The sequence below is a fragment of the Halorussus aquaticus genome (assembly GCF_024218795.1).
GTDB classification, from domain to species: Archaea; Halobacteriota; Halobacteria; order Halobacteriales; family Haladaptataceae; genus Halorussus; species Halorussus aquaticus.
Genome location: NZ_CP100403.1, coordinates 57,672 through 168,884 on the forward strand (window position 1 = coordinate 57,672; position 111,213 = coordinate 168,884).

A 111,213-nucleotide genomic window follows, 5' to 3' on the forward strand; every position below is an offset into this window, starting at 1 on the left:
TTGAAGCCGTAGATGAGTGTGTCTTTGAAACCCTGTGTTTGGATTTTACCGGCCCCCGTAGCAGTTTTCCCGAAGGAGGATTGGTGCCGCTCTTGGCGGTCGCGGCGAAGCTGATAGGCGGTCCAGAACAGTTGTTGTTCCATCTCATCGGCGTTCTGTATCCGGTCAACGGCGCGCTGACGGAACTCGTCATAGTAGCCATGGCGGTCGAGAACGTCGGTGATCGCATCCTTTGCATCGGAGGCTCTTATGTTCTCGTCGTTCCAGTGTTCGCGGATGCGTTTAGCGTCAAGTCGTGCTTGATCAAGGTCAACGTCGGTGTCAGCGAACCGTGTCTCAACGTTGTCGATGTATCGTTTTTCTGAACGAATGTAGCGGCTGAGTTGGGTTAGACAGTACGCACCGACGATGCCGTACTCGTCGATGTGGTCGTGGAGGAACTGTTCGGTTGGGCTGTTAGAGCCGTATTTTTCTCGTTGGACTTCGCGGCGGATGAACTGACGGATACGGTCCGCCATGTCAGGGATGTCTTTCATATCGTCGCGGAGGTCGTCGTCGATTCGGATTGAGTAATTTGTCATCGTACTATAGTTGTGATACAGTACTACATCTAAGACACTTCAATCTATAGGGATAATCGGATTCTCTGATTATGTCGGGACATCTCCCGATTTCGTCGAGATAGATCGGTATGAGCTACTACGGTGCTGAGAGGGACCTATCGAATATCCGTAGAAACGGTTTCAAAGAAGCCTGATATGCACACTCTAAGTATTCCTACTCTCCTAACCCGGCCATAGTTTGCTTGAGAGCAGAATTCGCGGCCGCTCGCATCTTCCATAATGGCGGAATCGCCAGATTGTCCTGATCAAGTATCCCTTCAATGTTCTCTCCCTTGTCGGGGTGTTTGACCCTGTTGACCATCTCGCGCCACGATTCAGCGTCGTTCACGCTCATTCCCGTACTCTCGGCGATTACCTGATCCTTTTCATCGTATCCGGGGGAGAGCGTGTTTTCGCAGACGTAGTAGAAATTGGCAGCGGCGGTCCAGAGGTCAGATGACAGGGCGTCGTCGTACATGTGGAGCGCGACGCGGATGTCAGCCTCCGCGTCCGATTCGATCCGTTTCGAACGGTACTCTCGGACATCCCGATAGACGGACGCCACGTCCCCGGAGATTTCGATTTCCTCGGGTATCTCGTTCATTCCGAGCAACGCGGTCGCAAAGTTGCCCAGAGAGAGTCGGGACTGATACTTCAGTGCGCCCCTCTCTGATGTGTAGGCCCCAGATACTACTTGGCCGGGGCTCTGCGAGAAGAAGACCGGGTCGTCCGTACACAAATTGAGGGAGATCAATAGATCGAAGATGTCCGCGTGTTCTCTCAGAGGCGGATCCAGTTCCTCTAAGAAACAGCGAGAGACGATCCACCAGTGGCGTTCCGGGTGGTCTACGGACTCCTCCACGCGTATCTCGCGGTCACTGGTGACCACTTGTCGCCCGTGATAGGCCTGTTCGTTGACCCGTAGATCGAATGTTTCGCTTTGTCGGAATTCCAGCTCTCCTCCGTCGTTCCGGATAGTTTCGACCTCGTCTGCTTTCTCGTCGACGCGTGATTGATTACCCGTCCGGATCTGACTCAATGGCCGGAGATAAGACGGCACGTAGGTAGTCATCTCCTCGATATATTCTACTAAAGAACAATAGTGTTAATGTCGATCTCTGGTAGGAGTGCCTGCTAATGGCCCTCTGAACTCTATGGTGCTCGCATATGTACCCGAACAAGTTCGTCACGTTTCGAGTCAAGCCGGTGCCGAAGTAACGAAAATTCCCTATACCGGGTCAAACAAAAGCCCGACCTACCCACAGGCTACTTCTTATCGTTATCTCCCTTGACGGGAGATACTCCCAACTACGCGCCAAATGCGTCTGCGAGCAACTCCCGCATTGCAGGCCGCCGGGCCTCCCGGCGTTTCTCTTCAGAGAGATAGTTCTGATGCACCACATCCGCGGATGAACTTCCCTGCTCGTCAGCGATGATATCGAGGCGGTCGAGTACGTCGGCAAGCGCGTCTTGATACTGGCTATACCAGAATCGGCGGGCCATGTGGGGCTTCGGGAGGCCGCCGTCGATGCGGACATCAGCCTGTTCGGCGAGTCGGTGAAACCGATTTCGGACAGTATCCGAGTCGATGTGGCCGGTCTCGGCCTGCGCCGAGGGAAAGAGGTAGCCATTCCACTCGTCGTAGTCATCGACGAGTTCGCGCTGGCGCTCTTGGTAGGCGTCCAAGCCGTAGAGGAGGCTGACCGTGCTCGGGCCGTTCTTCCGCTCCTCGAACTCGAGGTGTGGGTCGTCGGAGTCGATACCGACGAACTGGTTGACGTGGAGTCGCGCGACTTCGCCCGACCGTAACCCCCACGCGGCGAGTGCAACGAGCAGGAGCCGGTCTGCGGGCGTGTCGGCCTCGTTGTTGAGTGCGCGGACATCCGAAGGGGAAAGCGCCTTGTTGTCGGGTTCTGCGCGCTCCCAACCGAAGTCGGTCGTCACCCCGTCCAAGGGATTATAGGCGGCCGCGCCGTGCCGGTCGAGTCGGTCGTACCAGCCCTGGACAGTTCCGACGTAGGTGAATTTCGTGCCGTCGGTCGCAAGTTTGTCGTCGAGGACCTCCACAACTTGGTAGGCGCGCTCTGTTTCGGCGGCCTGCTCTGACGGATCAGACAGCGGCGTAAGGAGGTCCGACGTCCCGTGGAGGTCCTCGTAGATTTGCGCATAGGTCGCTAAATGGGTACGTTTTGAGGCGAGTGTGGAGTCGGCAAGCTTCCGGCGGCGGTCGAGTGCGCGGAGGTAGGCTTCGAACTCGTCGATGGTCTTGGTGGATGAGATTTGCCAGGCGTAATCATCAGGTGATTCACCGGAAACGGTGGAGTCCTCAAGCCCGACCACGTCGGTGAGGAACTCTTTGACAGTAAGGTCGTGGTGTTCGCGAAGGGTATAGCCAATACCGCTGTATCCAAGGTCGGCAAGCGTCTCGTAGGACGGTCGAGTATGGGGGTCGCGTCCGTCACGACGCAATGCGGGCGCGATTTCATCCCAGTATAGTTCTTTGAGGGCGTCGAGGTCGTGGTGACTCCAGTTGATGGTCTCGCTCATGGGGGTGTAGCTGGATTTCTGCGGGGGTGAGTGATTCTAAGGTGGGTCATTTCTGGGTGCTGGGTTTTCGTACTATCTACTTTATGTTTTTGCTTAGTCGGTTGTACATCTCTACACAACCGAACTAACTACTATAACGAGCAAAACCATGATAAAATGGAATAAACCAAATAACGGTATACAGACTCTGACTTCTCGGAAGATCAGAGAGTCGGAGTTTAGATTTCTACAAACCACCATCTTTCGTATGTGTTCGGCGTGATAGAGATAGAACTGCAGTTGGGGAGCCACTCGGAATGTCACTCAGTAGTAGCAGCGCGATTTCCTATCCGACCGCATGCCAAACTAGAACACAGATTTTGGTAAGTACATGGTGCGAATTGCTCGGTCGTGAGTACCTCCTGCTATCAAGACGCAATTCACTGTCGCTCAAATAATCAAATGAACAATCTCAGTAAAAAACAGGAGGTGATTTATGGGGTGGGTGTCAACATATGACATAATGTCTGACGATGCGTGGGTGGGAAATAGTGGGGAAGAGAACCGGGGGGTGAACATCGGTCGGGTGGATGACTGTACGCTGAATGAGGCGCTCGACCTGCTCCGCGACCAACAGCGCCGCTACGTTCTCAAGAAGTTACGGGCAACAGACGAGGGGGTGGCGGTTATCGATGAACTGGTCGAGTATCTGCTTACGCATGACCCTGACGCGGATGACCGCGACCAAGTGGCACTGATGATCCACCACAAGACATTGCCACGGTTAGCGGACGCTGGCGTCATCGACTTTGACGCACGGAGCGATACCGTCCGATATCACGGGAGCGAAGTGGTGGATGACCTGTTGGCCGTCGTTGTTGAATAGGAGGGGAGTCCCAACGAGAGCGGTCGGCGCTTCTGTCTGGTCTCACTCCCTCCGTTTGATGATGCGGGTGACTGACGGATAACTCTATTGTGAAAAGACGTGTATGAGTTCGTCGCCCTTCTCTATCGCTCAATCCACGCTCTACGTTGCTCAATCCGTGGTGCGTACGACTCAGTGAACCCCTCCGGTCAGTCCCCACTGTCTCGAAGACGGCGTTGTTCCTTTCCTGTTTGAAAACCGATAAGGCTGACTCCGATGAGCATACTGAATATCCCAAGGAGGGCGAACCCAAGTGCCACCGTCGCGGTAGTCGTTGCCGTGGCAAACATGAGTTCTACGACAACGATAGCACCGCCAATGAGAAACAGCCCCATCCCGGCGGTCGTTATCGGGACTGCCCAGTACGTATACGGCATCTCGGATTCGACCATTATCTGCAGGAGAATGGCGAATGCAGGAAGCGAAAGCGCCACTAACTGTAGGAAGGTGAATGCGAGTTGCCTCTCAACCATACCCGCATTATCAGCGCAACGGAAATCGGTCTATCGGTCAATTCACGCTCTGCATTGAGCGACAGTTACACGGAGATTCTGAATCTGATTTCGGAGAACATATAGCAGACAGGTCACCACCATTATGTACAGGGGCGATGGAGTCCGCCTGTCCCAACCGCCATATACGATGGCTGATGACTCCTATCCAAACCCATCAGCCATGACCGACCAGCACACCCTCATCACCCGGCTCGAACTCATCGCCCTCATCGGCATCGGCGGCTTCGCGGGCTCCAACCTCCGGTACTTCCTTGAAACGGTCTCTCCGGGGCTTCTCAGCACACTCCTCGGTAATGCGCTCGGCAGTCTCGCGCTTGGTGTCCTGCTCTACGAAGCGATTTATACGGGCGTCATTACCTCCGAGACCCGCTTGGTCGCCGCCACCGGATTTCTCTCCTCGTTCACGACGTACAGCACGTTCGCGCTCCAGACCGCGTTCGCCCTCGTTCCGCTCTGGATGCTGCTCAACGTACTGGCGAATTACGCTCTTGGCTTCGGCGGCATCCTCCTCGGACGAACCATCGTCGCCCGCTACCAGCGGAGAGTCACAGCATGACAGAGATTCCGCCCGCGCACATCGTCGGCACGGGGGGCGCGCTCGGGGCACTGCTTCGCTACTACGTCAACCAGTCTCTCGACCAGACGGACCTGCCGGTCGGGACGCTCACTGTGAACGTCCTCGGGACCTTCCTCCTTGCGGTCGTCACGTTCGGGGGAGCTTCCCACGACCTCCTGTTGCTGCTGGGGGTCGGGCTATGCGGGTCATTCACCACATTCTCGACGTTCTCGTTTGAAACCGTCCGCCTGTGGGAAGCGGGCCGAAAACCACACGCCATCGGCATTGCGGTGGGGAACCTCGCTGGCGCGGGATTTGCCATCGGTCTCGCATGGCTGTTCACAGGAGCCCTATTCGGCTTCTGATGGCACAATTCCAGTCATGAGAACGAACAATGTCGTCCGCGACGACCATCCCAAACAGTCGATTTCTTCTTTCAAGCAACCTAGATATGGAATATACCGTTAGAGAAGTTTTGGATGTTTATCAGCCGTGGTGGGGAATTAGGGCTACTGAGATGAGGCGGTTGACGTAAAAACGCATGCCAGCACAGTCGCTAGGGCGGTGCCCGTTTCGGGCGATGAAGTTATGCCCCGCGGGTGCCTGTTGTTTCTATGTCCACGATAGCCACGTTCACCGTTCCTGCTGACGCCTTCCCACTCGGCCACATCTTCGACTCCTTCCCCGAAATCACTATCGAAATCGAACAAGTCGTGCCGACAAACAAGGCGATTCTCCCCTATTTTTGGGTGCGAGAGGAACCCGTTGAAAACGTGCAAAAAGCCCTCGAAGCACAAGGCGCGCTCAAATCGTACACGCTCGTCGACGACCTTGGCGACCAAGGCCTGTTCCGTGCCGAGTGGGACGCAGATGTTGAAGGTATCCTCACAGGAATTATAGACACAGAACTGACGTTAGTCTCCGCGACCGGCACCGAGGATGAATGGAAGTTCGAGTTTCGAGCCGAGGACACCAATCAAATCGCAGAGTTCCAAGAATACTGCGCCGACCACGACATTGAGATTACGTTAGGACACATTCATTCAATTGGAGCCCGAACCGATGAAGGCGCGCACGGCCTCACGTCGGAACAACGCGAGGCCGTCTTGCTCGCCTACAGGAATGGCTATTACGAGACACCGCCAGAGACGAACCTTGGTGAACTGGCGGAGGAACTCGGGATTGCCAACCAGTCGTTCTCAGACCGACTCCGCCGAGGGACACGGAATCTCATCGAAGGAACACTCGACGTGACGTAACCGTACCTTCCCCCTATTAAATCCGCTGAATATACTGTCCTGTGGCTCAACCGAATCAAGTGCCTACGGAGGAGTGGAAACACTCAAAATGACTAACTCTACTGGAACTGCTTCGGCTACGTCGCACACTACCACGAACAACGACGGAACGACGTACTGTGTTCAGGAAGGTGAATCGGTCACCGAGGCTGTCGTCCGCGCCGTCAGTGCTGAGAAAGACTCCCGCCCGGCAGAACTCGAATCACTCTACTCGGTCATCGAAACTGACGCGCTCAACGCGCTGTTCGGACCACAGCTGAGCGGCAACCGACGGATGGCGAATGGAGCGGTCGCATTCGAGTATAGTGGGTGTGAAATCCGGGTAACGCATGATGGAGAGGTTCTCCTCAGGGAAAGTGGAGGAGAGTAAATGTACCAGCTTGATTGTAACCATTGCGACGTGCTGGTTGAAGGGGAAGCCGTAGAACAGGCGAAAAGAGACGCGAAAACGCACCTTAAAGAGAACCACGCCGAAGATGTGTTAACTAATCTAAAGGAGCAGTACACAAACGTTCAATGCCAGAACGGGTGTGGATACACAGTTCCTATCGGTGTTGAAAACGTCGCAGGAGTAGAGTGCCCGGAATGTGGCCACGATAACTTTCCACAGCTCTTAGACCAATATGTCTTCTTCAGAATAACAGCAAATAAACCATGAACCGCTCTGTAGACCATGAGCATCCGCGTCTATCCCCTCAACCAACTAACGAATGTACTGACTGCCAAAATGAGGGAGGGAAAGTGACTAAAGTAACATTTGAGAGTGGGAATATCGAGTGGGCATCCATTTGCGAGGACTGCATCATAGAGTACGTTCGGGATTCGACCGTCGCTGAAATCGACCGTGTACGGCTATCATGAACTATGGTCTGAAGGCACCACGAATTGCACGATTCAGAGCGTAATTGACCAACCAGCGAGTACATATCTACTTCACTCCACCGCGTCAGACGGCTGGATTTCGATGCGGCCTGAACTGAACACTCGCACTGTATGGTCACAATACGTGAACACCACCCTCCCAAACCCACGAGCCGTCCCTGATGGCGTCGGCGCAAACAGCGCATGTGTCGGTAGCCATCGTCGGATTCGAGGTCGTCCGCACGTCCCGTCGTCGGTTCGCTCACAACCAGTCGTCGGGCAGTTCGTCCTAATGGTTGTGAATGAGTTCGAGGAGTGGTCGCAAGTCATCGAAGTCAGGACCTTTCGTCACCACGTTCTCGTCTCGATTCCAGTCGATAACGCCCATATCCTCCAGTTTCGGGAGGTGCGTGTGGGTCATCTCGATGATGAGTTGGTCGAACTCGTCGTCGGTGGTGGCCAAATCGCCGGGGATGTCGGCTTCGTCTTCTGGATTATGATCGAGTAACGTCATCAGCAGCCGCCGTCGGTACGGATTTTGAAACAGTTCGAGTGCTTCGTCGAACTCCAGCCGAGTGGTGGCGGGTGGCGTCATTTGACTACCACCCATTTCATTCGAAGAGTGAAACACCTATCGTTGACTCATATCCTCACGCCCATGTTCTGAGCTGGACCCCGAACAAGGGGCATGATTCACCCAAATATTCAATACCCAATTCAGCGTGAAAATGTAGTGGTTTGTTACGGTTCGCACCCGAGACTGTTCACGTTGCCGAACCATGTAACCTAGAGGCTGAATAAACCCGTCTCACGAGTCACACGACCGTGACAGACTCACCAAATCGAAGCGTCACCCGTCCGACGGCCTTGTGCCAGCTGAGGCAGATGGTGCCGACCTCGACCGATTGAAAGCGGTGTGACAGCACATACATCAACTCAAGCTGGCCGAGCTGGCTATATCGACTGGGACGGAGAGACACAGACGGTACGACGTGCCCGAGCTTCGACGAACTCGTACCGCTGCTCGCCGCAGTGAACGACCCCGATGATGCACAGGGCGTGTTCCCTGACCGATAACGACACAATACGATACGTAACGAGAACCTACTACATGCCTCGAACCATGTCCAGCACACCATCACCGCGAACTGTCCGTGTCCACAACCCTTCTAGAGTACGCCTACAGCCACCACGAACTCGGTATACGGTCGGAGAGTTGCAGAGCCATTTCGCCCAGTGCCCAGATGACTGGATGGTAAAAGAGAATGAGTATCTCGTCTGGCGCGGCTGTGGATACGTCAGGTATCTCTAACACGTTCAGTCACCATGCAAGTAATTGCTACAATGGAGACCGTCGCTGGAACGGGGAACACCTATCATCTGTTGAATGAGACGAAGTCGGGGAGTCGGTGTGGCTCAATCCAAATTGAATCTCGATTTGGTCGGCACGCCCACGAAATGCTGAAACGTGAAGAAGCCGAACAACAGGGCTTGGAGCCCTGCTTACGGTGTCAGTCATATACCGGTGAGAAATGAACTCAACCGCTCCGTGGGAGGCGAGAACGGTTGCTATCGGAAGGTATGATGGAAACGAGTATTCCCGCCGGTACAAGGCGTAATCCGATCGTTTTGCTGCAACGGCACAGCGTGGTGAGAGACTAGGCTGGTATCCTGACGTTGGCTTTCTCCTTCGAAGGGTATTGATGTCTAGGCAAATCGAAAGTAGTCGCACGCCGCTGTAAGTTCGCCATGGGTCAGGTGAACGGTTATGGGATTCGTGTGAACGGATAGCACAGCACTGGTGGTTAATGGAACCTCACGTGGCAGGAAGAGGTATGCAATTCGACGCCCCGAAGGTGCTAGTTGACGCTGACCCACGGCAAGGCACGTACAATGCGACGTACCACTATCCGTCCGACCCACCGAGTACGACGGTCGCGCTCGCGCTCATGGAGATACTGGATAGCAATGTGACTGACCTCACGCCCATGCATGAGGGAGCGAGCGTGAATGCGGACGCGCTCGACGACCTGTTCGACCCGGCTGTGGCCGAAGGTGAGCCGGAGGGGATTGTGACGTTCACCTATCACGACCACACGGTCATGGTCAAAAGTCATGGTCGCATCGTCATCCAGTCTCCGGACGCATCGTCCAGTCGGCCGCTGTGACGGCGACTGGATGACGACGGGGGATGGTGTTACCTACGCTTGGTCGGTAAGCACGTGTGGTGGCCCAGCCTTGTGCTATACTGCTCCCCCATGGTGGGAGGGGTCCGATTGGATATCCTTTTGCACCGATGAGCCTCGGGTTTTTCTCCATACGGAGTGTACCTGCCCCATGGGAGAAAAGGAGACGGCGGACGTCAGTGAGAGCGAGTCGAACGTCCATCATCGGAGCATCTTCGAAGACGTCGATGAAAGCCCCTCGGCGGAGTTAATCGGAATACTCGCGGAACTCAAAGGCGTTGGGACAGACGAGCTTTCGCCCTTGTACTCATGGGTGGATAGTTTGATTAGTGACCTGTACTCGTCGCCGCCACCAGCCGAGACCCAAGCGGTGATTGAGTTCACGTATGAGGACTATCGCATTACGTTGTATCAGGACGGCCACGCTGTGCTGATGGAGCGTACCTCAGAGTCGGGCACCCACTAGCGTTTAGAATCATACGGAGGCAATTCAGTCCAAGCGGGGGTACCCGGCTGATTGCTTCCTGAGTAGACTAAGGACGAGTGCAGAGCATGCGCGTCTAGTAGAGGAGCGGTGCTTCTATCAATCTGGTTTGATTTTTCTTGGTTTTCGACGGTTATTGTCAAGGTTGAATAGTGTTATAGTGGCCTGAACATAGGGTAGCTCTCGACGAGCGCGTCTCAGTCTGAAACAGGCGGTCACCCCCCCAGTTTCGTTTGTAGATGTCGCCAAATAGTCAGGGTCTGGAAGATGAAGTTGCACTCGAAAAGTTGCCTGACAAGACGGGGATGAGAGTCATCCAGCAGTTCTGAAGACCAACCGACCGGCGTCAGCTCGAACCATCGGGTGACGTCTTCTTCTCCGACTTTAGGGGTTAGACTATCTGCCTTAATCTCTGTGGACACCAGCTCGAAGTCCGTATGAGTTTGGTCAAGTCGATCAAGCATTAGTCATCCACTTCGATATAGGACGAGCGACCTCAATCTATATCAAGATAGAGTGTGACTCGTAGAGTATGACCACCGACGAATCAAATTCCGACAACGGACTCATGGAACGCCAGACAACCGGTGAGGATCGAGTACGGATGGTCACGCGTCAGTTGTCAGAGCCACGGACCGCAAACTGGATCGCCTCCGAAGCAGACTGGTCGCACGAACCGACCAAGCGCGTCCTCGAACGGCTTGCCGACGATGGTATTCTCCGTCGTGACGACAGCGGTACACACACCACGTACTCGCCGGATTCCCGCCGTCAAGCCATGCAGGAAGCAACGCGCCTTCGAGACAGCGGGCATACTGTCGAAGAACTCACTGGCATCCTTGCTGACATGAAGGCACAGATCCGGGACTGGAAGGACGAGTTCAACGTTGAGTCACCGAATCAGCTTCGCGGAACAATCGCCGACGAGGCTCTTGATGCTGAAGACGAAGACCGCCGCCGCGAAATCGCACGTGAGTGGGAACATCTCCAGCGCCGCATCCAGATCGTCGGGTTCGTCATCCGAGAATGGGACTTTCTGGCCCCAACAACTGAGCCAGCCGAGGCCAGCAGCTAACGGATGTCTGTTCCACATCCCGGTGGTGATCCGAACGCGAATCTGTACGCGCAACTGAAGCAGGACGTCCTAGAGCGTGTTCCCCAGATTACAAGCCGGTCCTAGATACAACGCAAAACAGGGACGTCTCTCTGAGTTTCTCGGTTTTTCAACTCGCTCTCAAATCGGGATACCTAGTACAGCACTAAGTTTATACCGCTTGGACGACTTTCTTCCGGTATGAGCCTTGAAGAGACGGTCGATTACCTCGCCGAGGAATTTGACCTTGAGCGAAGTGACCACGTCCGAGAGGTCGGTCAGTCGGTCGCCGACCTCCACGACTGATCAAAACAGTTCTCTGAAATCCCGTTCGACAAGTCCAGACTCCAGATAGTCGATGAACTTCTGCTTTGTTGGCCCTACTGTATCGAGAAGATCCGCTCGCTCTGCACGCTCAAGGACTGCGCGAGCAAACTTCGTACAGTGGTCTTCATGCCGAGTAGCGTACACTGAAAGAGCGTCACGCCAGTGCATATCTAACTCAAACTCGGCTAATTGAATCTGAATCCTGTCTTTCCGCTCTACAAGATCGATGCCCAGCTCTTCTAGTTGCTTGAAGCGGATATTGTTCCCACGGACTGTGATAAGTCGCTTCGACTCGATGATATACGGATCAACCCATTCTTGCCAGGTTTCATCGTCGTAGTGGGTCCGCGGCATCTCGAAATTCGAATTCACGCTCTCGATACAGAATTGCAACATCGCAATCCCAGTTCGATGATTCGCGTTTGGCAACGAGTGACGGAGAATGAGGTTCGACATCACCTCGCCAGCAACCTGTGGGAGTGGTGCTTCCCAAGAGACATGGTCGAGTGCCTGCTGAATCTTCTGTGGCTCAAATTCCTTGTAGAGACGGAACTCATCCTCCTCTCGGACATCCACAGCCGCTTCTAGCAACTCAACTAATCGAAAGGCGACAACTTGTCCCTCGCGAGGGAGTTCGGCGATCTGATTGCCAAGCCATTCTCTATCGAAGTCGATATTTGTCGCGTCCTCGATTTCTGTTTCGCTCTCGTAAAGGACGTAGATAGGGGTATCAAATGGATAGCCGATGAGCTTTGTCGCACCGTCTAGCTCCTTTTGCTGGACGAGTAGGTCCGCTAAAGAAGCCGAGCTATACCTTAACGAGAAATTCTCGGCTTGAGGATGATGGTAGTGGACGACCTGAGCCATCTGTACAAGTAGATTCGTGGTACGGGCTTAAATCAACCAGGCGTTCTTTCCTGATGAGAGGTGGTAGGACGCAATTTTGGGATGGGGGAGAGTGCATTTGGAGTGTTCGTTGCTAGGAGACGGTGTTTGTGAACTACCCTATCCTACTCACTCGCCGCTGACGCGGCTCGTTCCTTGAGGGGTGGGTTCCTGATTCACAACGAGGTGAACCAAGGCCAGAGCGGCGGCAGGTCGTACACTCACGAACTCGACATGGACCCACTTGACAAACAAGGCGAAGTCTGACCGTTCGGATTCGGCGGCTATTATACGCTGAACAGGCGCAATACTACGCCCATTATAACGTTCAACGACCGCATTAGGCACTTGATGAACGAACGCCAGTCAAGGAGGTAAACTAGACAGTACCCTCGTCAGGAACGGTTCAATTCTTTGAATCGTTGAGTTCTTCGTACTCAATGTCGCCAGCGAGAACTTGCTCGCCGAGTTCCGTGATGCGGTATGCGGGGTCCTCGTCATGACGCTCAGCAAGATCATGATCAACAAAGATTGGACAGCGCTGAGAAATCCACTGTCGGCTGAAGTCAGTATTGATTTCGAGGTTCTTTGCCGTGTGCCAGCCCTCATACTTTCCTAGTTCTTCGAGAATGTATGGGTCAGCAGGTACCGCCCAATTAACTTCTCGATACATATGGATATTTTCACCCTCATCCGAACAGATGTATATACCTTCCGATTAGTTCTCTGAACATCTTCTCGAATGCTAGAACATATAATCATATACCAGAGAATACGTTCGTATGTTCAAATTCATATACCCCGTCTGTTTGTGGTAGAACTGAACGCTGATTCCACATCCCGTGACACCCCCCGCAATCGAACGGACGATGGAACAGCCAACCATAGCGTATGCAACAATCAGATACCGACTCCCCACAAGAAAAGTCGAAAACCACGATACAGAGTGCTGCTGGACTAAAAATCCCCTTCACCATCGTAGTACTCTCACTCATAGTAGTTGAGCCAGCGCTCGCTCAAGAAACATCACAGGGCGCGGTCTGTAGCGCAGACAAACTCCCTGGAATGATTGAGGGATTCTTCCAACTGACAACCGGACTCGGCATCGTTGGTCTCGCCGTCGTCTGGCAGGCCGACTCGCTGATCGAGATGTTCACCCTCAATCCCGAGCAGAAGAAGGCCCTCAAGCGCCACAAGCGCTCAGCGATGAAGTCCACCATCGTCCTCGTCGTCCTCGGCCCGCTGTATACCGTCGCCGGATCGATGATGGGCCTCCCGCTGGCACAGTGTGTCGACCTCGTCCCCTGGTAAGCCACTTCCCGATCCCGTTGCGAGCCCTCATGGAACAACGAGAACGCTCCATACTCATGGCCGTCTTGTTCGTGACGAGCTTAGTCACAGGTATCGTCACAGCAAGCCCGCCGCGGCCGGGGACGGAAGGAAATGGACTCACCAAAAACGAGTCGGCGACACTCTGGTCGCGCGACGCGGACAATTACATCAGTCAGGAGGAGTACCGCCAACGCTACGGTGACGAGCGGACGTCGATCCACCAGCTCGCAAACGGGACGGACATCACGTTCAAGCGGCCGCCCGCAACTGCCGCAACGTGGACTCGAAACGACTTCGAAGACCTCGAAGCTGGAAGTTCAGATACGTCTGTGCATCCGCCTCACGCGTCGCTTGACGACGGTGTGTTCATCGAGGATGCCCATGCGACTATGTTTGCCCTTCAGCCGTCGACCCGTGGCCACCTCGAATCCGGTGACACCCCACTCTACATTGCCCCGAATGGGACGATGCGCGGACTCGTCGATTATCGCGTCCGCGTGCCGAACGGGAGTTCCTCCGAAAACAGGACCGTCGAGTGGTCGCTCACGGAACACGAGATCGAGGAAGTACGCCTGAAGAAAGACGGGGAGACCATCGCGAGGACTGATGGGTCACACACGCCGGCCATCGACTACCAGATCACCGACGACTGGAGTGCAACCCTCACTCTTGAAGCAGAGATCCACGTTCGGCTGAAGAAGACGATACGGACCGACGTGGGTGGCGGAACCAACGTCGACGTCGTCTACCGTGAGGAGACGCGAAACGTTTCGGACTCGGTCGATGTCGAGATATACGACCTCTCTGCGTACCCCTACTACGCCGAGTACCCCAACGGCGATGCTGGCGTGGCTATCTTCCAGTCTCGTCCGTGGCAAGGGTACACTCTCACCGACGAGGGGGACGCGAGCGTACGTGGTGTCTGGCGGTTCTACACGGCCCGCAACACCAACTGGGATACGCTCGTCAGGTCGAACCGAACTGACAGCGCCGAAGTTGAGTCCGATGCCATCCCCGTGTACGTCCACGCGTATCCGTCCCGAATCGGACCACGAGCTGATCCCGTCCGGGACGGCCCCAAAATCATCGACACGTGGGGAACGGAACGCCCCTCCCCGCTGGAGACTATCGGCGAGAACGTCAACGTCGAGATCGTAAATCAGTCCTACGAGACGACGTATGGTGTCGCCGTCCGCGCCGAGAACGTCGACAGAGAGGCACTCCACGTCGCAGGCATCGTTCGCGGTGTGAACGCGTCTATCGTCGAGCCCGACGCCGGTTCCGAGCGGCAGCTTCGTCGTAGCAACCTCTCAGTCGAGGTTCTCCAGCAAAACGAATCACAGGCGACGCTTCGGATTGAACTACGTGACAACCAGACTGGCGCACCGATCGTCCTCAACGATAGCGCCCGCCGGTATCCCATCGGCGGCACCTCACGTGATGGCTACATCACTATCGCCGATCGGGAGGTCGAGACCAACGCCTCTGGCGTAGCCATCGTGACGATCACTGAACCCGGTATCTACACCGCCCGGTATCATCCAGGGTCGTGGCTCGGACACAATCCGGCCTACGTGAGTGATACGGCGACCGCCCGGTGGCATCCACTCGGAACCATCGACGGCTGGTTCGCGTTCATCTTCGAGGTCGGCTGGCAGTTCATTCCCTTCTTCGTAATGTTCTACGCGGGACGCCGTCTCCTCCGGATGCTCGGCCCAGAAGACATCTTCCAACAAGATCCATAGCCCATGACACAGAATTACCCACACATCAGTAGGCGAAACGCCCTCCGAACAGTCGCAGGCGCCGCGCTTGCGAGCGTGGCTGGCTGTCTGAACAACGGTGATAGCTCCGGAACTCCCGGTGACGGGACAACCGATTCAGAGAGCAAGGGGCCACTCAAGCGAGTCGCTGTCGACGGGACGACGCTCGTCGTCGAGCTCTCGGACGAAGCCGACGTCGACCAGGTCAACCTCATCCAACCTAATGGAGAGCTGTTCGGAAAGCGTGACGTGGCCGCAGGGGCCCAACAGGTATCGTTCGAGATCGGAACCACGTACGAGCCCGGAGAGTACCGCGTGGTCGCTCTGAATGGTGAGGAGACTGTCGTCGAGAGTACCGAAGAGATCAGGCCACAGGTCGAGATTCGAGACATCGGGCTGTATCGAAACAATCCAGACAAACCTTGGGATGAGGTCTATGGAGAGAGTCAAACTGATAGGAAAAAGAACGGAGAGGCATTCGTTACAGTAGAAAATACGGGCAGTGGTCCGGATGCTGTCGTGGAGCTGCAGTTTACTGGGGATGTCCCCAATCCAATCGAGGATCCTAGGGGTGGTGGGCTGTATGAGACTGAGCGTGTAGTAATCCCCCCTGGCGAGACGATTGACTTGTTCAGTAGCTCATTCCCGTTCGGAACAGAAACAGCGGACGGAATGGGCTGCTCACCAGATGGCAACAGCGGCCAATTCACTGCAGCTGTTGAAACTCAGGTTAGTGGTGATCAGGTTTCAAAAACCTACGAAGTCCAATACTCTGGCTCCAACGACATGACTGATTGCGAGGTTACAATCACGGAGTCCTAACTATGGTAGATCTGATTGACGTCGTACTGGAAGGAGCCAAGGCCGTAGTCGATTGGTTTACCGGTCTGTTCATGGACGGGCTCAGATCGGGGTACGAAACATTGACGGAGGGGATGTTTGGGACACCCACTCCAAACACAGATGGAGCATTTATTTTCGGAGATCCGACGAACGCACCTTGGCCCGCAATCCAAGATGCTCTCGTCGGTGGTGAGATTATGCTCATTTCTCTTCTACTCCTCGTGATGAGTGTTCAAGGGCGGCACACGGTTCGAATCTTCAATATCGGAAGTGCCTACGAAGCCCGAAAAACGAAGAAAACTGCATGGGTCGGTGCATTCCTTATCATCACTTGGTACTGGGTTGGGTCTCTGGCTCTCTACCTCGTCGATGGGTTCACTATTGCACTGATGCCAGAGCTCTCCTCGGTCACAGAGGCTATGCTTGGATATTTAGAAGTGTCAATTACGAACCCCGGATTAGCACTGTTGTTTGCCCTCGTTGGTGGAATTTCGATGTGGGCATTGGAGGCACTATTCTACATCCGGGAGATACTCATCTATGTTTACTTGTATGGAATGCCCGTTGCCTTCGCTCTCGCCTATGGGAATATTCCAGTTGTCTCTGATATCGCTCTGGGGTTCAGTAAGCGGTTTGTCCCACTAGCGGTTCTCCCACTACCTGCCGCAATAATCCTCAAAGGATACGACCTGATTTACGCTGGAGAAACGCTGACTCCCGGAACAAAGTTCCTCAAATATCTGGTCGCTGCATCACTTCCGCTAATCGCGCTTTACGTGACCTGGAAGACGTTCAAGTACGCAACTCCACTAACCGCCAAGGTCGTAGGTGGTGCGACGAAGGGAGCTGCCCTCGTTGGCGGTGTCGCAGCCGGTGCGTATGTCGGCGGTGCTGGCGTCGCGACGACGGCAGCACGATGGGGGCCAAAAGCGGCTGCTGGTCACGCTGTCGCACAGAAAGCAGCTGCTCGAGGGGGTCACAGCGGCGGGGACAGCGCCCCTCCATCATACCGCCGGACTGAGAACGATCCAAGCGGAGCAACGACAGAGGCATCGAGCACTGATCGTGGAATGGAGTTTGATCGAGGAATCCACTAACAATGTCGATGGATCAAGACGCAGCCGCACGGCGCATCATGGACCAGTTCGGCGAAGAGAGTCGCATCCCCTACCTCAACATCGAGGAGGGGGACGTCGGTGTGCTCATCGCCTTCCCGATCATGGGCCTGTTCATCGCTGGCCTCACTGGTATCGAGTCACTCGCCCTCCCGTTCGTAGCAGGAGGATTCGGGTTTGGCGTTGCCATCATCTACGTCTCTCCCGACCACCTGAACGCGTGGACGTGGACGAAGGACGTCTATCGCTACGCCAAGCGACCGCGAGTTACGTTCAGTGCCCCAGAGGAGCCCAAGAGTGACACGAACGAGACAGAGCGGAATGAAGGCGGTCTCGCGAACTACACGCCGTTCAAGCCGGACGAGCGAACGCAGGACCTCACGAACGTCAAGCGAGCATGGCCCGGTGCTGGAGCGATTCAACGTGCGGATGGAACGATGGAAGCATTCATCGAGATCGATCCGGGGAACATGGACTTCGCCATGTCTGACGACTGGGCCCAGCTCCAGGAGGCGGGCGAAGAGTTCGCCAACAAGGAACTTGATTCGAAGCTCAAACTCCACGCGACAACCCGGTCATTTCCGGTAGAGCAAATCACCGAGACGATCGAGGAGCGGCTCAACGACGAGGACGTCAAACAGAACCCGATCTTCCGGGAACTCCTCGAGGAGTACCGCGAGACGCGTCCCAAAGAGATGCGTGACCGGGGCATCCAACAGGTGCGCTACTACATCGGCGTCGAGGTCACGCCACTCGAAGTCTACGATAGATACCGAGACGAAGGGACACCCGCCGAGAAACTGACGCAGTTCCCTGTCATTGGGTTCCTGTTCAACCCATTCGTGACTCGTCGTGAGGACCTCACAGATGTCGAGCGCCGCGCCCAGATGTTTGAGAAGCTGGACAGCCGCGTCAACGACGTTCGCGCCGAGTTCATCCAGCAGGCGTCCGGGTGGTCTGCTCGCCGGCTCAGTACGGTCGAACTGTTCGTTCTGAATATGGACTTCTGGAACGGTCGCGAGCACGACTACGACGAGGCAGAGCGTGTTGTTCGCGAGCAACCGATCATCGGCCACTCGCGCCGGGAGGATGAGACCAATGCGTAACGTTGTCCTGCAGGCGGGTGGCGGGACCTTCACCCAACTCACAGAGTGGCTACGGAACCCAACGTCACCCGAGGGTGCGGCGATTTACCTTCTGTTGGTTGTAGTCCTCGGCGTCGTCGGGAAACTCCTCTGGGACTGGCACACCGCCGACGACGAACCCGAAGTCGATTTCTCGGACGTCCTCGACGAGGAGACGCTCGAAGAGGGTCACGCGGAAGGCCAGCTCCTCGACGACATCTCTGAGTCCCACAAAACGGTGACTGCGCCAGCAGCCATCGAGTGGGAGACACGATCCGCACGCGTCGGCGAGCAGTGGACGACGACGCTGTACATCGCGGACTACGCCGATTACCCGAACGACGGGTATCTGAGCGATCTCTTCGAGTTGACCGACGTCGAGTTCGACCTCACAGCGCACATCACCCCGAAGAACCAGCAGCGAGCGCGGAACGAACTACAGGACATCGCTGACGACCTCCAGGTCGACGCCGATCTTGAACAGAGTGTCCGCAGTGCGTACCTCCAAGAGCGAGCAAACGAGGCCGCTGCGACCTACAAGGCCGTCGAGAGCGGAGCGAACGTCTTCGACCAGGGGATGTTCGTCACGGTTCGCGCCGACGACAAGGAGGACCTCAGGGACTCAGTCCAGAAGGTCAAGAGCGCCCTCCGCGACGACCCAGCGAACCTCACGCCGAAGACCGCGATTTGTCGGCAAGACCTTGCCCTCCAGTCCGCCGCACCCATTGGCGACAACGAATTCGGTCGCGAGTCGATCGCCCTTGGGGGTGCCGTCGGAGCGTTACTCTCCTCCCCGCACAACGCAACGATTCTCGAGGAAGGCGGAGTCGAGTTCGGTATCCACAAGGACAACCAGAGTCCCGTCGTCATCGACCCGTTCGCCCGTGACAACGGGTATGCGATGTTCACCGTCGGCGATACTGGGTCTGGGAAGTCGTTCGGATCGAAGCAGAACTTCATCCGCTCTATCGAGCAGAGTAAGGACCGAATTGGCATCATCCTCGAACCGCTCAACAACTGGGCAGGCGTCTCCGAAGCACTCGGTGCGAAACGCATCACCGTCGGTGGGACGCTCGGTCTGAATCCTCTGGAGATCCGCCAGACACCCGACCACGTCCAGCGGGCGATGGGTGAGGATGCGAGCCCGTTCAACGAGAAGCTCGACGACGCGATGAGCTTCCTGACGAACTTCTTCGCACTGCGGGGTATCTCGCTCGGCGACCGTCGGACGACGCTCGAACTCGGTCTCAAGCGTGCCTACAAGCGCAACGACATCACCGACGATATCTCGACGCACAGCAACCCCAGCCCGACCATCCGGGATATGATGGACGTCTTCGAGGACATGGTCGACGACCCCGATGAGTTCGTCGTTCGTTCCGACGAGGAGGCCGGGAAGATTCGCGAGGACGCGACGTGGCTTCTGGACCAGCTTCGTCCCTTCGAGGAGGAGGGTCGCCACGCTAATCTCGGGAAGTCCTCAGAGTTCGACATTCGCGACGAGAAAGTCATCTACCTCGATCTCGCACAACAGGAGGGCAGCGTCGACAGCAGCACGGCACTGACGATGCAGTTGCTCATCTCGCTCGTCTACGAGCGGGCGAAAGAGACGGACAAGGAGGTCGTGTTCGTCATTGACGAGGCGCGGTACATCATGCAGGACGCTGCGAGTCTAGCGTTCCTCGAGACGGTATTCCGACATCACCGTCACCACGATCTCTCGATTCGTCTCGTTACCCAGACCGTCGACGAGTTCTTCGAGCACGCCGAGTCCGAAGCCATTCTTGACCAGTGTGCCGTCAAGCAGTTCCACCGCCTGGATGGAATGGACGACCAGTGGGCCGACGAGTTCGGGTTGAACTACGCCCAGATGCGCTACGTGCAGGACGCGGTCCCCGGCAACGAGGACGCTGGGTTCTCTGAGGCGCTCGTCGGCGTCGACGGCGAGTGGCGCGGCATCAAGGTCGAGGCAATGCCCAAGGAGAAGCAAGTCATCGACTTCGACCCGACCGAGCAACGGCGATCCTCACTTCCCGGCGCTGGTGAAGGCGCAGTTGATACGGACGTCCAGGAGTTCCGAGAGAAGCTGGAAGAGCAGGCGACGAACGGACAGTCGAAAGAGTCGGAAACCGTTTCTGCCAAACCTGACGGCGGGTCGATGGAGGGAGAGGACGATGCGTGAGTATCTCCGAGTCACGCCCACATCCGAAGGCCTGGATCCCGAGGGAATTCCTCGAGTCCTCGAAAGCCTACATAAACTGACTACCACGGAGTCAACGGGACTCGCACAGAAGCTGAACCCACTCCACAGTGACACACCGCTCCGATTCGAGTTTCTCGCACTGAGTGAGGGAGCAGACGACCCTGTCGAGTTCTTTTACGGCGCCGACGGGCATCTCGACACACTCGAAAAACGGCTCCGTTCGATCTATCCCGAGACATTCGATATCGAACGCGTCGACGTCGACGTCGCCTCTCGGCTCATCCAGCCAGTCGAATTCACACGAGCAGAGTTCCTCGAACACTACAAGGTGGGGCAACTACAGTACGAGTTTGGTCCTGACGAACAGCACGAGCTTGTCGATGAAGACCGTAGCCAAGACCAGACACCAGCGGCCGAAGCATCCCCCTTTGCAGATGGCGGCGCAGCGGTCGAGTCATCTGCTGGTCACTTCGTTGAGGTTGGTGATACCGCCCTTGAGCTGGCACCACCGAGCGAAATACCGGACGAGCAGCCACTGACGACGCTCGAAAAGCCAACCGAGACGGACGAGGGAACGATACTCGCTCGGCCAACCATCGACGCAATCTCGCCAGTTGGCGTGCGCTGGTCCGGTTCGACCACCCGGAAGAACGACTGGATGACGTCATTGACGCCCTTCGCCTCTGGCGATGGCGACGACGCCTTAGTGGCTGTCGACCAGCCCGGCGCGACGCTCGCGTCACTCGTCGACCACTTGATGGAGGCGGCTTCACCTGTGGCGTTTCAGGTTGTGTTCCAGCGACGGGCGAGCTGGCAGTCCGACGCTGAGGTCCGAAAAGAGGACCTCGTCGACGGGCGGGATACCTTCTTCCAGGAAGTCGTTGGATCCTTCCTCGAGGTCGAAGACCAGCGGAGCGATCACGACGAGAAGCAGCTCAGGGAGTCAGTCGAAAAACGCATTGAGTATATCGACGCGAAGAATCCCAAGCGGTCGTTCACTGCTAACATCCGAGCAGTCGGCGTTCCGACAGGGGATGAGGCTCGCGACGAACTCGCGGCCCAGATGGACTCACTTCGCCCTGTGTTTGACCCAGTGGACGGGCCCTATTACGAAGTCAAAGGAAAACGACTCCGGGCAGACGGTTTTCGTGAAAAGACGAAGGAGAAGAACGCCCAGACAGCCCTCCGACAGTTGCTAGATCGAGAGATTACGACTGGCCGAGGCAAGACCCGACCGGATTTCGTCCTCAGTGGGACGGAACTCGCGAACTTCTTGCTCGTCCCTTCGTCCGAGCAACTCACCGTTGAGGGGACGCGAGGAACTCGAGCTGAGCAGCAGAGCCGGAACCCGCTCCCGTGGCCCAATCCAGATTTGGTTCAGCAGTTCCAAGAGGGCATGGCTATCGGCTACGCGCTCGACGAGAACGGCGAGCCGCGACCGGACCCGATCCGGGTTCCGCCGGATTTGCTGACGACGCACTACGGTCGGTTCGCATCGACTGGCGGCGGGAAATCGAAAGCGATCGTCAACGACGCGCTCTCGCTCCGCGAGACGACCGGCGGACCCGTCGTGATCGTCGATCCGAAAGGCGATGGGATGTGTGCGAACTACCTTCGCTGCCACTACGAACGTTTCAATGGATTGGACGACGTCTACCAGTTCCGTGTCCCAGAGACTGTCCCAGCGTTCTCCTTCTTCGATATCCGTCCTGCTCTCGAAGTCGGGCGGAACCGCGAGGACGCGATTCAGGACAAGGTCGACCACTTCCACGACATCCTGCGGATGATTATGGGCCGCGAGCAGTACGGCCAGGCATTTGTCGCGAACGAGATCCTCAGCTACCTCATCAAGGCACTCTTCGACGAGGAGTACGGGAGCGATGTCTTCGGTCTGGACGACCTTTTCGCGGCAGCTCTCCGGATGCAACGAGAGCGAACTGTCCCACCGGTATCGGCGGACAACAGGAACGTCGAGGAGTCACTCACGCGGCACTTTGCGAAGGACGACCACCGGTTCCAGGTGTCGATGGACGCCGTCGGAAACCGTCTGGACAAACTCAGAGAGGACGCGCACCTGCGACGGATCTTCAGTCACGTTCCCGAGCAGAACGACGCCGGCGAGTACGTCGACAATCGCTTCGACTTCCGTGAGTTCCTCGACGAAGACGCCACGGTTCTGTTCGACTTGGGCGATCTGCGTCCCGAGGCACAACGGGCAATCACACTCCTCCTGTTGAGTAACCTCTGGGACGCCGTCCAGGTGCGCCGGCGTGATGGAAAGACAGACTACGAGAACCTCACCAATCTCATCATCGAGGAGGCCGCCCCCGTGGCCTCGACAAAACTCGTCTCCGAACAACTGCTTCCACAGGGACGGTCATTCGGCCTGAGCATGGGACTTGTGATGCAGTTCCCCGGCCAAGTTCGAAATCGAAACGAGCGCGCCTACGACGAGGTCCTCAACAACATCAAGACGAAGCTCATTGGGAACATCTCTATCGAGCGCGACCTCGCCGAGTCGTTGGCCCACGAAGACCTGAGTCCGACTGACCTCCGAAATCGAGTAAACACGCTCCCCAGCGGAGAGTGGATTGCTCAACTCCCGAGCCCCTCGTTTGGGAAGACAGGGCCTGCTCCGTTCTCGGTGAAGCCGCTCCCGATAGCAGCGGGCCATCCAGAAAGCGACGAGCCGCTCTCTGTCGAACAGGAGGACCACTTCGAGTCCGTGGCTCTTCTACGGCTGTCGGAGCGTACACAGACCCAGTACGGACTTGCTGAGGCCCCAAGCGAATCGGAGACAACCGACGATGAGGGATGGGGGAGTAGACCGAACGTTGGACAGTCTGCATCTGCAGGCTCCGCGAACCCTGTGGACTCGACGCAATCATCGTTCATCGGACAGGCAACCAGTGGTTCAGCAGCCGACGAAGAGAGGGAGAAAGACGCGGACACCATTAATTCCCTGTTTGGAAATATGGGATCCGTAGAGTCAGAAGAGTCGGCCACAGAAGAGGAGACGAATCCCGTCGACGAAAACGGATCGTCGCCAGTACAGGCAGGTGGTGTGACCGTCTCGGATGACGAACTCCGACGGCGCGGACTCACTCACGACGACATCCGGTTCTTGACTCGCGTCCTCGACGTGATGAACAGGGACGCATCGAATCATGGACTCATGGATTCAATGAGTGCGTTCAAGGACGACTTTGATGACCTGGACGTGCAGCGGCTCATCGACCAGGACCTGCTGGAAGAAGGGCGAGCCTGCAGTCGGAAGTACTACACCGTCCTCCCGGCAGGGCGTGAACTGCTTGGCCAGAAGCTCAAGGTCGGCCCTGGTCAAGGAGATATCGGCGAGAAAACGCCGCATAAGGTCGGTGTGAAGCTACTCGAGCTGTGGTTAGAAGCGCGCGACGAGGTCGTACAGGTCGAACCCTACTACGAATACGACGAGGAGACGGTGTTCGACGTCGCCGCCTTCGACGCTGACGGAGAACTCGTGTGGGTCGGTGAAGCGGAACTCCCGAGTAACAACAAACACGCGCCGGTTGACGACTATGACAAGCAGAGTGCGGTGGACGCAAACGTTGTCTGGGCGTTCAACAGACGCGAGACAGCTGTCGAGGTGCTGGATCGACTCGCAGAGGCCGACCGGATAGAAAGCAGTGTGAGTGGGCGTGCAGCCCGTCGATTCTCGGATATCCGGGAAGCCGTCGAATCGTTCGACGCAGAAGGGATGACGACGATTCGGAGCTTCAACAAGCTCGATGAGGAGTTCAATCCATGAGCTGGCGCCAAGCTACGCGCGAGGAGATTTACCGGTACTACACGGAGGAGTTCCCCTCGTACGTCGACGAACTCCCGTCGTTCATCACAGCGGAAGGGCCGAAACAGTACGCACTCGCGTTTCGAGAACCCCACCCGGTACGGAAAGACGGAGTCCCGGATAAGGACTTCATCCGACGAGACACCTGGCAAACGAACACCTCCGGAGAGCGGACCTCAGCAGCATTCCACGACTTCGACGATATCCTCGAGTTCATCCGCTACCCAGCACGGAATGATCCGCTCGGACGGAGTGACTTCGCGCTCGCAGATCCCGACCTGCTTGACAAACCAGATCCACATCCCGATGCAGTGTACTACGCCCTCGATCATTGGGAACGGCCGTGGGTGCTCCTCGTCGATATCGACGCGAAAACGATAGCCCGAGAACGAGCAACTCGAACGGTATCGGACGGGGATGTTTCGGGAGACAGCGAGGAACTGCTCGATGCTGTGGGAGTTCTCGAAGCGGATCCAGCAGGCTACCCGTATTCTTTCGCTGATATCGAACGGGCCATTGACTACGGTTTCGAGGTGCGAAATATTTTCGAGGATGACTTCAACGCCGAAGAGACAATGGTGGTGTACAGCGGCCAGGGCGTTCACGTCTATCTTCTCGATACCGATCCTGCTCATCGATATGACGCCAAGAGTCGAGAAGTGCTGAACGACCTTCTGCAAGACACCTACGAGATTCCCATCGACCCAGTGGTTACCGCCGACCGTCGTCGAGTCGCCCGGCTCCCCTACTCGTTGCACGCTGACGTCTGCAGTATCGTCACGCCGATAGAGAGCCCGAGCTTCGACGTTCGGTCTGCGACACCGGAGGTCATCCAGTCGTGAGTCAATCGACCCCTGTCGAGGACGAGCGTACTGCCTACCGCGTTGCGACGCTCCCGCTCGAATACGGCACGACACGCATCAACCAGCTGTTCACTCGGGGCTACAATCGCTACATCGTCGACGGCGAAGACCAACCAGAAGATCTGTTGAACGACCTCGAGCGGTTCGGGACGGCGGCGTTCAAAGAAGATATCAGGACAAACGCTGCGGAGGAACCGTTCGTCGACGAACCGGGAACACTCGCCGTCCTCGCGACGTTGAGCGCGATCTGCGTCAAGGCGCATCCCAAGTTCGAACACGCTCCGCCGCGAAAGGTACAGGTCCTCTACGATATTCGAGAGTTGTACGTCAACAATCTCGCTTCCCTCCTTCGAGAATTCGGTAATGGAAGTCTCCAACAGGATATCGCAGAGGTACTGTACGCGAAAGGTCCCGGAGAGGACGGCCCGCACCCCGGCCGCGTTTGTACAGGGATCAAGGAGATGCCCGAGTTCGGTGAGGGATTGTATCTCGAAATCCCAATGGCTGCAGCATCGAGGAAGTGCCTCGTCCACGCCGACACCGAGACAGGAGAGGCCGGAGAACTGCTCACTCACGTTAAGGACAACCGTCTCTACGTGCCGGTCGGTGATTTCGATACGAAGTATCGCGAGTACGCCAGACGCGCGTTCAAGAAGCTCCTGCGAGTCCAGGAGGAGAACCTCTCCGAAGACCAGCTCACGTGGCTAACGACGAATGAGTCGGCCATCACAGACCGCATCGACCGCTTCATCGAGACGGGACACCACGAACGGATCTGGCGAGACTGGAACCCTGGTGAACGGACTATCCGTGTGCTTCGGGACGCGATTCGAGACGCTCCAGACGAAGTCGCTACGCTGGGGAATTTCTACTCAGCGAAGGAGCTGTTTGAAGCAGTGGAGGCGTACGATCCGGAAGCGGGCTGGAAGCGAGACGTGTGTAATCGCATCTCGAGTCCACGGAGTCTCGGAAATCTTCTCGCATCCCAGCGCGACCACCGGAGCCTCACTATCCGACAGCACGAAAATACGAACCGCTATCGGATTCAGGAATCTACGCGTGGCGTCCAGCCCCTCACCATCGAATCAATCGAGGACCTGTTTGAACTCCCCTGCATGGCGAACATGGCCGAACGCCTCCACAAGAAGAAACCAGTCCGAAAGGACCTGTACAACTTCGCCCGGATGGTGATGTGGCTGCCACAGTATCAGGACAGCGACCTCGAGACCATTGTCACAGATCTCAAGGACGTCTTCTCGCGGTGGCCGTGGTACGATGAACAGGTCACCGACTACCAGATTCGCTACGAGTTCTCGAACACGATTGGAGGCGACACCCCGCTTCCGATGAACTGCGACAACGACGATATGCAGCGGTACTGCATCGGACAGGATGAGTGTCCATACTCGATCTGGGGGAGTCTCCCCTTCCCGGATGAGATGTACGATCGTCTGGATGAGGCTGGATCTACGGGAGAGGAGTTCTAGCTTTGCTGGGAACCAATAGGTTTGATCAAAGCGGCCCTGTTGAGAATCTCAGGCGCTTACTGTTCGTTGAGGCCGTGCTGAACACAGAGCACAAACCTTGCAGAGCAATAGATCCCGAAAGGCCGAAACCATAGAGAGATGTTTTTGCGTTTTGTGCACTCCTTGTAGGTTTCCAAGGTTGGTTGGATTCTATCAATGGTAGGATAACAACCATTGATTCTATTACGCGTCGTTTTTCCTGTACTGATATGGTCGATGACGAATATTTGAACCCAGTTTTGGAGAAAATTCACTATGTTCCTATTCCAGATGAGCCTCATGTTCAAATTGCGGAAGATTCCTCGTTTGACTACGATGTCGAACGACTCATCACAGAAGGGCTTGGTGTGGACCCTCAAGCAAAACGGCATTCACTTGAGACGCTCCGTCGTGGATTCGTCCCTCTGCTTTGCGATGCAATTGAGCAGGCGGCGACATCTAACCAGTCGGAGGTAGAGGCATTCAAGGATTACAAGGCTGAATTTTTCCGGTCTATCGTCCACCGTGATGAATACACGTATCGGATTATTTTTCCGCTTCAGCAGAGTTGTGCCGATGCGCTGAACGAACCGGTAGCCGTGCTAGGTCACGAGTTGCAACCAGCTGACCACGCTGAGCTGGAATCCGGGTTGGAATCATATTCGGCTCGCGGTACGTCAGAATCCTACACAGAGGCGGCTAACCTGTTTCGTGAGTACGACGGGGAGTACTGGCAGCTTCAGATTGATGCTAGAGACAATGCGTTTGCGTATCAACGCGCAACAACTGTTCTCCGTTATTTCTACGGAATTCTAAATCAACTAATGCTACGATGGAGACGACTGAGATGGACAACAGATGGCGAGCCGACTCAAAGATCAGCCCCAGGACTGCGGCTGCCGGCGGGCATGCTGGTGTACTCGAATACGGCAGCAGAAACTCGCGATGAACATGCTCAGCTGACGATCAAACGAGAGTCAATAACTAAACAAGGAGGTCGCAGCTCAGCATTGGATGCCTATAGCTCTCTTCCCCAATTGCCATCGCTTGATTCACTTACCGAAGCTCAAGAGAGGCTATTCGCAGCAGCCACTTCATATCAGAAAGGGTCGAGCACAGCCAACGCGAATGACGCGTTTTTCGCATTCTGGCGCGGGATTGAGGTCTTAGACGTGAGCGAGCAGTTAAGTAACGAAGAGCTTGTCACCCGAGCACGACAAATTCTCTGGTCAGTCAGTGGCTCAGATTTAGGTAATCCTGAGACACGGAAGGGAGGACTCCGGTTCGAAAGGTCACGCCTGTTGGACGCAATGGACAGGCTCGATGAACTCCGTAACAGGATGGTGCATGAGGGGCCGGGGGTAGAGATTCGGCCAATAGATGTCGTAGCCGCGAAAACATTACTTGACGCGTATTTTGATATCTACTTTGAATATTGGGACAAGGCCGATACACAGGCCTTCGAGAAGCTGTTGGATGGATTCGCCCTCTCATCTGATGAACGCTCCGACCGAATTGCAGATCTGGAAAATCAGATTGATATTTTGAAAGAAGCAGACGAATTTGACACACAGAGAATACGTGCCGACCATGAGGATGATATATGGTGGCCAACCATTCCAGACTACTGAACTTTTGCTGAGATGTAGATTCGATTCCAGTCGCAGTAACGGTGTTCTTTGAACTCGGAGGCTGAACGAATCCTCGGTATTCCGCACTTTTCTCCCATCGATTACAATGGAGTTCAATAAACTATAAAAGTCAGATCTGAAGCTATAAGCTCTGTTGAATGTCGTAGAAGCTGTATTCCATGAAATTCCATTCTTCGAACTGCGCGTAGAATACCGGTGTCAGGACCAGATATTTAAGTAAATTTGGCGTGTTATAACCAAATGGCAGTTTCAAGCCGTCTCGGTGTTCTGCTTGTGGCCCTCAGCGGGGCTGCCCTCTTGCTCGTTGACGGCTTCCGATCTCCTCCTGGACTCTGGTACGCGAGCGGAGGTATCGTCGCTGGGATAATGTTGATTGTATATACATCGATAACACCGTCTTCCCGTCGTACAAAGCCTTCCTCCTACCCAACACCATCTCCGAGCACGCATTCCGACTCCAAGGCGGAATCAACGACAGATAAGACTGGTTCAGAGCAAACAGCCCATTTCACAGAATCAGCTACTCAAAAGCCAGACCCAGCGATTGGAAAAGACTCGGAACAGGTAGAATCACGTCCTTCCGAGGATCCGGAACTGCCGTCGACCACGGCGAAAAGATCACAGCGTCTTCCAGTTGATTCCCAGACTATTGAGCGAACAACTTCGTATGCCAAGACTTCAGGTGTGAGGGATAGGGCAAGCACGTCGACCTTTCGGAATAAAAACGCCACATCAATGGTTTCGAAGGGACGAGGTCCATCCTCCGGAACCGATAACACGTATTTCAAGCCAGTCGATTCGAGTAACGAGTTCAAGTTCCTCCAAGTCGATACGAAGTTTAGTTACGTCGATGTCGATTTTGGACCGGAATTCATCGGTCTCGACCCAATTCCGGATCTTATTGAGGTTGATATCGGCCCCAGCGCCGTGAGCCAGGAACTCGTCCGAAGCCCGGTCGAAATAAAAATCTCAGCAATGCTCAAAGCGTTGCTTGGACCTACTCCACCCGAGAAAGGTGCTACGACCACAAATGACAATACGGAGACGTTAACGGTAACAGACAGACATACTCATCAACGGGTGAACGAAGCCCATCCAAGACGAAAACAGGCTACCCACGATTCGCAAGAGACACAGCACGATGAGTTGTATCAGTATACGAATCGGACCGCCGACCCACTAACGGCCTTCAGCGGGATGAACCAATCAACCGAAAGGCGGCCACAATCACCCAACCACGAACCAGAAAATCATCACCGACCGCCCGCTGACGTGACCGGCTTCGGCGGCTGGAAAAACAAGACTGCGACCGGCAGAGAATTCTACGAGGACCGGCCCTCCCACAGAAGGGATCCACCCACGCAAGAAGCAATCCGTACGCAAGATTCGAGGTCAGTCGGAGGATCGACAGCCGGCGTCGGACTGGATTATTCACCGCCACGGTGGGAGCCGCCGCAGTGGGACGCCGATCCCTTTGGAATGAGCGACTTCGGTGCAGGACTCGCCGAGCGCGAGGAATCAGCGTTCGGAACTGTTGAACAGGCAGAACCCAGCTTTGGAGCGTTCGATCAGGTGCCCAGTGTGTCGATCGAGAAATCGGAAGTAGATCCAGGATTCAGTGAGGAGGTATTCGGGCTGGATGGGTTTGCGGAATCACGAGAAGAAATGGTAGGTCTGCCGGGCTTCGATACTGGGAGTGGCTCGGGCCCACTGTTTCCTAACGCAGAAGGTTTCGTCTCGAATGAAAATCTTGAGGAAGATTGGCTGTCGTTTTAGACCGGTCTATTAGTCGTCACGTCTTGTCATCCGTGAGGAAACCACCACAATTGCTATATTTTCATAGGAGGTGTGGTTCGAAGAAGTCAAGATCCCCGTCATGCACTTTTCAGGCCCTGTATCGTCTGCTTTCGACCGAAATGGTCAAGTCCTCGACGAGTCGTAACGAATTGCAGTCAATTACTGTAATTCGCTGTTGTCTGGTTTCGCTCAGAATATGACGCCGCTTCTCTCGAATTCGAGGGTCTCACCACCCCGTCAAGCACAATTATTCCAGACAACCGTATCTTGAAGTTCGTCAAGGACATTACTACCGCCTTAGAACTGCTCGACGTCCCTCTTGTCTGATTTAAGCCTGTTTCGACGCCCTTTGCACCTCCAGATTTGTCCAAAGGAAGGCTAGGGTACAACGGTGCAAACGCCGCTGGCTCTCTCGGGCCGAAGGGCCATCAAACGACGATCGTCTATAGCCGATATATCAGAGTTCACCCAATAGATAGTGATTCGATTCGCGGTGGAGTTTGTCTCCCCCGAGAGGGGCGAGGGGCTGTCGTAAGCGCCCACTCAACAACCATGTCTTCAGAACACGAGCAACAGCGATCACGACTTCACGCTGAGCAAACTGAGCAACCGAGCGACGAACCGTGGACAGATCTCGAACTGACGATCCCCCACAACAGAAGTCCGACTGCCGTCGTCTCACTCGTCGAGTGCGCGCTCGTTGAACTCACCCACGAAGACGTCGGAGCCGAGATCGTTTCGACCAGCGTTGCGGGAGTGAAGCGGACACAGTACATCGCCACCGACGACGTCGGCCAACGGTTCCAGAAGCGGTATTTCGACGAGCGGCTCGGCCAGCACGAAACGACAGTCAGTCGTGAAACGGTTCGTGACGAGCTGGTCAGCCGACTCACACACCAGTCGTCACTGGGCGGTGAGGTAGGTCAGAATGACGTTGACGGTGGTCAAGACAGCTTCTGCGTGAAACCAGCTCGAGAGCTCCGATTTCAGGAGTGATGTTTTAACCAACACTTGGACAATCGAATTACCCGATGTTGGTTAAGGAATTGTCAACCTGTGTATCCCAGCCCATCCAAGTCAGGAAACTATTCCCTGAAGTAAGAACTATATCCTTCGCCCTGCAATTCCGAGTATGTCCGAAACAGACGCCACCGATGGGACTCCCCCCTTCGAGGACGCGTTCAGCAGCGATGACGTCGAACAACGCATCTATGGCACCATCCTGCAAACCCGCGAGCCGACGACGGCGAGCGCGATCGCCGACATCGCCGACTGTGACCCCAAGACCGCCCGGAAGTACCTAGGCTGGTTCGACGATTTGGGAATCGTCACCCGGCACGATAGCCATCCGGCCACCTACGAACGGAATGACGCGTATTTTGAGTGGCGACGCATCAACCAGCTCGCAGCCGACCAGTCCGTCGAGGACCTGCAGGATCGGGTTCGTGAGCTGACGACGCGCATTACCGAGTACAAGGCGACGTACGACGCCGCGTCACCGGCCGCCGTCGACGCCGTCGCCGCTGCGGAGGGCAGCGACGAGCAGACCATCGACGACGTGTACAGCGACCTCGCCGACTGGGCGACCGCCCGCGAGGAGCGTGACCGCTACGAACGCGCGCGCCAGCAACGCACGGGTGGCGAGCGCGAACAGGCGTCCGGGTAGCTCGCTCGATGGCGCCACCGACAGGCGATGGCGAGAGCCCTGCCCCCATCGATCGTCCAATCCTCGAGTTCCTCCAGACACGACTCCAAGCGACGAGGCAGGTCTCCCGAGCGATCGTCACGGATACAAGCGGCCATCTGGAACTCCACGTCGTCTTTGCCCCGTCGTACTACCCGACAGCCGTCGACGAGGCGCAGTTGACGGTCCGTTGGTACACGAACGACGACTTCAAACTCCACTATCGAGAGCAGCACGCGGACCATACCTGGGAGTGCCGGTGGGACCGGCACCCGAATCCGCACAATACACGGGACCATTTCCATCCCCCGCCCACCACCCCGACGCCCGGCGAGGACGCAGCGTGGCCAGACGACCATCGTGACGTCGTTGCGCTCGTCCTCGATGAGATCGAAGACCGGATCGCGACCCTCTGGAGCTAGTAAGGGCTACGGTCTCGCGTGGAGTGTTTATCGGCGCCAGAAGGCGTGCAGCGCGCGACAGCGTGCGCGGCGTGACTCACTATGGCTGATCCCGATCCGAACGACGACACGAGTGCCGACTACGAACAGTTCGAGAAAGAGTTGCTCGCCCAGGACCGCGACGCCGCCAGGGTCGACACGGCGGACATCGACGACACGATGGCCCGCAGCGTGGTCAACGATCTCGTCGACGCGGACGTCGTCACTCCGGTTCCCGAGGACCGCGTTCTCGTTCACGAGCCGAGTAGTAGTGTGTTCGATTCAGCCACGCAGTTGGCTGTCTTCCACCAGGGCTGGACGGCCGCCAGCGACGCCGGCGAGGAGGACGAGTGATGCAGCAAACCCTCGTTGGCTGTGCCTTCTGCGACGCCCCGCCTGGCACCGAGACTGGGGAGGCGCACACCTGGGGCCAGGACGAGCGGGTCACCCACCCGATCTGTGTCGGCTGCGCTACCCAGACGCAGCCGAATCCCGATGAGCGCGATCACCACACCTGCGACGGGTGTGGCCTCGTCGTCGACACGAGCGCGGCGCTGACGCGGTTCCGAGTGGAACTCGGCCACCTAGAAGGCCCGCTCCAACTCTGTGCCCGGTGTAGTCCCGGTGGGCCAGCTACCTACTGGACGCGCGACCTCGAGGATCACCTTGTCGCGGCGCCGGCGGAGTGACCCAAACACTCTCTACTGTTTCGCTGGAAACGGTAATTAGGAACGACCCGTGTCACGTACCTCGAATCGTACTGATGGCGACATCATCCGTGACTTCCTCTCGGTCGCGGATCTCCTCGAGGAGCCGCAGCTCGCCCAACTGTACACGTACCTCGTTCACGAACACGAGGCGACCGTCCAGGACGTGATAGCCGACCTCGAGCTCGGGCAGGGGACGGCCTACAGCAACGTCAATCGACTCGTCGACGTCGGCGTCGTCGAGGTCACCCACGACGAGCAGCCTCGGCGGTACGCCGCCTGCGAGATCGACCTGACCGTGACGACGGCCGCCGGTGACCGTGAGTACACGATCACGCCAGCGCTCATCGACGCGGTCGGTCGTGCCGAAACCAACGACGATATCGACACCTACGTCGACCGTCACGGCGTTGCCGGCCTCGCAACGGCACTGACCTACGCTGTCGCCCGCGAACGCGGCGAGGTGACCCACCGGCTGATGGCTGAGGACCTCGATATCTCGCCGCTGGCTGCAGAGATGATCCTGCAGGCGCTCCGCCCCGTCGTCCACGAGTACTACGACATCGAGGAATTTGAAGCATCGTTCGATGTCGACAACTCCGACCGTAAGTGAGCTCTACATCGCCGATACCGGCTGTTCGTCGCAATGAGGAGTTTGTCACTTCAACGGTGATAGACGGTTCACATACTTCCTAGTTGAAACGACATTGGTGCCGTAACCACCAGACAGACTGGAACCCGACTGCCGCCCTAGTGCGCGTGGCTCGTCAAGAATTAACTGGCCTGACTGGAGAGCATTATTCAATGGCGTCTGAATCAAATTCACTTCCTCCGGGCTTTCAGTTCTCGGAGAAGCTTGTCGCCGGTCGACTTGATTTCGATATCGTTCGCTTAGAGGATGACGAGCGCTTTCATAGAGGAGATCGAACTGACGGAATCTGGAAACTCCCTGACGAAGCCAGAGAAGCGATCGTTGCTGTCATCGATGAGTACTACGACCGGCGACCAGCCATTGAAGAAAACGTCTCAGTTAGGTCTGAAAGCTTCGCCTTTCGTATACTGGAAGAAGATGCCGAACATATTTCCCAATTCATAGCAGCTGATCTTGAGATCAGATTCGAAATCCCCGATTTTTCTCCTTCGGGACTAGACGAAAATCCCGACCCGCTCCCATATTCAGACCTAATTAGCGACGTTGCGAATGTTCAAGATAGATCTTGGAGTGAGCTACCAGAGACTTCATTCGATGTCGAGGAAGACATAGAAGCGGCGATTCCTGAGGGACACTCTGAGCCCAATTTTTTCCATGATGATTATCTCGACTATGTACTTGAATTCCTCGTACCAGCAATCCAAGATGCAGGGTGGCGAGGGGGTCATGCGTGGCTGCTGAATCTCGGTATGCAAGAACTACGGAACGGGCGATATGAGGAAGCAGCGTATGCGTTCGCAGGTGCCAAAGATGGCCTGACGAAACACAGCCTCTTCGACGAATCACGGATACAGCCGCTTGTTAGGCGTTCGCTCAACACACTGCGCGATCTCTGCCTACTCAAAGCCCCAGATGAGTACGACTTCAGTGAGTTTGATCTCTACTGTGAAGCTGATGTACGTGATCTTATTTATGTGCCTGAGTTCATTTCACGGCCAGAGATTGACGATCTAAATTTCCGGATGAACAATCCGGTTTGGATTGCCAATGCGCTCGTCCTCGTTCAGGGAGTTGCCCACGCAATAGGAAAGCCAACAATCTCTAGGACGGAAGTTGACCCGTTCGGATCAGGTATGACCCTCCGAAATGCATCTTTTGTGCTGAAGCTCGCTAACTCGTTAGTATCGGCTGCTCCGGACGAAGTTGAGTCAGATCCGATTCAGTATCTCGAAGGAATTGACCTCGGAAATTTCACACCCGATATCACGATCACGCGGACACTTCGAAGTGCAGGCTACACCATTCAGATGTATCGCAATACAACCGAGGGGGTACGGGACGAGCTCAACATTGATTTCGACTTAATTGTGGCTCGCGGAGACGACAAATACCTTGTCCGCGCAATGCGCCCCGAAGACCGGGATCGGGGAACTCTCGAGGAATTAATTGAGCAGATTGGCGATCTCGATCACTCACTCCTGTTGTTATATGATCGCGAGCTTGAGAGCACCAGTGTTAGCGAGCTTGGGGAACAGGATGGTGTTGAAATGATGTATATTAACCTCCAAGCAGAGCGGCTCTCGCCCATTTCGGCCGGCTATCCACGTTCGTTCGCTGACTTCGCGACGGAGGAAGAGATTCGCGATGAGATCGAACGTCGGTTCGTAGCGGCACAAGAGGCTGAAACTACTGAGTCCAAAGGAGATCGGTTGGAGGAACTGATGGCATTCATCTTTGAGAAGGCTGTACCGGATACGCACGTGATGACGCCAAATAACCGAACTAGTACGGAAGAGATCGATCTCCAACTGCAAAATGAGGAAGAGCATCATCCCTGGACTCAGCTGGGAGCGCCAATTAATGTCGAGTGTAAGAACTGGAACGAGTCCGTTGGAGTTGATGAGATCTATTCTGTCTACGGGAAGGCTAAGATGACTTCTCCGAATAGTAAAGGGGCAATTCTGGTCTCTTGGGAGGGTGTGTCAGATTCTCAGAGTGGCCGGAACGCTGATGGATTGCTTAGAGATATGCGCATTCAAGACCTCGACATCCTCGTGCTTGATCAAGACGATCTTTCAGAGATCGTTGAAACTGGCGATGCACAAGCGGTGTTCGAACGAGCATACACCAACCTGTATCAACGCTAAACTGCACTTCTGCGCTCATTGAGCTTCCAAAAACTATACACAAACCGATAGAATCGGTTAGGACAGACATGGACCCAAGCGAACTCGAGAGGAGACCGACATCACTTGGCGGCTATGGAAGCATTGTTCCCTATCACGCACCGGCCACGTACGACCCAATCTATGGAGATGAAGGAGTTCGTGTCGATCTCCCCACTGAGGGGTACGAATCAGCGGATCAAATCCTCAACCGACTGACTCGCGCCGCGGACAAGCTTGATCTCGATACGGATCCCGGTCGTCTCTACTATTCCGCGCAATGTCAGGACTTCTCATGGTATGGGAGCGGAATCGAAGACCTTCGAGAAGACCTCCCATCTTCGTGGAAACTGTCGCAGACGCTTCAGAAGACGCTTGAGGAGCGTCATGGAACAGAACTGGGTATCCATCGACCGTGCTTCGTGATACTTGCACCAATACGGTACGGCATCTTCTGGACGGTATTACGGGGATTCAAAAATAGTGACGAGGATGGAGAGGGCTACGAAACCGTCTATGACACACAAGCCGGCGTGTTGATGGAAAATCCGGTTCTGTCCTGGCCCGCGTTAGAAGAACTAGTAGAATCAGATGGCCCAATTCCACTTGTGACAACCGAAGTGGAGGCTGTAAGCCTGCGCGGTGAAGACCGTCCGTTAGAGGAGGTGATACCCGTCAATCATGACCGAACTGGTGATGCAGATATCTTAGCTGCGAAGAACGTGTATGAAAGTCAAAAAACAGAGGCCAGCGAACAGATGCACGAAGCAGTCGAGCGTACTGCCCGACTATCCTACCGTATCAAGGGTGGGACAATCGGATTCGAGAAGGAACGAGAGTTCCGAGCAGAGGGGATGTCGTTGTTACGCCCTGAGGGGATTACCCTCGGTGGATGGCCGGTTGTAATGGGGTCACCGTTCTGTAGAGCGATATCTGACGAATAAGAACCACTGCTCGGTCGACGAATAGATTCAGGGCTGATTCCCGAGTTTGAGTGCTCGATTTCTATCTGTGCTCCCAGATTGGGCGATAAGTTCTTGGGCTCGCCCGATTCCGTGAACATCGGGCCGTCGGACAGTTTGATAGCCTTCGAGGGTCTCTCGTAGATGACGTTCATGCCGTTCGATATTGGGTACTGCTACGTCAGATTCTTCGAATAGCCGACGATGTTGTGAGCGCGCAAACGAGACGAGTCGCTCAATTCGCTGGTGGTCATTCTCATTCGGCTCGCCACCGTCAGTTCGTGCCTGGCCACGAGTATCATCATGGAGCGCCCAGAGGTCCTGTAACCGGTCCACGAAATCGTCGTAGGAGTCCGTTGTCGATCCGCTCTCGCGGATGACCATACCAATGTTCCGTGACTCGATGCCAGTTCTTAGGTCGTCCCACATTTTGACAGCTGAATGGGGGATTTCGTAGTAGTTCACTGGATCACCAATCCACCCGGACTGGTCGGAGGGGTCCTTGAATTTTGCCTGGACAGGCGAATTGGGGTAATCGGTTGGAATATAGAGTTGAGATGAGCCAGCCTCGATCGCCTGCACATCGATAAAATAGCACTCCGTCAGCGCATCGGATAATTGGTTGTCAGAGTCAACGACGGGACATGCGTAGTAAGCGACCTCACCTGGCTCTCGGGTTGCAAGTGTCGTGATCTGCTGAGTATCGAGTTTGAACCGAACGCCCCTGTTTGGCTCTGCCTTGGGTGCTTTGTACTGGAAAAGAAGTCGCATCGCTAACGGGAGCTCGACGTCGTATCCTCCACCAGCCTGGTGTTCCTGATACCGTGTTGGTGCGATGGCGGTTGTCTGATTGTACGGCCCACGAATACGAGTCAGTATTTGGTGTGTCGCATTCACGACAAGCGAATTCTCGGATGGATACGACGCCATGTCTACGCAGAAACTGTGAAGACGAAGAATATGATATTTGTGTCAGAGTGGGCTGGAACCGAATGTTCTCAACCGAATCTAAGCTACACTGGGTTCTGCCTACCAACGACAGTCATCGTTTCCTAAAAGCCCTCGACCGCTCGGCATCCCGCGACCGCTGCTGCGCTCCTCGTGCCTGCGGTGCTTACGGGGTCGGGGGACGGCCGAAGCGGCCTCGCCCTTTCTGAGTCCACCAGGACGATAGATGGTTCGCCGAGCGACGCGGCCGGCTGGCCAGATGGTACGTAACGGCCCGCCCCGCTCGCCGCTGCCGCCCTCCGCGTCGCTCGCGACCGACCATTCCGGGCGTGCGGGCGCTCTCCGCACCGCCCGCGCCCGTTCCGGGCTAAAATAGATGTGCCCTCGACGCCAGCGGGTATCCCCGTCGGTTGCGCCCCTTGCGGGCTTTCGCGTTCCAGCGCTTGGTGCCGCCTGCGCTGTCGCGCGCCACACCACGGCGCGCGTTCTCGGCGACAGTCGCCCTGGACACGGACCCGCATATCGGGCCGGACACGAACGGGCATATCCCGCTGGCCGCTCGCTCCGGGCGGGTCGGCGCGCGGTGCTGGTTGGGTGGCCTCCTCGGGCGCGCTCTCGCTCGCGCCCCAGGGGGCGCTCGCGAAGGCGCGAGCGAGAGCGCGCAGATGGTTCTGTCGGTCGTTGTCGTCGGAAAACCGCGATGTAGCAGCATCGCGGTGTCGGGCGCTGAGCGCCTTCGGATCAGTGAGATCCAATGTCAAGTAAGAACGTTACCAGTGAAGTAGTTTCGGTCGATGAACAGGCATTCGAAAAAGCGGACGAAGCGGCGGTCGATGAAGACGGCTTCGAGGTCGTCGATGAGACGCCGGAGTTCCAGGCGACGGTGCAGATGGAGGTGCAGGCAAAGGTCGATGCGAACCACCCGGATGGGATGGTCGATACGAGTGAAGAGCGGATCTACGGTGCGACCCTCGAACAGGAAGAGCGCATTCGGGCCAGGGAGGCTGAGCTGGAGCGCATCAGTGCCCAGGCGGAGCTGGGGACGCAAGAAGGTCGGGAGAAGCGGACGCGAGATATCGCGGCGAAGCGGAGTGCTGAGCGGCGTGCTGAGTTCCAGAAGCGGGCGGCGAGCGTGGACCCGTGGGCGGACCCAGAGCGAGACGATCCTCGTGCAGAACTCACGCAGGAGCAGTTGGCGGCGGTGAACAAGCAGTCGATGCGGCTGGCCGAAAAGCTGGATGGCTGGTCGCGAGCAGCGATTGGTCGGCGGTTGGGTGAAGCCGTAGTCGGTGGGAAAGACCTGACGAGTGCAGTCGTTGGGGTGTTCAAGGAGTTGCAGACGGCGCCGGGACAGGTGGTTCCCATCGGGATGCTCGAGGACGTCAATCGCAAAGAGGTGAGCATCGAAGGAACTGTGACGCAATTGTGGGAACCGTCAAGTTCAGCCATTTCTCAAGTGGGGCTCATCGAAGACGAGAGCGGAAAAACGAAGTTCACCAGTTGGGTTGCGAGCGACCAACCCTGGATTGAGGAGGGCGAGCACGTTCGTATTCACGGAGCGGCGAAGAACTGGTACAACGGGCGCGTCTCGGTGGCTCTGACCGGCTGGACCACGGTTCACTTCCCCGAGCGCGGTCGGTGGTGGGAAGCGTAGCCAGCGTACGCAGCCTTCTTTTTTACTACGTGCCGGACCGACCCAGACCCCACCTCCCCACCCTCCGCTCCGTGCTCGCTACGCTGCGCGCGCAGCCACAACCTTTGCTACGCAGAAACTCCCAGCCATGTCGTCAGGCACTCTCCTCGTAGATATCTATCATCAGGGAAAGTAGAATTAGTGCGTTTCTACCCACATACGCCCCATTGTCGATAGTTCCGTCTCGTGTCTATTTCCGCTATCCCTTCGGGTGACGTACCCCTTTGTATCTAGGTTAGACACATTGTACTGAACTCGACTTCTGAATGATTCGCCATATTCTTCACCATTCTCCTCGGCCAACGCCTCCGCAAGTTCTGAGGTCGATTCGAACGTACCCTTCCCCTTGAGAAATCGAAGAACATGCTCCTCGAACTCTTTCACGTTGCTACCAGGAGATGACGGAAACTCAACGAACATATGCCCGTCACCATCTAAATCTTCCCGCGCACCCTCTGTCACGCCACTTTCATCGACCCGATCTAGTATGTCGGTGATCGCCTCATAGTGCTGATGTACCCGAAGGTCTTCGTACTCCTTCAGTTCATCAAAGGCCTCGGCCGCATCTTCCAACACATCGAGCATTTCCAAGACCAGATACTCCTTGGGGGCCACGTAGTACGTGTGTACGTGATCACGAATGTCCTCGAACTCCTCTTGTTTCTCAGCTATCAATGAGTCAGCAGCTGTCGCAAACGCGAACGACACCGTCCGCGGCATGGAGGAGATATTGACGTAGACTTCGTTCCCCTTCTTGATTTCCTCCAGAATGTAGTCATGCGCTTTGGGATAGAGCGTCTCGTACTCGTACATCTCCTCAAGATTGACTGCCTCAATTTCGACCTCGATATCGATCAGCTCGAATGTTCGCTCCAGTTTCCCAGTCATATTCTTTGCAAGCTGCGCTGCCCGGTCTGTCGGGTCATCGTCGGGCTCGCCTTTGTGGGTGAGTAGGACGACACGGTCAGCCTCCATCTCACCCTTTGATATTGGACGAATAAGGCGGTCAAAATCGAACCCGACTGGAATGAAATGAACCCTATCACTCATAGTTCATAGTCAGCCACCTCCGTGTTAAATCTCTCCGATATCGACCGCCTATCGCCACTATATAGTTTCGGCCAACCTAGAACATAGACGATCTGTGTCCTATCTTGCCCACCTGTTTGAAAAATCTCCAACAGAGTTTTATATACAGAATTCGTAGAATGGCGGTAGGTGCCAAGTGAACGACCCGCACCATCGCCAATGAATTCGCACTCCATACAGAGAGATTCGCATAGAGGTCAGCAAACCCTGTTAGCCTCCTTGATTGCGCAGTACTCCCAACTTCAGGCGATTCTCCGCCTCGAGCCCAGCGGGAAGTTTCTCAATCTACTGGAGGCGGATCCAACGATTGAACACGTGATGGTGACACTCAGCGAAGCCGAGAGCGTTCTGAGAAATCACGGAGGATTCGATAACATCCTCCAGCCCCACCACAAACTCACAATCGTGGGCACGGAACCCGACCCAACAGTCACGGACAGAGGGCGATGGGCGGAAATAGACCTCTATGCCGAAATCACGCGTGAGGCGCGAATCATCCCGGACTGGTTATGGGTCTACCATCAGATGGAGCCAGAACATCAGTTAGAGAACGTGAGAAAGTACCTTGACCGATTCGAATGGCTCTACCAGACGGCCGAGGAGATGGGACTATCCCACGAACTCATACCTTTGGCTAAAGGGCTTTCTCAACCCCATTTCAAGGAGGCTCGTGAGACCTTTGCCCGACTGGGTATCGATCGGTTCGCCATGTACGGCGTCCAGACACCCAGCAACTACGAATTCCGAGATCGGATACATCAGGCGGCTACCGCCCTGAACCCTGAGGGAGTTTTGGTCATCGGTCGAGGGTCACCGAGACAGGTCGAAGTGCTGCCGGGGATTGTTGATGAGGCTGCTGGGTGGTACTGGAAGCAGGATTGCGGTCTGACGACGGACGGGTATTCACAACAGAGGTTAGCCATGTGGATTTACGAAATCAAACGAGCGCTAGAGACGGAGCGCACCGACGAGCAGTCGCGAATTGGAGACTACCTTCCGGACTCTGGGGTGGTTATTAATGGGTGACGGGACGACAGACGACCTGTACATTGACCCCGAGGACGATGACAGTGGTAGTGCCTCCGGTGACGAAGCGCCAAACGTTGATCCCGACCAGACAGGAGTTGACGAGTACACCAATGAATCGCCGTCAGAGGAAGCACCCTCCGAAGATTCTGGCCCCCAGCCAACGGAGACCACACCGTCCGGAACAGACGGTAATGGAAGCAGTGGAGGTGGAGGCGGAGGCGGCGGCATCATCGGAATCCCCGAGGGTGTGGAGGTAGGTGACGACTCCCCCGATGAGGCAGGAGAAGACCCCGATTCTTCAGAGCCCGAGAAGTCACAGGATCCCGAGACTCCGGACGAAGAACTGGAACAAGAGGAGTCGGAAGACGAGGATGATGACGACGATGAAGAAGAACAAGAACCGAAGGTTGTGCAATACTCAGACCCGTGGGATAACGTGGGGTGGGGGCTGTATCCCATAATACTCAAAATCAAAGAGCGATACGGACACGAAGTCGATACCGACTATCACCTTGTCCCCGTCCGCGAATTCGTTGACCCCAAAGAGATGGCATCGAAGTGGGAAAGAGACCGTCTTCGCCACAAAATGCCTATAGATACCTCCGTGTGGGAGGAGAATCCGCCGGAATCAACCGAACTCGCAAATCGCGCTTACCTGGCAGCGATGCACCAAGGGCCAAACGCCGCCCAACGATACCTTCGACGGCTTCGGACGGCCACCATGGTCGAAGGGACAAACATCGAGGATAAGGAGATCCTTTTCGAATTAGCGGAGAACGCGGGGCTCGATATCAACCGATTAGAGGAAGCTTGGGACAAAGTAGAGCCTCGTCAGACTAAACGTGATCTCAATCCGCCCTTCACCAAATTCCACGTCGACGGAGAGGAAGTCACTCAATCGGGCTATCTGCACTACGACGACATCGTAGATATTTTCGACCAATCAGGAATCGATAGTGAGGAGCCGCAACCCCTCTCCGGATTCGTTACCGAGCACGGCCCTGTTGCGACTCAAGAAGTCATGACGGTTTACGAGTGGCCGCAGGACCGAGCAGAGGAAGAACTCCAACAGCGGGACGATATTGTGCCTGTTGAGATCGGAGTTGGAACATTTTGGACGCGACACAAACAGGCAAATGAGGGGATCTGAGCCAACCCTGCTCGGTAATTTATCGAGTACTAAAAACAACGTCGTCGGCTCCTGCCGGAAAGTGACTTAGTGAGCGAATGAAACGAAGGACATTCCTTAAAGCGACGGCAGCTACTCCGATTGCAGCTTCAGGGGAGGTAACTGCCCTGAAAGAGAGGAGTACAGTAAACGATGTCGCCGACAGCTATTTCGACGCACTCCCGGAGACGAAAACCGAACGGAACGACACCGTAATTCAATGTGCTAACGAACTGTGCTCCGCACGCAAGGCAATTTCTGGAGAGACCCTCAATGCAGTGGTCGATAGTGGCGAGTCTGTGTCTGACGTCGTCCGTCGTCTCCAGTTTGGAGTTCGCATCCTCAACGAGTACAACATCACCGACAAAATAGACGAGTCTATGATTGAATCGGGACGACGGGATCTTAGCAAATATACCCGCTATCTCCCTCTCATTGGGAGTTTCAACAACCTCTGCAATGCTGCGTGTGTCGTCGAAACTCCTGACCCAAACCCAGAAGCTATCAAGGGGTTCCTCTTCGCGTCAGCGGCGTTCGGTCTGGAGGTTGTCCTATGGACCATCGGTACCCCGTACAAGATGGCATGGAGAGGAACACGTTTCATCGCCAATCGTACATTCCTCCGGTTCGCCCGACACGGATGCCGAGGGTGTATCGCTCTACTGATGAGCGAACTCCACTGGGCGATTCGAGGCTCAGTCTACGGTGAGGCTGTCACGGACAGCAACGTCGAGTTCGTATGGGATCAAATTCAGAACCTCAAGACCGACGCGGAGGAGTGGAACTACGACGTCAACTTGGATTTCACCTACGAGGAGATACAGAACTTGATCGCCCCTGAAGGCGGTTCGGCTGTTGGGATGTTCCCGCAGGAAAAGGAGGGACTTATCGAACGATACATCCCTGATTTCGATTTGGAACTTCCAAACCTTTCCGAACTACTCCCCTAGACGCACTAAAGTAGTCGAGAACTCAAAACCAAATGCAGCAAAGAGATCATTATGGGTGAGGATAGCGAAGATTCAGACACAGAGTCCGGGAAAGATCCAAATACCTCTATCTCTACAGGTTTTACTGTCGATATAGACGTTAGCAGCATTCTCGCGGCTCAGAAAGTGGCAGAGGAAGCGATCCAACCGGCAGCAGTCCAGTCGATGATAGAGACGCAGAAGACGGTAGAGCGGGCTGTCAAGCCGGCACTGATTCGGGACGCAATTCAGATGCAGAAGACGATGGAGAATGCCATCCAGCCTGCACTGATCCGGGATATCGTCCAAATGCAGAAGATCGCGGAAAGTGTGGTTAATCCGGCGTTGGTTCAGTCAATCACCCAGACTCAGAAAATTGCTGAATCGGCTATTCAACCGGCGATGGTTCAGTCGATTGTCGAGATGCAGCAGGCACTCGACGCTATGTTGGTGCAACTCAACGCACCAAGCATCGCAGCCGATATATCGACGATTGCCGCGACAGTACACCAGAAGAGGTCTACACCGGGTGTAGGCCAATACAAGTACCCAGCTTCGGACATCGATGAGATACGTCCGCCCGAATCGTACATTCACGACAAGCTGATTTGGGATGATGGGGACTGGTACCGACGTCGGACTCGAGAAATTTCGTACGATCTCGTCGACTACATCTTCTGGAAAGCGAAACAGACCGGAGAGCTGACCGACGCCTCTGATGAAGAGATGAGTTTCGGAGCCACAGTAGCAACGTTCTTCATCACACTCGCACTGACTGGAGGAAATGTCATTGCCTCTGCAACGGTTGCGGGATTCACTGGTGGAGCAACATTTCAAGGGGGCAAGGCGGCTAAGAAGCGCAGTGAGCGCAAGAACCTCGAGGAGAAGTTCACCCATGACAAGTAGAGCGTTCGCAGCATTTTGAATTCTGACAGTAGCAAGAGCCTCGAATCACAAAGTTGGAAGATCACCTATGTACGACTGAGCGGAAGGAATATACTTCGAGTAGGAAAAGGACAGTTGTGTGAGACCAAAGTGGGATAATCTCTTCTGGTACCAGCGTGCCAGCGATGAGGGTAAAGAGCAGCTGGAGAACAACACCACGAAGGGCTTCCTGAAAGTCCTGCAAGAGTCTGATAATAGACTCACGGACAGTTTTCTAAAGCAGTCCCTTGGTCTCGCTTTCGAGGACGCCAAATTCGAGTACGACACTCAGGTCGGTTTGAACGAGATTCCAACATCTGAACATTCCGTCCACCTTGCTGGACTCTCATTTGCCGGAGAGAACGTCGCTAGAGAATCAGATCCACGTTCTGGAGACGGAACAGTAGACGGCGTAGTCACAGTTCATTCAGAGAACGTCCCAACGGCAATCGTTATTGAGGTCAAGACAGAACGGGACAGGCTGAGTCTCACTCAGATGGGGAAATATCGGGGAGAGCTTGGCCTCACCGATGACGAATTGTGTCACGGAATCAGTTGGTTGGACATCTATGAACTGCTAGAAAATTACCGAGAGAGAACAAAGAATGACATCGACCGATTCCTACTCGAAGAATTCACCGACTACTTAGAACTAATGAGAATGGTACCATTCAGAGGTTTCGACCGCGATAAACTGAGCGGGTCTGGTGTGGGAGAGTATCGGAAGACGATGCTTCGAGGAGTCGACCAGACTAACCCTGGAATCTTCTCTCAGGCGTTGTACGAGAGTAGAGGGAACTACGATCTGGGGAACTTCACCGCGACCTCAAATCAACGAAGCAGAGAGGTACACCTTGTTGATTCAGAGGAATTGGAGAACGGGATATTCCAGCGACTTAGACATTTCTCGGCAGGGTTCTGGCACCCAGCAAAGTTCTCTGTCCAACTCTATATCCCGAACCGGATTGTCAGCAATATCGTGAGACGGGGATCCTCTGAACTTAAACCGGAATTCAAGCGTGTGATGTTGGACGCCCTGTCCGAACTGGACGGCATCGAACTCACACGTGAAGACAATCCGTTCTATTATCTCCGGTACCAGCGGAACATCCAGCAGGCCAACGACAGAGAACGGCAGACCACAACCTTCCACGCAGATTCGGTCATCTACATGCCAGGGGTCGACGAAGCGAGTATCACGGATAGGTTGGGAGTCATCGGTCGGGCTGTGAGGGAGACGACCGATGCCAACATAGGACACGAGAAGTCGTTCGTAATCGAGAAGCAGATTCCATATGGTTCAGACCTCATCGAGAAGAAAGAGTTGGTAGACTGGACGCTCGAGTACTTCCAAACTCTCCTGCCTGTGTACGAGTACTTCGCTGAGTGATGCAAGCGGTCACCGATGGCGGCGTCGTAATCGACGACGAATAACCGGCCACGGCATACCCCGCTGAGAGTATGTACAGACGCTGCAAAGGCTCCTTGAGTAGTCAATAGATATCTTCCATAATCACATCCGCAGTTGTCTATCTCCCCCTGAGAGGGGTGCGGGGTGCAGACGAGACGCCTCGCGAACTACCGATGGCCACGAGAGAGATCTACGAAACCAGCTTCGACGAAGACGTATCGAACGACAACACGGCGTGTCCCGAATGTGACAGCTAAGTGAGAACAAATACCGTCGAGACGGTCTGTGAGGACTGTGGGCTCGTCATCGACGAACAGAAAATCGACCATGGTCCGGAGTGGCGGTCGTTCGCTACCGATGAAGAGACTCTGAATCGAACAGGTGCACCACTCACCGTCGCACGTCATGACCGAGGTCTGTCGACGAAAATCGGTCGCAGAACTGATTCAAACGGGAACGAACTCTCTGGGCAAAAGCGCCAGCGGCTAGCCCGAATGCGGCGTGAGCAGACTCGTGGTCGGTTCCAGTCGAAAGCCGAGCGAAACCTCGCACACGGCCTGGGTGAGGTCCGAAGAATCGCGAGCGTCCTCGAGCTCTCAGATTCGGTTCGTGACCAAGCGTGTCAACTGTTCCGGAGCGCTCAAAGCGAAGACCTGCTTCGAGGCCGATCAATCGAGGCGATCGCGGCAGCAAGCGTCTATGGGGTCTGTCGATGTAACGGCCACTCACGGTTACTCGACGACGTCGTCGATGCGGCACGCGTTGAACAATCGAGAGTTACGAACGCGTACAAGACGCTGAATACAGAACTTGGACTGCCAGCCCAGCCTGTTCGCCCTAGCGAATTCATCCCCCGGCTTGCGTCAGAACTCGAGGTTCCAGTGTACATCCGACAGCGAGCTCGGAGGTTGGCTGAACAGTCTGAATCGACAGGAGTAGCGTCGGGTGTCAAACCATCGGGATTCGCAGCCGCCTGTCTCTACAAGGCGGGTCGCGAAGAGGGACGATGGCTAACGCAGGCGGAAGTCGCTGAGGCGGCGAGCGTCACGTCAACGACCATCCGGTCGCATCGAGACACATTGAACGAATTGGCGGTCTGAAGACGCTATCTGCGAATCTTCTTCCGGCGGAGATTCGGAATTTGTGGCTGAGGTTTAAATACAGAAACGAAGGAAGGTGCTGCCAGACCACTCTATGAACGGGCGACAATCTGACTTTGAAGAACTGCGACCACTTGGTGAGGCGACCCACGTTCCCGACGACAAGCTTTCTGGGCGTGGTACTTCTGGGCGAATAGGACAGCGGAGAAGAGAAACGCTGGAATCGTATCCAAACCGAACGAGATCGACACAGAAGGAGTGTTCCTCTTGTGGCGCTTCCATTCCCACTACCCAAACGAAGTGCCGGTTCTGCCTCTCGAATCATCTTGATGGAACCAGCGACGAGAGGTCCACCCCAGATACGGAGTGGACACTCCTCCATGTCGTCCATCTACTCGTCGAGGCGTCGACGTTCTACGCCGCCATCGCGAAGGGTGCTGCTGCGGCCAGGCTCCTCACGAAGGCTAACAGGGATCCAGCGGTCGATGACTGCCAGCTGATCTACGACCTTGATGCAGAGCCCGCCACGCAGCTGATCGAGCAGTGGTCCTCGCTTCCCGAAGCAGTTCGAGTCACCTCCGAAAGCGGCGAACAGCTTCTTGCAGTCGCTCGTGAACGGACGGGACAGACAGAGTCGAACCAGTCGCGGAGTGATGGGGCGCACACGACGTTCCTCTACGATGAGGGAGGCCGCAACGTTCGTGAGGAAGATCGGCTTACAGTCCTACTTGAGAGCGCCGAGAACGACGTCTGGTTGGTGCCAGCCATTGCACTCCAGCGCGCTATCATCGACGAGTACTCCGAGGGTCGGCAACCCAGCGTTCCCTCGAGAACACATCTTGAATGTCGCAAGTGCGGTCGAAAGACTGAGCATCAGTTCCAGGAGTTCGAGACTGTCCCTGATGCCGATTGGTCTGGCCAGCCGATGTGGGAGTGCCAGGTTTGTCAGTCGCCTCGTCACGGACCAACCCCCGAGTAGAATACTCAACAGAATAACGTCTTAACCAACGTGGAATGGGTCTTCCCGAAGCTGTTGGTTAATACAGGTGCAAGGCTTCGGCGGGAGACATCAGCGTCTCTCCCGTTTTTTCTGCGTCCCCAGAACGCAAAGCGTTCTGGTGTGCGAACGAGACGCAACGCGTCTCGTTAACGCCAGAAGTCGGCGGAGGCGTACATCATGGACCCACGAGACACACCTGGCTACCGGCTGCATCGCGCGCTCAGCAACCTCAACAGCATCGATACCGAGCAACTGGACTCGCCCGACCAAGAGCGAATCGAGAAAGCTACGATGCTTCTGGAACAGGTGGAACTGCTCACCCAGCCAGGTGCTTCGGCGGAAGCGAACGTCACGGTCGACTCCTGAGCGAGGATTTAGTCGCACACCACCGATCCAGCATCTCTCGCGGTCAGTTTGTTATCCCCAAAGGGGTGCGAGGGCAGGAAAACGCCCTCGAGTACGAACAATGGCAACGCTCCAAGCAGCGACGACATCGACCGGCGCAGTCGTAAGGGATGCACAGGCAGTCCGCCAGCTCTGCGAAGCACATTGCTTCGGGACCCTGAATTGGGAGGTGGATGAAGAAGGAGAGCTCATCATCTGGGGATACGACGCCTTCGAGGTCTACGAAGCGCGTGAAGACGGCCTTCCTGACTACGAAGGTGGTCTTGTGACGCACGAGTTCCTCCGAACACTCGCCGGCTATCTCGAGCCTAACGAAGAACTCGACATCCAGACAGCCGGGTTCACGAAATGTCGGTTCCCAGTCCTCGCAAAGCGGTACGTCATCCGTGACGACGAAGTCCTCCATGCGGATCTCAGTTCCCTCGATCCGATCGACGTGTAGCGTTGTTCTCCCCCAGGAGGGGTGCGGGGCGACACAGCACAAGCATCGCCTCGTGAGGTGATTGAATCATGGGACACCGCGCACTTGTTGCGTACGAACGCACAGACGGACAGTACACGCTCCACTACAGCCACTGGGGCGCAGCGAACCTGAAGCTCAAACACCGAATCTCGGCTGAGTCGCCGTTCGGTGGCGAAGACACCGACTCCACGTGGGCGAAACAGGTGCTGGCGGAACTGGCCGATGGCCTCGAGGCAGATGCCGTCGACGGGTACCTCGTCGGCGAGGACCGACCGTCGACGGTCGTCGAGCCGAAGCCCCGCGCCACCGGGCTCACCCTCGACGAGATCGTCGCTGACCACCTCGACTACCTCCACCACGAGGCGTTTTTCGTGGTGTCGGCGACGTTCGAGGTGACCGCGTATCGGACGCTGTGGTTCGGCCTGCAGTACGACTCGGAGACAGTCGAACAGGGAGAAACAGTCGGGAACGGCGCGCTCGCGACAGTACGTTGGTACGACGGCGAGCCGGTCGGTGACGGCCACCTGCAGGGGCAGTTCGAGGCCCTCAAAGACGTCGTCGGCGACATGATCGACAAAGGCGTCTTCACGCCGTCGACGGCGAGACAGTACCTGAAACGAAAGCTGGCCGAGCGGGTCGGAGACCGACAGGAGCTACTCATCCCGACTGGCGAATCTCCCTTCGAGAAAGCGAGCCTGAACCACTCCTAGTTCGATCTGCTTCGTGGCAACTGCTGTTTTTTCAGGGGCAGGAATAGGTGAGCCCCTACGTGGGCTCGTGATTCCATGACCGAGCAACCATCCGACGATCCGTTCCACGACTGCGAGCTGAACCCCAAGGCAATCTTGGGAACGCACACCTTCGAAGACGTCCTATTCACCGACGAGACGGAGACACCGGTGAACGTGCTGACGGGCCAAACGCCAGCGCACTCACAAGCGACCGTCGACGAAGCACGTGAGTTCGCAGCCAGTATTGACACCGATACACCACAGATCGCACTCCCAGCCTTGGTGGAGACACAGATCGAGACCGCCAGCAAGCCCTACACCGCAGCCGCATTCTTCCATTTCAAGGCAACCGGCTCGCTCGAACTGCATCGAGCCTACCACGCGGCGTACGAGTCGGATGGGTTCTCGGTCGCATTCGAGGCCAACTACGAATCAGGGAATCTGACCATCACCGTCGAACGTGCGGACGACCCCTGAGAGAGGGAAGTGCCGAGAGTGGTTTTTGTGCGCCGGCGATGGGTGCCGGCGCAGCACGGGGTGAGCGAACGATGAGCCCCGGTGCGTCGGTGCTTCGAGGTGTTCGAGATGCATATGGTAATTTACGCGCTGGTAGAGGCATCGACAGAAAACGAAGCGCTATCCACCGGAAAGGCGGTGTTCGAGCGATTGGTCGGCGCCGATCCACACGCCTGCGCTGTGTTTGACTACTTCGTCACCTTCGACAACGAGGACACAACCGTTGCGGGCAAAGCGCGATGGGGCGATCTCCCGATTGCGGCGACCGTTGATTCCGAGAAAGGACAAGAACTGCTTGATCGTGGTTGGGAAGCAACGAAAGCGGAGTTCGAGCGGAATCTCGACCAAGTGAGAGAGGCACTTGACGAGCTCTCCAGCGAGGAGATCATGCGTGATGAGAACCTTGCTCGGCACGCGTTCCACCAAGTTGGCGCGTACGACGGACCGACGATCTTCCTCTACAACGAGCACGCGAACGGCATCCGGCATCGCGAGCAGTTGGATCGACTCCTCGAGGAAAGTGAGGATCTCTGGATTGTGCCCGCAGACGTCCACTTCTGATCGACTATGCCTCGAATCACTAACTGGCGACGGGAGAGCCAGACGCCCACACTCAAGTACCGAAACGCTGAGACCGGAGCGAGAGCGGTTCTACACAGAACTCCAGACTCGTACGTCTACAAGTGGCGCGGGGCGATCCTCGCCGACGGGTACCCCCTCTGGTCGCGAGGGTACGAGACAAAAGACGCGAAATCGTTCCGTGAAGAGCTCCACGAACGGCCAGCGCCTGAACTGAGTTGTCCCGAGTGTCCGAACGACGACGTCCTCGTCGGTGAGAAAGCAGCTGACGGCGCGAAAGTACAGCGCTGGTTCGACTGTCCCGACTGCGGGTATGAAGCGCCCTCGCGAATCGTGTACGGCGCCGAGCGCTGATTGATGGGTGCGTATCTACGGTGACGTTTATTTTGGGCCGGAATGGGTGGCCCATCTCAATCGGGCCAGATCCATAGATGAGTCTGGAAGTCATCGACCGCCACAGCGAAGCACTGTTCGAGTTCCTCTGGTGTCCGGTCTGCGGGCACGAGATATTCAGTCACATCCCCTTCGAGGGGATATTCTGCAAGAACTGCAATACGCAGGTTAAACTGCAAGAGTCACGGGAGACACGCGGCTACGAGGAGGCCGTCCTCGCCTGCTTCGACACCGATTCGACGTGGAACCTCCACGTCGACGAGAAGCTCCGTCGCGATCTTCCGGATGGGTCGGCGCGGGTGAAGGTCCTCGGTGCCCCAGGCGACTATGAGGTCGATTGGTGGAGTCCGAAGCCGGGTGAGGACTGGGAGCCGGTCGAACGTGGTGAGTTCGACGATGTCGAGGAACCTTCGGAGGTCTCTCATTTGGCTTAGCGAAGCCCTGCTGCAAATCTAAAACCGGGTCACAGAGAGTACTCGCATCGGTTAAGTACTCGGTCCTGCCATCTGTCTATGAAGTTAATGTTTACTCGAGATGATCTCCCTCGTAATGACCGTCTTTCTAATCCTATCACAGTCCTCGTTCGAGCGGTCTCGCCCTCCAGCAGTAACAAACTCGATTTTGAAGTTACAGTCGAGGATGCAGACGGACATACAATCTCTCTTAAAATCTGGTCGACACATTCTCTCTCCCTTTCGCTTACCGAAGGTCACCGGTACGAACTGAAAGACGTGCGAGGAAGGTACTGGTCACAGGGTGGAAGTCGACACTACCAGCTCGACAGTACGAAGGATCTGACAGTAACTGAACTCGGTCCGGCCGATGACACCGCAACGCGACTCTTAATTGTCGGCGACACACACGTCGGTTATCGGCATCGTCGCCGTGATAAGAAAGCAAAAGGTGCTAAAGATCTCGACGCTCGTGATCGCTTCCAAGCGGTAATGGATCAGGCCAAGACCCTAGACGCTGATGCCATTGTCCACGCCGGGGACATTTTCGATCACGTTGCCATCGGGGCAGACCGGTCCTTTGTGATAGACGCTCTCAACTCAGAGCTCAATATTCCGTTCTACTACATCTACGGGAACCACGATGAGCCTGCTAGCCGTCGAACAGTTGATGGAGCAACTAATGATACGTCAGGGATTGAGCGTCTCTCCAACGATGGAGAATCAGTAGGGGAAGCAGGCGTTACGCTATTCGGAATCGATTACAGCCACGATAGCTTCCCGGGCGAGCCGCTCGAAGCCTCGGTTCAATCAGTACTTTCAAACGCGAATGTATTGGTCGTCCACGATACTCCATACCCTGTCCGGAATGAAAACGGGTACCACATACATCAAAAGAGGGGAGCAGATTTTCGGAAGGCTATTGAACAAACCTCCGTTGAAATTGATCTCATCGTCTCCGGACACATGCACGTCGGTCAACAGGGCACGCTTGATGAGTTCCAAACGCCCGTCCTTGTTACCGGAGCACCAGCACCAATCAATAGCGGGAAAGAAGACAACAACCCGTCAACGTGGCTCCTCCGCGTGACTGAGAGCGGCATTGACGACATCACACGACACCCTCTCTGAGGACTGGTTGTTGTTGCGCCGGCGGTGTTTGATGTCGACACGAAGTCCACTAAGATTCGTCCAACGAGTCGACCAGGACGACGAACCAAACGATGCGGACCAGGTCGCACAGGTGTACCGACACTCGGACAGCTACCCGACGAGCGTCCTGCAGGATCTCGTCCAGCTGAAGGAACTGCTCGATGCGACCCGCGCCGAGAGAGGACCGGCCTACACGGCAGCGGCGTTCGTGTTCCTCGACAAGCTCTCGAGGCCCCACCGACGAGGCCTTCGAGCGAGCCACTTGGCAAGTTCCACAGCCCCTAGAGCACGCGCTCGAAGAGCTGGTCGCTAAGCCGGCGTGAGAACGCGACCGGTCTAAATGATGCCGCCGATGACGAGCAGGCCGACGACGAGCAGCAGCGTCGCGACCACGCTCCCTCCAGCGAGTAACTTGTTCTCCATCGCCTTCTCGTGGAGTGGCATTACGGCGTATTCCTCGCGGAACGCCTCGAGGTTCTCCTCGTCGTAGAAGTACTTCGTCTTCAGCGCGAACCGTTCCGTCACCGCACAGCCCGTACAGATCGGCTCACCTTCCAGCCGCTCCGTTTTGATGTGGCTGGAGCAGGCGATGGCCCCGCAGTTCGGACAGTAGGTGTACGTCTCATCGCCGCCGCTCGTGTCACAGTGGACGCACCGATGGATGCCGTCCTCGGCGGTCACTCGTGACGGGCCCGCCGCGTAGTACTCATAGGGATAGGTGTACTCCTGGTGGTCGGTGGTGTGCCGAACCTCGGGAAGGTACACCGGTTCGATCGACTGGACGGAGACGTCCGAGCGGTTCGGCTCGCAGGTCTTGTTGTACGTGACGTTGTTGTCGCCGGTGTAGGTGACCGTCGTCGTGTGGTGCTGCTGGAGCCGCTCGACGGCCCACTCCTTGTACTCGGTCTGCGTCTGGCCGAACCGCCGCTCCTCGACGTCGTCGAACACCTCTCCGAACTGCTCGGCGTCGAGATCGACCGTCGCGTGGAGGTTCTCGGTGACCAGCGTCGCGACGTCCTCGTCGACGACCTGCGGCCGCCCGCGTTCGGCGTGGGCGACGAATCGCGATCGGTCGTTGATCCGGTGGATGACGCCCAACGACGTCTCGAAGACGGCGTTCGTGTCCGCGGTGACCGCGACCACTGGGCGGAACGTCACCGATGAGTGCGGTTCTGGGAGGTCGGTGGTTTCGATGTTCTCGATGTCGCGGAACGCCTCCGTGACTGGCGCGTCGACGTCGACGGCCGGGTCGTACGGGCGTAGGGTCTCGTCGCAGAGAATCTCGATGCGCCCGTTGTAGAGGTCGAGGCCGATCTCGTCGGCGATCTCCCGGAGGTCCTCGCCGTCGAGTAACTCGATGGGATGCGGATCGTCGTTCTGCTGGAGGCGGTCGGCGTACTCCTGGGCAGGATTCGTGAACCGGCCTGTCGTGACTACCATTCCGCGTTTCGGGCCATCGGAGTCGAACGTCGCGATCGCCGAGTGGAGCTTCTGGACGACCGGGCGCCCGACCGTGCCCGTGTGCTTACACTCGACGATGATCGCGCGGCGGGTACCGTCGACAACCTCCTCCATGATGACGTCGCGGCCCTCGTCGGCCGTCCGCTCTGCCTGGCGGACGTTCTCGTAGCCGAGGTTGCGGAACACGTCCTCCATCACGTCCTCGAACTCGAACCCTGAGAGATCGTCCAGTACAGCCATCCCGATATACCTGGACAGTACGTTGCAACTGTCAAATACGTTGCCGAACGCAGCTACGTCCTGTTTTTGAACCCCCCGAGAGGGGTGCGGGGGTGATCGAACGAGCCTCCCGCGAACCAACCTATGAGTGGAATCAGCGACCCACGCTCACACGTACAGTCACGGACCTCGGCTGATCCCAACGTCATCTACGTCGGTTACCGTCGCCGAGGCCGCGCCATCGTCGAGAAGCAATCGGACCAACAACAGCTCACGCCAGAGCGGAGTCTCGAGCTGGCGAATCACAGTCCTTCGGGCTTCGAATGGGGATATGGTGGCAGCGGGCCAGCCCAACTCGCACTCGCCCTCCTGCTCGATTACACTGATGATGAGGAGTTGGCGCTTGCGGAGTACAAGGCGTTCAAGACCGAAGTAGTGAGCCAGCTAGAGTGTACAGGACCTGACGGCTGCTGGCAACTCACCGGACGCGAGATAGATGCAGCCCTTCGTGAGATAGTCGACGAGCCAGTCGCACCGTCCGTCAACTAACGACCACAGAGAGCAATCAATGTCAGAACACACCCAGCAGCCTCGTACGGGCGCAGAATCGTCGCAGAACCGTGAGCGTCAGGCACCAACCGAGTACGTCGAGCGAAGCGATGTCGGCGTCTCACTCACCGTCAAACTTACTCGCGGTACTGGCACCCGCGATCAAGACAAGATCACGGCCAAAGTGAAGGGCAAGACGCTCGAAGACGCCCGCGAGGATATGGAAACCCTCCGCGAGTATATCCACGACCTCGCTGAGGACACTCGCCAGATCCAGCCAGCCGACTCACACGAATAGTACTTCTTTTGACTATTGCACAGAATTGTGTAACCAAAGGATGTACGAGGTGTGCGGTGAGAAGGAACTCAAGGTCATCCTCGCGCTTGACCCGGGCGATTCCATCTCAGGCGTCGCGCGGAAGATCGACGAGAACCGGGAGACGATCCGTCGCGTCGTGAATCGCCTCGAGGAGGCGGGATACGTCGCATACGACGATGGGCTTCATCTCGTCGATCAGACGCTCCGAGACACCGGTCTCGAGTTCCTGACGGCGGTAGCAAACATCTCGCCGCCGTCGATCTCAGAGGCGTACGTCCTCCCGCAGTTCGCGGGGATGGAGTATGCATACACTGGCATCGATGCGGTCTACGTCTGGACCCGCGGTGGCTACCAGGTCGCCCGCGACCCAGCGGACTATCCGCTGTTCATCGCCGTCCACGAGTCCGACCTCGACGACTGGACGGCGTTCTTCGATCGATTCGGGATCCCGACTGCGGAAGAACGCCTTCCCGCTGCCGACCTCGATGGTGCGATACAAGTGGTATTCGAGCCGCGGCCACAGATCGAAGTCGAGATGGTCGACGGACGGCCCGTCATCCCACTCCAAGAAACCGTGGCGTTCGCAAACGAGCACTACGCGCACTTCCAGTCAGCGCTCGATATGCTCGGCCGCATGTACGACAGCGTCGACACTGACGCGAACTACCGTCCAAACTGACTTGGAGTTCTGACAAGGAATTTCTTCGACCGGGAGTGGCCTGGCCGCTGTTTATTGTCGCCTTGAGAGAGCGGAGGCGAACAAAAAATGAGCGACTCGTCAGATCTATCCGTCGAATCAGACGGTCTCACACCGGAACAACGTCTTGAACCGCCAAACACCAGACTCATCAACGCTGGTATCGTGACGATTCACGACATGGAGACGCTCCGAGCCTGCGTCGCCTACGAGAACGCGAATCAGCAGCGCATCCAGATCCTCCGCCGACTTGAACAGCGGGCCAGCGAAATCCGCTCACAGGACGACTAACGGAACATTCGGGGATGTCTGTCGGAGCCTTAGTAGATGAAGGATCGAATGATTGACCCACCGTATTAGGGATTAGAATATTATAGTTCAGACTATTATAGTCTGGTTCCTAACTTCGGAGCACATATGTATCTCCCACAACGACTGGGAGTATGGACCAGTTCGTCAATCGTATCGATGAACTCGATCGGTTGCAGACCCTCTATGAGAGTGGCACTGCAGAACTCGCAATTATCTATGGGCGCCGCCAGATCGGCAAGAGCGAACTCGTCCGCCAATCGATTGCTGACCGCGACGATGCCGTGTACTATCAGGCAGTCCAAGGAACAGCGACGACACAGCTCAGGCGGTTCGTCGAGGCAGCAGCGTCGACCTATCCAGACATCACGGCCGTTAAAGAGGAGTGGGAACCGCTCTTAACGTATCTCACCGACAGAGACGCCGTCATCGTTATCGACGAATTTCCGTACCTCATCGAATCGAACGAGGGACTTCCCTCGGTCATTCAACATCTGTGGGATACCGCTGTCGACGAGAGTCAGGCGACGCTCGTACTCACAGGCTCTGCAATCGGCATGATCCATACCCACGTCCTCGATGGCGGTGCGCCACTCTACGGACGGGTATCCCAGACACCGAATGGCCGCCTCGAACTCACCCAGCTGCCGTTTCGCTCCATCCAAGAGTTCGTGCCGACGTACGATCCCGAAGAACGGGTGTTCGTCTATGGCGTCTTCGGCGGCACACCCCGATATCTCAGCCCGCTCGATCCATCACAGAGCCTCGGAGAGAACATCACGCGGCTGCTGTGCGACCCGGATGGCCCACTCCACGACGAGCCCGAAACCGTCCTCCAGATGGAACTCAACGAGGTGAACACGTATTTTTCGGTTCTGGAGTCGATGGCCAGCGGGAACCGCAGTCGAAACGAGATCGCCCAGGGAGCCGGCATCGAGAGCACCAACACGTCGTACTACTTCGACCGGCTGGAAACCCTCCAGATCATCGAGAAACATCATCCGGCACTCGCCGATCCGGCGCGCAGCAAGCGGACTCGATACAAGATTCGAGATCCCGTATTCCGGTTTTACTTCCGGTATCTCTACGGCCGCGAGGGACAGTACGAACTCTACGGCGAGAACGCCTATGCAGATCTCATCGAACCGGAATTGCCCGACTTCGTCAGCGAAACGTTCGAATCGCTCTGTCACCAGGCAGTGCCGGCGCTCTATGCAGACTACCAGCTCACACAGGTGCCAAGCCAGTGGTGGTACAAGGGCCAGGAAGTAGATGTCGTCGCACCAACTGACGAGTCAACGCTGATCGCTGGCGAAGCGAAATTTACCAACACCCCCCTCGGCTATGACGTGCTCGCGGACCTCGAAGACGACGTGGAGCAAATCGATTGGACACCCACCGGAGGTGGTGAGCCGACGTATGAATTCGCCTTGTTCAGCCGCTCCGGGTTCAAACGCTCCGTCGAGGAAGCTGCAGACGAGCGTGATGATCTCCGGCTATTCGATCTCTCCGATATCGTTGCCATTCTCGAGAGTGGAACCACCCATTAACGCCGGAGGGTAACAGCTGGGGATAGTTTTTCTCCCCCAAAGGGGTGCAGGGGAATCAAACGTACCCCCAGAGGCGAACCAAATGAAAGAAACCAACAAGACGTCAGCGTATCGAATAACGATCACTCTCGATAGCGCCGAGCTCCCCGTCGACGAGCAAGTCCGCAACGCGCTTCTCACCGAGTTCCGTTCACGAGTCGGCCATCTCGTCGAAGGGCTTCGTGGCATCGACGCTAAGCAAGATGACATCGACATCAGTACGGGCTACCGATATGCGCAAGTTCCGGCAACGTGCCCACTCTGTAGCGAGCGACTCGATCTCCAGAGCGTCCATCTCGATACAGAAAACGGAGCCCTGGCTAGCGCGGTGTGTTCGAGTGAGGAGTGTGACTGGAGCGGTGATGCAGTCTATCGGATTATCGACCTCGAGGGCAGCGAAAGCGACGCCTTCGAGAGCAGCGTACTGACCGGGGATATCGCTCCGCGCTACCACCCGTACTGAACTGAGATCTGCGAGGTATCTCTGCTGAGCCGACAACGTAGCAGCCCCCACAGAGAACCAGCCCGATTAACCAACATGACTCATCCAGTAGTAACCAGTGTTGGTTAACGGCTAGCCGCCGGTAGCAGTTTTTCTCCCCCAGGAGGGGGTGCGGGGCGAGTTCCCGCATTGATTCATTATGGCACTCACTGCGAGTACGACCAGCAACGCAGCTAGCGAAATTGCAACTGCTCGGCAGGCTGACCACGTGGCGTTCCTTCATCGAGTCCCGTTCGCATTTGATGCTCTCGGACTCGGTTTTCTCACTGGATTTCGCGAGGACTGTACCTACCAACAGCAGCAGTTCAAAGCGTTAGAGTTGCCTGTCGGGATGCTCGATAACGATTTTCGAAATCCAGACATTGATCGGTACGTCGAGCGCTTTTTCGAGCACGAGCCCCAGGTCGGGGTGATTGGCGATGCCTACGAAGTCGACAAGGTGGACCGATACGTCGCTGCTGCTCGCGAGATCCAAGGAAGCTACCCAGAATCGGACCTCGTCATCGTCCCCAAATGCCGTGGCGCGATTCACGCGATCCCTGATGACCTCGTCGTCGGGTACTCCCGGGGATACGCCGATCGACTCGCTCACGAGTTCTCAGAGCCGAGCGATTGGCGTGGTCGTCGTGTCCACATACTTGGAGGAAGTCCGCCAAAACAACTGGACGTCATTAAGCAGCTCACCCGTCCCACGCTGACTGGAGACCCACCCGCAGATATCGTCGGTCTCGACTGGAATGGTCTTCACCGTGGCGCACAGTTCGGCGAGTTCTGGACAGCTAGTGGGTGGGACGACAGTGGTCGCGACGCCGAGCACATGACGATCCGAAAAACCGTTCGGTGCAGTCTCGCGAAGGTTCGAGAATTCTGGCAGGCACGAGGCGTATGGCCCGAATCGACAACGAAGGAAGACAGCATCGAGTTCGAGTATCGCGGCCCGTCACCGAGTGATATCGAAGGTGCAGCGTGTACTGAGTGCGATGTGAACGTTTGGACGACTGAACGAGGTCCCTTCGTAGCAGAGTACGATACGGGAGAGATCTGTGGGTACTGTAGCTACGACTGCTACTTCACGCATCGGCAGCAGAACCAGCTCGAAGAGCTAGCCGGCGAAGAAAGCGTCTACTTCCCGCCAGCCTGAGCAGCGCGCTGTTTTTTGCGCCCCGAAGGGGTGCGGCGCGATCTGAATCGGCGCAGTTGCGATAATTCAAGTTCTGAAAACCATGGCTACGAGTAGTGATTCGTCGGTCTCATTCGAGGAGACCGATACCCGACACGACGAGATGCACAGTACTATCGAAGAGTGGATCGACGACCTCGTCGACCGCGTCGACGATGCCCAAGCAAGTGAGGAGTTCCAGGAGTGGTTAGACGTCCAGAGTCGCTTCCACGACTATTCGCACCGAAATACGCTCCTGATCAAGTTCCAGTATCCAGAGGCAACGAAAGTCGCAGGCTACAACACGTGGCGAAACGACTTCGATCGGCACGTCCAGGAAGGCGAACAGGCCATCTGGATCTGGGCGCCGATCATCACCAAGCGATGTCCCGAATGTGAGAATTCGCCCAGCTACCACGAGAAAATCGGTTGTGGGTACGACGAGACGTCGGCGGATGAGTGGTCGAATGGCCTCGTCGGGTTCAAACCAACACCAGTCTTCGACGTCTCCCAGACGGAGGGAGAGCCGCTCCCCGAACTGGAGACGGCAGCAATGGGCGACGCCGACGACCTGGTGCCAGCGCTCAAAGGAGCAGCTGATGAACTCGGTGTGACGGTACGCATTGTCGATGCTGACGACTGGGACTATGGCGACGCGAAGGGAGTCTGTAAGTACCGGAGCCTACACGACCTCCAGCCAGTCGTCGAAGCGATAGCCCGATCGAACCAGGCAGATCTCGCTGTCACGCTGATCCATGAGTACGCCCACGCGTTGCTCCACTTCGATATCGAGGATGAACCCGAACGGGCAAAGCGCGAGGTCGAAGCAGAAGCCGTCGCGTACATTGTCGGTCGGTATTTCGGACTCGACACGAGCGGATCTGCGTTCTATCTCGCTGCGTGGCAGGGCGATGACTCAGAAGCAATTCAAGAGCGCCTCGGTCGAATCAGTTCGACTGCTCAGGAGATCATTGGGTCACTCGTGGAGTAACGATTCAGACAACTTCTGGAACTCGTAACAGTCGAAACTAATCGAGTGAAGTTCCGGGTGCGTTGAAAACGGTTTTTCACGCCGTCGAAGGGCGACGGCGTGCGCGAACTCGTCACGTCGATTCAGCCGAAATCATGACCGAACGAACTGACGACGTCGAGACACGGAGCGAAGATGAAACAGAACACGAAGAGCGGGTGTACTCTCCTGATGGTGGAGTTGTAGCATCGACTCCTGCAGCTTCGCCACCTACTGAAGCGATCCAACAACCCACCATTGGCGAAGACCCGTCTCAGGAGGAGCTCGAGCCTCGCACAAAGCGAGCTCGAAACGAAGAGATGGACGTCTCGCTACTCCAGAAGGGAGGAATCTACGAGGTGCAATCGTCGTCCGGGAACATCTACGAGGTCGACGTCGCGAGTGAGACGTGTACGTGTCCAGATTTCAAAAAGCGGAATCCAAGCGGTGGGTGTAAGCATCTACGGCGAGCCGATCTCGAAATTCGGGGAGGGAACGCCCCTCGTCCAGATGGCCGTCTCCCGGAAACGACGGACGTGGTCAAACAACTTGCAACGGAGATTCGCGAGCTGGACCAAGAGATCGAAGAACGCGAGGACCGTCGGCAGAAACTCGAAGCCACGGTGGCGGTTATCGAGGAAGTCTCGTTGAGTAGACGAGAAAATTAACCAACAATTCTAAGATATTGCCCAACAACGTTGGTTAACAGAACCTGTCCAATGTCCTATTCTCCACCAGACCCACCTCGAGAAGTCCCAGCAGACATCGCTTCAAAACTCGATGAACAATCCCCGGAGGTACTCCGACAAATCGCTCGATTCGCCGAGGAGCTTGCTGAACATCGCGAGCGGGAGGCACGACTAGCTGAAAACGAGGAGGATAAGGAGGTCGAAGAGCGACCAGAGGACCTTCCCGATGACGTTCCGGCGAAGGCGACGATCACAATCAAGGAGATCAACGACAACCGCTACTACTACTGGCAGTGGCGGGAAGGAGATTCGGTGACGTCGAAGTACAAAGGGCCGGTGAATCCCGACGAGTAGACGAGATTGAATGTAGCCTGAAGTTTGTTACAGCGCGATTCCTAGCGTAGCAGATGACACCCCCCAGAGTGTGAATGGGGTCGGTTCACCCACACCCCTCAGTGTGAATGAGCTATCAACCGCCCCTCTCTAACGAGACTTCACGCCGAGAGAAGGCAGAGGAACACGTGGATAGATTACGCCTCGTCTACCCCCACACCCCTCAGTGTGAATGGACCACCACCCAGGGTACCGCGATTAAGAAGTCCTTAACAACAGAAGCCCTCACGCCGTAGGGAGGGTTCTCGCCTCAGTGTCGAAGCTTCGGCACAAAGCCTCGCCTTTCAGAATACGCCTACTCGGAGGACTGTTTAGACTGTAGTATAATAAAGATAACTAAAACTGGGGTGCGGTGTCGTAGCGGACCGGGTCAGCTACCATGGCAGAACGTGTAAGCCGCTCTCCGTGCCGTAATAGGTTCTTCAGACGAACGAGACAGCTTCTACAGCTCGAGTCCAGCTCTGTCTCTACAACCGTCGTAGCCTATGGGGGACCATTCACACCGAGGGGTGGGGGTGTCACCATCCCATCAACGTCTGGAGTTCCGGCGTTGAGTTGATCAGTCCAGTTCGCGTACTCTCAACGTCTCCTTGGAGCGAATACGACCTGAACTTCCCCTGATCTCCGCCTTCCTTCTTTTTCGATTCGAGAACTCCTGTCGTCACGTGCTTGTTCAGAAGCTCAAGCGCACGATTGTACCCCTTGGGCTCGACTTCGACATCCCGTGCTACTGTTTGGTAGACCTCGTGAATCTCTGACGTCCGGAACCATTCTTTCTCCGGGTTATTCCGGTCAAGACGTGTGAGAGCAAACAGGAGTAATTTACCGGACAACGGAGTCCCTTTCACCATCTCCATAAAGAGCTCAACTTCAACGAGTTCGTCAGCTTCGAAAACGTGCTCCGCTGTCACGACGTCGTCGCCTTCTTCGTCAGCGATCTCGCCTGCATTCCGGAACAATCGGACTGCGCGTCGAGCGTCACCGTGTTCTTCAGCTGCGAGTTCAGCTGTTGTTGGAATCACTTCGTCATCGAGGACACCGTCGTAAAATGCGTCTCGTCGATTTTCGAGGATTGCGATAAGCTGATCTTCTTCGTACGGTGTGAACGTTCGGTGTTCTGGCTGGAGAGTCGATTGAACCCGTGACTCGATTTCTCCTTTGAATTCGATGTCGTTCGAAATTCCGATTGTAACGACTGGGAAGTCAACGTCGTCTTTTGACTGTGCCCGTGAAAGCGTGTAGAGTACTTCGTTGACTTCTCCATGCTTGTCGATCTCATCGATAATGACGACGAGACCGCCAGAGAACTCCCTCTGAACAACGGGCCACAACTTCTGATCCCGATAATGTTCTGCTGAGAGGCCCTGATAGGGGACGTCGAGCGGGTTTTCTGCTTTCGCGTTCACCTGCTCTGCGATCTTTCGGAAGGTGGAGGTATACGTGGAGATGGGATCCGGATTAATGTACGCAGTAACGATCGGGGACTCCGTTCCTTCAGTTGCTGCCTCGAGTCGCTCACAGACGTGTCTGGCAACTAGTGTCTTCCCCGTCCCGGTTTCACCCCACTCCAGGACGTTATCCGGGACGCTATTTGTCCGCATTTTCCGGAGATTCTTCGCCAAGAACGTGATGTGGCCGTCCCGACCGACGATCCGATTGGCGTCAGGAACGTTATCGATCTCGAGCAACCACGGTTTCTCAAAAATGTCCGATCCGTCTTCGCCATCCCCCTCATTGACATTTAAGATCTCGTCGACGGTTGTTTGCGTGGAATCGTTGTTTGGCATGGACGGACCAATTCGTCCCATTCACATATAGGTTGCCCACCCTCGGTGTGATTGATTTCCTCCCCATTCACACTCTGGGGGGTGCTCCGTTTCAGTAAGACCCCCCGGAGTGTGAATGGGATTAACCCTATCGCCCACCTCCGTTTCAGCAAGACCCCCCCAGAGTGTGAATGGGATTGACCCTGTCGCCCACTTGTGATTCTGCTCGCTTCCGGGCTAAAGTGTATGTGTCCTCGATGCCAGCGGGTCTTCAGTTTCGGTCCCGGACCTCTAGGACGCTCCACAGACTCCGCCCTGCGAGACAGCCTCCCTCACCATTATGCAAACGTTGGATAGCTCCGTCCGTTCTGCTGGACGTAGGCCTCCTCGACGGTGTCGTCGATCTCCGTCTTGGTGAGGACGTTCCGCATTTCGGTCTGCTGGAACAACCGGCGGACCTGGCTGAACCGATAGTCGGCGTAGAAGCTCAGGTCGAAGATCAGGGCACGGGCTGTGTCCTCACGCGTCTCGTACGAGCGCGTCGACGACTCCCAGTCACCCTTCACGATCGGCATGATCCGGGCGCTGTTCGCGGCCGTCTGGAGCATCGTCCACATCTGGTTGTCACTGAGTGGTTGTTCGAATCGGGGCGTCGGCACTACACTCTTCTCAGCTCCTCTCGAACTCGAATGTATGCCTGGTAACGTTCTCGTCGCTTTGGACGGCTCCCCGCTCGCCGAGCGTGCGCTCACGTACGCACTCGAGACCTTCCCGGACGCCGCCCTCACCACGATTTACGTCATCAACCCGATTGACTCGGTGATCGACGTGGAGGCTGGCGGCTTGCCAGTCGCAGAGGACTGGTACGATACCGCCCAAGAACGGGCGACCGAAATTCACACGACAGCGACGGATCTCGCGGCAGAACACGATGTTGCCCTCAAAAACGTTACAGAGGTGGGTAAACCCGCGCGTGAGATCCTCGAATACGCTGACAGCCACGGCATCGATCAGATCGTTCTGGGGAGCCACGGCCGGTCAGGTATTGACCGGGCGCTGCTTGGAAGTGTTGCCGAAACAGTCACCCGCCGAGCACGGATTCCGGTGACAATCATTGGATGATTTCTCCGACTAGCGTATCGATACCAAGGAACTCTCCGAGGCCCCGGACTCTGTATGTTGTCGGACAAATACTCATTGGTGTACCTAAAACGTGAAATCAAAACAAGCCATAGGTGCCGAGAAAGTGGCTATTACTGAATCACAATCTCTCTCGACGTGTTCGATCAAAATCGAACGACGAGGGGGTCGGGGCGACGCGGGAGCACGGGCACTCGAACAACATTTCAAGCGTCTCACCGGCGCCCACGATGTCGACGTCTCATTCCTCTCATTGTCGTCGCTGCTCTCCTTGTCGGTGCTCTCCGACTGGTGCGCGCCAGGAATCCGGCTGCTGCATTGCTGGGCGTGTTGGGTGTCTTGTTGGTTGCGTCTCCGTGGGCTCTCGGCCTTGCGACGCCACTTTCTGTCGCCACGACCATCGAGGAGGCGATGCGACGGGGTATCGTCATCTTCGATGAAACGATCTTCGAACGGTTACGGGAGATAGACGTCGTCGTGTTCGACAAGACTGGTACCCTGACGACCGGCCAGATGAGCGTGATCGACGCGGATGCGCCGGCTGACTTGTTAGCGGCCGCGGCAGCACTGGAGCGTCGGGCGTCACATCCGGCTGCGGAGGCAATCGCGGCTGAATTCGCTCCCGTGGACGGGGTTGACGATTCGACGTTGCCCGATGGTGGGCTCGCTGATGAATCGAACCAGGAACACGGTGGCCACATACAGGACTTCAGCAGCCATTCAATGGGTGTCGAAGGCGTCGTTGCTGATACGAAGGTTCTCGTCGGGCATCCGGATCTCTTCGAACGACGGGGCTGGACCGTGCGTAATGACCTTCTGACTCAAGTCACAGACGCACGCAGCTTCGGCCGGCTTCCGGTACTCGTCGGACGGGACGGTCGAGCGGAGGGGCTTGTTATCGTCGGTGACGAACCCCGAGAACGGTGGGACGACACCGTCACCCAGTTGAGTGAACAGGGTATCGATATCGTCGTCCTGACTGGCGACGACGAGGACGCTGCCGAGTTCTTCAGCCAGCATCCACACGTCGATCACGTGTTTGCGGACGTTCCTCCTGCGGGGAAGACGGCGACGGTTCGCCGGTTACAAGCGGACCACTACGTCACGATGGTCGGGGATGGAACGAACGATGCCCCCGCACTCGCGCAAGCAGATCTCGGTATTTCACTCGGTAGTGGGACGGCGATCGCATCTGATGCAGCCGATCTTGCAATCGTCGATGATGATCTCGAGTCCGTCGAAACGGCGTTCGACCTTGCGCGTGCGGCTCGGCGTCGGGTGAGGCAAAACACTGTCCTGGCACTCCTCTATAATGCGATTTCGATTCCGTTAGCAGCTATCGGGCTCTTCAACCCGCTCCTCGCGATGGCGGCGGTAGTCACCAGTAGCGGGCTTCTCGCAATGAATTCGTTCCGAGAGCTACTTGATAAGTGACTCCGTTCCCGCTTCGATTCAATCGGCAGGCACGATCGATGTCGACTGGTTAGGGCTGCGAGCTGATTTGATCGAGTAGAGCAGACTCCCGGTAAACAGGAGAAGGCTCCCGACGATGAACAGCGCACTGAGTGGTGAGGCGGAATCGACGAACACCCAGTAGAGAGGGGCAGCAATCGAGGGGCCGGCAGCCAGTACCGCGATCTTCGCGACGAGTGGACCACAGCAACCACAGGTACACGTCCCGACGATTGCCGCACTCCCGGCGGTCCCTTCAGTCATACCGGCCCGTTCCTCGACGCGCCAGTGACGGGCGATGAGAGCGGCGTTCAATCCAATGAGTCCGCTCAACATTCCGACGATGATGACTTGGCCGGGTGACAAGGCCAGGAAGAACGGGATGTGTGGGATTGCAATTTCGAGTGTGGGCCACGTGACCAGCTGATAGATAGCGGGAAGAACGACGACTGTCACCTCGTGGGGGAACCCTTCTTCGGGGAAAAACGAGAGATAGCCCGTCACGGAGATGAAAAAGAGTGCCAATACGACACCGACACCGATGCCGAAGCGACGAGCGACTGGATCGCGCATGACGGCGCGAATGACGCTCCCTGCGTCTTTCCAAACGACGTAGCCGACCAGAATTGGCGTTCCAAGGACGATTGCGTACCCGAGCGGATGGGTGTCGCTTGCGTGACCGGGAATAAGATAGGGGTACGAAATCCACAATCCCATGAGAATGCCGAGGAACGTATACCGTGGGCGGGATGGCCAGCGCAGCCAGCCGACGACAAAGCTTGCGACCATGATTCCCAAGCCACTCAGTAGGGCCAGTGGCTGATACCACGACCGGGGGAACGGCATCGAACTTGCAGTGTATGTCGGATCTGGGGAGAGCCCCTCGAAAAGAACGGCCCCGAGTGCAGTGACAGTTATACCGACGAACACGCCGTAGAGGGCGGCTGTCGGCGTGATTCGACCGATCCGTTTGAGAAGGATGAACCCTCCGAGGATGGCGGCACCGACCAGTACCAGGATGAGTCCGTGGTCTTGCGAGAGTCCACCGGTTGCATTCGCGCCGTGGGCGGACGCGATGGGGACCTGCGTTAGCATAAAGATCGCGGCGAGAAGTACAGAAAGTGGCCGAACAGACCCAATTCGAGAGGTCTGTCCACGGGAGGGTTCCCCCCGCGGTTGACGCTCTTCCGGTGACATCATTCGGCCTTGGACAGGGAGCCACTTCTACCTGACTGATTTACCAGAATTGAGGCGAGAATGCCCCTTCCTCAAGGAGCGAGTATTGCGAGCGAGTAGGGAGAGGATGAATCGCCGCACGACAGTACAAACCATTAAGCGAACACATCTCTAATCAAGGGATAGCGATGGAGTACAGTCACCGCTACCCCGCATACCCAACACAACAGGTAGCGGCTGTACTGGACTCTCACATCGACAGTCATCGCCAAGCGTACAACTACACCCTGTACGAGTACGAGAACGTGGACGCCGACGACATCGGTTCCGCGTACAAACACCACTACCGACTCACCGACTGGAAAGACGAATACCCCATCTTCTCGGAAGTTAACTCCAAAGCACTGCAACGAACCGTCACTCGGTTCTACCAGAACCTCAACGGACTCTCCGAGCAGAAGCAAAACGGACGCAAGGTCGGGAAGCTCAAGTGGAAGTCACCAAAGGAGTTCCAGAGTATGACGTATTCGCAGTCTGGCTTCGAACTCAAAAACACGAGTGGCCGACGCGCGACGCTCTGGCTCTCTAAAATCGGAGACATCCCGATCCGCTACCACCGCGAAATCCCCGACGAAGCCGCCATCAAAGAAGTCACCATCAAGAAGGAGACAACTGGCGACTGGTTCGTCTCCTTCGGGCTGGAAACCGACGACGCCGACCTAACCGAGAAACCCGACGTGAACTCGATCAATACGAGCAATAGCGTGGGTCTTGACCTTGGGATCCTCGACTATATTCACACCTCAGATGGTACGACTGTAGATTGGCTCGACCTCGAAGACGAGTACGACCGAGTCCGCCACGACCAACGCAAACTCTCGCGGAAAGAACAAGGGTCGAACAACTACGAGAAGCAACGCCGAAAAGTGGCGAAGGTCAAGCGACACATCCGTCGGAAGGTGTTGGACTACCAGCACAAAATCACGACGTGGCTCGTCCGCGAGTACGATGCTGTGTTCGTCGAGGACTTGGACGTGAAGGGGATGTTAGAGCAGTCGCACAACGCTCGCAACAAGCAGGACGCGGCGTGGCGACAGTTCATCACGCTCCTCGAATACAAGGCAGACTTGTACGGCTGTCACGTCGTTCAGGTGGAAGCAGCAGGAACGACGAAAGAGTGCGCGAAGTGTGATGTGGAGACGGCGAAACCCATCTGGGTTCGAGAACACTCTTGTCCGTCGTGTGGGTTCGAGTGTGACCGGGACGCGAATGCGGCGATGAACGTCTTGCAGCGCGGCTTTTCTGAACTAGGGCTGGGATGGCCCGAAGACACGCCTGTGGAGACTGCGCTCCCTACGGACACCCATTCGGTGTCTGCAAAGCGCGTCATAGAAACAGGAAGCCCCACCCTCAACGAAGCCGCACCAGCGGCTGAGTAGGGTGGGGTAGTTCACTTACGATATCCTGGGTTTGACCGTCCCGTTATCGCGCCGAACGTGGCCGATGTCATCATCAAAACTGTTCAGTCCGGCATAGAGAACTCATTGTACGTCCAGAAACGCCAGAAGCTGAATATGTTTGAGAAACCAGATCGGAAGAATAGCTCCAACCCCCGCAGCGAGCAAGGGATTATTCGATATCTCCCACACGAACTGCGCAAGAGCGGTTCCGGGAATCATAACACCGTTGTATGCGATCGCATTCACCGCTATATCGCCTTTCGTCTCTGGCCGGGGCCACTCAATGAGACTGAACTCGATAGCCGACGTTCGGCCGGAAGTTACTGCGACGAGAAGTCCGAGCAAGCCACACAATAGCCATCCGAGGACAGTTGGTGGCCAGGTGAATACGACCGTTGCGGTAGCGAGAGCAACCAGGCTCGGGCTAGTGATTGCAACCAGTTCTACGGAGGTAGACCTGCTCAACACGTGCTTCTGTGAAGATAGTCGTGGATTTGACATCTATGAGGTCGGTCTATAGAGGGTCGAAACAGATTGGGATGCTCCGTCGAGGATTTGAACCTCGGTCCTCGGCGTGAGATACCGAGATGATTGGCCGAGCTACACCAACGGAGCATGTTGAACTCACTGATGAATCCAGTTAAGCCTAATCACTTCACGAAACTGAATTCGACATCCGTAGACGACTACGCGGTGTTTGCATCGGAATGGATCCATTGCTTAATGAGTTCGTTCACGTTGTAGAAGAGGACGCCAACTGAGACGAGGGTTATGACGAAATAAATAATCAACCCGAGTGGACCGCCGACCATTGTCCCAATTGCGCCTCCTCCAAACCCGACTACCGTGAGTTCGATCCACGTCACGACGATTCGGGACAGCAATCGGGGTTCCGAAGTGGACTGTGTTGGTGTCACCGTCTCAGATCACCATATTCACGAATCGGTGCTGGACTTCCAGTTGACTGTGTCCTCACAGCGGTACGACATGCGGTTGTCTGATGTTCGTTCATCCGTAGGATTCCTCAGTATCGACGGGACCACTGAACGCGGAATAGAGCACGACGAAGTACACGAGCACGATTGGGAGCAGCACGCTCGCCATGATCGACATGAGATTGAGCGGAAGCGTCGAGATGATCGCCTCTCGGATAGTGAGTCCCGCAGTCCGATCGACGAAGGGGAACAGAAGGGTTGCGACGAGCCCGACGAGTCCGAAGACGAGTGCGGCTGTCGCCGCGAACGCAGAGTAGTACCGGTGTCTGCGGAGCGCGACGACGTAGATTCCTGTCAGGGTTGCCGTGAGGATCACAAGTGCGACAACGAGTGGTGATCGGAACGAGGCGCGCAGCCCTGGTTCAGTCACGTATATCGCCCCGAGCGCACTGATCGCTATACCAAGATAGCCCACGGCAGCTTGGACACCATAGTATCGCATCTCGTCTCGCAACGCGCCGCGGGTTTTCAGCCCAAGGAACGCCGCCCCGTTGACGATCGTGAGGGCAAGGACTGTGACACCGCCGAGGACTCCCACTGGGGTGATGAGATCGGTCGCTCCGACCAGCCAGTTTATGACGAACACACCCAGCAGAAACGGCGTACCGATACTACCGATGACGAACGAGTAGCCCCAGAGTGTCCGCCAGCGGCTGTCTTCACGCTCCTCGTACATTTCTGGGGCGAGCCCTCGGAGCCCGAGTGCGGCCAGAATCGCGAACATCAACAGATAGTATCGACTGAAGAGGTTCGCGTAGACGGACGGAAACGCTGCGAACAGTGCCCCACCGAAGACAACGAGCCAGACCTCGTTGCCGTCCCAGAACGGCCCGACAGCCGCCAATAGCTGTTCTTTCTCGTGATCGTCATCACGGGTCGCAAACAGGACGCCCACGCCGAAGTCGAAGCCGTCGAGAAAGAGGAACATCCCGAAGATGAAAAACAGCAACGCGAACCAGAGTTCGGCGAGCGGCAAGCCGAACAGTGGCTTCGTGGCCAGCGATCCAACGCTAGTCACCGGACGTCACCTCTGACTCTGAGGCACGGGCAGAATTACTCTGCGTGAGTTCGTCTTTCGATGGCGGCCCCGCTCGGATGATACGACCGACGACGTATGTGTAGAGACTCAGTAACAGGATGTACCCGGTAACGAACCCGAGGAGTGTGAACGTTGCTTCAGCGCCTGTGAGATTCGGAGAGACGCCGGCACTCGTCTTCATCACCCCTTGAATGACCCATGGTTGTCTCCCGACCTCGGTGACGATCCAGCCGACCTCTACGGCGACGAATCCCAGGAGTGACGACGCCATCAACGCTTTGTGCAGCAGGTCGTCCTCGAAGAGTTCCCCACGCCACCATCGATAGACTCCCCAGACGGCCAGCAGAATGAACCAGAAGCCGAGCGCGACCATGATCCGGAACGCCCAGAAGACGATCGCCACGGGAGGGGCTTTCGTCGAGAAGGATTCGAGGCCGCGTATTGTCGCCTGTGGGTTACCGCCACTCGCGAGCCACGAAGCCCCACCTGGGATGCCGATGCCAAAGAGATCTTTCGTGCGTGGGTTCAGCAGGTCGTCGATATCCGTCGGGAACGCAACGATATACTCGGGGACGTAGGAATCGGTTTCCCAGACGGCTTCCATCGCGGCGAATTTCTGCGGTTGGGTCTCGGAGACGTGGCGGGCATATTCGTCACCCTGAATCACCTGTATTGGGGCCGTTATGAGCAGTACGACGAGCGCGATTTTGAGCGTCTTCTGCCAGACGTCGATGTGTTCGATCGGATAGCCCCAGACGTGGTGCCGGAACACGTAGTAGGCGGCAACGCCGGCCATGAAGAGTGCGACCGACTCGACGGCCGCGTTCTGCATGTGGATGAACATATAGGGGAATCGCGGGTTGAGATAGGCGGCGAGCGGGTCGGTGAGCTTCACGATTCGCTGGCCGTTCTCCACGACGATGTCGAACCCACGCGGCGTTTGCATCCAGGAGTTCGCGATGAGAATCCAGACGGCCGAGAGCCACGTCCCGAATCCGACGGCGATACTCGACAGGAAGTACAGCCGGTCCGACACCCGGTCACGACCGAAGACGAAGATCCCGAGGAACGTCGCTTCCAGCATGAACGCCATCATCCCTTCGAGGGCGAGTGGACCACCGAACAGCTCCCCCGCAGTCGTCGAGAATGCGGCGAAGTTCGTTCCAAATTCGAATTCAAGAACGAGCCCGGTCACCGTTCCCACGACGAAACTGACCGCAAAGATTTGTGTCCAGAACCGACGGAGCTGTTCGTATACCGGCTGTTTGGTTCGAATCTCTTTCCATGTGAAATAGATGAGAAACGGTGCGAGGCCCATACTCATCACTGGGAAGATGATGTGGACGATCGTGGTGAGCGCGAACTGGAGACGACTAGCAAGAACGGGATCAACCATCGGCCTCACCTCGGCGGATTTCTCTCTTGGTTTGACCGACGACCCGCAAATTGAATGAAAAATGGGTCCCTGTCGGATGGCATGCCATCATTCTGACTTTGCGACTTCGCTACGTCAAATGAAGGCGGTGTCCTACGTAGTGGGAATCCGCCTTTGCCCCTTATACCGGGGGCTTTGATACATAAGTATGGAGCGTCGACGAATACTCAAGACAGCCGGAATTCTCGCTACAGGTGGCGTAACCAGTCTCGCAGGATGCAGTAGTTCAGGGAACGGAGACGGTGGTGACGGTGAGCCGACCACGACCGAGACGGAGGAGACCGATGGCTCGGGTGGCTCCAATGCAGGTTCGAATACGGTTATGATGGTCACCGAGGGCAGCGAGTATTATTTCGATCCGATCGGCCTGTTCGTCGAATCCGGGGAGACGGTCACGTTCGAAATCCAAAGTGGGAGCCACTCGGCAACAGCCTACAAGAAAGGGACGAGTTCAGCATCGGTAACTCGGATTCCTGAAGGAGCGGAAGCATTCAATAGTGAGATTCTGAGCGAACAGGGTGCGACGTACGAGCATACGTTCGAAACCACGGGAACATACGATTACTTCTGTATTCCACACAAGACTCTGGGGATGGTCGGCCGAATCGTCGTCGGGGAGCCAGGTGGCCCTGCCGAAGGAAGTATGCCGCCGGATGGAGAGGTTTCCGAGAGTCAGACCATCGTCGACCAAGGTAGCGTCTCGTACAGCGAGTTCTCTGGATAGATTAGTAGTCGCAGGCGTGGTCTGGGACACGCCTTATCCGTGAACCCTATGGCCGAAACTGACTGTACTGCAGACATAATACATGATCTGACCTGCTGGCTATGACCCTTGGATGCCCTTCTTGGCCGGCGTATCTGAAATCTGCTATCGAGAGCGTTCGGCGTGAGCGACGCGAGGTTGAATGCGAGTGTCGGGCTTTTCGACGGTTTCGCCAGCGCATCCAGAGCCTCGAAACAGCCACTCCACAGATCGAACAGCCATCCGTTGGAATGCAACAGGGACTCTCGTACGCGCAGCGGTCTGTCCGTGACGAGATAGAGCCGCATTATCGTGAGACCGTGATGGCAGTCGATCACTACGAGAATGTCTACGATGATTCGTTAGAAGCGAGTATCAGCACGGAATTCGGGGCCGATGTTCTGCTCTTGATCTCGAAGGCATCGTCTTTTTCGCCGGTTATCAAACAGCGACTACTTGGTGCTGCTCAGCGGTGTACCGATAACCGTCGGCTCTTTTTAGAAACGCTTGAGAACGAATTTTCGACGCTCACGGATGCACAGTCCACAGTCCGGGGGATTCGAGACACGATTATAGAGATTGACGACGACGAATTACAGGATCTCTCGGCCACTCAATTAACCAGGCGATTTGAGAGGCTCCAATCACTGACCGACGAATGCGAGGAGTGGCTCCAACGACGACAAGACCAGCTCCATATTCGCCAATCTGAACGGCCATCAGATGAACGTGGCTGCCCCGGTCTCTGTTTGTACCTGTACGAAACCTTGGGAATCGGTCATCCAGTATTAGCTACATTCACCAAAGTTATTGAGATTATCCACCGATATGAACAACAGCTTCTCCGTATCCTGGCTTAGTCACCATCCTCCTCGAAGACGCATTCCAAGATATTCCTTGGAAAGGGTGACCTCAACTGTGGTCACAACTGAAATCAGTTCACCCGATTTCTATCATTTTCACGTTTGATGTAGGTATTTACTCGGAGTAGCCCGCGTACTCCATGAGCTGTTGGAAGATGTCTGTATCCATAACGGACCGATAGACCACTCCGGTGAGCATACCGCCGGGATAGAAGGTCCCGTTCATAACGTGGTTGACCTTGTGACAGTGCATGAGATAGATGCCGGGGTCCGCATCGGCTGTGAATTCGATCGTGTGTCGTTCAGCAGGGGCGACGTTCGTGACGTCCATGTCGTGTCGGGCAGCCTCCGGAATCGTCCCGCCGTCCTTTTCGACGCGCTGGAAGCGATGGTTGTGGATATGCATCGGGTGAGACATGTACCCGCCGTTGACGAGATGGACACGTACAGAATCCCCCTCCTCGACGATGATTGGTGAGCCCTGTTCGGGGTGTAGCGTCCGTGGCGCGCTCTTCCCGTTGACGGTGAACACGTCCGGATTTCGACTGGCCGAGTTGTAGGTGAAGTCCGCCTCACCGGCCCACTTCCTCGGGACTCGGGAGTCCCAGTCTTTGATCGTCATGAAGTATTCGCGGTCGGCTGGTTCGTAGCCTTCGGGGTCTACCCGGTAGATCCCATACATCCCCATGTCGATGTGGCGGTGGGTCTGGAAGTGACAGTGGTAGAAGTGTGTTCCCGGGACGTTGGCTGGGATCTCGTAGGTATGCGACTCACCTGGAGGGACCTGGATTCCCGTCGTCGTCGGAACGCCGTCGTTCTCCCATGTCTTGCGGACACCGTGAAAATGAATTGTGTGCGGGCGGCGGCCGTCGGTGTTGTCGAGTGTGACTTCCATTGCGTTGCCTTCCGTCGTTCGGAGGATCGGACCCGGCACGCTGGGATCGTTATCATCGGCCTGGAAAGCCCAGACACGCGGGAACTCGACTGGACCACCCATCGTTTCGAGCGGGTGGACAGCGTGTCGCGCCTGCTGGGTCCGCATCGTCACTTCGCCTCCCTGTTCGTCAACGTCGACCACCGCTGGAGGACTGGTGTAGGGGAGGTCAGCCGATGTAGCTTGTGTTTCAGTCGGAGTGTCCGTGGCTGCTGTTGCCGGTTCGTCAGCCCCACTTGTTGAACAGCCCGCCAGCGCCGAAACGCTGGTCACGCCGGTCGCAGCGAGAAATTCCCGCCGCGACAGTCCGGTTCCGGGGGCACCGAAACGTGTGGTCATAATACATTCGACGTTTTGTAGAGCCCCAACATAGGGGGACGGCGGAGTCTCAATTCACGGGACAGCGCGTGGATATGTTCGGCAACAGCCGGATGGGTATCGCAGGCGAACCTCTATGGTGCTGTCGTGAGTCCATTATTGGGGATCAAAGATTGGCGAGCTGTTACATCCCGCCCGTCGCCGTCAGGTATGCGCTCCCAAACTGTACCGCATTGTACGCACCGTGAATTACGGCCGGAACAGCGAGGTTGTCGGTGTACTCGTAGGTCGCGCCCAGTACCAGGGCTAGAACGAATGCGATACCGACGTACACCAGCTTCCCTTCCCCGGTCAACGAGAAGAGATGGATCGACGCGAAGAGGGCGCTCGCGAGAATGATTGCACGGGCCGGATGCAGCGTTTCTCGGAGCGTACCCTGAACCAGTCCCCGGTATAACAGTTCCTCGCCCGGACCGACTACCAGAAACGAGAGAGGAACGAGCAGCAGAAACACCGCTGGATTCTGCTGACCAATCGTCACGATCTGATTTTGTGCCGATTCGAGTCCGAGCGAGGAGATGATCGTCGACGCGGCTACGAGCAGGCCCAAGAGCGTAACTATCCCGGCGATGGTCACGGCAACATCGCGCCTGTCCGGAATCGTAAGCGGGACGAAGTCGAAGCCGAGATCGCGGAATCTGAGATAGAGGATAGCGAGCCCTCCGAACGTTACCCCTTGCAACAGGACTGTACTCAACACAAGACGCAACGATGGACGAGTTGTGACATCGATTCCGAATCCGGCCAGCAGCGTGGCACCGACGGCGACGACGACCGAGCCGATGATCGTGGAGCCGTACGTGAGTCCAATCGCAGTCACAACAGAGCGGATTCGTGAAGTTGGTTTCATCATTTGTAGGAACTGATAACGGAGCGATCTGTACAAGCTATACGCGGAACTTCGATACTCAATCCTGGTAGTGAGTTATCGTTGGGTTCTATCATTGATTGTGGTGTCTCGTCTCGTTCCGGCTCACAGTCATTCTTGAGCAGCTGAGCCCTGCGGCTGTGACGAGCAGGAATGCGAGAAGTGAGAGGTTCGGAATCGTCAGTCCGAGCATCGGTGCCTGCCATTGGACAGCGGCACACGATCCCTCGAAAGAACAGGTAGTTGTCGTCGCCTGCAGTACCGAGTGATTCGCTGCGGTCACTCCACCGATGACTGACAGTGGAATTACGGTTCGCCAGACTGCAGGACGGGCTTCGATCGTTGCGACACCGAGGACGACGACTAGCGGGTACATCAGGATTCGCTGGTACCAACAGAGGTCACACGGTACCAGTCCCAGACCGAGGCTGAACCAGAGACTCCCAGCTGTTGCGATCCCGGCGATGAGGGTTGCACTACCCAATACAAGCCGGATCCGATCACGACCCATCTGCGAGTCGTTCGATGAGGGTACGGGTTCGTTGTTCGTCACTCAGCGGGTTGACTGTTTCACCATCGATTACGAGGGCGGGGGTTCCCGAAACGCCGGCGCCGGCTGCTGCCTGACTCGTCCCCCGAATCGGTGATTCGTAGGCCTGTTCCTGAATCTTTGTTCGGAGCTGTTCCGTTTCCGTTACTCCGGCCTCCTCAGCGAATGACACGAGTTTGTTAGTGGTCGCCCACGTCTCACTCTCTGGTGGTTGATTGGCGAAGACGTATTCGTGGTATCGCCAGTAGGTTTCAGTAGCTACGTTCCAGACACCGAGACCAGCTTGAGCAGCACGAGGGGCATCAGGGCCGAGGAATGGCTCGCCATCGATGTAGGCCAACGAACGGAATCGGAGGCTGATGTCTCCAGGCTCGACGTAGTCTGTGACGATATCGCCGAGAAAACCCGTGCTGAAGTCAGCACAGTACGGACATTTCCAGTTTCCGTAGTAGGTCACAGTCGGTTGAGCGGCCGATCCCGCTCTTGCGTACGTGGATGATGCAGGGTCGTCTGGGACCGGCGCGTTAGCTACCGCGCCATCGAGATCAGTATTTGGTGGCTCATTGGTTTCGCCACCGAGACATCCACTGAGTGCCAGTACTCCACTCGTCGCGAGGAACCGGCGTCTCGTTAGCAGTCTATGTTCTCCGCCAGATGACGTGAGCAGGGTTGAGATGCGTTCGCTATCGGTCATGCTTCTTCACTCATACTTTAGGTTTATCGACTCGTGTGTTACGAAGGTAGGTCGTGAGGACGGTTGTGAGCAGGCTGAGGAGAATGAGAATGGCGACTCCGAGGTGCGTTGTGACGATTATTGGTTCGAGGTTCTCTGTGACAGTCAGGCCTCCGAGTACGACCTGAATTGGAAGCAAGATGAGCGCCGTTGTTGCGGACCACTTGACTAACGTATCGTCTGGGTAGACGATCCACGCACCAACTGCTGTCCCCGCGATGAAGAGGCCAGCAGTCATCGCAAGTCCCCGGTGGGCCCATTCGGCGAATATCTGCAGGACAGAGTACGGTGAATTTGCCATGATGTTGGGTTGGAGGAAGGGTACCCAGGTACCGTAGCAGGTCGGCCAGTCGGGGCAGGAGAGTCCGGCACCGATTGCACTCGTGTAGGCGCCGAGAAGCATCACGATGTACGTCAGAACCAGCGTCAGGCCGGCGATGTGCTCGTACTCAACTGGAACCTCTGAAATCGTCTTTCGAAGGTAGTTCGAGTTCGTTGGATTTTGGGCCATATCTCGGTTAGTGGGAGGTCCCGAATTACGATGTGGCATGTTGAAGTCATGGTGACAAAGGTATAGGTCGGATTCCCATCGAGTGGGATTCCGCCATCTATTCATTGCGAAGCCATCCCACGACATTGTTAAGAAGACCCACGATTTGCTGGGAGAACGCCTATAGTTGCGAAGTTTATGATACATCAAGAACAAACTCACGAACGGTCGTCAGATGGCCGTGAGCGGGTCCCGGAGTCTGTCGATGATGATACGTGTCCCGAGTGTCAAGGCCAAATCACACAGGATGGCGGCCGGGGTGAAGCGACCTGTGAAAGCTGTGGATTGGTTTTCGAGGAGAGCCGGATCGATCACGGCCCAGAATGGCGCGCGTTCACGTCGGACGAACGCGATGAAAAGAGCCGCGTTGGTGCCCCCACGACGCAGCTGATGCACGACAAGGGGCTGAGTACGACTATTGGCTGGCAGGACAAGGACGCCTATGGACAGGCAGTCTCCAGTCGCAAACGCGCTCAGCTACAGCGTCTTCGGACCTGGGACGAGCGGTTCCGAACGAAAGATGCCCACGAGCGGAATCTCAAGCAAGCGCTCGGCGAGATCAGCCGCATGGCGTCTGCTCTCGGGCTTCCGGAATCGGTTCGGGAAACCGCCGGTGTTCTATACAGGCGTGCTGTCGAGGAGAACCTGCTCCCCGGCCGATCGATTGAGGGCATGTCGACGGCTTCGTTGTATGCGGCTGCCCGACAGCATGGAATGCCACGGCCCCTGACTGAATTCGCCGACGTGAGCCGTGTCGAAAAAATCCGAATCCAGCGAGCATACCGGTATATTTCCCGTGAACTCGGGTTGGAAATCGAGCCAGAAAATCCCACTCGATATCTTCCACAATTCGCGTCATCGCTTGACGTGAGCGACGAAGCAGAACGGCGCTCTCGGGAACTGCTTGAGGTGGCCACAGATAATGCCGTCCACAGTGGGAAGAGCCCGGCAGGACTGGCGGCCGCTGCGCTGTATGCCGCGACCCATCTCACGAACGAGCAACTCACACAGGAGACGGTGAGTGAGGTCGCCCACGTCAGTCAAGTAACGATCCGAAATCGATATCAGGAGCTCCTCGAGGTGTACGCAGAGCATGACTGACCGGGCGGCTTGTTCGGACGGCGTACAGCTACTGATTCACCCAGGGTCCGAATTCTAAAATGAGCGAGTTTTCACGCCAAACCGAGATCGACGTATTGGAAACGCTTGTTGATCGGTCACCTTGTCACGTGATGGAGATCGCTAATGCCGTCGACGGGCATCCGATTACTGTTGACCAGACATGTGCCCACCTCCATAATGACGAGTGCATCCGTCCGCTCGGCCGAGGCCTCTACGAAATCACCGGCGAGGGAGAACAACGACTCGAAACTCAGCACCGCCTATAACGCCCTGCTACCAGTGTCACTATGTCGATCCTCGTCTCACGTCACTTTCGACAGCTCGTCCGTCATGAACGGAGGGTTGCAATCTGTCTTGGATTCGTACCGTCGGGAGAGTTCCCGAAGGTCAATCGGACACCATATCCCGACGAACACGAATAATCGAATAATGGGAGACAATTCAGTGTCGTCCGAGGACACACCGGTGTTACAGGATGTCCTCGATGCGCTGGATGATCCCGAGTGCCGGGCCATTCTCCGCGAAACCGTTGAACCCATGACTGCGAACGAACTCATCGATGCCTGTGACATCCCCAAGTCGACGTTGTATCGCAAATTAGAACTGCTCAGTTCCGCTTCTCTCGTACGAGAGCGGGATACGATCAACCCGGGTGGCGGACGAGTCACTCACTACGAACGGTCGTTCGATGACGTGACGATCTCTATGGACGACACAGGCGAGTTTTCGGTGAGTGTCGAACGTCCACCGCAGTCCACCGACGAACGGCTTGCAGACATCTGGTCGATGATGGGGGACGAGGTATGAACGGAGTAATAACCGCGATTGTGGTGGTTAAGTTCGTAATCCTGCTTCTCGGGGGTGGGATTACTTACATTGCGTTCAAAGCCTATCGGCGAACAGGTGAGGACTCGCTTCGTGTTCTGGGTATCGGATTCGGTGTCATCACGCTCGGGGCTCTACTGACTGGCGTGGCTAACCAGTTCTTTTCCGTCTCGCTAGCACGCGGTGTGCTCATTAACAGCGTGTTCGTCGCTTTCGGACTCGCGGTCATCATGTATTCTCTGCATATTCAGAGATGACTCGAGTTTCGTCAGTCCGTATTTGCCGCCCGAAGCCACCGAAGTGCAGTAGATTGCTCTGTCATCTCGAAATAACGCATTCGATCGGGTGCGACTGGCCAGACGGGACGAATCATGTTCCACCAATCGAAGAGGAGTTTCGCCCAGACCGAATCACCGTCTGCGGCGTACCGATTGATAGTGAACTGCGACCCGTAGCGTAGGTCAGGGATGATACCGTACACGTGGGACAGAAACGTCGAAAACGTCCAGTTTGGGACCACTTCCAGAACACGGACAGCGCCATATTCGTCTGTCTTCTGGACGAGCAGTGAGTACAGTTCGTCGTAGCCCTTGCGGGACCCCCGGCCGACTCGGATCGCGATGAGATCTCCCTCAGTTTCATCGAGAATCTCGAACATCTGGGTGCTTGTGGTGGATGCCATGCTTAGTGGTCGTGACTCGTGTGGTCGGCGGTCCCCGCATCGGTCTCCATATCACTCACGAGTTCGACGGTCGCGTGATCGATTCCACGGTCCGAAAGAAGCTGATGGACCCGAGAGCGAATCGTCTGTTGTTGGTCTAGTGATGTTGGTTCATATTGAAGTCGCACCGTCGCTACCGTCAGTTGACTACAAACTTGCCAGACGTGCAGATCGTCGACATCCTCGATGCCATCGATAGTCATCAGTTCGTCTCGAAGCTCACCCGGTGAGATGGGACTTCGCTCCAAGAGAATCGACGTGCTCCCGCGGAGCACTTTCCCTGCCGAAACGAGTATTAAGACACCGATGAGGACGGCAGCTGCCGGGTCGGCGATGGGTAAATCGAACATGACGACGGCTAGTGTCGAGATGATCACCGCGACTGAGCCACCGGCATCACCGAGGAGATGGTAGAATGCCCCGCGCTCGTTGAGGCTCATCTCCCCACCCTGGACGATATAGACGGACCCCAAATTGACGAGCAAGCCGCCGACGGCGATGATCAACGTCATCGTAGGGTCGATTGCGACCGGATCCAAGAATCGTTGGTAGGATTCCCACAGAATATATCCCACCATCGGGACGAGCAGTATCCCGTTCAGAAACGCAGCAATGGGCTCCAGTCGGTGGAGTCCGTACGACCACTCATCGCCGCCTTCGAACCGTTCTGCAGTGTAGCTCGCCCCGAACGCCATCGCGTACGCGAGCATGTCGAACAGCATGTGGAGCGCATCACTGATGAGGGCGACTGAACCGAAGAGGAGTCCACCAGCCAGTTCGACAAGGAATCCAAGGAAATTGACGACCGCTACGAGTGCAAGTCGACGCGTACTGCCACCTGTTTCAGATGCCCCTTCGTGTTCTGCCGTATCCTCGTGCGTATGCTCGTGCAGAGTCATAGGTCCACGTTAGAGTTAGAGCTATTTCGAATCCGAGGTCTCTAGGTTTTCGTGGGTGGATACCTGGGATGTATCTCCGTTTGTTGATGTCGAATCCTGTGCCGGCGACTCGACCGTAGTCGAGGCTTCAGACTCGTCATCGTGCTCGTCAGTTCCCGTTTCGGGCTGATCTGACTCTTCGGTGAGGGACGTGTCCTGACCAGAGGACCCAACGAGATCCAACGGACGAATCCAGATGAACCAAACAACGAATATCGTCGTGCCGTAGCCGACGATCCAGACGAAATCAGCTACGGTAGGGAGATTCGCTGCTTCGAGAGCATATACCAGTAAGCCCGGACCGATGAGTCCGAGGAGAACAACGAGGACAAACAACTGTCGCGACGAGAGTCCGAACGGATATCCTCGCTGGTCAGCCTCGGTACGGGTATTGACGCTTTTCTCCTCCTCTGTCCCCATACTATTCCTCCAGAGCGTTGGTTTCGGTGCCTGTCTCCGGCGTGATTCGAGAGAGTCGCATCGCGTTGCCAGTGACGCCGAGTGTCATCCCGGCGTCGCCAGCGAGGACGGCGAGCCAGATAGGGACGTATCCGAACGGGACTGCGACTGCCAGACCGGCTTTGACGGCGAGACTCGACCAGATGTTCTGCCGGATGACGCTGTTTGAATCGTGTGCGAGTTCGTAGAGGTACGGGAGCTTTGCGAGGTCATCGCCCATTAAGGCGATGTCGGCGGTCTCCAGTGCGGTGTCAGTACCGGCAGCCCCCATCGCCACGCCGACTGTGGCGGTGGCGAGCGCCGGTGCGTCGTTGATGCCGTCACCGACCATCGCAACGCCGTTGTATTCGTCAACGAGCTCCTCGATCGCGGTCACCTTCTCTTCGGGGAGCAACTCAGCCTGGTACTCGTCGACGCCGACCTGTTCGGCGATTGCGCGGGCAGTCCGCTCGTTGTCGCCCGTCAGCATCACCGTTCGGGAGACGCCGAGATGCTTGAGTCGCGTGACCGTTCGCTTCGCTTCCGGACGGATCTCGTCGGCGACGGCGATGACGCCTTCGAGCTCGTCCTCGGTTCCAACGAGGACGACGGTCTTCCCTTCTGCCTGGAGGTTGGGGACGGTCTCTTCCAGAAGATCGAGACAGTTGTTCCGGTCGCACATCTGCCGGGCTGTCTGTGTAACCACACCCCCGTCGGTCGTTGCGTGAACGTGCGAGAGGTCGAACCCCAGCTCCTCGAACAGCCCTGGCTTGCCAGCGAAGTGAGGGGTTCCGTCGAGGTCGGCGCGCACGCCCTTCCCAGTGATGCTCTCGAACTCGTCGATCTCGCGCTCAGCGACCTCCCTGCTGCCGGCTTCAGCGACGATCGCCTCGCCGATGGGATGTTCGCTCCGCTGTTCGAGCCCGCGTGCACACCGGAGGACGTCTTCCTCTGAGTTCTCGTTCAATGGAACGACGTCAGTGACGGTGAGCTCACCTTTCGTGAGCGTCCCCGTTTTGTCGAATGCGACGACGTCGACAGCTCCCATCGATTCGAGGTGATTGCCGCCCTTGATCAGGACGCCGTTCTTTGCGGCACTCGTGATTCCCGACACCACGGAGACGGGCGTCGAGATGACGAACGCACACGGGCAGGCCAAGACCAGTAACGTCAGCCCGTAGACGATGGCCGTAGGCCAGGTCGTGCCGAGGACGTACGGGCTTACCACCGTCGTTAGGATGGCAAAGGCGACGACGACCGGCGTGTAGTACGCGGAGAAGCGTTCGACGAACTGCTCACGTTCGGTTTTGTTCGACTGTGCGTCCTCGACCATCTCTACGATCCGCGAGAGCGTGTTGTCGCCGGCTTCGGAGGTAACCTCGACTTCGAGATATCCCTCCTCGTTGATCGTACCGGCGTACACTTCATCTCCGGTCATCTTGTCGACGGGCACGCTCTCGCCCGTGATGGGCGCCTGATTGACGGCGCTTTCGCCGTCGACGACGGTTCCGTCCATCGGGATTTTCTCTCCCGGCTTTACCACGACGATGTCGCCGACAGCGACCTCGTCGACGGGAATCGTCTCCGTGCCCCCGTCCCGTTTGACGGTTGCCTCATCCGGTGAGAGGTCCATCAGTTCTCGGAGCGAGTTCCGGGCGCGATCCATCGAGTACCGCTCGAGCAGTTCGGCGATACTGAATAGGAACGCGAGGGTGGCGGCCTCGAAGTAGAGCGCCTCACCGAAGGCGAGGCTCGCAACGAGTGCTCCGAGGATAGCCACCGACATCAGGAAGTCGATATCGAGGTTCAGATTCCGAGCGGAGTAGTAGCCGTTGCGGAGGATCTCCTGACCACCGGAAGCGACGGCAACGAGGAACAGTACGTCGGCGACGAGCAGTTCCGTACCGAGAAGGCTTGCAAGCTGTATATTCTGCGCGGTCAGGAAGAACTCGAAGAGCAAGCCGAGGGCGACGAATCCACCGCTAATCCACGTCTTGAGTGCTCGCGGACTCGTCCAGATACTATCGCGTTCCTCAGCCGCTTCCTGACGTACTGATTCGTCGCTCGACGTGTCTGTCACCTCGTATCCGGCACGTTCGATAGCGTCGATAATATCGGCTTCTCCAGTCCTCGAGGAATCGTACGTGACGACGACGGTTCCGGTCGTCGGCTGGGTCTCGTATGTCGTGACTCCTCCGACCCTGTCCAGAGCATTTTCAATTTTGCCCGCGCACGAAGGGCAATCCATTTCTGGAACCGTGAATTTCGAGGTTACCTCACCAGTGTCTTCCACGGTGTACCCGGCCTTTTCAACTCGATCAGCAATCGCGGTATCACTCGTTTGCTCGCCGTCGTACGAGACGGTCAACGTCCCGGTCGTCACTTGCGGGTCGATGCTACGGATTCCGTCTAGTTTTTCGACGCTGTTCTCGACCTTGCCTGCACAGGATGGACAATCCATCTCCGGGACCGAGAACTGTGCAACGTCCCCGTGGTCTATGGGTGGAGAATCGTCGTCGACGCCCTGTTCTGCGTGTTGGGCGTGTTCGTGATCGCTGTGGTCGTGGTCATGCGTGTGACTATGCTCGTGGGACCCCTCTTCGTGTTCGTGGGTGCGATCCGGTGGTTCACCACTCCTGTTGTGGGAATCGTCGTCGGGTGAGGTCATCACTCTCCCCTAGCCACTACACATTTATTAAATCGACTGCTATAAAACACCCATTTTATGCTAACACCTAATAAAAAATGCGGCCTATGTTATTAACTCGGGCGTTGCCTCAGCTCAAACGCAGACCTAGGAACGGTTTGTTCGATACTCACCGTGTTTGATCCCAAGGAGGAGCGTAAAGACTCCAAACACGATGAGGCCGACGCTCACCATCATGACTGTACTAGTGCTCATCGGACTCATCATCGTCCCACCAATTATGATGGCGAGCAGGACCACGAACGCGATTACCGTTTTCGTTGTATCGAATTCCATCGCTAGTTTGTTACTGAGGCTCAATCAGATGGTGTTTCCGATGTCTCGGCCGCCGACACCGTGGTGCGGGTCTTTTTTCGAACGAAACCTGCCCAGAGAAGTGCGCCAACAAGACAGATGATGCCAGCGATTGCAATCGATTGACCACGGATCGTCGTCCCGGTCTGGTTCTGTGTGATCAGCAAGATACCGATGCCGACGAGGACGAATCCTTGAACACCTGTTGCTTTCGCTGGTCCAGCCATATACCCCGCCTCTGTGAGAATGCCAGCAACAGACCCTACAAACAACAAGAGTCCCGCCACAGATACGGGACGGAGGCCGAGAACGACACCGACCTCCGAGAGAGCAAATCCAATAGCGACAAAGAGTGGCCATGGACTCGCCCCCGTGAAGGTTGAGTCCGAGTCTGATGAATCGCTCATTATCTCGACTTGAGGACCGGGTTATAATAAATCGGCTGCTATTAATCCTCCAATTTTTAATAGAATATGCCAGTCTCACAGCAGTCAGTTAATACTCTCGCGGTATGGAGAGCACTCTCCTGAGCCGAGGGGGCGCTCTTCAAATATTGAACCAGAACGGTTTCAACGCTGACTGGCTTACGGCCGAGTAACAGACTTCGAGTTTATGTCATACGAAGGCACTACGATTCCACGGAGTGACGCACCCGCAGGTAAGTGTGATTACTGTGGGCATCCGTTTCCAACGACCGACCGGCTCGTTCTCCACAAAGGCTTAGAACATCCCCAACAGCTGGATGACGACGAGGAGGACGCATTCCTCTCTGCTCGAGAGGACGAAGAAGACGAGTTGCGTACATTACGTCTGAAAGCCCTTGGAGCCCTCGTGCTCCTGTACTTCGGTTTCTTGATGCTATATGCCATCGTTGCCTAACTCAGATACGAACACCGAGACAAGCGAAGAGGAACACACAGAGTCATATTCCAGGTCGAGGCTTCGTAATTGGGTCGTATCGAACACGAAGCTCAGACTCTTGATTCAGTTTGTAACCTGGGTCTCGATACTGACACTGTTTACTGAAACAGTCGCTGCCGGGAACGGAATGACGCTCTCGAAGCAGCCTCGGGATACCCTAGCCGTCCCTCGGTGGCTGTATCTTGCCACTGGCGGCGCCACGATCGGCGCCTCCGCCCTGCTTGCGAGCTTCGTCACCGACCGGGCGTTTATCCGTTATCTCCACAACTGGTCCCTCCCCGGTCCGGCGGTAGACGACTGGTGGACACCGCTGCGATGGATTGGCCATAGTCTCGGGATTGTCGTCCTTGGACTGGCAGTGTACCTCGGGCTGACCGGACCGCAGCTCCCGACGGCAAGCTTCACCATCCTCGTTACGTTTGTCGTCGTTCGAGCGGGTTTACCGATGTTCACGTATCTCGGAGGAAACATCTGGCCGGCGCTGAACCCCTGGCGAGGAATCGTCTCGCTCTTCCCGAGTGGATATCGGTCCTATCCGGATGCGTTAGGCCGTTGGCCGGCTGTCGGTGGCCTGTTGCTCCTCGTGTGGACTGAGGTAATCTTCCCCGTCAGCACGATTCCAACAGTTCTTTCGATTGCAATCCTCGGATACAGTGCAATCACTATCGCTGGCGCTGTACTCTTCGGTCCCGATGCCTGGTTCGAGAACGGGGATCCGTTGTCTGTCCTGTTCCGATTCTTCGGGGCTGTCGCACCTGTGCAACGGCGTGATGAGACGCTCACCGTAAAACTACCTGGTAGCAACCTGTCGGACTCGGAATTGATCACTGATACGTCCGATATCGCGTTCGTCATCGCGCTCATCTGGGAGCTCACGTACAGCGGGTTTATCACGACACAGACGGGCGCAGCAACTATCGAGACACTCGTCAACCTCACCAATATTGGAGTCGGAGCAGTGCAGATCCGCGCGGTTCTCGTCTACACACTGCTGTTCGCCGGTGGCTACGTTGTTTTCTTCGCTGCGTATTGGTATGCGGGCATTCGTTCTCGCCAGCGGACTGGAACATACATCACCGCACAGCGAATCGCCTTTCGATTTGCACCCTCGCTATTGGCCATCGCAGCGGGATACCACCTCGCTCACTACACCGGGTTAGCCGTGTCTCTCAGTCCAGCTCTGGGAATGGCGATTGTATCCCCACTCTCTCCACCGGCTAATCCACTGACGCTGTCTCCACCCGGATGGTTCAATGGGTTGAGTATCGCGTTCGTACTCATCGGACATCTCCTCGCGATCTGGGCAGCGCACGCGACCGCCTACGAACTCTTCTCGAGCCGACTCGTCGCTATCCGAAGCCAATACCCGTTCATCGCCGTGATGATCGGCTATACTGTTATTAGCCTCTGGATTCTCTCTCTTCCCGGTGGGACGCCCCCGTATCTGCCCTAACTGTGTAATAGTTTTGAGGAAATAATCAGTGACCCACAAAATACGCGATCTGACTGTGTGTGGAGTCACTCGACAGTGAACTCTATTGGGTCCATATCGATGAACGCGGTTTCGTAGCCATCGTGACGCGCCAGTTGTGGAGGCGTATCAACGGCGATTCTGACCGTGTCGCCCGATCTGAGCTCGTCAAGCGTCATCCCATAGATGCTCCCGAGAGCGGGATCGAGGGTCGCTTGAAGTGACCCTTGGGCGATTGTGTCCCCGCTTCGGTTGATCGTTGCTGACAGCGCCATCCGCGGGAGCATCACGCGGTTGTAGGGGGTTCGCGGGGAAACGAACAGGTAGGGGCCCACTGCATCACGAAATCGATGGTCTCCATCGACGAGAGCGACGAGCATCGTCGCGTCACCAGACTGTCCCTCGTGGAGTAATCGACCTGGAAGCTCAGATGTTGTCGGTACGATCGGTTCAGGGATCATTTCCATGTTCACGAGATCGACGGTCCCGCGGGTGCCCGCTTTCTCGCCCAATCGACGGATCTCCAAGTTGTACGTCTCACTCGTATCGAACGTGAACTGCATCGAAGCTGACTGCCCCTGGCTAAATCGGCCCTTGAGCGGGTCAGTACGAGCAGTCTGTAGTGGGCCGACCTGGAGCGTCACATCGTACTGGCCTTCTCCCGGAAGCGCAATATTGTCGCCGTAGTGGAATCCCATATTCGGCGAAATCATCGGCCAGAGGTTGGTAGAGGAGATCTGGCCGTCGCTGTTACTGATGTCGACAGAGACGTCGACCGGGAGAATCGTCTCCGTCTCGGTGTCCCAGACACTCGCCATCAGATGCACCGAATCATTCGACCGGACGACGACTTTCGTCTTGCGTGAACCGGTGAGGTTCCAGAACCGGTGCGGGAAAGAGTGCATCAGCGCAAATCCGAGATCGCCGGCCGTCGTCGTTCCGTACATTCCCATCCCTTCGATGATAGCAGGATAGTAGACGGCATCAGGTCGATCCTCCACAAGCGGTGGATCACGCCATGCAGACTGCGTCTCGAATCCGAGCCGCCCTAGGCAACCAGGCAGTAACAGTCCACCTGTGAGAGCGGTCCCTTGTCTGAGAAACGTTCGCCGATTCATTGTCTCACCTGAAATGCTATGTTTGGTTGGTCCATATCAACTCAATCCCGATGCCGCCAACCGGGGGTGTCTGTAACTGCAAGCCTCGGCCACTCTGGGAACACCTACGCCAGGCGAACGACGAACCCGGTGAGTACCAGTAGTGAGACAACGCCGAGTAACGCCGCCAGTAGGAGGTGCTTCTCTTCCATGGTTTCGGCTTCGATTGGAATTCTAAAGACACCTTTGAAACTACAACGTCACCTGCACGTCTGGCATATCAACGAAGGCTGTCTCGTATCCCTCATGGCGAGACGTTTGTGGGGGCGCATCGACTGTGATTGTCAGCTCATCTCCCATCTGTACGTCTGCGACCGTGGTTCCGTAGTGATAACGGAGATCTGGATCGATGGTGGGCTGTAGAATCTCGTCGAACACCGACGTACCGGCACGTCGCAGTGTCGCCGAAAGCGACATCATCGGAAGCATCGTTCGATTGTAGGGCGTGCGTGGAGAAACAGCGAGGTACTTCTGCTCCTCGTTCCCACCGAAACGCGACGCATCATTGAGGAGTGTTACCACAAACTTTGCGTCCCCGCTCGTCCCCGATCCACGGACGTTGCCGGGGAGCGCGTCCGGTGTCGGTACCTGCGAGTTTGGCAACATCTCCATGTCCATTAGGTCGACAGCACCCTTCGTGCCTTCCTTGTCGTCGGGGATGTCCGTATACGAGATCTCATTGAGCGTCGATTCGCTGAACTCGAACTCGAACGTGAAGGATGTGTTCCCCTGGTTCTCGGCCAGTGATCCCGTCCGCCGCGTCGACGGCCCGCCGATGCTGATCTCCACAGTGTATGTGCCGTCGCCCTGGAGTTGTGCGTTATCGCCGAAGTGAAAGCCCATCGGCTGGGAGAGCATCGGCCACGGCGCGAACTGGTCGATTGACTCGCTGTCCTGCATGATCGTGAGTTGCGGATTGATGTCGGGTGGGATGATTCCCGTCTGTGTATCCCAAACGACCGGCATGAGATGGATCGAATCCTCGGATTGAATCTCGACCATAGTGATACCATTTGGCTTCATTAGCCAGAACCGGTGCGCATACGAGTACGTGAGCGCACACCTGTACCCGCCCTGTTCCTTCATTCCGGGTATTTTCATGCCCTCGTAGTGGGTCGGATAGTAGACTGCGTCTGGTCGGTTCTCGGGGAGCGGTGGTGCCCGTGCTGATTGCGTCTCGAACAGGCCGGTACACCCCGCGAGCCCCACGAGTGAACTGCCTCCCACCATTCGAAGCACGTCACGACGATTCATGTGTCACCTCTTGTGCGTCTCCAGCCGGCTGTGCAGGCGGTAGCGACCGCAACGACCTCGGAGGAACGAGGAAATTACCGCGGCGCTCCGTACGGATGTACTGCAGGATGCCGTTGTTGTTCCGCTGACCGACTGCCGACTGCTCGGTGATATCAGTTCCGTTCATCGCTTCTCTTGTGTCGACGAAATCGGTGATTCGTCGCTGGAGAGCGAGAAAGTGGAGGCTAGCGGCTCCATCGTCGGTAGAATCGAAGTCACGTCGCAGGATGAGCGGTGAGTCATCGTCATCGCGAGCGCGGGCGGATTTCTGAGAGTGGCCGACGACGCCCATCTCGCGGGCTGTTTCATCCGTTGGCCGACAGTCGTCGATTTTGCTGCTGGTTCCGAGATTGTCTCCAGCCCCCTCGATTACGTCGTTCTCGGCGTGGTACGGACAGAACATTTTCGCCTCACGCTGCCAGCGATCGTCCTGATTGTACCACTGGTTGAGGTTGAGCTGGAGCTTGGAGATGTGTTGAGTCGTTGCACCGGTGAACGGGCCCGACTGGATCGTCACGCGATCTTCACTGGCCTGGTTCTTTTTGAATCCGGATTTGAAACCCATAAACAGTGGAGCGTTCTCGGAGACCTTGTCGGCCGGAACACCCTTCGCATCGTCTGCGTTCTCCGCCGGGAGCCCATCCCCGACAAATCCCGTTCGCCGGTCGGCGACGGCAAAGACATCGGTGAGTGTCGCGTCGGGCTGTTCGACACCGTTGAGCGTCGATTTGTTCCCCTTAAGGGCTTCTTCAGCGCCGAGCACCACCTGTGCCGTATTACTCGCGAGATGGACGACTGCATCGGGTGTATCCAGATCGGGATCCTCGAACGGAGCGAGTGCTTCCGGATCGGTGAGGTCAACGCCTTCGGGAAGGGATTCGTCGAATCGGTCGAAGTATGCTGGGGAATAACTCACCGTGAGCAGTAACCCGTCCCCGCTTCGCTCGTAGGCGTGTTCGATGCCACGGAGAGCTGTCTCAACTTGGTCGCGGTCGTCTCCGTTCGGTTGACCCTCTCGTCGGTAATTCAGATAAAGGAGCACACGATGGTTCGGAGCGACGACGTTCCCGTGGTCGTCCCGTGGGAGGGCTTCGTTCCAAGCGTGCTGCCGTTGTGGATACGACGAGAAATTATCCGGCCCTATCGGGACATCAACTCCTTCACGGCCCAGACAGGCACTAAACGCCGCTGTTCCTCCGATCGCGACGGCCGACTTGAGAAATTCTCTGCGAGGGATACCCCTCTCATCAGTCATTACCCGGCAGTTAGGAAGTCAGCCGAAAAGCGATTCTGGTAGAGTTCTCGAATCCCTCCTTGAGGTTGGTAGCGAGCTATTTGCCGACAAGCTTCTTTAGTAGTCCCCAACCGATAAACCGAGGCGTCCGCTCACGGTACTCTTCGTATTCTTGTCCGTATTGTTCTCGTAGCCACGGCTCTTCGGCAAACGGGAACAGCGCGTACACAACAATCGTTAGGACGCCATGCACCACCAATTTCTGAGAGTTCGTGGCGAGGAGCACACCCACGATGAATGTGATGAATCCCACACTCTGGGGGTTTCGTGTGTACTGATAGATTCCGTCCGTTCGAAGCTCTCCTTCTCTTCCACTGCTTTCCATCCACCCAAGTTCGAAGAGGGCCGATAGGGCAAACCCCATGCCAAGTGCGGCGATACCGCTGCCTGCGAGTTTGCTCCAGCGTTCGGTGAATATTAATGAGCCCCGATCGAACGCGGCCAGCACTGGAAATCCAGCGAACACGACGGAGAGCGCCGACCAATTGAACCACCACCGCCAGGAGCTGTCGCCGATGGGCCACACTCGACGGTCGGGATGAACCGCACTGATGATGTACCCGAGAATCAGCGTGACATCCGCAACGACAGTCGCCAGGAGCGCGCGATCTGAGAACGAGGACATGTGTGTACGTCGTGATAGTGAAGGACGAAAAAAGTGAGACAATCGTAGTTTGCAGCTGGGTGCTGCTCCCTCCGAAGAGGTTTGGAACCACCAGCCATTCTCTCCAATTCAAACACCCACGTCAACTCGAATCGACGTTCTCAGGTAGCTGTGTTTCAAATTTGGCCCACATGGCGGGATTTGTACCACTCCATAGCGAGTTCACCGGCTCGCAGTCCCTTCCATTGCTCGCGGTGATCACCGTCGCTGCTGCAGGTACAGCGGTGCTTCTGGGCCTTGCGATCGGCGCGTTCGTTCAGCGCCAATCCCGTCCATATCTGTTAATCGTCGCTGCGCTGGCTGCTCTTCTTGGACGCTCTGCGGTTGCTGGGATCACCATTGTAGGCCTGTTCTCACGAGCCGAGCATCACCTCCTCGAACACGGACTTGATGTCATTCTTGTCGCACTCGTCATTGCTGCGGTCTATCACTCCCGAACCATTGCGAACGAGACCAATTTCAATACATGACACACCAACGTGACCGGATTCACGAGTATATCGCCACCCACCCTGGAGAACACTTTAACGCACTCACGCGGAGACTCGACCTCGCACCAGGACAGGTACAGTACCATCTCAAGAAACTCCAGACGCAGGGAAGAATAGTCGAACTACCCATCTATGGCCGGACGCACTATTACACACCAAAATATGATGCGTGGGAGCGGGGAGCGATCGCTGTCCTTCGACGGGAAACAGCACGCGACATTTTATTCTGCGTTCTCGAACAGGGGCCATCCAGACCGGACGCTGTTACAGAGTCCCTCGGGATTGCTCGGGGGACCCTCGAGTGGCACTTGAATCATTTGACGGTACAGAATCTCATCGAGAAACACCGAGATGCCAATAATCACGTGACGTTGGTCGCAGCCAAGCCGGCTGAGACCGCTCGTCTCCTTGAAGAGATCACCCCCTCGCTGTCCGATCGGATGATCGACCGGTTCACCCGCCTCGTCGATAACCTACTGGCGGATGGATCGTAACGAGTTTGCGGATGTGCTTCATCGGAACGTGAACGTGATTGTTCGATTCCTGCATTCATTTGGATAGGCCGCTATGCAGTCCCTGAATCCACAGTGTCCAGATGCTGGTTTTCCCACTCACGCCGCGCCTCGATTTCGCGTTGTCCACGCTGTGTGACTGTGTACACGTTCGTCCGCTTGTCGAGTTCACCTTTCTTGAGGAGTCCTTTGTCGACGATGTCGTCGAGATTCGGATAGAGTCGACCGTGGTTGATCTCTTGTTCGTAGTAATCGTCGAGTTCGGCCTTGACTGCGAGCCCGTGTGGTTCCTCGAGCCCGGCGATCACGTACAAGATGTCCCGCTGGAACCCAGTTAGATCGTGCATTCGTTCGTTCCCTATTTTTGAGGGGTGGCATATGTTCTCTCTGGTGCTCAAAGGCGAATATTCGATACGACGAGGGGGAAGAATCCTGCGTGAGAACTTCGAACCTTTATATAGTGAACAGGAGAACTCCGCGATGGAATGTCTGACCTAATCGTCAAAGCAGCCGTGAAGGACGCACTCTCTGACCACAACGTCTCGGCGGATTTCTACGACGCTCTCAACGAAGAGGTCGCCGAACTGCTCGACGACGCCGCGGAGCGTGCCGAGGCCAACGATCGGAAGACGGTCCAGCCCCGCGATCTGTAGGCCTGCGTAACGCAGCCCACCCCGTCACTCGAACGTAGCTTTTTGAGGTTCCTGTTCAGAAGTTAGTAGACGAAGATGGCGGACGCACCGGAGACTGAACGGCAGGCGGTCGAACCCGATTCGAGAGAGGTCCTCAGCGTGTCACAGCTGAACGACCGAATTGCATCGGTCGTCCAGGACACGCCTGCCTTCAACGGTGTCCGCTGTATCGGCGAGGTCACGGATCTCCACCAGAACAGTACGGCGCTCTACTTCACGCTGACCGACGGCGCCGCCGAGCTCCCCTGTATGATCTGGGCGAACCGCTACCGGGATATGGACGCCGAGTTCGAAGACGGCACCGAGGTTATCCTCGAAGGCGATATCGACTACTGGGTCGAAGGTGGGAAAATCGACCTCAAACCGTGGGAAGTGATCGTCGTCGGCGACGGCGACCAGGCAGCCGCCGTCGAGCGACTGCGAAGCGAACTCGAGGAGCGCGGCCTCACGACGGGCGTCCATCCGGCCGGGTTCGCAGCGGCCTGTCTCTACAAAGCGGGGCAGGAACAGGGGCAGTGGGTGACGCAACGTGACGTCGCGGAGACAGGGAACGTCACGCCAACAACTGTCCGGACGCATCACGAAACGCTCGATGAACTCGCTGTCTAGACTGGCCAGGTAGGAAGCGAGGGCGTCCCATTCTCCCAACGAATCGCATCCAGCGCCGCCGGGAACTGCTGTAGTCGGTCATCGAGGGCGGCGAGTGGGTGCGCATCGAGAAACGCCACACCATGCCGATCGACGGGCGTGTCTTCGTGATTGAGCTGGATGTGGCAGGGCCCAAGATCTGGGTGATCGGCGTCCTGGTGAAATCCGAGCATGAGGTTCCGCTCCGGTTCGACCCAGTTGATGCGGTAGTATTCGTGGTCGACGCCGGCAGGGTACCAGAAGCGAATCTCCAGTCGTGCGGCCTCCGCGTCGTAGGAGTCACCCCAGTACGTCGTCGGATCGACGTCCGTGATGACGTACCGCGGTCGGCGTCGAGACGGACGATACCGCACGTCCTCACACCCAGGCTGGTTCGTCAATCGGTCGTGAACGTCGCGGAGGAGGGTCCGCTGTGTATAGCGGTCGCGACCAGCGAGAAAGATCATACTGTGTGAAAGGGAGATTAGCTCGTGGCGCGGTCGGCCACGTCGGTCATCTGTTTGCGAGCGGCTTCGACGTCGGAGTAGAGTTCCAGTGCGTGCTTGATGAGGCGGCGGTCCTCCTCGTTCTCGCGCCAGAACGCGATGACGTCACGGCGTTCTCGGAGCTCGGCACTTGCGAGATCAGCGTCGGCGAGTGACTGTTCGAGCTCCTCCCACGTCTCGACGTCGTAGGCCGCCTGCCACTCCTCGATCTCCTCAGTGATCGCGGCCAATTCGTTGCGAAGCTCCTCGCGCGTGTTCTCCTCGATGAGCGTGCGTATCTCTTCGAAGAGCAGGCGCGTGTAATCAGGCTGGTAACGTGTCGTCTCGCCGGCCTCGACGCGACGCAGCTGGCCCTGATCGACGAGATCCTGGAGCTCCTCGTTGGTCGTACTCCAGGCGGCGTCGGCCTGCTCGCTGATCCAGTTGACGGATCGCGGTTCGCGAAGCGTCTCGGCGACCGCTCGAATGCGGTCGCGGGCGCTCATCGACTCAGCCCACGTCTGGACGCCATCTCGCGGGGATTCGGACATGCTTGGCACCTCTTACAATAGTGTTAGCTCCGCACTCTCATATATGTTTGTACTATCTCGCATAATCGAGAGTATGTGGCGAGCGAGGGCATCCGGACGTTGAAATGCGATACCGACAGAACCTACGAGCCAACCGATGCACAACCGATATTCTGACTTTGAGGAACTGCGGCCGACCGGCGAGGCGTCCCACATTCCGGACGAGAAGTTGGCCGACGGGTGTGAAGGCGACCCTCGGCGGCAACGCGTCGCGACGAGCACGGGGGGCTACCCCGATGCACCGACGGCCACCAGCGGCGAGTGCCGGTCCTGTGGCGCATCGATCCCAGACGGGCAAACGAAATGCCGGTTCTGTCTCACCAACCATCTCGGTAGTGAAGCCACCAGCACGGGCGAATCGGTTTCGACGACGTTCCTCGGAATCGTCCACCTGGTCGTCGAGTCGACCACGTTCTACGGCGCCGTCGCGAAAGGGGGCGCCGCGGCGAACCTCCTCTCTGCCAACGAGGCGGAGCCGGTCGTCGACGACTACACGCTCATCTACGATCTTGACGAGGCGCCGGCGCGCCAGCTGGCCGAGCAATGGTCCTCACTCCCCGAGGCGGTACAGGTGTCGTCAGAGGAGGGAGAGCGGCTTCTCAGTGCCGCCCGTGACCGGACTGGGTGGCACGGGCAGGGAGCGTCGGAGCGTCAGGAGCAGGCCCCGACGCGGCTCTACGACCAGCGTGGGGACGGCATCCGCGACGCGTCGCGTCTCGACACGGTCCTCGACGACGCTGACGACGCAGTGTGGCTGGTTCCAGCGATGGCGCTGACCGAATCTACTGGCGAGGCTGCGGCTGATCGCCAGGTGTCGTCGGTACCGACGGCTCAGGAACTCGACTGTCAAAACTGTGGACGAGCGACCGACCATCGGTTCAAGACCCGCGAGTCGGTCCCGGATGAGGCGTGGACGGGGCAACCGATCTGGGAGTGCCGGGTGTGTGGCTCAGCTCGCTACGGCCCCAGTCTCGAGTAGCGCCAGTGCTAGGCGTCGATTAACCAACAGCCTGCGAGTACCGTCGAAGTTCGTTGGTTAAGACTGTGATCTCCTGCAAGCCCGATGCCAGTCTCACTGGGGAGTCTTTCCGCGCCGGCGAGCGGTGAGGGCTTCCGATGGAGCAAGAGTTCAAACAAGGGTACCGGATGCATCGTATACTCAGCAATCTCAACCGACTCGACGTCGACCGATTGAACGACGCGGATCGAGAGCGAGTCGAGAGCGCGAGAGACCTCCTGGAGGAGGTGAGTCTTCTCACGCGGCCGGGCGACGGAGCTGGGGCGGACGCTCACGCAGACTCCTAACTGGAGTCGCCGACCACGCCCAGGGAGCCACCTCTCACGTCGGTTTATCGCCCCCGACAGGGGTGCGGGGGCGACCCCGTGAAGTCCAGACATGGCGACACTGCAAGCTGCGACGACATCGACCGGCGCAGTCGTGACGGATGCACAGGCAGTCCGCCAGCTCTGCGAAGCACATTGCTTCGGGACCCTGAATTGGGAGGTGGATGAAGAAGGAGAGCTCATCATCTGGGGATACGACGCCTTTGAGGTCTACGAGGCCCGAGAAGACGGCCTTCCTGACTACGAAGGTGGTCTTGTGACGCATGAGTTCCTCCGAACACTCGCCGGCTATCTCGAGCCTAACGAAGAACTCGACATCCAGACAGCCGGGTTCACGAAATGTCGGTTCCCAGTCCTCGCAAAGCGGTACGTCATCCGCGACGACGAAGTCCTCCACGCGGATCTCAGTTCCCTCGAGTCGATCGACGTGTAACTGGTGAGGAACCCTTGGCGGGTGCAGAAGAGACGTTTATCGGGGGCTGAAGCACTGAGCCCCACACGGGGCTTGGTGATTCCATGTCTGAACAACCACCCGACGACCCGTTCGAGGACTGTGAGCTAGGCCCCGATGCAATCCTCGGGACTCAAATATACGAGGATGTCCTGTTCACCGACGAGACAGAGACGCCCGTGAACGTACTGACCGGCGAGACGCCCGATCATTCACAAGCAAGCGTCGACGAAGCTCGATCCTTTGCCGCCGGAATCGATAGTGATACCCCGCAAATCGCGCTGCAAGCGTCGATCGGGGCACAGATCGAAACCGCCAGTAAACCGTACACAGCAGCGGCGTTCTTCCACTTCAAGGCGACGGGGTCACTCCAACGGCATCGCGCCTACCACGCCGCCTACGAATCGGAAGCGTTTGCGGTCGATTTCGAGGCCGACTACGAAACCGGAGATCTGACGATAACCGTCGAGAAGGTCACCCAGTCGGAGCAAGACACGTCCTAACGACTGCGTGTTCCGGTAGCGTTTGTATTGCGCCGGCGATGGGTGCCGGCGCACCAAGCAGTGACGCAGAGCGCAGTCGCGGGCGTCGGCAGTCCGAGGTGAAAACCAATGCATATGGTCATTTACACCCTGGTAGAGGCATCGACGCGAGACGACGCACTGGCCACCGGAAAGACGGTGTTCGATCGACTCGTCGGCGCCGTGCCACACGCTGGCGCTGTGTTTGACTACTACGTCTGCTTCGACGACGACGAGACGACAGTCGCTGGATCAGCCCGTTGGGGCGATCTCCCGGTTGCAGCCACTGTAGAGTCCGACGAGGGCGAAGAACTGCTCGAACGTGGCTGGGACGCCACGACGGAGGAGTTCCAGCGGAATCTCGACCGCGTGAAGGAGGCGCTCGACGAATGCAGCGACGAGGAGATCATGCGTGACGAAGACCTCGCCCGGCACGCCTTCCACCAGGTCGGCGCGTACGACGGCCCATCGGTCTTTCTGTACGACGAACACGGCAGCGGTATCCGGCATCGGGGCCAGCTGGATCGGATTCTCGACGAGAGTGACGACCTCTGGATCGTCCCGGCGGACGTCCACTTCTGAGAGGACAGCCAGCTCCTGATCCGTGACGCAGTGACCGCAGCGAGTTTTTTCGCCCCCTGAGGGGTGCGGGGGTGCTCGAACGAGCATTCCTCGAATAGACCCATGAGTGGAACCATCGACTCACAATCGCACGAACAGACATTCACGAGGAATAGCCCCGACGTCGCCTACGTCGGCTACCGACAGCGCGGACGTGCCATCGTGGAGAAACAGCCCGGAGAAGAACGGCTCACCCCGGAGCAAAGTCTCAAGGTGGCGAACCACAGTCCCTCGGGCTTCGAGTGGGGATACGGTGGGAGTGGGCCGGCGCAACTCGCGCTCGCGCTCCTGCTCGATTACACCGACGATGAAGCGGTCGCCCTAGCGCATTACACGAAGTTCAAAAACGAGGTCGTGAGCCAGTTGGACTGCACTGGTCCCGACGGACGCTGGCGACTCACTGGTCGCGCCATCGAATCAGTCCTTCGCGAAACGTCCGACGAAGCGGTCGCACCGTCCATCTGAGCAACGATCACCGAGAGTAACATATGTCGGAACACAACCAGCCGTCTCGTGCGGATGTCGAATCGTCAGGAAACAGTGAGCAGCCGTCACCAACGGAGCACGTCGAGCGCACTGACGTCGGTATCTCGCTGACTGTGAAACTCAAACGCGGAACCGGAACACGAGATGAAGACCAGATCAAGGCCAAGGTGAAGGCGAAAACGCTCGAGAATGCCCGCGAAGACATGGAAACGCTTCGCGAGTACATCCACGACCTCGCTGAAGACGCTCGTCAGATCCAGCCAACAGACTCACACGAAGAGTAATTCTTTTGAGTGTCGCACAGAATTGTGTAACTATAGGATGTACGAAGTGTGCGGTGAGAAGGAACTCAAGGTCATCCTCGCGCTTGACTCAGGAGATTCCATCTCCGGCGTCGCTCGGAAGATCGACGAGAACCGAGAGACAATTCGGCGCGTCGTGAACTGCCTCGAAGCGGCAGGATACGTCGCGTACGATGATGGCCTCCAGCTCGTCGATCAGACGATCCGAGACGCTGGTCTCGAGTTCCTGACAGCGTTAGCAGACATTTCACCGCCGTCAATCTCGGAAGCGTACGTCCTCCCACAGTTCGCCGGCATGGACTACGCCTTCACCGCCATCGATGCGGTCTACGTCTGGACCCGCGGTGGCTACCAGGTCGCTCGTGACCCGGAGGACTATCCGCTGTTCATCGCCGTCCACGAATCCGAACTCGACGCCTGGGCGGAGTTCTTCGATCGGTTCGGAATCCCGACTGCAGAAGAGCGCCAGCCCGCCGAAGACCTCGATGGCGCCATCCAGGTCGTTCTGGAGCCACGGTCACAAATCGATACCGAGCTGGTCGACGGCCGGCCCGTCATCCCGCTCCAGGAAACCGTGGCGTTCGCACACGAGTACTACGCGACCTTCGAGTCTGCACTCGACATGCTCGGCCGAATGTACGACGAGGTCGACACTGACGCAGAGTACCGCATGGAGCCAGCCTGAACATGAGTCAAGAAGACCGAAGCGAGGCACTCATCGAAGTGCTCGAAGAACTAGAGCAGTCAGAAATCGGGTTCGTCCTGGTTGGCGGCTACGCGATCAGTCAGTTCGAACCACGATTCTCGACCGATCTCGATCTCGTCATCGCACCGGACGACTACGACGAAGTCGTTGCATTCCTCCAACAGCATGGCTTCGAACGGACAGCGGAGTTCGACGTCCCAGCAGAGGAAACCATCTACAACCGGGAAATCGAATGCTTCGAACGAACCGAGGGATACCCCACCCGGTCGGCGTGGACATCCTTGTGAACGGCCTCGGCTGCCGACAGACCCAAGCAGAGTGGTCGTTCGACTATCTGCGCACGCACAGTTCCCGACGACGATTTCAGGCGACTGCACGAGCAGCTGCCGGCGAGGTCCTCGTCGCCGCGAAACTCCACAGTGGCCGGAAAACAGATCTCGCAGATGTCCTTGCTGCGATTCCCTCGATCGATTTAGATCGAGTCGAGACACATCTGCATCGCGGAGATGCTGATGCCCTTCGGCAACAGCTCAGTGACGCACACGCGTTCATCGAAGAGGGTGGGCTCGATCACCGGTTCAAGAGTCTGTTCGGCCAATCATCGGCCTCGACCGAGGATATCGAGACGCTTCTCGAATTCCTCGATCAACAGCAGTAGTGGAGCAACCCTCACCGCGAGTCCTGCATCGGACAGTGTCTGTCCGTGTCTGTCGCTGAGAAGGTACGCGAAACGGAGAGCGAACTGGCGCTGTTTTTTCGTCGCCTCAGCAGGAGCGGAGGCGACACTCAGTGAGCAACTCGTCAGAGCAATCCACGGTATCGAGCGGTCTGTCACCGGAACAGCGTCTCGAACCACCGAATTCGCGACTCATCAACGCCGGTATCGTGACGATCACCGACATGGAGACGCTGCGGGCCTGCGTTGCCTACGAGAACACGCACCAGAAGCGAGTCCAGATCCTTCGCCGTCTCGAACACCGAGCCAGCGAGCTTCGGTCTCAAGAGGATTGAGACGGCGCTCACGGAGAGTTTTTCGGAGCCTCCAGTGGGTGGAGGCTTGATTCAGATGAGCGATCGACCAGAGATCGAGATTCAGCAGCAGACCGCGTTCGGCGAGGATGGCCAGCTCGAAGTGACCGAGACGAGCGTCGAAACCTCCCTTGAGGACTTCGGCACAGACGTGGACCACCGCGACCGTGATTCACGACTCGATCGGCCGGAGGCGAGTGAGTTCGGCGTCGACGACCGTCCGGAGGTAGAGCAATCGTCCGAGAGTGATCAGTCGAACCTCTTCGCCGATACTACCGAGAATCAGCAGACGCTCACCGGCGATGACGCGGCCGACCGCTGTCTCTTCGAGGAGTAACCAACATCCTGTTCGTTCGACTGGCTGTGTTGGTTAACCGTTGGTGATGAGGGCAATAGCAACTTGCGAGACTAATCAAGCGGCTGCGGACCTCCCGAACGCGGAGGTACCAGTACATATGCCACGAATCAAAAATTGGACGCAGAAGAGCCGTACCCCGAAACTAGCGTATTGGAATACAGAGACCAACGCGCATGCGGTGCTTCACCGAGCGCCAAACTCATACGCCCACAAGTGGCGTGCCGCGATTCTCGTCGATGGCTATCCAGTGTGGTCGCGTGGATTCGCGACGAAGGAAGCCACATCGCTTCGCGACGAACTCCAAAAGCGCCCCCACCCTGAACTACCCTGTCCAGAGTGTCCAAACGACGACGTCGTCGTCGGCCAGAAGAGTGCCGACGGTGCCAAAGTCCAACGGTGGTTCGAGTGTCGAGAGTGTGGCTACGAAAGCCGCTCAGCAATCATCTACGGCCCCGAGCGCTGATTCTCAACTGTTAGAGCAAATGACGGAGCACTCAGAGGAATCAAATTGACCGGTGGGTTCAAGTCGCTGCGTAAGGAATTCTTACGTAGAACTGCCAATGAGTACTGACGACCCTGAAGTCACGACGGTTACCTCGAAGGGACAGATCACGATCCCGAGTCGGCTTCGCAAACAGTTCGGCCTCGAAAAGGGGACGAAGCTGATGGTCGTCCCGACAGACTACGGTCTGGTCTTGAAGAAACTCGAACTCCCCTCAGTCGAAGAGTTCCAGCACCGAGTCGAAGAGCGATCGGAAGAGGTCGATCTCTCCATGGATGAGGTCACCCAGTTGGTCCACGACGCGCGGAGCGCCGATGAATGAGAGCCGTTCTCGATACGAACGTCCTCATTTCAAGCGTCATCGCAACTGGTGTCCCCCACGACGTGGTCGTCAAGGGGTTCAATAGCGAGTATGAGATTATCGTGTCCGTCGCGACGCTGACTGAGTTTCGAGAAACGCTGTTGAAATACCCAGAGAAGTTCCACATGGACGAAGAAGACGTCCAGCAGGAGGTCGAAACAATCCGGTATTACGCAGAGTTCGTCGACCCAGACGAGGACATCACAGCGGTTGATGATGATCCCGATGACGACAAATTTCTTGAGGCCGCCGTGGCGGGTCACGTGGACTATCTCGTTTCTGGCGATCGGCATCTACTCGATCTCGACTCCTTCCAAGGGATCGACATTGTCGACCCGAGAACGTTCTACGAGTATCTGACCGCCCGCTAGTCAACGTGTACTGGTGTCGGCGACCCACGTCGTCAGAGATCAATCACGTAATCCATGTACTCTGATACAGCGGGTAGAATACAGGTGGTGGCCACTCTATCGCTGAACCCACCGAAAAGTGGTATATTGTCGTCTTATGTAGCGACGCTGAATTCGTCGAACAGCGCGATGACCCGCTGTTCGATTTCGTCACGGATTTCGCGCACTCGCTCCAAGTCCGCTCCATCGGGATCGTCGAGCGCCCAGTCGCGCACATCGACAGCACTCCCAACCTCGCCGACATCCAGCGTGGAACAGCCCATCGTCGCAACGTAATCACACGATTGGAGTTCATCGATCGTGATTTCGCGCGGAGTTCGATCAGAGAGGTCGAACCCCGCTTCGTCCATCACCTCGATCACTTCCTCATGGACGTGGTCGGCTGGCTGTGTCCCGCCAGTCAGAATCTCGACCCGGTCGTCGAGACCACGGCGGTCGCGTTCGCGTTCTGCGAACGCCGTGGACATCTGGGAACGGCCAGCGTTCTGGACGCACATGAAGGCGATACGAATCGGTTCAGCCGAATCAGTATTCGTGGACATTGGCTTGTGTAGTGATTAGTCGTCGTTCGTGGTCGGTTCAGGAGCAGATGGATCGGGACTTCCAGTCTCGGAGTCAGCCCAGTCGAATTTCCGCTGGAAATAGAGCGCGACGTTGACCAGCGCGAGTAAGACCGGCACCTCGATGAGCGGGCCGATGACGGTCGCGAAGGCAACACCGGAGCCGACGCCGAACACCGCCACCGCGACCGCGATCGCCAGCTCGAAATTGTTCGAGGCAGCTCTGAACCCGATCGCGGTCGTCGTCGAGTAGTCCGCACCGATGCCGCGCCCCATGCCGAAGCTCACGAAGAACATCACCACGAAGTAGATCGTCAGCGGCACCGCGATCAACAGGACGTCTCCCGGCGCGGCGATGATGTTCTCGCCCTGCGTGGCGAACATCACGATGATGGTGAACAGCAGCGCGACCAGCGTCAGGGGGTCGATCTTCGGGATGAACACCTCGTCGTACCACTCCTCGCCCTTGGTTCGGGTCCCGATATAGCGGGTGAGAAAGCCTGCCGCGAAGGGAATCCCGAGGAAGACGACGATTGCCTCGAACACTTGCATCGGCGTGATGTCGAAGGTAGTAATCCCGGCGACGAGCGTCTCCATGCCCAGTAGCGGGGGCAGAAACAGCGCGAAGAACCAGACGTACACCCCGTAGGTAATGATCTGGAACAGGCTGTTGAACGCGACCAACCCGGTCACGTATTCGGTCGAACCCTCGGCGAGTTCGTTCCAGACGAGCACCATCGCGATACATCGAGCCATTCCGATGAAGATGAGTCCAAGGAAGAACTCAGGACGGGCCGGCAGGCCGGGAACGAGCCCACTGAAGAAGACGACCGCCAGCGCGAACATCAGGGTGGGACCGATGAGCCAGTTCTGGATGAGACTCAGCCCGAGCACCCGCCAATTGCTGAGCACTGTCGGAAGCTGCGAGTAGTCCGCCTTCGCCAGCGGTGGGTACATCATCAACACGAGTCCGATTCCCACGAGGTGGAGGTTCTGGATCGGCTCAGTCACCGACGGTGCAACGTAGCCCAGTCCCACGCCAATCGCCATCGCGCCGAAGATCCAGACGGTGAGGTACTTATCGAGGAAGTCCATCGACCGCGGGTCACCACAGCTCTCACAGCTACAGTTCGGCCCATGGTCGTGAGTGGCGACGTTACTCATCGCTCACGCTCCCTTCGAGGACGGTCACGAGGGCGACCGCGCGGTTGGTCGCCCGATACTTCTTCCAGCGCCCATCCTTCCGCCCGTCGACGAGGCCCGCGTCGACGAGCGCCGAGAGAGCATGGCTGAGCCCGCTCTCGCTCACGTCGACGACTGCGTGCAATTCACAGACGCAGAGTTCCTCCTGGGCCGCGACGAGCACACGCACGAGCGTGTAGCGCGTCTCGTTGGCGAGCGCCGAAAGGACGTCGAGTTCAGCATTCACCTGCGGTGCTCCGAGTGCTGCTTCGAGCGTGCCGAGTTCGTCGAGCCGACGCTCGACGTCCTCGCTGCGACACTCCCCGAGTTCGTCGTCGAGATAGCGTCGTAATCGGTCGGTGGCTTGTGCCATTAGCGTATACTTGAGAAACGATTCAATTAGTGCTTTCGATTACGAGCGAGCGTACCCGAACAACGCACCCCAATAGCTATACACAGGCGTTCGGTTGAAGACCGATCGAACTAAGTTAGTTGAAAAACGATTCAACTAACACATGTCGAGCGAATCAACCACCCGAACCCGTGTCGTCTCGCGTGCAAGTGACACCACTCGCAAACAACGCGACGGAACCGAGTTTACGGGCGCATTCGGCCAGCGAACCGGTGATTCCGATCTCCTCTTCGTCGAGGGACAACTCCCGGAACGGGATGGAACAGTGGAAAGCGAGGACTCTGCGTCGAAGCAGCTAGAACGCTGCCTGGAGAACCTCGAATCCGTCCTCACTCAGCACGGGCGGACCGCTGAGAACGTGCTCCAGGTGACCCTGTACCTCGCGGACATGGACGCGTACGAGCAGGTGAACGAGACGTACGAGCAGTACTTCGAGGAGACCTATCCCGCGCGGACAACGGTCGGCGTCTGTGACCTGCTCGGCGGTGCCGCAGTCACCGTCGACGCCGTCGTCGCCGTCGAATAACGACAACAGACGGCTGCGAATACCATACGAGGGCTGTTTCTACCAATGAAGAGTGTCGTCAGGGTAACTAGATCGACGACGTCACGGTATTGTTCAAGGGCGATGAAGGCGTGAGTCACGCATTCTAAAGCGGGAAATCAGACGATGACGACGTTGAACACGACACCAACGACGATCCCAATCGTGACGACAGTACCAGCGTAGACGAACAACAGCCGGCGCTCGAAGAGCTTATTCAACAGGATCAGGTTCGGAATGCTCACGCCCGCGCCACCGACAACGAACGCGAGGACGGTCCCGATAGCAATCCCCTGTTCACTCAGGGACGCCGCGATGGGGAGCATCCCGCTGAGGCTGATGTAGACCGGCGCACCGGCCACCGCCGCCAGTGGCACGGCCAGCGGATTCTCAGAACCAAGGACGGCGTGGAGGACATCGACGGGGACAACGCCGTGAATCAGCGCCCCGAGCGTCATCCCCAGAATGAGGTACGGGAGCGTATCGACGAAGAACGACCACGCTTCACGTGCGGCCGTCTCGACGTGCTGCCTGTGCGACTGGTTCGCCGTGACGGAACTACCTGCACAGCAGTCAGCCGTCCCACCGTCCGTTGCGACGGCCTGATTCGTCTCCTCAACGACACGGACATCTTTGACGTGCTCGGCCAATCCCAGCCGTCCAATGACGATGCCACCGATGATAGCGGCAACGAACGTGATGAGGACGTAGTAGACAGTGACTTCAATTCCGAAGAGACCGATAAGCAGGAGGATAGCGATCTCATTGACGAGTGGCGATGCGAGCAGGAACGAGAACGCGAGTCCGAGCGGTGCCCCCTGCTTGGAGCAACCCGGCGAGGACGGGAACCGTCGAACACGAGCAGAACGGCGTGACAGCTCCTAATCCAGCGGCAGCGACGTTGCCTGTTCCTTCATCGTGGCCGCGGAGCTTGCGCTCGACTTTCTCCGGGGGTAGGTACTCTTGTGCGAGGCCCACGAGGAACGAGGCCCCGATGAACAGCGGGACGAGAATGACGGCGAGATGGAGGAAGTAATCCCAGGAATCCAAGAGTGCCTCGCCAAGACCTGGTGGAAGCATCTTAGGCGTCCTCCTGGATCGCGTGAGCGAGGTCGAGTAGTTCGAAGACCGCGGTGTCGGCGATACGGTAGTAGCTCCACTTCCCCTTCTTCCGCGATTTCACCAGGCCTGCCTCTTTCAGCTTCCGGAGGTGCGTGGCGACGGTCGATTGTGGGGCGTCGAGGACGACCTGTAATTCACAGCCACAGCACTCTGAATCACGGAGCGCCTCGAGAACGCGGAGTCGATCTTCATTTCCGAGGGCTTTGAAGACAGTCTCCTGACCGGCGACATCCTGTTCAGATGGCCGGACGTCTTGTAAGGCGGCAATCCGGGCCGCTGGATCATCGTAGAGCCGTTCGAGTGCATCCTGGGCATCCTCCGGCGGTGACTCTGTTTCAGACATATTGGAATTGTACGGTTTGGTTTATTCGCAGCAGGGTTCCGACTCGGATTCTGCGGAGTCAGATTGGTCTTCTTCGATAGTGGGGCCGCAGCAATCTGCCTCATCATCCTGGTTGTAGCGGTCTACGAGCCGATTCCAGATGCGATCGAGAGTGCTCTGAGCCATCACCATCATATTGTATTTTCTCGATTCGTCTTAAAGATTGGGACTCATTCCCCGAGCGGGGTCCGACGAACACGCAAGTCTGTCGTGACAGTCGAAGGGGTGTTAGTTGAATTAACCAACAAGAGGCCGTTTCACTGCTGCTGTTGGTTAACACTGGGTGCGACTGGTGGTTTTTGAGCGCCCGAGAGGGGCGCGGGCGCGAGCAGACGTGCCCCCAGAGGTGACCAGAATGGAAGATGCAGACCAGACGACAGCGTACCGGCTAACGATTACCGTCGACGGCGTCGATCTCCCCGTCGACGAGGACGTGCGCCATGCACTCCTCGACGATATTCGCGTAGCGGTCCGAGACCGGCTCGGGGAGCGTCACGGCGTCGAGGTCGACCAGGACGATATCACCGTCGCGACGGGCTATCGGTATGTACAGGTTCCGGCAGAGTGTCCGCTCTGTAGCGAGCGTCTCGACCTCCTGAGCGTCCACCTTGATAACGAGAACGGCGCGTACGCAAGTGCGATGTGTTCCAGTGTCCACTGCGAGTGGAGCGGTGACGCCGTCTATCGAATCGTCGATCTCGAGGGCAGTGAAAGCGACGCCGTCGAGAGCAGTGTCCTGACCGGCGATATCACGCCGAATTACTCTCCCTACTGATGAATTCGATGGAAGACACATCCACGTTCACGCGTATCGAGCCGATCTGCCCCCGTGACGACTGCGAATCTCACCTTGGCATCGGGAAACCCATCTACGCTGGTGAGCAGACCGACATTGCCTACGCCGATGTGTGGTGTCTCGACGAGGAATGCTCGTTCACTGCCTGCGCGCAGTTCGCACTCGTCGATCTTCTTCACGAAGAGGCAGACTCACAGACGAGTCTCGTCCACGCCGGAGAGATCGAACCACTTGAGGCACGATATCAGCTGTGAATTAACCAACATCAGGAGCGGCAAAGCTGCTATTGTTGGTTAACGTGGTGTTGTTTTTGCGCCCGGGAGAGGGGCGCGAGACGACGCAGTCGCGGATCGATGAGCGTTCTTGATTCGAGGTGACCGAAATGAAAGACCCAAAGTCCAGAACCATCTTCGCTGGCGTCGACGGACGTACCGACACCGAACTCCCTGAGTGGTATCGGGAGCGTCGCGGAGGCGTAGAGTCCGTGACGTTCGCGGAGGCGATCCGAGACCTCCCCCAGGCCGTCGAGACCACCGTGGCGTACCAGAACCCATTCACCGACGAGTGGGTCGAGACGGAGCGCTTCAACGCGCTCGTCGAGCCGAGTCGAGCTCGTGAACAGGCGACCGCAGGGGAGGCTGAAATGGATTCTCTCTTCCATATCCCGACCGACTCGTACTCGATCATCAACCCGGTCGACGTGTACGGCCCGCTGGAAGAGATCCTTCGCGAGGAGACCATCGATGGGACGCCGCTGGGCGACGTGATGTTCGGGGAAATTCGGCGCTACCGAGGTGGGGGCGAAGTCCACATGGACATTATGTTCGATGGCCTCGAGGTGCGCCTCCCCGGCCGATCAGACCCGATCACGATGGGCGTCACGTCGGGCTACGACTTCTTCGGCGAGCACGCCGTCTACGTGGAGGGGTTCGCCCAGGACGGCTACTGCTCGAACACGATGCGCTCGCTCACCGACAAGGAGGTCATCAAGCACGTCGGCGGCGTCCGGAACTTCCGGATCTGGTGGGAGGAGATCCTCGCACAGGTCGAACTCGTCGCCGACGACCTCTTCGAGTTCATTCGTGACGCTCAGGAGATCGACCTCGACTTCTCGGAACTCCCGTTCACCGTCACAGAGTTCTACAGCCTGCTGGGCTTCCCGGACTACCTGGCCGAGCGCGCTGCAGGCGATGCAGAAGCAAATGCGGCATCATCCTTCGAGATCGATGTGTGGACGCTACATTCCGGCGACACGTACGCGCTGACGCATTTCTTCCAGGGCAAGGAGGGAGCGTCCCTCGATCAGTACGTCGGCATCGTCAACGACATCCTGTTCAACCCCGAAGGCACCATCGAGCGCGTCAGTGACGACCTGCAAGAGAGGGTCGACCAGTTCGAGGAACGCGAGGATGCGCTCCGCGGGTGGTTCTAGGACGCGATGAGCTGACCCTACAGCTTCTCGGTCTATCACATTACTCAACACGCTAACTCGAGAATATCCACCACATGAAATGAATCGTCACCCCGGTACTACTCTGTGATCCCCCGGGTGAGCGCAGACGCCAGCATCATTCAACGAGCGAGTGAGTCGGACCGAACTTCCGGTCAGGAGTGTTACAGCACTGACGAAGAAGAGTGCGCCGAGTGGCGATGACGGAGCTACAAACGACCAATAGAGTGGGCTGGCCGACACCCCCAGAATTGCGCTCGCGATGGCATACACAGCGGGACCACAGCAACAGCACGCGGTTGCACCAGTGGTCGCCACCGCCCCGCCACCACCGACCGTCGAGGAGAGTTCGATATCGCGTTGCCAGACCGTCGTCATGAGGGCCGTATTGACGCCGATGAGGACAGCGAGTAGCCCGATGACCAGCGCCGTTCCGATCGAGAGTCCACCGAAGAGTGGAATCGATGGAATGTAGAACTCGATGGCTGGCCAGATGACAAGCGGATTCGCGAACGAAGCTGTCGTCACGAACGACTCCGTCGGCGCGTTCACGCCCTCGTCGGGATTGACTGTGAACAACCCGGCCGAAAACAGAAAGAAGACGGTGAACAGCGCAGCGACGATTCCGCCGACGCGTCGAGAGAACTGGTCGACCACGGCGGTGGAGAGGGCCGGGGAGACATCGCGCCAGAAGATATAGCCGATGACGAGCGGGACGACGGCGACGAGCAGATAGCCTAGCGGATGCGTGTATCCCGCCCTCGGCATGACGGCAGGGTAGAGCACCCAGAGGCCGAGCAGCGTTCCGAGCAGTGTATATCGCGGGCGCTCCGGCCAGCGGACAATCCCCACGACGAGACTCGCAATCAGGATGCTGACCCCGACGATGCCAGCGAGGATCGGGTACCACTCGAGGGCGGTCGGCGTCGTCCCGATCGGTTCGATCTGGATCTGTATCACTGCGGTCGAGCCGATCATTGCGACCACCGTCCCGAGGAGGAGACTTTTGATCGTTCGCCGCGGGGCACCCGCCCAGCGCGTCCGTCCGAAGTGGATGCTAATCCCGACGATACCCACACCGAGCAGTGTGATTCCCAGAAAGATCCAGTGTGGGGTTCCGGCGTGAGTGCTCCCACCGTGCGCTGCCGCGGTCGGGGCCATCGACAGGCTAGCGAGGGTGAGGAGGGTGGTCGCCAGCACACGCCGCGGAGTTAGACAGAGCACTCTGTCACCCCGTTTGCGTTCTGCGTCGCTGCGTACACCAGTACGAGCGTGGCCCCGGTCAGAATCTCCACCTCGTATGTCGCCATAACGCCCTGGATGAAGCCACTCACGCCGAAGGCCGCGGGAAATACGCCGACGACGGACGCAGCGAGTATAGGGAGTAGCGGCGAACAGCAGAGTAGCGGTGGCAAGACGCTGCCGACGAACCCTGTCGTGGTCGTCGCTGAACTGGCTGAGCCACCGAGGCGTATCGTGTACGCCGTGAACGACACGATAACGGCTACCAACCCGGCCATGATGACGGAGAACGTCGCGAGCGTCGGCGTCAGCAATCTCAGCGACACCAGGCCGACCCGTCCCCCTGTGTACGTGGCAGGGAGCGTGAAGAGGTAGAGCGTGGCGAAGACCACGAACGTCGCCGCCCCGATGGCCCGGTATTTGCGCTGCGAGAAGACGATACTGGACGCCCTGCTCCAGGACTCGATTTGGTTTCGAAGGGTGTCGTCTATCTGGTGTTGACTCACGTCATTCACCCGCGATTGGTTCCGGGGAGCGATTCCGGTTCTGTTCGATGAACTCGACAATCCGTTCTCGGTCGAACGACTGGAGTTTCATGAGCTGACCCCAGGAGGCGACGGCGAGTGGCGCATCGTTCTCGCTGCGTTGCGTGATAACGACGCTCTTTGGATAGTCCGCGGCGAGTTGCTGTAACTGCGAGAGGGTGCTGTCACTCACGTTCTTGTGCGTGATCCAGATGCCGCCGTGTTCCAGATTGTGTACCACGCGTTCGTCAGGGAGCGCCTGGTCGTAGAACCCCCACTCCGCCGGTCTGGAATAGTGCCAGCCCGAGGTTGGCGGGTTCGAGTTGTACTCGGGATGGTTGGCACCCTGCTGGATATGCTCGGCAGGTTGAATCTCGATCGATTCCCCGGGTCGGTCACCGCCCGGATTTTCGGCTTGTGCGAACTGGATGATTCGGTCTATCCTCGCGGCCGGCGCCGCGGTCTTCGCCTGGATCGTTCCCTCTGCATCGATGAGCCAGAAGATGTCCGGTCGGTCCTGTGGATTCCAGACGCGGGTCGATTCTGCCGAGAGGTCCCCCCACACCCAGTTGTCTGCATCGACGAGTTCCGGTGCGTTCTGCTGGGCGAACTCGGAGACCGACGGGCCGTCGTAACCCGCGTTCCCGTCGGTCTTTAGCCCGAGGAAGGTCACGTCTTGTAACTTGTCCTTGTTCGCCTGGAGTGCTCGTGCGCCCTCTTTACACGACGGACACCACGTGGCGAAGACCCAGAACATCACTTTCTGGCCCCGGTAGTC

At 57.0% G+C, this 111,213-nt stretch carries 123 protein-coding genes, 1 tRNA gene, 6 pseudogenes and 1 riboswitch (2 of these 131 running past the window's edge); of the genes and pseudogenes, 88 read left to right on the plus strand and 42 right to left on the minus strand.

Going from position 1 to position 111,213, the window contains the following annotated elements; genetic code table 11:
- The 3 genes from NGM06_RS22760 to NGM06_RS22770 form a co-directional block, all read right to left on the minus strand.
- Positions 1-581 carry the 5' portion of a hypothetical protein gene (locus NGM06_RS22760; RefSeq protein WP_254270859.1) on the minus strand. The gene continues 463 nt to the left of window position 1, outside the view, so only the first 581 of its 1,044 coding nucleotides appear in the window; its start codon is at positions 579-581; the stop codon falls past the left edge of the window.
- 196 nt (positions 582-777) lie between these two features.
- Positions 778-1,674 carry a hypothetical protein gene (locus NGM06_RS22765; RefSeq protein WP_254270860.1) on the minus strand — a complete coding sequence of 299 codons (897 nt, stop codon included), beginning with the start codon at positions 1,672-1,674 and terminating at the stop codon, positions 778-780.
- 236 nt (positions 1,675-1,910) lie between these two features.
- The gene (locus NGM06_RS22770; RefSeq protein ID WP_254270861.1) at positions 1,911-3,149 is read right to left on the minus strand and encodes a tyrosine-type recombinase/integrase; all 1,239 of its coding nucleotides are present in this window, start codon (positions 3,147-3,149) and stop codon (positions 1,911-1,913) included.
- 502 nt (positions 3,150-3,651) lie between these two features.
- On the opposite strand from NGM06_RS22770, the gene NGM06_RS22775 reads away from it, so the two are divergent.
- Positions 3,652-4,014 carry a DUF7344 domain-containing protein gene (locus NGM06_RS22775; protein WP_254270862.1) on the plus strand — a complete coding sequence of 121 codons (363 nt, stop codon included), beginning with the start codon at positions 3,652-3,654 and terminating at the stop codon, positions 4,012-4,014.
- Positions 4,015-4,202: 188 nt separating this feature from the next.
- Here NGM06_RS22775 and NGM06_RS22780 read toward each other — a convergent pair whose 3' ends face one another.
- Positions 4,203-4,526 carry a hypothetical protein gene (locus NGM06_RS22780; RefSeq protein ID WP_254270863.1) on the minus strand — a complete coding sequence of 108 codons (324 nt, stop codon included), beginning with the start codon at positions 4,524-4,526 and terminating at the stop codon, positions 4,203-4,205.
- 124 nt (positions 4,527-4,650) lie between these two features.
- A riboswitch (Fluoride riboswitch) is annotated at positions 4,651-4,719 on the plus strand.
- 9 nt (positions 4,720-4,728) lie between these two features.
- Here NGM06_RS22780 and NGM06_RS22785 point away from each other — a divergent pair.
- The 5 genes from NGM06_RS22785 to NGM06_RS22805 all read left to right on the plus strand — a co-directional run bounded on the left by NGM06_RS22785 (position 4,729) and on the right by NGM06_RS22805 (position 7,080).
- Positions 4,729-5,124 (plus strand): CrcB family protein, encoded by a 396-nt coding sequence (locus NGM06_RS22785; protein ID WP_254270864.1) that lies wholly within the window; start codon positions 4,729-4,731, stop codon positions 5,122-5,124.
- Positions 5,121-5,489, plus strand: coding sequence for a fluoride efflux transporter CrcB (gene crcB / locus NGM06_RS22790; RefSeq protein WP_254270865.1), 369 nt, complete (start codon positions 5,121-5,123; stop codon positions 5,487-5,489). The genes NGM06_RS22785 and crcB overlap by 4 nt, the downstream gene beginning before the upstream one ends.
- A 249-nt stretch (positions 5,490-5,738) precedes the next feature.
- Positions 5,739-6,383, plus strand: a complete 645-nt coding sequence (locus NGM06_RS22795; protein ID WP_254270866.1) for a helix-turn-helix domain-containing protein — start codon at positions 5,739-5,741, stop codon at positions 6,381-6,383.
- Between the two features lie 88 nt (positions 6,384-6,471).
- Positions 6,472-6,792 carry a DdfA family disk-determining factor gene (gene ddfA, locus NGM06_RS22800; protein WP_254270867.1) on the plus strand — a complete coding sequence of 107 codons (321 nt, stop codon included), beginning with the start codon at positions 6,472-6,474 and terminating at the stop codon, positions 6,790-6,792.
- Positions 6,793-7,080: a hypothetical protein gene (locus NGM06_RS22805; protein ID WP_254270868.1), complete on the plus strand. Its 288-nt coding sequence runs from the start codon at positions 6,793-6,795 to the stop codon at positions 7,078-7,080. It begins immediately after the preceding gene.
- 275 nt (positions 7,081-7,355) lie between these two features.
- Here NGM06_RS22805 and NGM06_RS22810 read toward each other — a convergent pair whose 3' ends face one another.
- Together NGM06_RS22810 and NGM06_RS22815 are read right to left on the minus strand one after the other, a co-directional pair.
- Positions 7,356-7,613: a HalOD1 output domain-containing protein gene (locus NGM06_RS22810; protein ID WP_254270869.1), complete on the minus strand. Its 258-nt coding sequence runs from the start codon at positions 7,611-7,613 to the stop codon at positions 7,356-7,358.
- Entirely contained in the window at positions 7,573-7,878 is a 306-nt protein-coding gene (locus NGM06_RS22815) for a DUF7344 domain-containing protein (protein WP_368410523.1), read from the minus strand. Before NGM06_RS22815 ends, NGM06_RS22810 begins: the two co-directional genes overlap by 41 nt.
- Before the next feature lie 1,240 nt (positions 7,879-9,118).
- On the opposite strand from NGM06_RS22815, the gene NGM06_RS22820 reads away from it, so the two are divergent.
- The 3 genes from NGM06_RS22820 (at position 9,119) to NGM06_RS22830 (ending at position 11,028) form a co-directional block, all read left to right on the plus strand.
- The gene (locus NGM06_RS22820) at positions 9,119-9,451 is read left to right on the plus strand and encodes a HalOD1 output domain-containing protein (protein ID WP_248654328.1); all 333 of its coding nucleotides are present in this window, start codon (positions 9,119-9,121) and stop codon (positions 9,449-9,451) included.
- A 169-nt stretch (positions 9,452-9,620) separates the two neighbouring features.
- Positions 9,621-9,935, plus strand: a complete 315-nt coding sequence (locus NGM06_RS22825) for a HalOD1 output domain-containing protein (protein ID WP_248654329.1) — start codon at positions 9,621-9,623, stop codon at positions 9,933-9,935.
- 550 nt (positions 9,936-10,485) lie between these two features.
- Positions 10,486-11,028 carry a DUF7342 family protein gene (locus NGM06_RS22830; protein WP_254270871.1) on the plus strand — a complete coding sequence of 181 codons (543 nt, stop codon included), beginning with the start codon at positions 10,486-10,488 and terminating at the stop codon, positions 11,026-11,028.
- A gap of 324 nt (positions 11,029-11,352) precedes the next feature.
- Here the strand turns inward: NGM06_RS22830 and NGM06_RS22835 are convergent, their stop codons facing one another.
- Both NGM06_RS22835 and NGM06_RS22840 read right to left on the minus strand, forming a co-directional pair.
- Positions 11,353-12,240 (minus strand): DUF8172 family protein, encoded by an 888-nt coding sequence (locus NGM06_RS22835; protein ID WP_254270872.1) that lies wholly within the window; start codon positions 12,238-12,240, stop codon positions 11,353-11,355.
- A 424-nt stretch (positions 12,241-12,664) separates the two neighbouring features.
- Positions 12,665-12,931, minus strand: coding sequence for a winged helix-turn-helix domain-containing protein (locus tag NGM06_RS22840; protein WP_254270873.1), 267 nt, complete (start codon positions 12,929-12,931; stop codon positions 12,665-12,667).
- Positions 12,932-13,149: 218 nt separating this feature from the next.
- On the opposite strand from NGM06_RS22840, the gene NGM06_RS22845 reads away from it, so the two are divergent.
- The 20 genes from NGM06_RS22845 to NGM06_RS22940 all read left to right on the plus strand — a co-directional run bounded on the left by NGM06_RS22845 (position 13,150) and on the right by NGM06_RS22940 (position 39,493).
- Positions 13,150-13,569, plus strand: a complete 420-nt coding sequence (locus NGM06_RS22845) for a DUF7985 family protein (RefSeq protein WP_254270874.1) — start codon at positions 13,150-13,152, stop codon at positions 13,567-13,569.
- A gap of 29 nt (positions 13,570-13,598) precedes the next feature.
- Positions 13,599-15,335 carry a DUF8186 domain-containing protein gene (locus NGM06_RS22850; RefSeq protein WP_254270875.1) on the plus strand — a complete coding sequence of 579 codons (1,737 nt, stop codon included), beginning with the start codon at positions 13,599-13,601 and terminating at the stop codon, positions 15,333-15,335.
- A 3-nt stretch (positions 15,336-15,338) separates the two neighbouring features.
- Positions 15,339-16,175: a hypothetical protein gene (locus NGM06_RS22855; RefSeq protein ID WP_254270876.1), complete on the plus strand. Its 837-nt coding sequence runs from the start codon at positions 15,339-15,341 to the stop codon at positions 16,173-16,175.
- A 2-nt stretch (positions 16,176-16,177) separates the two neighbouring features.
- On the plus strand, positions 16,178-17,293 hold the full coding sequence (locus NGM06_RS22860) for a TrbL/VirB6 family protein (RefSeq protein WP_254270877.1): 1,116 nt from the start codon (positions 16,178-16,180) through the stop codon (positions 17,291-17,293).
- Positions 17,294-17,295: 2 nt separating this feature from the next.
- The gene (locus NGM06_RS22865) at positions 17,296-18,417 is read left to right on the plus strand and encodes a TraC-like domain-containing protein (protein ID WP_254270878.1); all 1,122 of its coding nucleotides are present in this window, start codon (positions 17,296-17,298) and stop codon (positions 18,415-18,417) included.
- The gene (locus NGM06_RS22870) at positions 18,410-20,617 is read left to right on the plus strand and encodes a VirB4 family type IV secretion system protein (protein ID WP_254270879.1); all 2,208 of its coding nucleotides are present in this window, start codon (positions 18,410-18,412) and stop codon (positions 20,615-20,617) included. Before NGM06_RS22865 ends, NGM06_RS22870 begins: the two co-directional genes overlap by 8 nt.
- Complete coding sequence (locus tag NGM06_RS22875) at positions 20,610-24,425, plus strand: ATP-binding protein (protein WP_254270880.1); 3,816 nt, start codon at positions 20,610-20,612, stop codon at positions 24,423-24,425. The genes NGM06_RS22870 and NGM06_RS22875 overlap by 8 nt, the downstream gene beginning before the upstream one ends.
- Entirely contained in the window at positions 24,422-25,306 is an 885-nt protein-coding gene (locus NGM06_RS22880) for a bifunctional DNA primase/polymerase (RefSeq protein ID WP_254270881.1), read from the plus strand. Before NGM06_RS22875 ends, NGM06_RS22880 begins: the two co-directional genes overlap by 4 nt.
- Entirely contained in the window at positions 25,303-26,814 is a 1,512-nt protein-coding gene (locus tag NGM06_RS22885) for a primase-associated protein (RefSeq protein WP_254270882.1), read from the plus strand. The genes NGM06_RS22880 and NGM06_RS22885 overlap by 4 nt, the downstream gene beginning before the upstream one ends.
- Positions 26,815-27,062: 248 nt before the next feature.
- Entirely contained in the window at positions 27,063-28,463 is a 1,401-nt protein-coding gene (locus NGM06_RS22890; protein ID WP_254270883.1) for a hypothetical protein, read from the plus strand.
- Positions 28,464-28,724: 261 nt separating this feature from the next.
- Entirely contained in the window at positions 28,725-30,260 is a 1,536-nt protein-coding gene (locus tag NGM06_RS22895; protein WP_254270884.1) for a hypothetical protein, read from the plus strand.
- A gap of 573 nt (positions 30,261-30,833) precedes the next feature.
- The gene (locus NGM06_RS22900; protein ID WP_254270885.1) at positions 30,834-31,277 is read left to right on the plus strand and encodes a DUF8030 family protein; all 444 of its coding nucleotides are present in this window, start codon (positions 30,834-30,836) and stop codon (positions 31,275-31,277) included.
- Between the two features lie 136 nt (positions 31,278-31,413).
- Positions 31,414-31,947, plus strand: a complete 534-nt coding sequence (locus tag NGM06_RS22905) for a DUF7342 family protein (protein ID WP_254270886.1) — start codon at positions 31,414-31,416, stop codon at positions 31,945-31,947.
- An 8-nt stretch (positions 31,948-31,955) separates the two neighbouring features.
- The gene (locus NGM06_RS22910) at positions 31,956-32,387 is read left to right on the plus strand and encodes a toxin-antitoxin system TumE family protein (protein ID WP_254270887.1); all 432 of its coding nucleotides are present in this window, start codon (positions 31,956-31,958) and stop codon (positions 32,385-32,387) included.
- Positions 32,388-32,468: 81 nt separating this feature from the next.
- Positions 32,469-32,759, plus strand: a complete 291-nt coding sequence (locus NGM06_RS22915) for a DUF8069 family protein (RefSeq protein WP_254270888.1) — start codon at positions 32,469-32,471, stop codon at positions 32,757-32,759.
- Entirely contained in the window at positions 32,759-33,094 is a 336-nt protein-coding gene (locus tag NGM06_RS22920; protein ID WP_254270889.1) for a DUF7558 family protein, read from the plus strand. Before NGM06_RS22915 ends, NGM06_RS22920 begins: the two co-directional genes overlap by 1 nt.
- 49 nt (positions 33,095-33,143) lie before the next feature.
- Positions 33,144-33,725, plus strand: coding sequence for a DUF7437 domain-containing protein (locus NGM06_RS22925; protein WP_254270890.1), 582 nt, complete (start codon positions 33,144-33,146; stop codon positions 33,723-33,725).
- A 191-nt stretch (positions 33,726-33,916) separates the two neighbouring features.
- Positions 33,917-35,911: a hypothetical protein gene (locus NGM06_RS22930; protein WP_254270891.1), complete on the plus strand. Its 1,995-nt coding sequence runs from the start codon at positions 33,917-33,919 to the stop codon at positions 35,909-35,911.
- A gap of 68 nt (positions 35,912-35,979) precedes the next feature.
- Entirely contained in the window at positions 35,980-36,873 is an 894-nt protein-coding gene (locus NGM06_RS22935) for a hypothetical protein (protein WP_254270892.1), read from the plus strand.
- 1,720 nt (positions 36,874-38,593) lie between these two features.
- On the plus strand, positions 38,594-39,493 hold the full coding sequence (locus NGM06_RS22940) for a replication factor A (RefSeq protein WP_254270893.1): 900 nt from the start codon (positions 38,594-38,596) through the stop codon (positions 39,491-39,493).
- Positions 39,494-39,670: 177 nt separating this feature from the next.
- Here NGM06_RS22940 and NGM06_RS22945 read toward each other — a convergent pair whose 3' ends face one another.
- Positions 39,671-40,582 (minus strand): HFX_2341 family transcriptional regulator domain-containing protein, encoded by a 912-nt coding sequence (locus NGM06_RS22945; protein WP_254270894.1) that lies wholly within the window; start codon positions 40,580-40,582, stop codon positions 39,671-39,673.
- A 258-nt stretch (positions 40,583-40,840) separates the two neighbouring features.
- Here NGM06_RS22945 and NGM06_RS22950 point away from each other — a divergent pair, with 258 nt between their 5' ends.
- The 16 genes and pseudogenes from NGM06_RS22950 to NGM06_RS23025 form a co-directional block, all read left to right on the plus strand.
- On the plus strand, positions 40,841-41,647 hold the full coding sequence (locus NGM06_RS22950; protein WP_254270895.1) for a hypothetical protein: 807 nt from the start codon (positions 40,841-40,843) through the stop codon (positions 41,645-41,647).
- Positions 41,640-42,800 (plus strand): DsbA family protein, encoded by a 1,161-nt coding sequence (locus tag NGM06_RS22955; protein WP_254270896.1) that lies wholly within the window; start codon positions 41,640-41,642, stop codon positions 42,798-42,800. The genes NGM06_RS22950 and NGM06_RS22955 overlap by 8 nt, the downstream gene beginning before the upstream one ends.
- A 77-nt stretch (positions 42,801-42,877) precedes the next feature.
- Complete coding sequence (locus NGM06_RS22960; protein WP_254270897.1) at positions 42,878-43,768, plus strand: hypothetical protein; 891 nt, start codon at positions 42,878-42,880, stop codon at positions 43,766-43,768.
- Positions 43,769-43,819: 51 nt separating this feature from the next.
- Positions 43,820-44,692 carry a hypothetical protein gene (locus tag NGM06_RS22965; protein WP_254270898.1) on the plus strand — a complete coding sequence of 291 codons (873 nt, stop codon included), beginning with the start codon at positions 43,820-43,822 and terminating at the stop codon, positions 44,690-44,692.
- Positions 44,693-44,810: 118 nt separating this feature from the next.
- The gene (locus tag NGM06_RS22970) at positions 44,811-46,100 is read left to right on the plus strand and encodes a hypothetical protein (protein WP_254270899.1); all 1,290 of its coding nucleotides are present in this window, start codon (positions 44,811-44,813) and stop codon (positions 46,098-46,100) included.
- Between the two features lie 194 nt (positions 46,101-46,294).
- Positions 46,295-47,221 (plus strand): annotated as a pseudogene (locus tag NGM06_RS22975) (transcription initiation factor IIB).
- 94 nt (positions 47,222-47,315) lie between these two features.
- A complete protein-coding gene (locus NGM06_RS22980) occupies positions 47,316-48,200 on the plus strand; it encodes a biosurfactant protein 1 (protein WP_254270900.1) in 885 nt (294 codons plus the stop codon).
- A 198-nt stretch (positions 48,201-48,398) separates the two neighbouring features.
- On the plus strand, positions 48,399-48,587 hold the full coding sequence (locus NGM06_RS22985) for a DUF8012 family protein (protein ID WP_254270901.1): 189 nt from the start codon (positions 48,399-48,401) through the stop codon (positions 48,585-48,587).
- A gap of 100 nt (positions 48,588-48,687) precedes the next feature.
- Positions 48,688-49,068, plus strand: coding sequence for a hypothetical protein (locus NGM06_RS22990; protein ID WP_254270902.1), 381 nt, complete (start codon positions 48,688-48,690; stop codon positions 49,066-49,068).
- Between the two features lie 68 nt (positions 49,069-49,136).
- Positions 49,137-49,799 carry a DUF6735 family protein gene (locus NGM06_RS22995; protein WP_254270903.1) on the plus strand — a complete coding sequence of 221 codons (663 nt, stop codon included), beginning with the start codon at positions 49,137-49,139 and terminating at the stop codon, positions 49,797-49,799.
- A gap of 75 nt (positions 49,800-49,874) precedes the next feature.
- Positions 49,875-50,297, plus strand: coding sequence for a DUF8025 family protein (locus NGM06_RS23000; RefSeq protein WP_254270904.1), 423 nt, complete (start codon positions 49,875-49,877; stop codon positions 50,295-50,297).
- Positions 50,298-50,405: 108 nt separating this feature from the next.
- On the plus strand, positions 50,406-50,897 hold the full coding sequence (locus NGM06_RS23005) for a DUF7995 family protein (protein ID WP_254270905.1): 492 nt from the start codon (positions 50,406-50,408) through the stop codon (positions 50,895-50,897).
- A 6-nt stretch (positions 50,898-50,903) separates the two neighbouring features.
- Entirely contained in the window at positions 50,904-51,269 is a 366-nt protein-coding gene (locus NGM06_RS23010) for a DUF7568 family protein (protein ID WP_254270906.1), read from the plus strand.
- A 77-nt stretch (positions 51,270-51,346) separates the two neighbouring features.
- Positions 51,347-51,742: a DUF7567 family protein gene (locus NGM06_RS23015; protein WP_254270907.1), complete on the plus strand. Its 396-nt coding sequence runs from the start codon at positions 51,347-51,349 to the stop codon at positions 51,740-51,742.
- 87 nt (positions 51,743-51,829) lie between these two features.
- The gene (locus tag NGM06_RS23020) at positions 51,830-52,891 is read left to right on the plus strand and encodes a metallophosphoesterase family protein (protein ID WP_254270961.1); all 1,062 of its coding nucleotides are present in this window, start codon (positions 51,830-51,832) and stop codon (positions 52,889-52,891) included.
- 31 nt (positions 52,892-52,922) lie between these two features.
- Positions 52,923-53,141 (plus strand): annotated as a pseudogene (locus NGM06_RS23025) (hypothetical protein); the annotation flags it as partial.
- Positions 53,142-53,248: 107 nt separating this feature from the next.
- Here NGM06_RS23025 and NGM06_RS23030 read toward each other — a convergent pair.
- Positions 53,249-54,613 carry a restriction endonuclease gene (locus tag NGM06_RS23030; RefSeq protein ID WP_254270908.1) on the minus strand — a complete coding sequence of 455 codons (1,365 nt, stop codon included), beginning with the start codon at positions 54,611-54,613 and terminating at the stop codon, positions 53,249-53,251.
- A 123-nt stretch (positions 54,614-54,736) separates the two neighbouring features.
- On the opposite strand from NGM06_RS23030, the gene NGM06_RS23035 reads away from it, so the two are divergent.
- The 10 genes from NGM06_RS23035 (at position 54,737) to NGM06_RS23080 (ending at position 61,768) form a co-directional block, all read left to right on the plus strand.
- Positions 54,737-55,141 (plus strand): DUF6166 domain-containing protein, encoded by a 405-nt coding sequence (locus NGM06_RS23035; RefSeq protein ID WP_254270909.1) that lies wholly within the window; start codon positions 54,737-54,739, stop codon positions 55,139-55,141.
- 19 nt (positions 55,142-55,160) lie between these two features.
- On the plus strand, positions 55,161-55,439 hold the full coding sequence (locus NGM06_RS23040; protein WP_254270910.1) for a DUF7389 domain-containing protein: 279 nt from the start codon (positions 55,161-55,163) through the stop codon (positions 55,437-55,439).
- A 40-nt stretch (positions 55,440-55,479) separates the two neighbouring features.
- Positions 55,480-56,139 carry a helix-turn-helix domain-containing protein gene (locus tag NGM06_RS23045; protein WP_254270911.1) on the plus strand — a complete coding sequence of 220 codons (660 nt, stop codon included), beginning with the start codon at positions 55,480-55,482 and terminating at the stop codon, positions 56,137-56,139.
- A gap of 87 nt (positions 56,140-56,226) precedes the next feature.
- Positions 56,227-56,448 (plus strand): DUF8129 domain-containing protein, encoded by a 222-nt coding sequence (locus NGM06_RS23050; protein ID WP_254270912.1) that lies wholly within the window; start codon positions 56,227-56,229, stop codon positions 56,446-56,448.
- A 152-nt stretch (positions 56,449-56,600) separates the two neighbouring features.
- Positions 56,601-58,016 (plus strand): ATP-binding protein, encoded by a 1,416-nt coding sequence (locus tag NGM06_RS23055; RefSeq protein ID WP_254270913.1) that lies wholly within the window; start codon positions 56,601-56,603, stop codon positions 58,014-58,016.
- Between the two features lie 82 nt (positions 58,017-58,098).
- On the plus strand, positions 58,099-58,518 hold the full coding sequence (locus NGM06_RS23060; RefSeq protein ID WP_254270914.1) for a hypothetical protein: 420 nt from the start codon (positions 58,099-58,101) through the stop codon (positions 58,516-58,518).
- A 178-nt stretch (positions 58,519-58,696) separates the two neighbouring features.
- On the plus strand, positions 58,697-59,698 hold the full coding sequence (locus tag NGM06_RS23065) for a DUF6610 family protein (protein WP_254270915.1): 1,002 nt from the start codon (positions 58,697-58,699) through the stop codon (positions 59,696-59,698).
- 82 nt (positions 59,699-59,780) lie between these two features.
- Positions 59,781-60,707: a M78 family metallopeptidase domain-containing protein gene (locus NGM06_RS23070; RefSeq protein ID WP_254270916.1), complete on the plus strand. Its 927-nt coding sequence runs from the start codon at positions 59,781-59,783 to the stop codon at positions 60,705-60,707.
- A gap of 134 nt (positions 60,708-60,841) precedes the next feature.
- Complete coding sequence (locus NGM06_RS23075; RefSeq protein ID WP_254270917.1) at positions 60,842-61,393, plus strand: hypothetical protein; 552 nt, start codon at positions 60,842-60,844, stop codon at positions 61,391-61,393.
- A 51-nt stretch (positions 61,394-61,444) separates the two neighbouring features.
- Positions 61,445-61,768, plus strand: a complete 324-nt coding sequence (locus NGM06_RS23080; RefSeq protein WP_254270918.1) for a DUF6788 family protein — start codon at positions 61,445-61,447, stop codon at positions 61,766-61,768.
- Between the two features lie 557 nt (positions 61,769-62,325).
- Here NGM06_RS23080 and NGM06_RS23085 read toward each other — a convergent pair.
- Positions 62,326-63,594 (minus strand): orc1/cdc6 family replication initiation protein, encoded by a 1,269-nt coding sequence (locus tag NGM06_RS23085; RefSeq protein ID WP_254270919.1) that lies wholly within the window; start codon positions 63,592-63,594, stop codon positions 62,326-62,328.
- A 317-nt stretch (positions 63,595-63,911) separates the two neighbouring features.
- On the minus strand, positions 63,912-64,232 hold the full coding sequence (locus NGM06_RS23090) for a hypothetical protein (protein WP_254270920.1): 321 nt from the start codon (positions 64,230-64,232) through the stop codon (positions 63,912-63,914).
- Positions 64,233-64,266: 34 nt separating this feature from the next.
- On the opposite strand from NGM06_RS23090, the gene NGM06_RS23095 reads away from it, so the two are divergent.
- Complete coding sequence (locus tag NGM06_RS23095; protein ID WP_254270921.1) at positions 64,267-64,695, plus strand: universal stress protein; 429 nt, start codon at positions 64,267-64,269, stop codon at positions 64,693-64,695.
- Between the two features lie 309 nt (positions 64,696-65,004).
- Entirely contained in the window at positions 65,005-66,147 is a 1,143-nt protein-coding gene (locus NGM06_RS23100) for a heavy metal translocating P-type ATPase (protein WP_379793628.1), read from the plus strand.
- 18 nt (positions 66,148-66,165) lie between these two features.
- Here NGM06_RS23100 and NGM06_RS23105 read toward each other — a convergent pair whose 3' ends face one another.
- Positions 66,166-67,260: a hypothetical protein gene (locus NGM06_RS23105; RefSeq protein WP_254270922.1), complete on the minus strand. Its 1,095-nt coding sequence runs from the start codon at positions 67,258-67,260 to the stop codon at positions 66,166-66,168.
- Between the two features lie 269 nt (positions 67,261-67,529).
- Here NGM06_RS23105 and NGM06_RS23110 point away from each other — a divergent pair, with 269 nt between their 5' ends.
- Positions 67,530-68,780, plus strand: coding sequence for an RNA-guided endonuclease InsQ/TnpB family protein (locus NGM06_RS23110; protein WP_254270923.1), 1,251 nt, complete (start codon positions 67,530-67,532; stop codon positions 68,778-68,780).
- 561 nt (positions 68,781-69,341) lie between these two features.
- Here the strand turns inward: NGM06_RS23110 and NGM06_RS23115 are convergent.
- The 3 genes from NGM06_RS23115 to NGM06_RS23125 form a co-directional block, all read right to left on the minus strand.
- Positions 69,342-69,416, minus strand: a tRNA-Glu gene (locus tag NGM06_RS23115).
- 393 nt (positions 69,417-69,809) lie between these two features.
- Positions 69,810-70,814: a cytochrome d ubiquinol oxidase subunit II gene (gene cydB / locus NGM06_RS23120; RefSeq protein ID WP_254270924.1), complete on the minus strand. Its 1,005-nt coding sequence runs from the start codon at positions 70,812-70,814 to the stop codon at positions 69,810-69,812.
- Entirely contained in the window at positions 70,807-72,231 is a 1,425-nt protein-coding gene (locus NGM06_RS23125; RefSeq protein ID WP_254270925.1) for a cytochrome ubiquinol oxidase subunit I, read from the minus strand. Before NGM06_RS23125 ends, cydB begins: the two co-directional genes overlap by 8 nt.
- A 187-nt stretch (positions 72,232-72,418) precedes the next feature.
- On the opposite strand from NGM06_RS23125, the gene NGM06_RS23130 reads away from it, so the two are divergent.
- Entirely contained in the window at positions 72,419-72,994 is a 576-nt protein-coding gene (locus NGM06_RS23130; protein WP_254270926.1) for a plastocyanin/azurin family copper-binding protein, read from the plus strand.
- A gap of 101 nt (positions 72,995-73,095) precedes the next feature.
- Entirely contained in the window at positions 73,096-73,872 is a 777-nt protein-coding gene (locus NGM06_RS23135; RefSeq protein WP_438267641.1) for a DUF7260 family protein, read from the plus strand.
- Between the two features lie 118 nt (positions 73,873-73,990).
- Here NGM06_RS23135 and NGM06_RS23140 read toward each other — a convergent pair whose 3' ends face one another.
- The 5 genes from NGM06_RS23140 to NGM06_RS23160 form a co-directional block, all read right to left on the minus strand.
- Entirely contained in the window at positions 73,991-75,148 is a 1,158-nt protein-coding gene (locus tag NGM06_RS23140; protein ID WP_254270928.1) for a multicopper oxidase domain-containing protein, read from the minus strand.
- Between the two features lie 163 nt (positions 75,149-75,311).
- A complete protein-coding gene (locus NGM06_RS23145) occupies positions 75,312-76,007 on the minus strand; it encodes a CPBP family intramembrane glutamic endopeptidase (RefSeq protein WP_254270929.1) in 696 nt (231 codons plus the stop codon).
- A gap of 121 nt (positions 76,008-76,128) precedes the next feature.
- Complete coding sequence (locus tag NGM06_RS23150) at positions 76,129-76,566, minus strand: disulfide bond formation protein B (RefSeq protein ID WP_254270930.1); 438 nt, start codon at positions 76,564-76,566, stop codon at positions 76,129-76,131.
- Positions 76,556-77,299: a DsbA family protein gene (locus tag NGM06_RS23155; RefSeq protein WP_254270931.1), complete on the minus strand. Its 744-nt coding sequence runs from the start codon at positions 77,297-77,299 to the stop codon at positions 76,556-76,558. The genes NGM06_RS23150 and NGM06_RS23155 overlap by 11 nt, the downstream gene beginning before the upstream one ends.
- 10 nt (positions 77,300-77,309) lie before the next feature.
- Complete coding sequence (locus tag NGM06_RS23160; RefSeq protein WP_254270932.1) at positions 77,310-77,849, minus strand: COX15/CtaA family protein; 540 nt, start codon at positions 77,847-77,849, stop codon at positions 77,310-77,312.
- A gap of 177 nt (positions 77,850-78,026) precedes the next feature.
- On the opposite strand from NGM06_RS23160, the gene NGM06_RS23165 reads away from it, so the two are divergent.
- The 3 genes from NGM06_RS23165 (at position 78,027) to NGM06_RS23175 (ending at position 80,092) form a co-directional block, all read left to right on the plus strand.
- Positions 78,027-78,989, plus strand: coding sequence for a transcription initiation factor IIB (locus tag NGM06_RS23165; protein ID WP_254270933.1), 963 nt, complete (start codon positions 78,027-78,029; stop codon positions 78,987-78,989).
- A gap of 450 nt (positions 78,990-79,439) precedes the next feature.
- Entirely contained in the window at positions 79,440-79,817 is a 378-nt protein-coding gene (locus tag NGM06_RS23170) for a winged helix-turn-helix domain-containing protein (protein ID WP_254270934.1), read from the plus strand.
- A complete protein-coding gene (locus NGM06_RS23175) occupies positions 79,814-80,092 on the plus strand; it encodes a DUF7521 family protein (RefSeq protein ID WP_254270935.1) in 279 nt (92 codons plus the stop codon). The genes NGM06_RS23170 and NGM06_RS23175 overlap by 4 nt, the downstream gene beginning before the upstream one ends.
- 11 nt (positions 80,093-80,103) lie before the next feature.
- Here the strand turns inward: NGM06_RS23175 and NGM06_RS23180 are convergent, their stop codons facing one another.
- The 6 genes from NGM06_RS23180 to NGM06_RS23205 form a co-directional block, all read right to left on the minus strand.
- Positions 80,104-80,517, minus strand: a complete 414-nt coding sequence (locus NGM06_RS23180; protein WP_254270936.1) for a SpoIIAA family protein — start codon at positions 80,515-80,517, stop codon at positions 80,104-80,106.
- A gap of 2 nt (positions 80,518-80,519) precedes the next feature.
- Positions 80,520-81,455 (minus strand): cation diffusion facilitator family transporter, encoded by a 936-nt coding sequence (locus tag NGM06_RS23185; RefSeq protein ID WP_254270937.1) that lies wholly within the window; start codon positions 81,453-81,455, stop codon positions 80,520-80,522.
- Positions 81,456-81,476: 21 nt separating this feature from the next.
- Positions 81,477-81,914: a DUF7996 family protein gene (locus NGM06_RS23190; RefSeq protein WP_254270938.1), complete on the minus strand. Its 438-nt coding sequence runs from the start codon at positions 81,912-81,914 to the stop codon at positions 81,477-81,479.
- A 1-nt stretch (position 81,915) separates the two neighbouring features.
- Entirely contained in the window at positions 81,916-84,600 is a 2,685-nt protein-coding gene (locus NGM06_RS23195) for a heavy metal translocating P-type ATPase (protein WP_254270939.1), read from the minus strand.
- A gap of 126 nt (positions 84,601-84,726) precedes the next feature.
- Positions 84,727-84,915 (minus strand): DUF7333 family protein, encoded by a 189-nt coding sequence (locus tag NGM06_RS23200; RefSeq protein WP_254270940.1) that lies wholly within the window; start codon positions 84,913-84,915, stop codon positions 84,727-84,729.
- A gap of 20 nt (positions 84,916-84,935) precedes the next feature.
- Positions 84,936-85,340 carry a DUF7541 family protein gene (locus NGM06_RS23205; protein WP_254270941.1) on the minus strand — a complete coding sequence of 135 codons (405 nt, stop codon included), beginning with the start codon at positions 85,338-85,340 and terminating at the stop codon, positions 84,936-84,938.
- A gap of 205 nt (positions 85,341-85,545) precedes the next feature.
- Between NGM06_RS23205 and NGM06_RS24575 the strand changes: the two genes are divergently transcribed.
- Both NGM06_RS24575 and NGM06_RS23210 read left to right on the plus strand, forming a co-directional pair.
- Positions 85,546-85,812 carry a DUF7410 domain-containing protein gene (locus tag NGM06_RS24575; protein WP_233340804.1) on the plus strand — a complete coding sequence of 89 codons (267 nt, stop codon included), beginning with the start codon at positions 85,546-85,548 and terminating at the stop codon, positions 85,810-85,812.
- The gene (locus NGM06_RS23210; RefSeq protein ID WP_417441025.1) at positions 85,796-87,307 is read left to right on the plus strand and encodes a hypothetical protein; all 1,512 of its coding nucleotides are present in this window, start codon (positions 85,796-85,798) and stop codon (positions 87,305-87,307) included. The genes NGM06_RS24575 and NGM06_RS23210 overlap by 17 nt, the downstream gene beginning before the upstream one ends.
- Before the next feature lie 65 nt (positions 87,308-87,372).
- Here NGM06_RS23210 and NGM06_RS23215 read toward each other — a convergent pair whose 3' ends face one another.
- The 4 genes from NGM06_RS23215 to NGM06_RS23230 form a co-directional block, all read right to left on the minus strand.
- Positions 87,373-88,443 carry an iron transporter gene (locus NGM06_RS23215; RefSeq protein ID WP_254270943.1) on the minus strand — a complete coding sequence of 357 codons (1,071 nt, stop codon included), beginning with the start codon at positions 88,441-88,443 and terminating at the stop codon, positions 87,373-87,375.
- Between the two features lie 231 nt (positions 88,444-88,674).
- Positions 88,675-89,736 (minus strand): iron transporter, encoded by a 1,062-nt coding sequence (locus tag NGM06_RS23220; protein ID WP_254270944.1) that lies wholly within the window; start codon positions 89,734-89,736, stop codon positions 88,675-88,677.
- Entirely contained in the window at positions 89,723-91,030 is a 1,308-nt protein-coding gene (locus tag NGM06_RS23225) for a DUF7405 family protein (protein WP_254270945.1), read from the minus strand. Before NGM06_RS23225 ends, NGM06_RS23220 begins: the two co-directional genes overlap by 14 nt.
- A 76-nt stretch (positions 91,031-91,106) precedes the next feature.
- Entirely contained in the window at positions 91,107-91,694 is a 588-nt protein-coding gene (locus NGM06_RS23230; protein WP_254270946.1) for a methyltransferase family protein, read from the minus strand.
- A gap of 11 nt (positions 91,695-91,705) precedes the next feature.
- On the opposite strand from NGM06_RS23230, the gene NGM06_RS23235 reads away from it, so the two are divergent.
- Positions 91,706-92,203: a DUF7471 family protein gene (locus NGM06_RS23235; protein ID WP_254270947.1), complete on the plus strand. Its 498-nt coding sequence runs from the start codon at positions 91,706-91,708 to the stop codon at positions 92,201-92,203.
- Positions 92,200-92,718, plus strand: coding sequence for a winged helix-turn-helix transcriptional regulator (locus tag NGM06_RS23240; protein ID WP_254270948.1), 519 nt, complete (start codon positions 92,200-92,202; stop codon positions 92,716-92,718). Before NGM06_RS23235 ends, NGM06_RS23240 begins: the two co-directional genes overlap by 4 nt.
- Positions 92,719-92,789: 71 nt before the next feature.
- Here the strand turns inward: NGM06_RS23240 and NGM06_RS23245 are convergent, their stop codons facing one another.
- Positions 92,790-93,083: a PadR family transcriptional regulator gene (locus NGM06_RS23245; RefSeq protein ID WP_254270962.1), complete on the minus strand. Its 294-nt coding sequence runs from the start codon at positions 93,081-93,083 to the stop codon at positions 92,790-92,792.
- Between the two features lie 138 nt (positions 93,084-93,221).
- Here NGM06_RS23245 and NGM06_RS23250 point away from each other — a divergent pair, with 138 nt between their 5' ends.
- The 3 genes and pseudogenes from NGM06_RS23250 to NGM06_RS24410 all read left to right on the plus strand — a co-directional run.
- On the plus strand, positions 93,222-93,389 hold the full coding sequence (locus tag NGM06_RS23250) for a DNA-binding protein (protein ID WP_004048632.1): 168 nt from the start codon (positions 93,222-93,224) through the stop codon (positions 93,387-93,389).
- Between the two features lie 75 nt (positions 93,390-93,464).
- Positions 93,465-93,779 (plus strand): annotated as a pseudogene (locus NGM06_RS24405) (exodeoxyribonuclease VII large subunit); the annotation flags it as partial.
- Positions 93,780-93,845: 66 nt separating this feature from the next.
- Positions 93,846-94,037, plus strand: a pseudogene (locus tag NGM06_RS24410) (transcription initiation factor IIB family protein); the annotation flags it as partial.
- Here the strand turns inward: NGM06_RS24410 and NGM06_RS24415 are convergent.
- Positions 94,034-94,522 (minus strand): hypothetical protein, encoded by a 489-nt coding sequence (locus NGM06_RS24415; RefSeq protein WP_368410526.1) that lies wholly within the window; start codon positions 94,520-94,522, stop codon positions 94,034-94,036. The pseudogene NGM06_RS24410 and the gene NGM06_RS24415 overlap by 4 nt on opposite strands.
- 17 nt (positions 94,523-94,539) lie before the next feature.
- Positions 94,540-95,091: a DUF7342 family protein gene (locus NGM06_RS23265; protein ID WP_254270951.1), complete on the minus strand. Its 552-nt coding sequence runs from the start codon at positions 95,089-95,091 to the stop codon at positions 94,540-94,542.
- A gap of 136 nt (positions 95,092-95,227) precedes the next feature.
- Between NGM06_RS23265 and NGM06_RS23270 the strand changes: the two genes are divergently transcribed.
- The 14 genes and pseudogenes from NGM06_RS23270 (at position 95,228) to NGM06_RS23330 (ending at position 102,182) form a co-directional block, all read left to right on the plus strand.
- On the plus strand, positions 95,228-96,109 hold the full coding sequence (locus NGM06_RS23270) for a biosurfactant protein 1 (protein WP_254270952.1): 882 nt from the start codon (positions 95,228-95,230) through the stop codon (positions 96,107-96,109).
- A gap of 137 nt (positions 96,110-96,246) precedes the next feature.
- Positions 96,247-96,435, plus strand: coding sequence for a DUF8012 family protein (locus NGM06_RS24420; RefSeq protein ID WP_368410527.1), 189 nt, complete (start codon positions 96,247-96,249; stop codon positions 96,433-96,435).
- A gap of 91 nt (positions 96,436-96,526) precedes the next feature.
- On the plus strand, positions 96,527-96,907 hold the full coding sequence (locus NGM06_RS23275; RefSeq protein ID WP_254270953.1) for a hypothetical protein: 381 nt from the start codon (positions 96,527-96,529) through the stop codon (positions 96,905-96,907).
- Between the two features lie 83 nt (positions 96,908-96,990).
- On the plus strand, positions 96,991-97,428 hold the full coding sequence (locus NGM06_RS23280) for a DUF8025 family protein (RefSeq protein WP_254270954.1): 438 nt from the start codon (positions 96,991-96,993) through the stop codon (positions 97,426-97,428).
- Positions 97,429-97,536: 108 nt separating this feature from the next.
- Positions 97,537-98,028, plus strand: a complete 492-nt coding sequence (locus NGM06_RS23285) for a DUF7995 family protein (protein WP_254270955.1) — start codon at positions 97,537-97,539, stop codon at positions 98,026-98,028.
- A 102-nt stretch (positions 98,029-98,130) separates the two neighbouring features.
- Positions 98,131-98,532: a DUF6166 domain-containing protein gene (locus tag NGM06_RS23290; RefSeq protein WP_254270956.1), complete on the plus strand. Its 402-nt coding sequence runs from the start codon at positions 98,131-98,133 to the stop codon at positions 98,530-98,532.
- A 23-nt stretch (positions 98,533-98,555) separates the two neighbouring features.
- Complete coding sequence (locus NGM06_RS23295; protein WP_254270957.1) at positions 98,556-98,837, plus strand: DUF7389 domain-containing protein; 282 nt, start codon at positions 98,556-98,558, stop codon at positions 98,835-98,837.
- Between the two features lie 37 nt (positions 98,838-98,874).
- The gene (locus NGM06_RS23300; protein WP_254270744.1) at positions 98,875-99,540 is read left to right on the plus strand and encodes a helix-turn-helix domain-containing protein; all 666 of its coding nucleotides are present in this window, start codon (positions 98,875-98,877) and stop codon (positions 99,538-99,540) included.
- A gap of 2 nt (positions 99,541-99,542) precedes the next feature.
- Positions 99,543-100,219 (plus strand): annotated as a pseudogene (locus NGM06_RS23305) (nucleotidyltransferase domain-containing protein).
- A 131-nt stretch (positions 100,220-100,350) separates the two neighbouring features.
- Positions 100,351-100,572 carry a DUF8129 domain-containing protein gene (locus NGM06_RS23310; protein WP_254270745.1) on the plus strand — a complete coding sequence of 74 codons (222 nt, stop codon included), beginning with the start codon at positions 100,351-100,353 and terminating at the stop codon, positions 100,570-100,572.
- 55 nt (positions 100,573-100,627) lie between these two features.
- Positions 100,628-100,927, plus strand: a complete 300-nt coding sequence (locus NGM06_RS23315; protein WP_254270746.1) for a hypothetical protein — start codon at positions 100,628-100,630, stop codon at positions 100,925-100,927.
- 118 nt (positions 100,928-101,045) lie between these two features.
- Entirely contained in the window at positions 101,046-101,411 is a 366-nt protein-coding gene (locus NGM06_RS23320) for a DUF7568 family protein (RefSeq protein ID WP_254270747.1), read from the plus strand.
- 97 nt (positions 101,412-101,508) lie between these two features.
- Positions 101,509-101,772, plus strand: a complete 264-nt coding sequence (locus NGM06_RS23325) for an AbrB/MazE/SpoVT family DNA-binding domain-containing protein (RefSeq protein WP_254270748.1) — start codon at positions 101,509-101,511, stop codon at positions 101,770-101,772.
- The gene (locus NGM06_RS23330; protein ID WP_254270749.1) at positions 101,769-102,182 is read left to right on the plus strand and encodes a putative toxin-antitoxin system toxin component, PIN family; all 414 of its coding nucleotides are present in this window, start codon (positions 101,769-101,771) and stop codon (positions 102,180-102,182) included. The genes NGM06_RS23325 and NGM06_RS23330 overlap by 4 nt, the downstream gene beginning before the upstream one ends.
- Positions 102,183-102,316: 134 nt before the next feature.
- Here the strand turns inward: NGM06_RS23330 and NGM06_RS23335 are convergent, their stop codons facing one another.
- Genes NGM06_RS23335 through NGM06_RS23345 form a run of 3 tightly spaced genes read right to left on the minus strand, consistent with a single transcriptional unit; the run spans position 102,317 to position 104,336 of the window.
- Positions 102,317-102,763, minus strand: coding sequence for a low molecular weight phosphatase family protein (locus NGM06_RS23335; RefSeq protein ID WP_254270750.1), 447 nt, complete (start codon positions 102,761-102,763; stop codon positions 102,317-102,319).
- Positions 102,764-102,778: 15 nt separating this feature from the next.
- Positions 102,779-103,945, minus strand: a complete 1,167-nt coding sequence (gene arsB / locus NGM06_RS23340) for an ACR3 family arsenite efflux transporter (protein WP_303659018.1) — start codon at positions 103,943-103,945, stop codon at positions 102,779-102,781.
- Complete coding sequence (locus tag NGM06_RS23345; protein ID WP_232688898.1) at positions 103,938-104,336, minus strand: ArsR/SmtB family transcription factor; 399 nt, start codon at positions 104,334-104,336, stop codon at positions 103,938-103,940. Before NGM06_RS23345 ends, arsB begins: the two co-directional genes overlap by 8 nt.
- Before the next feature lie 142 nt (positions 104,337-104,478).
- Here NGM06_RS23345 and NGM06_RS23350 point away from each other — a divergent pair, with 142 nt between their 5' ends.
- Entirely contained in the window at positions 104,479-104,901 is a 423-nt protein-coding gene (locus tag NGM06_RS23350; RefSeq protein WP_254270752.1) for a RidA family protein, read from the plus strand.
- 137 nt (positions 104,902-105,038) lie between these two features.
- On the opposite strand, the pseudogene NGM06_RS23355 reads toward NGM06_RS23350, so the two are convergent.
- Together NGM06_RS23355 and NGM06_RS23360 are read right to left on the minus strand one after the other, a co-directional pair.
- Positions 105,039-105,999, minus strand: a pseudogene (locus NGM06_RS23355) (permease).
- A 1-nt stretch (position 106,000) separates the two neighbouring features.
- On the minus strand, positions 106,001-106,384 hold the full coding sequence (locus NGM06_RS23360; protein WP_232688901.1) for an ArsR/SmtB family transcription factor: 384 nt from the start codon (positions 106,382-106,384) through the stop codon (positions 106,001-106,003).
- A gap of 394 nt (positions 106,385-106,778) precedes the next feature.
- Between NGM06_RS23360 and NGM06_RS23365 the strand changes: the two genes are divergently transcribed.
- The 3 genes from NGM06_RS23365 to NGM06_RS23375 all read left to right on the plus strand — a co-directional run bounded on the left by NGM06_RS23365 (position 106,779) and on the right by NGM06_RS23375 (position 108,651).
- Positions 106,779-107,198, plus strand: a complete 420-nt coding sequence (locus tag NGM06_RS23365; RefSeq protein WP_232688902.1) for a hypothetical protein — start codon at positions 106,779-106,781, stop codon at positions 107,196-107,198.
- An 8-nt stretch (positions 107,199-107,206) separates the two neighbouring features.
- Positions 107,207-107,473, plus strand: coding sequence for a hypothetical protein (locus NGM06_RS23370; RefSeq protein WP_232688903.1), 267 nt, complete (start codon positions 107,207-107,209; stop codon positions 107,471-107,473).
- Positions 107,474-107,601: 128 nt separating this feature from the next.
- Positions 107,602-108,651 carry a hypothetical protein gene (locus NGM06_RS23375; protein ID WP_232688904.1) on the plus strand — a complete coding sequence of 350 codons (1,050 nt, stop codon included), beginning with the start codon at positions 107,602-107,604 and terminating at the stop codon, positions 108,649-108,651.
- 87 nt (positions 108,652-108,738) lie between these two features.
- On the opposite strand, the gene NGM06_RS23380 is transcribed toward NGM06_RS23375, so the two are convergent.
- The 3 genes in view from NGM06_RS23380 to NGM06_RS23390 are tightly spaced (at most 11 nt apart) and all read right to left on the minus strand, a layout consistent with a single transcriptional unit that may run on beyond the window.
- On the minus strand, positions 108,739-109,869 hold the full coding sequence (locus NGM06_RS23380; protein WP_254270753.1) for a hypothetical protein: 1,131 nt from the start codon (positions 109,867-109,869) through the stop codon (positions 108,739-108,741).
- A gap of 11 nt (positions 109,870-109,880) precedes the next feature.
- The gene (locus NGM06_RS23385; protein WP_232688906.1) at positions 109,881-110,417 is read right to left on the minus strand and encodes a hypothetical protein; all 537 of its coding nucleotides are present in this window, start codon (positions 110,415-110,417) and stop codon (positions 109,881-109,883) included.
- 1 nt (position 110,418) lies between these two features.
- Positions 110,419-111,213, minus strand: partial view of a DUF3105 domain-containing protein gene (locus NGM06_RS23390; protein ID WP_254270754.1) — the 3' portion only. 657 nt of this gene lie beyond the right edge of the window; 795 of the gene's 1,452 nt are visible here — the last part of the coding sequence; the start codon falls outside the window, past its right edge — the gene reads right to left on this strand; it ends in the stop codon at positions 110,419-110,421.

Bases quoted from the DNA above. Each gene is read 5' to 3' on its own strand.
- NGM06_RS23005 (WP_254270905.1), top strand. From the start codon at position 50,406: ATGCATATGGTAATTTACGCGCTGGTAGAGGCATCGACAGAAAACGAA.
- NGM06_RS22820 (WP_248654328.1), top strand. From the start codon at position 9,119: ATGCAATTCGACGCCCCGAAGGTGCTAGTTGACGCTGACCCACGGCAA.
- NGM06_RS23265 (WP_254270951.1), bottom strand. From the start codon at position 95,091: ATGTCCGAATCCCCGCGAGATGGCGTCCAGACGTGGGCTGAGTCGATG.
- NGM06_RS23195 (WP_254270939.1), bottom strand. From the start codon at position 84,600: ATGACCTCACCCGACGACGATTCCCACAACAGGAGTGGTGAACCACCG.
- NGM06_RS24420 (WP_368410527.1), top strand. From the start codon at position 96,247: ATGGAGCAAGAGTTCAAACAAGGGTACCGGATGCATCGTATACTCAGC.
- NGM06_RS23375 (WP_232688904.1), top strand. From the start codon at position 107,602: ATGAAAGACCCAAAGTCCAGAACCATCTTCGCTGGCGTCGACGGACGT.
- NGM06_RS22830 (WP_254270871.1), top strand. From the start codon at position 10,486: ATGACCACCGACGAATCAAATTCCGACAACGGACTCATGGAACGCCAG.
- NGM06_RS23160 (WP_254270932.1), bottom strand. From the start codon at position 77,849: ATGGCCCAAAATCCAACGAACTCGAACTACCTTCGAAAGACGATTTCA.
- NGM06_RS22910 (WP_254270887.1), top strand. From the start codon at position 31,956: ATGGCGCCACCGACAGGCGATGGCGAGAGCCCTGCCCCCATCGATCGT.
- NGM06_RS22915 (WP_254270888.1), top strand. From the start codon at position 32,469: ATGGCTGATCCCGATCCGAACGACGACACGAGTGCCGACTACGAACAG.
- NGM06_RS22900 (WP_254270885.1), top strand. From the start codon at position 30,834: ATGTCTTCAGAACACGAGCAACAGCGATCACGACTTCACGCTGAGCAA.
- NGM06_RS23335 (WP_254270750.1), bottom strand. From the start codon at position 102,763: ATGTCCACGAATACTGATTCGGCTGAACCGATTCGTATCGCCTTCATG.
- NGM06_RS23140 (WP_254270928.1), bottom strand. From the start codon at position 75,148: ATGACCACACGTTTCGGTGCCCCCGGAACCGGACTGTCGCGGCGGGAA.
- NGM06_RS23250 (WP_004048632.1), top strand. From the start codon at position 93,222: ATGTCTGACCTAATCGTCAAAGCAGCCGTGAAGGACGCACTCTCTGAC.
- NGM06_RS22945 (WP_254270894.1), bottom strand. From the start codon at position 40,582: ATGAGTGATAGGGTTCATTTCATTCCAGTCGGGTTCGATTTTGACCGC.
- NGM06_RS22930 (WP_254270891.1), top strand. From the start codon at position 33,917: ATGGCGTCTGAATCAAATTCACTTCCTCCGGGCTTTCAGTTCTCGGAG.
- NGM06_RS22875 (WP_254270880.1), top strand. From the start codon at position 20,610: ATGCGTGAGTATCTCCGAGTCACGCCCACATCCGAAGGCCTGGATCCC.
- NGM06_RS23105 (WP_254270922.1), bottom strand. From the start codon at position 67,260: ATGCTAACGCAGGTCCCCATCGCGTCCGCCCACGGCGCGAATGCAACC.
- NGM06_RS23150 (WP_254270930.1), bottom strand. From the start codon at position 76,566: ATGGGTCGTGATCGGATCCGGCTTGTATTGGGTAGTGCAACCCTCATC.
- NGM06_RS23055 (WP_254270913.1), top strand. From the start codon at position 56,601: ATGGACCAGTTCGTCAATCGTATCGATGAACTCGATCGGTTGCAGACC.
- NGM06_RS23040 (WP_254270910.1), top strand. From the start codon at position 55,161: ATGTCAGAACACACCCAGCAGCCTCGTACGGGCGCAGAATCGTCGCAG.
- NGM06_RS23280 (WP_254270954.1), top strand. From the start codon at position 96,991: ATGTCTGAACAACCACCCGACGACCCGTTCGAGGACTGTGAGCTAGGC.
- NGM06_RS23215 (WP_254270943.1), bottom strand. From the start codon at position 88,443: ATGAATCGGCGAACGTTTCTCAGACAAGGGACCGCTCTCACAGGTGGA.
- NGM06_RS23035 (WP_254270909.1), top strand. From the start codon at position 54,737: ATGAGTGGAATCAGCGACCCACGCTCACACGTACAGTCACGGACCTCG.
- NGM06_RS22775 (WP_254270862.1), top strand. From the start codon at position 3,652: ATGTCTGACGATGCGTGGGTGGGAAATAGTGGGGAAGAGAACCGGGGG.
- NGM06_RS23070 (WP_254270916.1), top strand. From the start codon at position 59,781: ATGGCTACGAGTAGTGATTCGTCGGTCTCATTCGAGGAGACCGATACC.
- NGM06_RS23010 (WP_254270906.1), top strand. From the start codon at position 50,904: ATGCCTCGAATCACTAACTGGCGACGGGAGAGCCAGACGCCCACACTC.
- NGM06_RS22815 (WP_368410523.1), bottom strand. From the start codon at position 7,878: ATGACGCCACCCGCCACCACTCGGCTGGAGTTCGACGAAGCACTCGAA.
- NGM06_RS24415 (WP_368410526.1), bottom strand. From the start codon at position 94,522: ATGATCTTTCTCGCTGGTCGCGACCGCTATACACAGCGGACCCTCCTC.
- NGM06_RS22905 (WP_254270886.1), top strand. From the start codon at position 31,414: ATGTCCGAAACAGACGCCACCGATGGGACTCCCCCCTTCGAGGACGCG.
- NGM06_RS22960 (WP_254270897.1), top strand. From the start codon at position 42,878: ATGAAACGAAGGACATTCCTTAAAGCGACGGCAGCTACTCCGATTGCA.
- NGM06_RS24575 (WP_233340804.1), top strand. From the start codon at position 85,546: ATGTCATACGAAGGCACTACGATTCCACGGAGTGACGCACCCGCAGGT.
- NGM06_RS23300 (WP_254270744.1), top strand. From the start codon at position 98,875: ATGTACGAAGTGTGCGGTGAGAAGGAACTCAAGGTCATCCTCGCGCTT.
- NGM06_RS22785 (WP_254270864.1), top strand. From the start codon at position 4,729: ATGACCGACCAGCACACCCTCATCACCCGGCTCGAACTCATCGCCCTC.
- NGM06_RS23110 (WP_254270923.1), top strand. From the start codon at position 67,530: ATGGAGTACAGTCACCGCTACCCCGCATACCCAACACAACAGGTAGCG.
- NGM06_RS22880 (WP_254270881.1), top strand. From the start codon at position 24,422: ATGAGCTGGCGCCAAGCTACGCGCGAGGAGATTTACCGGTACTACACG.
- NGM06_RS23155 (WP_254270931.1), bottom strand. From the start codon at position 77,299: ATGACCGATAGCGAACGCATCTCAACCCTGCTCACGTCATCTGGCGGA.
- NGM06_RS23345 (WP_232688898.1), bottom strand. From the start codon at position 104,336: ATGGCACAAGCCACCGACCGATTACGACGCTATCTCGACGACGAACTC.
- NGM06_RS23130 (WP_254270926.1), top strand. From the start codon at position 72,419: ATGGAGCGTCGACGAATACTCAAGACAGCCGGAATTCTCGCTACAGGT.
- NGM06_RS22835 (WP_254270872.1), bottom strand. From the start codon at position 12,240: ATGGCTCAGGTCGTCCACTACCATCATCCTCAAGCCGAGAATTTCTCG.
- NGM06_RS22895 (WP_254270884.1), top strand. From the start codon at position 28,725: ATGGCAGTTTCAAGCCGTCTCGGTGTTCTGCTTGTGGCCCTCAGCGGG.
- NGM06_RS22795 (WP_254270866.1), top strand. From the start codon at position 5,739: ATGTCCACGATAGCCACGTTCACCGTTCCTGCTGACGCCTTCCCACTC.
- NGM06_RS22865 (WP_254270878.1), top strand. From the start codon at position 17,296: ATGTCGATGGATCAAGACGCAGCCGCACGGCGCATCATGGACCAGTTC.
- NGM06_RS23190 (WP_254270938.1), bottom strand. From the start codon at position 81,914: ATGGGGACAGAGGAGGAGAAAAGCGTCAATACCCGTACCGAGGCTGAC.
- NGM06_RS22840 (WP_254270873.1), bottom strand. From the start codon at position 12,931: ATGTATCGAGAAGTTAATTGGGCGGTACCTGCTGACCCATACATTCTC.
- NGM06_RS22765 (WP_254270860.1), bottom strand. From the start codon at position 1,674: ATGACTACCTACGTGCCGTCTTATCTCCGGCCATTGAGTCAGATCCGG.
- NGM06_RS23275 (WP_254270953.1), top strand. From the start codon at position 96,527: ATGGCGACACTGCAAGCTGCGACGACATCGACCGGCGCAGTCGTGACG.
- NGM06_RS23080 (WP_254270918.1), top strand. From the start codon at position 61,445: ATGTCCTATTCTCCACCAGACCCACCTCGAGAAGTCCCAGCAGACATC.
- NGM06_RS23085 (WP_254270919.1), bottom strand. From the start codon at position 63,594: ATGCCAAACAACGATTCCACGCAAACAACCGTCGACGAGATCTTAAAT.
- NGM06_RS22935 (WP_254270892.1), top strand. From the start codon at position 35,980: ATGGACCCAAGCGAACTCGAGAGGAGACCGACATCACTTGGCGGCTAT.
- NGM06_RS22780 (WP_254270863.1), bottom strand. From the start codon at position 4,526: ATGGTTGAGAGGCAACTCGCATTCACCTTCCTACAGTTAGTGGCGCTT.
- NGM06_RS22890 (WP_254270883.1), top strand. From the start codon at position 27,063: ATGGTCGATGACGAATATTTGAACCCAGTTTTGGAGAAAATTCACTAT.
- NGM06_RS23210 (WP_417441025.1), top strand. From the start codon at position 85,796: ATGCCATCGTTGCCTAACTCAGATACGAACACCGAGACAAGCGAAGAG.
- crcB (WP_254270865.1), top strand. From the start codon at position 5,121: ATGACAGAGATTCCGCCCGCGCACATCGTCGGCACGGGGGGCGCGCTC.
- NGM06_RS23320 (WP_254270747.1), top strand. From the start codon at position 101,046: ATGCCACGAATCAAAAATTGGACGCAGAAGAGCCGTACCCCGAAACTA.
- arsB (WP_303659018.1), bottom strand. From the start codon at position 103,945: ATGAGTAACGTCGCCACTCACGACCATGGGCCGAACTGTAGCTGTGAG.
- NGM06_RS23270 (WP_254270952.1), top strand. From the start codon at position 95,228: ATGCACAACCGATATTCTGACTTTGAGGAACTGCGGCCGACCGGCGAG.
- NGM06_RS23065 (WP_254270915.1), top strand. From the start codon at position 58,697: ATGGCACTCACTGCGAGTACGACCAGCAACGCAGCTAGCGAAATTGCA.
- NGM06_RS23125 (WP_254270925.1), bottom strand. From the start codon at position 72,231: ATGGTTGATCCCGTTCTTGCTAGTCGTCTCCAGTTCGCGCTCACCACG.
- NGM06_RS22980 (WP_254270900.1), top strand. From the start codon at position 47,316: ATGAACGGGCGACAATCTGACTTTGAAGAACTGCGACCACTTGGTGAG.
- NGM06_RS23175 (WP_254270935.1), top strand. From the start codon at position 79,814: ATGAACGGAGTAATAACCGCGATTGTGGTGGTTAAGTTCGTAATCCTG.
- NGM06_RS23200 (WP_254270940.1), bottom strand. From the start codon at position 84,915: ATGGAATTCGATACAACGAAAACGGTAATCGCGTTCGTGGTCCTGCTC.
- NGM06_RS23315 (WP_254270746.1), top strand. From the start codon at position 100,628: ATGAGCGATCGACCAGAGATCGAGATTCAGCAGCAGACCGCGTTCGGC.
- NGM06_RS23330 (WP_254270749.1), top strand. From the start codon at position 101,769: ATGAGAGCCGTTCTCGATACGAACGTCCTCATTTCAAGCGTCATCGCA.
- NGM06_RS23135 (WP_438267641.1), top strand. From the start codon at position 73,096: ATGACCCTTGGATGCCCTTCTTGGCCGGCGTATCTGAAATCTGCTATC.
- NGM06_RS23285 (WP_254270955.1), top strand. From the start codon at position 97,537: ATGCATATGGTCATTTACACCCTGGTAGAGGCATCGACGCGAGACGAC.
- NGM06_RS23020 (WP_254270961.1), top strand. From the start codon at position 51,830: ATGTTTACTCGAGATGATCTCCCTCGTAATGACCGTCTTTCTAATCCT.
- NGM06_RS22860 (WP_254270877.1), top strand. From the start codon at position 16,178: ATGGTAGATCTGATTGACGTCGTACTGGAAGGAGCCAAGGCCGTAGTC.
- NGM06_RS22850 (WP_254270875.1), top strand. From the start codon at position 13,599: ATGGAACAACGAGAACGCTCCATACTCATGGCCGTCTTGTTCGTGACG.
- NGM06_RS23180 (WP_254270936.1), bottom strand. From the start codon at position 80,517: ATGGCATCCACCACAAGCACCCAGATGTTCGAGATTCTCGATGAAACT.
- NGM06_RS22845 (WP_254270874.1), top strand. From the start codon at position 13,150: ATGCAACAATCAGATACCGACTCCCCACAAGAAAAGTCGAAAACCACG.
- ddfA (WP_254270867.1), top strand. From the start codon at position 6,472: ATGACTAACTCTACTGGAACTGCTTCGGCTACGTCGCACACTACCACG.
- NGM06_RS23000 (WP_254270904.1), top strand. From the start codon at position 49,875: ATGACCGAGCAACCATCCGACGATCCGTTCCACGACTGCGAGCTGAAC.
- NGM06_RS23230 (WP_254270946.1), bottom strand. From the start codon at position 91,694: ATGTCCTCGTTCTCAGATCGCGCGCTCCTGGCGACTGTCGTTGCGGAT.
- NGM06_RS23295 (WP_254270957.1), top strand. From the start codon at position 98,556: ATGTCGGAACACAACCAGCCGTCTCGTGCGGATGTCGAATCGTCAGGA.
- NGM06_RS23095 (WP_254270921.1), top strand. From the start codon at position 64,267: ATGCCTGGTAACGTTCTCGTCGCTTTGGACGGCTCCCCGCTCGCCGAG.
- NGM06_RS23075 (WP_254270917.1), top strand. From the start codon at position 60,842: ATGACCGAACGAACTGACGACGTCGAGACACGGAGCGAAGATGAAACA.
- NGM06_RS22855 (WP_254270876.1), top strand. From the start codon at position 15,339: ATGACACAGAATTACCCACACATCAGTAGGCGAAACGCCCTCCGAACA.
- NGM06_RS23220 (WP_254270944.1), bottom strand. From the start codon at position 89,736: ATGAATCGTCGTGACGTGCTTCGAATGGTGGGAGGCAGTTCACTCGTG.
- NGM06_RS23240 (WP_254270948.1), top strand. From the start codon at position 92,200: ATGACACACCAACGTGACCGGATTCACGAGTATATCGCCACCCACCCT.
- NGM06_RS23225 (WP_254270945.1), bottom strand. From the start codon at position 91,030: ATGACTGATGAGAGGGGTATCCCTCGCAGAGAATTTCTCAAGTCGGCC.
- NGM06_RS22770 (WP_254270861.1), bottom strand. From the start codon at position 3,149: ATGAGCGAGACCATCAACTGGAGTCACCACGACCTCGACGCCCTCAAA.
- NGM06_RS22990 (WP_254270902.1), top strand. From the start codon at position 48,688: ATGGCAACGCTCCAAGCAGCGACGACATCGACCGGCGCAGTCGTAAGG.
- NGM06_RS23165 (WP_254270933.1), top strand. From the start codon at position 78,027: ATGATACATCAAGAACAAACTCACGAACGGTCGTCAGATGGCCGTGAG.
- NGM06_RS23060 (WP_254270914.1), top strand. From the start codon at position 58,099: ATGAAAGAAACCAACAAGACGTCAGCGTATCGAATAACGATCACTCTC.
- NGM06_RS23050 (WP_254270912.1), top strand. From the start codon at position 56,227: ATGAGCGACTCGTCAGATCTATCCGTCGAATCAGACGGTCTCACACCG.
- NGM06_RS23185 (WP_254270937.1), bottom strand. From the start codon at position 81,455: ATGACTCTGCACGAGCATACGCACGAGGATACGGCAGAACACGAAGGG.
- NGM06_RS22825 (WP_248654329.1), top strand. From the start codon at position 9,621: ATGGGAGAAAAGGAGACGGCGGACGTCAGTGAGAGCGAGTCGAACGTC.
- NGM06_RS23015 (WP_254270907.1), top strand. From the start codon at position 51,347: ATGAGTCTGGAAGTCATCGACCGCCACAGCGAAGCACTGTTCGAGTTC.
- NGM06_RS22870 (WP_254270879.1), top strand. From the start codon at position 18,410: ATGCGTAACGTTGTCCTGCAGGCGGGTGGCGGGACCTTCACCCAACTC.
- NGM06_RS22920 (WP_254270889.1), top strand. From the start codon at position 32,759: ATGCAGCAAACCCTCGTTGGCTGTGCCTTCTGCGACGCCCCGCCTGGC.
- NGM06_RS22805 (WP_254270868.1), top strand. From the start codon at position 6,793: ATGTACCAGCTTGATTGTAACCATTGCGACGTGCTGGTTGAAGGGGAA.
- NGM06_RS23030 (WP_254270908.1), bottom strand. From the start codon at position 54,613: ATGGCTGTACTGGACGATCTCTCAGGGTTCGAGTTCGAGGACGTGATG.
- NGM06_RS23290 (WP_254270956.1), top strand. From the start codon at position 98,131: ATGAGTGGAACCATCGACTCACAATCGCACGAACAGACATTCACGAGG.
- NGM06_RS23045 (WP_254270911.1), top strand. From the start codon at position 55,480: ATGTACGAGGTGTGCGGTGAGAAGGAACTCAAGGTCATCCTCGCGCTT.
- NGM06_RS23325 (WP_254270748.1), top strand. From the start codon at position 101,509: ATGAGTACTGACGACCCTGAAGTCACGACGGTTACCTCGAAGGGACAG.
- NGM06_RS23205 (WP_254270941.1), bottom strand. From the start codon at position 85,340: ATGAGCGATTCATCAGACTCGGACTCAACCTTCACGGGGGCGAGTCCA.
- NGM06_RS22995 (WP_254270903.1), top strand. From the start codon at position 49,137: ATGGGACACCGCGCACTTGTTGCGTACGAACGCACAGACGGACAGTAC.
- NGM06_RS22965 (WP_254270898.1), top strand. From the start codon at position 43,820: ATGGGTGAGGATAGCGAAGATTCAGACACAGAGTCCGGGAAAGATCCA.
- NGM06_RS22985 (WP_254270901.1), top strand. From the start codon at position 48,399: ATGGACCCACGAGACACACCTGGCTACCGGCTGCATCGCGCGCTCAGC.
- NGM06_RS23245 (WP_254270962.1), bottom strand. From the start codon at position 93,083: ATGCACGATCTAACTGGGTTCCAGCGGGACATCTTGTACGTGATCGCC.
- NGM06_RS23365 (WP_232688902.1), top strand. From the start codon at position 106,779: ATGGAAGATGCAGACCAGACGACAGCGTACCGGCTAACGATTACCGTC.
- NGM06_RS23370 (WP_232688903.1), top strand. From the start codon at position 107,207: ATGGAAGACACATCCACGTTCACGCGTATCGAGCCGATCTGCCCCCGT.
- NGM06_RS23360 (WP_232688901.1), bottom strand. From the start codon at position 106,384: ATGTCTGAAACAGAGTCACCGCCGGAGGATGCCCAGGATGCACTCGAA.
- NGM06_RS22955 (WP_254270896.1), top strand. From the start codon at position 41,640: ATGGGTGACGGGACGACAGACGACCTGTACATTGACCCCGAGGACGAT.
- NGM06_RS22940 (WP_254270893.1), top strand. From the start codon at position 38,594: ATGTCAAGTAAGAACGTTACCAGTGAAGTAGTTTCGGTCGATGAACAG.
- NGM06_RS23170 (WP_254270934.1), top strand. From the start codon at position 79,440: ATGGGAGACAATTCAGTGTCGTCCGAGGACACACCGGTGTTACAGGAT.
- NGM06_RS23350 (WP_254270752.1), top strand. From the start codon at position 104,479: ATGTCGAGCGAATCAACCACCCGAACCCGTGTCGTCTCGCGTGCAAGT.
- NGM06_RS22810 (WP_254270869.1), bottom strand. From the start codon at position 7,613: ATGACTTGCGACCACTCCTCGAACTCATTCACAACCATTAGGACGAAC.